Source organism: Ruegeria spongiae, assembly GCF_023502395.1.
GTDB classification, from domain to species: domain Bacteria; phylum Pseudomonadota; class Alphaproteobacteria; order Rhodobacterales; family Rhodobacteraceae; genus Ruegeria_C; species Ruegeria_C spongiae.
The window spans coordinates 1-113,131 of sequence record NZ_JAMFMB010000010.1 but is presented as its reverse complement, the minus strand read 5'-3'; the positions used below and the strand labels follow the sequence as shown (position 1 = coordinate 113,131).

The 113,131-nt window shown below is 62.2% G+C and carries 110 protein-coding genes, 1 tRNA gene and 1 riboswitch (1 of these 112 cut by a window edge); of the genes, 51 read left to right on the top strand and 60 right to left on the bottom strand.

Annotation, left to right across the window (positions count from 1 at the left end; genetic code table 11):
- A protein-coding gene (locus M3P21_RS09975) for a YcjX family GTP-binding protein (protein ID WP_249709728.1) crosses the window boundary here: on the bottom strand, positions 1-398 show its 5' portion. Its footprint begins 1,018 nt before the window's first position; only the first 398 of its 1,416 coding nucleotides appear in the window; the start codon lies at positions 396-398; the stop codon falls past the left edge of the window.
- Positions 399-528: 130 nt separating this feature from the next.
- Positions 529-1,986 carry a flavin-containing monooxygenase gene (locus M3P21_RS09970; RefSeq protein ID WP_249709727.1) on the bottom strand — a complete coding sequence of 486 codons (1,458 nt, stop codon included), beginning with the start codon at positions 1,984-1,986 and terminating at the stop codon, positions 529-531.
- A 497-nt stretch (positions 1,987-2,483) separates the two neighbouring features.
- On the opposite strand from M3P21_RS09970, the gene truA reads away from it, so the two are divergent.
- The gene (gene truA / locus M3P21_RS09965; protein WP_249709786.1) at positions 2,484-3,251 is read left to right on the top strand and encodes a tRNA pseudouridine(38-40) synthase TruA; all 768 of its coding nucleotides are present in this window, start codon (positions 2,484-2,486) and stop codon (positions 3,249-3,251) included.
- A gap of 6 nt (positions 3,252-3,257) precedes the next feature.
- Here the strand turns inward: truA and M3P21_RS09960 are convergent, their stop codons facing one another.
- Genes M3P21_RS09960 through M3P21_RS09950 form a run of 3 tightly spaced genes read right to left on the bottom strand, consistent with a single transcriptional unit; the run spans position 3,258 to position 6,062 of the window.
- Positions 3,258-4,145 (bottom strand): nickel/cobalt transporter, encoded by an 888-nt coding sequence (locus tag M3P21_RS09960; RefSeq protein WP_249709725.1) that lies wholly within the window; start codon positions 4,143-4,145, stop codon positions 3,258-3,260.
- Positions 4,130-4,768 (bottom strand): DUF1007 family protein, encoded by a 639-nt coding sequence (locus M3P21_RS09955; RefSeq protein ID WP_249709724.1) that lies wholly within the window; start codon positions 4,766-4,768, stop codon positions 4,130-4,132. Before M3P21_RS09955 ends, M3P21_RS09960 begins: the two co-directional genes overlap by 16 nt.
- A gap of 58 nt (positions 4,769-4,826) precedes the next feature.
- Positions 4,827-6,062: an acyl-CoA dehydrogenase family protein gene (locus M3P21_RS09950; RefSeq protein ID WP_249709723.1), complete on the bottom strand. Its 1,236-nt coding sequence runs from the start codon at positions 6,060-6,062 to the stop codon at positions 4,827-4,829.
- A gap of 120 nt (positions 6,063-6,182) precedes the next feature.
- Here M3P21_RS09950 and M3P21_RS09945 point away from each other — a divergent pair, with 120 nt between their 5' ends.
- Positions 6,183-7,118 (top strand): 2-hydroxyacid dehydrogenase, encoded by a 936-nt coding sequence (locus M3P21_RS09945; protein ID WP_249709722.1) that lies wholly within the window; start codon positions 6,183-6,185, stop codon positions 7,116-7,118.
- A gap of 123 nt (positions 7,119-7,241) precedes the next feature.
- Here M3P21_RS09945 and gcvH read toward each other — a convergent pair whose 3' ends face one another.
- The 3 genes from gcvH to M3P21_RS09930 all read right to left on the bottom strand — a co-directional run bounded on the left by gcvH (position 7,242) and on the right by M3P21_RS09930 (position 8,777).
- Positions 7,242-7,601, bottom strand: coding sequence for a glycine cleavage system protein GcvH (gene gcvH / locus M3P21_RS09940; RefSeq protein ID WP_249709721.1), 360 nt, complete (start codon positions 7,599-7,601; stop codon positions 7,242-7,244).
- 106 nt (positions 7,602-7,707) lie between these two features.
- On the bottom strand, positions 7,708-8,064 hold the full coding sequence (locus M3P21_RS09935) for a hypothetical protein (RefSeq protein ID WP_249709719.1): 357 nt from the start codon (positions 8,062-8,064) through the stop codon (positions 7,708-7,710).
- Positions 8,065-8,210: 146 nt separating this feature from the next.
- Positions 8,211-8,777, bottom strand: a complete 567-nt coding sequence (locus M3P21_RS09930) for an NYN domain-containing protein (RefSeq protein WP_249709718.1) — start codon at positions 8,775-8,777, stop codon at positions 8,211-8,213.
- A 371-nt stretch (positions 8,778-9,148) separates the two neighbouring features.
- Between M3P21_RS09930 and M3P21_RS09925 the strand changes: the two genes are divergently transcribed.
- Positions 9,149-9,499 carry a hypothetical protein gene (locus M3P21_RS09925; protein WP_249709717.1) on the top strand — a complete coding sequence of 117 codons (351 nt, stop codon included), beginning with the start codon at positions 9,149-9,151 and terminating at the stop codon, positions 9,497-9,499.
- A 75-nt stretch (positions 9,500-9,574) separates the two neighbouring features.
- Positions 9,575-10,555, top strand: a complete 981-nt coding sequence (locus M3P21_RS09920; RefSeq protein WP_249709716.1) for a type I glyceraldehyde-3-phosphate dehydrogenase — start codon at positions 9,575-9,577, stop codon at positions 10,553-10,555.
- A 6-nt stretch (positions 10,556-10,561) separates the two neighbouring features.
- Here M3P21_RS09920 and M3P21_RS09915 read toward each other — a convergent pair whose 3' ends face one another.
- Complete coding sequence (locus M3P21_RS09915) at positions 10,562-12,559, bottom strand: DEAD/DEAH box helicase (protein WP_249709713.1); 1,998 nt, start codon at positions 12,557-12,559, stop codon at positions 10,562-10,564.
- Positions 12,560-12,963: 404 nt separating this feature from the next.
- On the opposite strand from M3P21_RS09915, the gene M3P21_RS09910 reads away from it, so the two are divergent.
- The 3 genes from M3P21_RS09910 to M3P21_RS09900 are packed head-to-tail and all read left to right on the top strand — an operon-like array spanning position 12,964 to position 19,598.
- Positions 12,964-14,769: an autotransporter assembly complex protein TamA gene (locus M3P21_RS09910; RefSeq protein WP_249709707.1), complete on the top strand. Its 1,806-nt coding sequence runs from the start codon at positions 12,964-12,966 to the stop codon at positions 14,767-14,769.
- Positions 14,766-19,193: a translocation/assembly module TamB domain-containing protein gene (locus tag M3P21_RS09905; RefSeq protein ID WP_249709703.1), complete on the top strand. Its 4,428-nt coding sequence runs from the start codon at positions 14,766-14,768 to the stop codon at positions 19,191-19,193. The genes M3P21_RS09910 and M3P21_RS09905 overlap by 4 nt, the downstream gene beginning before the upstream one ends.
- 60 nt (positions 19,194-19,253) lie before the next feature.
- A complete protein-coding gene (locus tag M3P21_RS09900; protein WP_249709701.1) occupies positions 19,254-19,598 on the top strand; it encodes a hypothetical protein in 345 nt (114 codons plus the stop codon).
- A 10-nt stretch (positions 19,599-19,608) separates the two neighbouring features.
- On the opposite strand, the gene M3P21_RS09895 is transcribed toward M3P21_RS09900, so the two are convergent.
- The 4 genes from M3P21_RS09895 to M3P21_RS09880 form a co-directional block, all read right to left on the bottom strand.
- Positions 19,609-20,589, bottom strand: coding sequence for a Gfo/Idh/MocA family protein (locus M3P21_RS09895; protein WP_249709699.1), 981 nt, complete (start codon positions 20,587-20,589; stop codon positions 19,609-19,611).
- Between the two features lie 3 nt (positions 20,590-20,592).
- The gene (locus tag M3P21_RS09890; protein ID WP_249709696.1) at positions 20,593-21,516 is read right to left on the bottom strand and encodes a glucokinase; all 924 of its coding nucleotides are present in this window, start codon (positions 21,514-21,516) and stop codon (positions 20,593-20,595) included.
- A 167-nt stretch (positions 21,517-21,683) separates the two neighbouring features.
- A complete protein-coding gene (locus tag M3P21_RS09885; RefSeq protein WP_249709695.1) occupies positions 21,684-22,694 on the bottom strand; it encodes an AraC family transcriptional regulator in 1,011 nt (336 codons plus the stop codon).
- A gap of 394 nt (positions 22,695-23,088) precedes the next feature.
- Positions 23,089-23,613: a thioesterase family protein gene (locus tag M3P21_RS09880; protein WP_249709694.1), complete on the bottom strand. Its 525-nt coding sequence runs from the start codon at positions 23,611-23,613 to the stop codon at positions 23,089-23,091.
- A 131-nt stretch (positions 23,614-23,744) separates the two neighbouring features.
- On the opposite strand from M3P21_RS09880, the gene M3P21_RS09875 reads away from it, so the two are divergent.
- Positions 23,745-24,365, top strand: coding sequence for a TetR/AcrR family transcriptional regulator (locus tag M3P21_RS09875; RefSeq protein WP_249709693.1), 621 nt, complete (start codon positions 23,745-23,747; stop codon positions 24,363-24,365).
- 39 nt (positions 24,366-24,404) lie between these two features.
- Here the strand turns inward: M3P21_RS09875 and fdhF are convergent, their stop codons facing one another.
- From fdhF to ychF, 4 genes are all read right to left on the bottom strand, one after another.
- A complete protein-coding gene (gene fdhF / locus M3P21_RS09870) occupies positions 24,405-27,182 on the bottom strand; it encodes a formate dehydrogenase subunit alpha (RefSeq protein ID WP_249709692.1) in 2,778 nt (925 codons plus the stop codon).
- A 17-nt stretch (positions 27,183-27,199) separates the two neighbouring features.
- Complete coding sequence (locus M3P21_RS09865; protein ID WP_249709691.1) at positions 27,200-28,903, bottom strand: NAD(P)H-dependent oxidoreductase subunit E; 1,704 nt, start codon at positions 28,901-28,903, stop codon at positions 27,200-27,202.
- Between the two features lie 85 nt (positions 28,904-28,988).
- Entirely contained in the window at positions 28,989-29,870 is an 882-nt protein-coding gene (locus M3P21_RS09860) for a LysR family transcriptional regulator (protein WP_249709690.1), read from the bottom strand.
- Positions 29,871-30,030: 160 nt separating this feature from the next.
- Positions 30,031-31,128, bottom strand: coding sequence for a redox-regulated ATPase YchF (ychF, locus tag M3P21_RS09855; protein WP_249709688.1), 1,098 nt, complete (start codon positions 31,126-31,128; stop codon positions 30,031-30,033).
- 12 nt (positions 31,129-31,140) lie between these two features.
- Here ychF and M3P21_RS09850 point away from each other — a divergent pair, with 12 nt between their 5' ends.
- Together M3P21_RS09850 and trpA are read left to right on the top strand one after the other, a co-directional pair.
- Positions 31,141-31,794, top strand: a complete 654-nt coding sequence (locus tag M3P21_RS09850) for an acyloxyacyl hydrolase (RefSeq protein WP_308445942.1) — start codon at positions 31,141-31,143, stop codon at positions 31,792-31,794.
- Between the two features lie 79 nt (positions 31,795-31,873).
- Positions 31,874-32,665, top strand: coding sequence for a tryptophan synthase subunit alpha (gene trpA / locus M3P21_RS09845; RefSeq protein WP_249709686.1), 792 nt, complete (start codon positions 31,874-31,876; stop codon positions 32,663-32,665).
- Between the two features lie 9 nt (positions 32,666-32,674).
- On the opposite strand, the gene M3P21_RS09840 is transcribed toward trpA, so the two are convergent.
- Together M3P21_RS09840 and M3P21_RS09835 are read right to left on the bottom strand one after the other, a co-directional pair.
- Entirely contained in the window at positions 32,675-33,130 is a 456-nt protein-coding gene (locus M3P21_RS09840) for a MarR family winged helix-turn-helix transcriptional regulator (protein ID WP_249709685.1), read from the bottom strand.
- Entirely contained in the window at positions 33,127-34,278 is a 1,152-nt protein-coding gene (locus tag M3P21_RS09835) for an Acg family FMN-binding oxidoreductase (RefSeq protein ID WP_249709684.1), read from the bottom strand. Before M3P21_RS09835 ends, M3P21_RS09840 begins: the two co-directional genes overlap by 4 nt.
- Positions 34,279-34,410: 132 nt before the next feature.
- On the opposite strand from M3P21_RS09835, the gene M3P21_RS09830 reads away from it, so the two are divergent.
- From M3P21_RS09830 to M3P21_RS09805, 6 genes are all read left to right on the top strand, one after another.
- Positions 34,411-35,580: an alpha-hydroxy acid oxidase gene (locus M3P21_RS09830; RefSeq protein WP_249709683.1), complete on the top strand. Its 1,170-nt coding sequence runs from the start codon at positions 34,411-34,413 to the stop codon at positions 35,578-35,580.
- Between the two features lie 20 nt (positions 35,581-35,600).
- On the top strand, positions 35,601-36,212 hold the full coding sequence (locus tag M3P21_RS09825; protein ID WP_249709681.1) for a hypothetical protein: 612 nt from the start codon (positions 35,601-35,603) through the stop codon (positions 36,210-36,212).
- A gap of 113 nt (positions 36,213-36,325) precedes the next feature.
- Complete coding sequence (locus tag M3P21_RS09820) at positions 36,326-36,976, top strand: 50S ribosomal protein L25/general stress protein Ctc (protein ID WP_249709680.1); 651 nt, start codon at positions 36,326-36,328, stop codon at positions 36,974-36,976.
- Positions 36,977-37,118: 142 nt separating this feature from the next.
- Positions 37,119-37,802, top strand: coding sequence for an aminoacyl-tRNA hydrolase (gene pth / locus M3P21_RS09815; protein ID WP_249709679.1), 684 nt, complete (start codon positions 37,119-37,121; stop codon positions 37,800-37,802).
- A gap of 75 nt (positions 37,803-37,877) precedes the next feature.
- Positions 37,878-39,041, top strand: coding sequence for a serine hydrolase domain-containing protein (locus M3P21_RS09810; RefSeq protein ID WP_249709677.1), 1,164 nt, complete (start codon positions 37,878-37,880; stop codon positions 39,039-39,041).
- Between the two features lie 9 nt (positions 39,042-39,050).
- Entirely contained in the window at positions 39,051-39,428 is a 378-nt protein-coding gene (locus tag M3P21_RS09805; protein ID WP_249709675.1) for a DUF2237 family protein, read from the top strand.
- Positions 39,429-39,533: 105 nt separating this feature from the next.
- Here the strand turns inward: M3P21_RS09805 and M3P21_RS09800 are convergent, their stop codons facing one another.
- Positions 39,534-40,307: a hydrolase gene (locus M3P21_RS09800; protein WP_249709673.1), complete on the bottom strand. Its 774-nt coding sequence runs from the start codon at positions 40,305-40,307 to the stop codon at positions 39,534-39,536.
- A 5-nt stretch (positions 40,308-40,312) separates the two neighbouring features.
- Between M3P21_RS09800 and M3P21_RS09795 the strand changes: the two genes are divergently transcribed.
- Positions 40,313-41,260: a LysR family transcriptional regulator gene (locus M3P21_RS09795; RefSeq protein WP_249709672.1), complete on the top strand. Its 948-nt coding sequence runs from the start codon at positions 40,313-40,315 to the stop codon at positions 41,258-41,260.
- Positions 41,261-41,364: 104 nt separating this feature from the next.
- On the opposite strand, the gene trpB is transcribed toward M3P21_RS09795, so the two are convergent.
- The 6 genes from trpB to rpsA form a co-directional block, all read right to left on the bottom strand.
- Complete coding sequence (gene trpB, locus M3P21_RS09790) at positions 41,365-42,612, bottom strand: tryptophan synthase subunit beta (protein ID WP_249709671.1); 1,248 nt, start codon at positions 42,610-42,612, stop codon at positions 41,365-41,367.
- Positions 42,613-42,749: 137 nt separating this feature from the next.
- The gene (locus tag M3P21_RS09785) at positions 42,750-43,397 is read right to left on the bottom strand and encodes a phosphoribosylanthranilate isomerase (RefSeq protein WP_249709670.1); all 648 of its coding nucleotides are present in this window, start codon (positions 43,395-43,397) and stop codon (positions 42,750-42,752) included.
- Between the two features lie 6 nt (positions 43,398-43,403).
- On the bottom strand, positions 43,404-43,754 hold the full coding sequence (locus M3P21_RS09780) for a LapA family protein (protein WP_249709776.1): 351 nt from the start codon (positions 43,752-43,754) through the stop codon (positions 43,404-43,406).
- A 4-nt stretch (positions 43,755-43,758) separates the two neighbouring features.
- A complete protein-coding gene (gene ihfB / locus M3P21_RS09775) occupies positions 43,759-44,043 on the bottom strand; it encodes an integration host factor subunit beta (RefSeq protein WP_249709668.1) in 285 nt (94 codons plus the stop codon).
- Positions 44,044-44,292: 249 nt separating this feature from the next.
- Positions 44,293-44,907 (bottom strand): LysE family translocator, encoded by a 615-nt coding sequence (locus M3P21_RS09770; RefSeq protein ID WP_249709666.1) that lies wholly within the window; start codon positions 44,905-44,907, stop codon positions 44,293-44,295.
- 106 nt (positions 44,908-45,013) lie between these two features.
- Complete coding sequence (gene rpsA / locus M3P21_RS09765) at positions 45,014-46,693, bottom strand: 30S ribosomal protein S1 (protein ID WP_249709664.1); 1,680 nt, start codon at positions 46,691-46,693, stop codon at positions 45,014-45,016.
- A 386-nt stretch (positions 46,694-47,079) separates the two neighbouring features.
- Between rpsA and M3P21_RS09760 the strand changes: the two genes are divergently transcribed.
- Positions 47,080-47,490, top strand: coding sequence for a hypothetical protein (locus tag M3P21_RS09760; RefSeq protein ID WP_249709663.1), 411 nt, complete (start codon positions 47,080-47,082; stop codon positions 47,488-47,490).
- A 23-nt stretch (positions 47,491-47,513) separates the two neighbouring features.
- On the opposite strand, the gene M3P21_RS09755 is transcribed toward M3P21_RS09760, so the two are convergent.
- The 3 genes from M3P21_RS09755 to aroA all read right to left on the bottom strand — a co-directional run bounded on the left by M3P21_RS09755 (position 47,514) and on the right by aroA (position 50,106).
- Positions 47,514-48,038 carry a hypothetical protein gene (locus M3P21_RS09755; RefSeq protein ID WP_249709662.1) on the bottom strand — a complete coding sequence of 175 codons (525 nt, stop codon included), beginning with the start codon at positions 48,036-48,038 and terminating at the stop codon, positions 47,514-47,516.
- Positions 48,039-48,127: 89 nt separating this feature from the next.
- Positions 48,128-48,745 (bottom strand): (d)CMP kinase, encoded by a 618-nt coding sequence (locus M3P21_RS09750; protein ID WP_249709661.1) that lies wholly within the window; start codon positions 48,743-48,745, stop codon positions 48,128-48,130.
- Between the two features lie 8 nt (positions 48,746-48,753).
- The gene (gene aroA / locus M3P21_RS09745; protein ID WP_249709659.1) at positions 48,754-50,106 is read right to left on the bottom strand and encodes a 3-phosphoshikimate 1-carboxyvinyltransferase; all 1,353 of its coding nucleotides are present in this window, start codon (positions 50,104-50,106) and stop codon (positions 48,754-48,756) included.
- A 233-nt stretch (positions 50,107-50,339) separates the two neighbouring features.
- On the opposite strand from aroA, the gene M3P21_RS09740 reads away from it, so the two are divergent.
- Positions 50,340-51,143 (top strand): hypothetical protein, encoded by an 804-nt coding sequence (locus M3P21_RS09740; protein WP_249709657.1) that lies wholly within the window; start codon positions 50,340-50,342, stop codon positions 51,141-51,143.
- Here M3P21_RS09740 and trmB read toward each other — a convergent pair.
- The 8 genes from trmB to miaB form a co-directional block, all read right to left on the bottom strand.
- Positions 51,140-51,850: a tRNA (guanine(46)-N(7))-methyltransferase TrmB gene (trmB, locus tag M3P21_RS09735; RefSeq protein ID WP_249709656.1), complete on the bottom strand. Its 711-nt coding sequence runs from the start codon at positions 51,848-51,850 to the stop codon at positions 51,140-51,142. The two genes, M3P21_RS09740 and trmB, sit on opposite strands and share 4 nt — an antisense overlap.
- Positions 51,851-51,946: 96 nt before the next feature.
- Positions 51,947-53,128: a methionine adenosyltransferase gene (metK, locus tag M3P21_RS09730; protein WP_249709654.1), complete on the bottom strand. Its 1,182-nt coding sequence runs from the start codon at positions 53,126-53,128 to the stop codon at positions 51,947-51,949.
- 5 nt (positions 53,129-53,133) lie between these two features.
- Positions 53,134-53,183: riboswitch (SAM-SAH riboswitch) on the bottom strand.
- Between the two features lie 43 nt (positions 53,184-53,226).
- A complete protein-coding gene (gene lnt, locus M3P21_RS09725) occupies positions 53,227-54,732 on the bottom strand; it encodes an apolipoprotein N-acyltransferase (RefSeq protein WP_249709653.1) in 1,506 nt (501 codons plus the stop codon).
- Complete coding sequence (locus M3P21_RS09720) at positions 54,729-55,616, bottom strand: transporter associated domain-containing protein (RefSeq protein WP_249709652.1); 888 nt, start codon at positions 55,614-55,616, stop codon at positions 54,729-54,731. Before M3P21_RS09720 ends, lnt begins: the two co-directional genes overlap by 4 nt.
- Complete coding sequence (gene ybeY / locus M3P21_RS09715; protein WP_249709650.1) at positions 55,616-56,149, bottom strand: rRNA maturation RNase YbeY; 534 nt, start codon at positions 56,147-56,149, stop codon at positions 55,616-55,618. The genes M3P21_RS09720 and ybeY overlap by 1 nt, the downstream gene beginning before the upstream one ends.
- Positions 56,150-56,196: 47 nt before the next feature.
- Positions 56,197-57,228, bottom strand: a complete 1,032-nt coding sequence (locus M3P21_RS09710) for a PhoH family protein (protein ID WP_249709648.1) — start codon at positions 57,226-57,228, stop codon at positions 56,197-56,199.
- Positions 57,229-57,375: 147 nt separating this feature from the next.
- The gene (locus tag M3P21_RS09705) at positions 57,376-58,128 is read right to left on the bottom strand and encodes an outer membrane protein (protein ID WP_249709647.1); all 753 of its coding nucleotides are present in this window, start codon (positions 58,126-58,128) and stop codon (positions 57,376-57,378) included.
- Between the two features lie 158 nt (positions 58,129-58,286).
- Positions 58,287-59,606, bottom strand: a complete 1,320-nt coding sequence (miaB, locus tag M3P21_RS09700; protein WP_249709645.1) for a tRNA (N6-isopentenyl adenosine(37)-C2)-methylthiotransferase MiaB — start codon at positions 59,604-59,606, stop codon at positions 58,287-58,289.
- A gap of 126 nt (positions 59,607-59,732) precedes the next feature.
- On the opposite strand from miaB, the gene M3P21_RS09695 reads away from it, so the two are divergent.
- Positions 59,733-60,599, top strand: a complete 867-nt coding sequence (locus M3P21_RS09695) for a hypothetical protein (RefSeq protein WP_249709643.1) — start codon at positions 59,733-59,735, stop codon at positions 60,597-60,599.
- Between the two features lie 69 nt (positions 60,600-60,668).
- On the opposite strand, the gene M3P21_RS09690 is transcribed toward M3P21_RS09695, so the two are convergent.
- The 3 genes from M3P21_RS09690 to M3P21_RS09680 all read right to left on the bottom strand — a co-directional run bounded on the left by M3P21_RS09690 (position 60,669) and on the right by M3P21_RS09680 (position 63,684).
- Positions 60,669-60,992 carry a hypothetical protein gene (locus M3P21_RS09690; protein ID WP_249709642.1) on the bottom strand — a complete coding sequence of 108 codons (324 nt, stop codon included), beginning with the start codon at positions 60,990-60,992 and terminating at the stop codon, positions 60,669-60,671.
- 9 nt (positions 60,993-61,001) lie between these two features.
- On the bottom strand, positions 61,002-61,238 hold the full coding sequence (locus M3P21_RS09685; RefSeq protein ID WP_249709641.1) for a hypothetical protein: 237 nt from the start codon (positions 61,236-61,238) through the stop codon (positions 61,002-61,004).
- Between the two features lie 94 nt (positions 61,239-61,332).
- Positions 61,333-63,684, bottom strand: a complete 2,352-nt coding sequence (locus M3P21_RS09680; protein ID WP_249709639.1) for a mechanosensitive ion channel family protein — start codon at positions 63,682-63,684, stop codon at positions 61,333-61,335.
- 220 nt (positions 63,685-63,904) lie between these two features.
- Here M3P21_RS09680 and M3P21_RS09675 point away from each other — a divergent pair, with 220 nt between their 5' ends.
- The 9 genes from M3P21_RS09675 (at position 63,905) to rpe (ending at position 72,471) form a co-directional block, all read left to right on the top strand.
- The gene (locus M3P21_RS09675) at positions 63,905-65,185 is read left to right on the top strand and encodes a nucleotide sugar dehydrogenase (protein ID WP_249709637.1); all 1,281 of its coding nucleotides are present in this window, start codon (positions 63,905-63,907) and stop codon (positions 65,183-65,185) included.
- A gap of 7 nt (positions 65,186-65,192) precedes the next feature.
- On the top strand, positions 65,193-66,407 hold the full coding sequence (locus M3P21_RS09670; RefSeq protein WP_249709634.1) for a glycosyltransferase family protein: 1,215 nt from the start codon (positions 65,193-65,195) through the stop codon (positions 66,405-66,407).
- Positions 66,404-67,648, top strand: a complete 1,245-nt coding sequence (locus tag M3P21_RS09665) for a glycosyltransferase family 4 protein (protein ID WP_249709632.1) — start codon at positions 66,404-66,406, stop codon at positions 67,646-67,648. The genes M3P21_RS09670 and M3P21_RS09665 overlap by 4 nt, the downstream gene beginning before the upstream one ends.
- 3 nt (positions 67,649-67,651) lie before the next feature.
- Complete coding sequence (locus M3P21_RS09660; RefSeq protein ID WP_249709630.1) at positions 67,652-68,722, top strand: glycosyltransferase family 4 protein; 1,071 nt, start codon at positions 67,652-67,654, stop codon at positions 68,720-68,722.
- Between the two features lie 3 nt (positions 68,723-68,725).
- Positions 68,726-69,310, top strand: a complete 585-nt coding sequence (locus M3P21_RS09655) for a histidine phosphatase family protein (protein WP_249709628.1) — start codon at positions 68,726-68,728, stop codon at positions 69,308-69,310.
- On the top strand, positions 69,307-70,449 hold the full coding sequence (locus M3P21_RS09650; RefSeq protein ID WP_249709627.1) for a glycosyltransferase family protein: 1,143 nt from the start codon (positions 69,307-69,309) through the stop codon (positions 70,447-70,449). The genes M3P21_RS09655 and M3P21_RS09650 overlap by 4 nt, the downstream gene beginning before the upstream one ends.
- Positions 70,446-71,198 (top strand): polysaccharide deacetylase family protein, encoded by a 753-nt coding sequence (locus M3P21_RS09645; protein WP_249709625.1) that lies wholly within the window; start codon positions 70,446-70,448, stop codon positions 71,196-71,198. The genes M3P21_RS09650 and M3P21_RS09645 overlap by 4 nt, the downstream gene beginning before the upstream one ends.
- 13 nt (positions 71,199-71,211) lie before the next feature.
- Positions 71,212-71,688 carry a class I SAM-dependent methyltransferase gene (locus M3P21_RS09640; RefSeq protein ID WP_249709624.1) on the top strand — a complete coding sequence of 159 codons (477 nt, stop codon included), beginning with the start codon at positions 71,212-71,214 and terminating at the stop codon, positions 71,686-71,688.
- A gap of 93 nt (positions 71,689-71,781) precedes the next feature.
- A complete protein-coding gene (rpe, locus tag M3P21_RS09635) occupies positions 71,782-72,471 on the top strand; it encodes a ribulose-phosphate 3-epimerase (RefSeq protein WP_249709623.1) in 690 nt (229 codons plus the stop codon).
- On the opposite strand, the gene M3P21_RS09630 is transcribed toward rpe, so the two are convergent.
- The 5 genes from M3P21_RS09630 to M3P21_RS09610 are packed head-to-tail and all read right to left on the bottom strand — an operon-like array spanning position 72,462 to position 78,190.
- Complete coding sequence (locus tag M3P21_RS09630) at positions 72,462-73,691, bottom strand: Tm-1-like ATP-binding domain-containing protein (RefSeq protein WP_249709611.1); 1,230 nt, start codon at positions 73,689-73,691, stop codon at positions 72,462-72,464. The genes rpe and M3P21_RS09630 overlap by 10 nt on opposite strands.
- Before the next feature lie 8 nt (positions 73,692-73,699).
- The gene (locus tag M3P21_RS09625) at positions 73,700-75,142 is read right to left on the bottom strand and encodes an aldehyde dehydrogenase (protein WP_249709775.1); all 1,443 of its coding nucleotides are present in this window, start codon (positions 75,140-75,142) and stop codon (positions 73,700-73,702) included.
- Positions 75,049-76,668 (bottom strand): tripartite tricarboxylate transporter permease, encoded by a 1,620-nt coding sequence (locus M3P21_RS09620; RefSeq protein ID WP_249709609.1) that lies wholly within the window; start codon positions 76,666-76,668, stop codon positions 75,049-75,051. The genes M3P21_RS09625 and M3P21_RS09620 overlap by 94 nt, the downstream gene beginning before the upstream one ends.
- A complete protein-coding gene (locus tag M3P21_RS09615; protein WP_249709608.1) occupies positions 76,668-77,198 on the bottom strand; it encodes a tripartite tricarboxylate transporter TctB family protein in 531 nt (176 codons plus the stop codon). The genes M3P21_RS09620 and M3P21_RS09615 overlap by 1 nt, the downstream gene beginning before the upstream one ends.
- A gap of 53 nt (positions 77,199-77,251) precedes the next feature.
- The gene (locus M3P21_RS09610) at positions 77,252-78,190 is read right to left on the bottom strand and encodes a tripartite tricarboxylate transporter substrate binding protein (protein ID WP_249709606.1); all 939 of its coding nucleotides are present in this window, start codon (positions 78,188-78,190) and stop codon (positions 77,252-77,254) included.
- Between the two features lie 167 nt (positions 78,191-78,357).
- Here M3P21_RS09610 and M3P21_RS09605 point away from each other — a divergent pair, with 167 nt between their 5' ends.
- Entirely contained in the window at positions 78,358-79,137 is a 780-nt protein-coding gene (locus M3P21_RS09605; protein ID WP_249709605.1) for an IclR family transcriptional regulator, read from the top strand.
- A 19-nt stretch (positions 79,138-79,156) separates the two neighbouring features.
- Positions 79,157-80,512 (top strand): aspartate aminotransferase family protein, encoded by a 1,356-nt coding sequence (locus M3P21_RS09600; protein ID WP_249709603.1) that lies wholly within the window; start codon positions 79,157-79,159, stop codon positions 80,510-80,512.
- 4 nt (positions 80,513-80,516) lie between these two features.
- On the opposite strand, the gene M3P21_RS09595 is transcribed toward M3P21_RS09600, so the two are convergent.
- Both M3P21_RS09595 and M3P21_RS09590 read right to left on the bottom strand, forming a co-directional pair.
- The gene (locus M3P21_RS09595; RefSeq protein ID WP_249709602.1) at positions 80,517-81,806 is read right to left on the bottom strand and encodes a type I glutamate--ammonia ligase; all 1,290 of its coding nucleotides are present in this window, start codon (positions 81,804-81,806) and stop codon (positions 80,517-80,519) included.
- 34 nt (positions 81,807-81,840) lie between these two features.
- Entirely contained in the window at positions 81,841-83,100 is a 1,260-nt protein-coding gene (locus M3P21_RS09590) for a cytochrome P450 (protein ID WP_249709599.1), read from the bottom strand.
- Positions 83,101-83,180: 80 nt separating this feature from the next.
- On the opposite strand from M3P21_RS09590, the gene M3P21_RS09585 reads away from it, so the two are divergent.
- Positions 83,181-83,894 carry a type 1 glutamine amidotransferase gene (locus tag M3P21_RS09585; RefSeq protein WP_249709597.1) on the top strand — a complete coding sequence of 238 codons (714 nt, stop codon included), beginning with the start codon at positions 83,181-83,183 and terminating at the stop codon, positions 83,892-83,894.
- 26 nt (positions 83,895-83,920) lie between these two features.
- Here the strand turns inward: M3P21_RS09585 and M3P21_RS09580 are convergent, their stop codons facing one another.
- The gene (locus M3P21_RS09580) at positions 83,921-84,571 is read right to left on the bottom strand and encodes a GntR family transcriptional regulator (RefSeq protein WP_249709594.1); all 651 of its coding nucleotides are present in this window, start codon (positions 84,569-84,571) and stop codon (positions 83,921-83,923) included.
- Positions 84,572-85,002: 431 nt separating this feature from the next.
- On the opposite strand from M3P21_RS09580, the gene M3P21_RS09575 reads away from it, so the two are divergent.
- Entirely contained in the window at positions 85,003-85,221 is a 219-nt protein-coding gene (locus M3P21_RS09575; RefSeq protein WP_249709591.1) for a DUF1127 domain-containing protein, read from the top strand.
- 5 nt (positions 85,222-85,226) lie between these two features.
- Here M3P21_RS09575 and M3P21_RS09570 read toward each other — a convergent pair whose 3' ends face one another.
- The 8 genes from M3P21_RS09570 to M3P21_RS09535 form a co-directional block, all read right to left on the bottom strand.
- Positions 85,227-86,501, bottom strand: a complete 1,275-nt coding sequence (locus M3P21_RS09570; RefSeq protein WP_249709589.1) for an aspartate aminotransferase family protein — start codon at positions 86,499-86,501, stop codon at positions 85,227-85,229.
- A gap of 9 nt (positions 86,502-86,510) precedes the next feature.
- Entirely contained in the window at positions 86,511-87,614 is a 1,104-nt protein-coding gene (locus tag M3P21_RS09565) for a mandelate racemase/muconate lactonizing enzyme family protein (protein WP_249709587.1), read from the bottom strand.
- A gap of 94 nt (positions 87,615-87,708) precedes the next feature.
- Complete coding sequence (locus M3P21_RS09560) at positions 87,709-88,824, bottom strand: mandelate racemase/muconate lactonizing enzyme family protein (RefSeq protein ID WP_249709585.1); 1,116 nt, start codon at positions 88,822-88,824, stop codon at positions 87,709-87,711.
- Positions 88,821-89,105 carry a cupin domain-containing protein gene (locus tag M3P21_RS09555; protein WP_249709583.1) on the bottom strand — a complete coding sequence of 95 codons (285 nt, stop codon included), beginning with the start codon at positions 89,103-89,105 and terminating at the stop codon, positions 88,821-88,823. The genes M3P21_RS09560 and M3P21_RS09555 overlap by 4 nt, the downstream gene beginning before the upstream one ends.
- Positions 89,102-90,208 (bottom strand): mandelate racemase/muconate lactonizing enzyme family protein, encoded by a 1,107-nt coding sequence (locus M3P21_RS09550; protein WP_249709581.1) that lies wholly within the window; start codon positions 90,206-90,208, stop codon positions 89,102-89,104. The genes M3P21_RS09555 and M3P21_RS09550 overlap by 4 nt, the downstream gene beginning before the upstream one ends.
- Positions 90,205-90,786, bottom strand: coding sequence for a dimethylsulfonioproprionate lyase family protein (locus M3P21_RS09545; protein ID WP_249709579.1), 582 nt, complete (start codon positions 90,784-90,786; stop codon positions 90,205-90,207). The genes M3P21_RS09550 and M3P21_RS09545 overlap by 4 nt, the downstream gene beginning before the upstream one ends.
- A complete protein-coding gene (locus M3P21_RS09540; RefSeq protein ID WP_249709576.1) occupies positions 90,783-91,865 on the bottom strand; it encodes an alcohol dehydrogenase family protein in 1,083 nt (360 codons plus the stop codon). Before M3P21_RS09540 ends, M3P21_RS09545 begins: the two co-directional genes overlap by 4 nt.
- Positions 91,862-94,315, bottom strand: coding sequence for an FAD-dependent oxidoreductase (locus tag M3P21_RS09535; RefSeq protein WP_249709575.1), 2,454 nt, complete (start codon positions 94,313-94,315; stop codon positions 91,862-91,864). Before M3P21_RS09535 ends, M3P21_RS09540 begins: the two co-directional genes overlap by 4 nt.
- A 68-nt stretch (positions 94,316-94,383) precedes the next feature.
- On the opposite strand from M3P21_RS09535, the gene M3P21_RS09530 reads away from it, so the two are divergent.
- The 11 genes from M3P21_RS09530 (at position 94,384) to M3P21_RS09480 (ending at position 102,242) form a co-directional block, all read left to right on the top strand.
- Positions 94,384-95,271 carry a MurR/RpiR family transcriptional regulator gene (locus tag M3P21_RS09530; RefSeq protein ID WP_249709574.1) on the top strand — a complete coding sequence of 296 codons (888 nt, stop codon included), beginning with the start codon at positions 94,384-94,386 and terminating at the stop codon, positions 95,269-95,271.
- Positions 95,268-96,359, top strand: coding sequence for an aromatic ring-hydroxylating oxygenase subunit alpha (locus tag M3P21_RS09525; RefSeq protein ID WP_249709572.1), 1,092 nt, complete (start codon positions 95,268-95,270; stop codon positions 96,357-96,359). The genes M3P21_RS09530 and M3P21_RS09525 overlap by 4 nt, the downstream gene beginning before the upstream one ends.
- Positions 96,360-96,436: 77 nt before the next feature.
- Positions 96,437-96,829 (top strand): carboxymuconolactone decarboxylase family protein, encoded by a 393-nt coding sequence (locus M3P21_RS09520; protein WP_249709570.1) that lies wholly within the window; start codon positions 96,437-96,439, stop codon positions 96,827-96,829.
- Between the two features lie 54 nt (positions 96,830-96,883).
- Positions 96,884-97,249: a cupin domain-containing protein gene (locus M3P21_RS09515; RefSeq protein WP_249709560.1), complete on the top strand. Its 366-nt coding sequence runs from the start codon at positions 96,884-96,886 to the stop codon at positions 97,247-97,249.
- A gap of 198 nt (positions 97,250-97,447) precedes the next feature.
- Positions 97,448-98,452: a 1,2-phenylacetyl-CoA epoxidase subunit PaaA gene (gene paaA, locus M3P21_RS09510; RefSeq protein ID WP_249709550.1), complete on the top strand. Its 1,005-nt coding sequence runs from the start codon at positions 97,448-97,450 to the stop codon at positions 98,450-98,452.
- Entirely contained in the window at positions 98,449-98,865 is a 417-nt protein-coding gene (locus M3P21_RS09505) for a glyoxalase superfamily protein (protein WP_249709539.1), read from the top strand. The genes paaA and M3P21_RS09505 overlap by 4 nt, the downstream gene beginning before the upstream one ends.
- Positions 98,862-99,146, top strand: coding sequence for a 1,2-phenylacetyl-CoA epoxidase subunit PaaB (paaB, locus tag M3P21_RS09500; protein ID WP_249709527.1), 285 nt, complete (start codon positions 98,862-98,864; stop codon positions 99,144-99,146). The genes M3P21_RS09505 and paaB overlap by 4 nt, the downstream gene beginning before the upstream one ends.
- The gene (gene paaC, locus M3P21_RS09495; RefSeq protein ID WP_249709524.1) at positions 99,146-99,907 is read left to right on the top strand and encodes a 1,2-phenylacetyl-CoA epoxidase subunit PaaC; all 762 of its coding nucleotides are present in this window, start codon (positions 99,146-99,148) and stop codon (positions 99,905-99,907) included. Before paaB ends, paaC begins: the two co-directional genes overlap by 1 nt.
- A 5-nt stretch (positions 99,908-99,912) precedes the next feature.
- Positions 99,913-100,374, top strand: coding sequence for a 1,2-phenylacetyl-CoA epoxidase subunit PaaD (gene paaD / locus M3P21_RS09490; protein ID WP_249709514.1), 462 nt, complete (start codon positions 99,913-99,915; stop codon positions 100,372-100,374).
- A 25-nt stretch (positions 100,375-100,399) separates the two neighbouring features.
- Positions 100,400-101,473, top strand: a complete 1,074-nt coding sequence (locus M3P21_RS09485; protein WP_249709512.1) for a 2Fe-2S iron-sulfur cluster-binding protein — start codon at positions 100,400-100,402, stop codon at positions 101,471-101,473.
- Between the two features lie 10 nt (positions 101,474-101,483).
- Positions 101,484-102,242, top strand: a complete 759-nt coding sequence (locus M3P21_RS09480) for a Phenylacetic acid catabolic protein (RefSeq protein ID WP_249709510.1) — start codon at positions 101,484-101,486, stop codon at positions 102,240-102,242.
- A 38-nt stretch (positions 102,243-102,280) separates the two neighbouring features.
- On the opposite strand, the gene M3P21_RS09475 is transcribed toward M3P21_RS09480, so the two are convergent.
- From M3P21_RS09475 to paaG, 4 genes are read right to left on the bottom strand one after another with little or no spacing between them, the layout of a single operon-like run.
- Positions 102,281-102,877, bottom strand: coding sequence for a TetR/AcrR family transcriptional regulator (locus M3P21_RS09475; RefSeq protein WP_249709508.1), 597 nt, complete (start codon positions 102,875-102,877; stop codon positions 102,281-102,283).
- A gap of 5 nt (positions 102,878-102,882) precedes the next feature.
- Positions 102,883-104,193 carry a phenylacetate--CoA ligase PaaK gene (paaK, locus tag M3P21_RS09470; protein WP_249709492.1) on the bottom strand — a complete coding sequence of 437 codons (1,311 nt, stop codon included), beginning with the start codon at positions 104,191-104,193 and terminating at the stop codon, positions 102,883-102,885.
- Between the two features lie 15 nt (positions 104,194-104,208).
- Positions 104,209-104,637, bottom strand: a complete 429-nt coding sequence (gene paaI / locus M3P21_RS09465; RefSeq protein WP_249709490.1) for a hydroxyphenylacetyl-CoA thioesterase PaaI — start codon at positions 104,635-104,637, stop codon at positions 104,209-104,211.
- A gap of 2 nt (positions 104,638-104,639) precedes the next feature.
- The gene (gene paaG / locus M3P21_RS09460; protein ID WP_249709480.1) at positions 104,640-105,425 is read right to left on the bottom strand and encodes a 2-(1,2-epoxy-1,2-dihydrophenyl)acetyl-CoA isomerase PaaG; all 786 of its coding nucleotides are present in this window, start codon (positions 105,423-105,425) and stop codon (positions 104,640-104,642) included.
- Positions 105,426-105,607: 182 nt separating this feature from the next.
- Here paaG and M3P21_RS09455 point away from each other — a divergent pair, with 182 nt between their 5' ends.
- The 7 genes from M3P21_RS09455 (at position 105,608) to M3P21_RS09425 (ending at position 112,717) form a co-directional block, all read left to right on the top strand.
- Complete coding sequence (locus M3P21_RS09455; RefSeq protein ID WP_249709479.1) at positions 105,608-106,630, top strand: TRAP transporter substrate-binding protein; 1,023 nt, start codon at positions 105,608-105,610, stop codon at positions 106,628-106,630.
- A 58-nt stretch (positions 106,631-106,688) separates the two neighbouring features.
- Positions 106,689-107,195: a TRAP transporter small permease gene (locus M3P21_RS09450; protein WP_249709470.1), complete on the top strand. Its 507-nt coding sequence runs from the start codon at positions 106,689-106,691 to the stop codon at positions 107,193-107,195.
- The gene (locus tag M3P21_RS09445; protein WP_249709462.1) at positions 107,192-108,544 is read left to right on the top strand and encodes a TRAP transporter large permease; all 1,353 of its coding nucleotides are present in this window, start codon (positions 107,192-107,194) and stop codon (positions 108,542-108,544) included. Before M3P21_RS09450 ends, M3P21_RS09445 begins: the two co-directional genes overlap by 4 nt.
- Positions 108,545-108,596: 52 nt before the next feature.
- The gene (paaZ, locus tag M3P21_RS09440; protein ID WP_249709460.1) at positions 108,597-110,603 is read left to right on the top strand and encodes a phenylacetic acid degradation bifunctional protein PaaZ; all 2,007 of its coding nucleotides are present in this window, start codon (positions 108,597-108,599) and stop codon (positions 110,601-110,603) included.
- An 89-nt stretch (positions 110,604-110,692) separates the two neighbouring features.
- On the top strand, positions 110,693-111,496 hold the full coding sequence (locus M3P21_RS09435) for a PaaX family transcriptional regulator C-terminal domain-containing protein (protein WP_249709449.1): 804 nt from the start codon (positions 110,693-110,695) through the stop codon (positions 111,494-111,496).
- 81 nt (positions 111,497-111,577) lie between these two features.
- Positions 111,578-112,543 carry an alpha/beta fold hydrolase gene (locus M3P21_RS09430; protein WP_249709441.1) on the top strand — a complete coding sequence of 322 codons (966 nt, stop codon included), beginning with the start codon at positions 111,578-111,580 and terminating at the stop codon, positions 112,541-112,543.
- Between the two features lie 97 nt (positions 112,544-112,640).
- A tRNA-Met gene (locus M3P21_RS09425) sits at positions 112,641-112,717 on the top strand.
- Positions 112,718-113,131 lie beyond the last annotated feature (414 nt).

The window sequence follows — 113,131 nt, the reverse complement described above, 5'->3', positions numbered from 1 at the left end:
ACGGTGCGTGGCCCCGACAGCCCCGACAACAAACCTGATGGCCGCACTCTGAGCGACAGCCGCAGTTCCGACACTGCCCGCGTGCTGTCGGGCCAGCGTGGCGCGTCCGAGGTCAGCGCGGCCAGATGGGTCTCATAATCGAAGCGCGGTACGGTATCATCAGGCTGCGGCTGCAGATAGGCGGCCTCGATCCGGCCCTCCTGCGCCGCCGCAAGCCCGGTCATCCGCTCCCGGTCCAACAGGTTGGCCACCAGCGAGGTGATGAACACCGTTTTGCCCGAACGCGCCAATCCGGTCACGCCCAGCCGGATCACCGGTTCGAACAGCGCTTCCGAGACCGCATCCCCGGCATTTTCGACACCGCGCACCAAAGTGTCGGCAATTGAAGATAGAACCAAACCGCTGCCTCTGACTGTTCGGGGTCAAGATAGGTGGCAATCGCGTACTTTGCGAGGCTCGGTTTCGTACAAAGTGTCACGCATGGGCCGGGTCAATGCCGCAACCATCGCATCAAGCCCTGCCGGCACCTCAGTCTCCCTGCGGGTCTGAGAAGACAAAGTCCTGTGGGACAAGCCGTTTGGTCCGGCGGTGGTATTCCCTGCCGGACCCGGGCCAGTTATTGGTGATGCGCCCGCCATCCTTGTACCAACTTGTCTCGATCTTGTCCCAGACCGACTGCGTCAGACGGGTCTGCATTTCGGTGTCGAAGCGGGTCGCGACATCTTCGCGGACCTCTGCGGTTTTGGTCGAGGCTTGCTGAATGAGCTGCACGATATAGCCGATCTGCGCCTCCATCATATAGACGACAGAAGAATGCCCGGTATTGGTGTTGGGACCATAAAGCATATGCAGGTTCGGGAACCCCGGCACCGCGATGCCCAGATAGGCCCGCGCGCCCTCTTTCCAGACCTCACGCAGCGTTTTGCCACCCCGACCGGTCACATCGATGGACTGGATGAAGGGATTGGTCTGAAAGCCGGTCCCATAGATGATGAAATCGTGGGGGCGCGACGTCCCGCTCTTGTCGGTAATCCCATCGGCCGAGATATGGTCGATGCCCTCGGTCACCACCTCGACATTGTCACGGGCCAGCGCTGGAAACAACGTATCCGAAATCAGGAGACGTTTGGCCCCGAGCGGATAGTCGGGTGTCAGCTTTGCCCGCAGTTCGGGGTCAGAGACCGCCTTGTTGAGATTGCGTCGAAACAGGCTCCGGCCCAGCATCTGATGTGGTCTGGACCCGGCGATAATCGGAAAGACCACATATTCGGTGCGCAGCCATTGCCCCAATCGATACAGCCGGGCGAGCGGCGGCACATGGCGCGAAAGCCACTTTTCAAACGCCGTATAGGGCCGGTTGCCCTTTGGCATAACCCAGTTCGGCGTGCGCTGATAGACGGTCGCCTTTGTGGCCTGTTCGGCCACATATGGAATGAACTGCAAGGCGCTGGCCGCATTCCCCACGACGGCGACGTTCTTGCCCTTCAGGTCAACGCCCTCTGGCCAGGTCGCCGAGTGGAATTGCTGCCCTTCGAAATCGTCCTGACCTTTGACCTTCGGGATACTGGGATGGTGCAACTGCCCCAGCGCGCAGATGAAGTGCCGGCAGTCGATCCGGTCGCCTGTGTCGGTGGTGACCGTCCAGCGGCCCGTGGCCTCGTCGAAACTGGCGGTTTTGGCTTCCTGGCCAAAGCGGATATGCGGGTAAAGCCCGAAATCCCTGGCACATTTTTTTTGATAGTCAAAGATCTGACTCTGCTTTGACCATTTGTGCTGCCAGTCCGGATTTGGCGCGAAAGAATAGCTGTAGAAGAACGACGGCACGTCGCATTCGGCTCCGGGATAGGTGTTGTCCCGCCATGTGCCCCCCACCTCATCTGCTTTTTCGAGGATGAGAAAGCTGTCCAGACCGGCCTCTTTCAGCTTGTGCCCCAGCCCAATACCGCCAAACCCGGCCCCGACGATCACGATGTCGATGCTTTCCATATCTGCTTTCCTCAATTCGTCGCACCTTGGTTGCGCAGGCCTGAGTGGATCCGGATCATCGCGAAGTGCAAACCCGTCTCACCGACCTGCGGTTTTCAGTCAGGAGCATAGCTCGTGAAATTTGGCTCTCCTTCGATGCAATCTTTTGTATCTGTCTCTTTGAACATGGGAAGCAAGTTCCCCGACAATGCCGCGACGTCAATTCGGCAAGCACCCGTTCAGAACCACCGCGCGTGAAGGCTCCGGACCGATCACCATTCAGCGATAGACGGCTTACCACGATCAATTCCATGAGCGGGCCGTACCCTGAATCGGCAAATAACGCGGGTTCAGTGAACTCGCCGGGTCATGGCCCCGGGCACGCAACATGCTATCAAAAGGTCGCAAGGTGGTCGGGCCGCAAAATGCCGAAATACCCGGATTGCGTCGCCTCCGAGCGCGGAGCGGCACCCCTTGCCCGCTGGACATCATTGCGACGGTTGGGTACCTGCGCGGCCATGCCACGTTTTGCGTTGAATGTCGAATACCAGGGCGCGCCCTTTGCCGGGTGGCAGCGCCAGAAGGATCAGCCTTCGGTGCAAGGCGCGATCGAGGCGGCGCTGGCCCGTCTGGAACCGGGTGCGCATACGATAGCCGCCGCAGGCCGCACTGATGCGGGCGTGCATGCGCTGGGTCAGGTGGCGCATTGCGATCTGGTCAAGGAGTGGGACCCGTTCCGGCTCTCCGAGGCGCTGAACCATCATCTGAAACCGCAGCCCGTGGCCATTGTCGCCGCGGCGCGGGTAGAGGATGACTGGCACGCGCGGTTCTCAGCCGTTGAACGACGCTATCTGTTTCGCATCCTGATGCGCCGCGCACCCGCCACCCATGAGGCGGGTCAGGTCTGGCGGGTCAACCATCAACTCGATGTGGCTGCCATGCAGCGGGCGGCGGACCTTTTGCTGGGGCGGCATGATTTCACCACCTTCCGCTCGTCGATCTGTCAGGCGGCAAGCCCGGTCAAGACGCTGGATGAATTGCGCATCGAGCCGGTCGCAGGCTTCTCCGGCCCCGAGATGCATTTCCACGTCCGCGCCCGCAGCTTCCTGCACAATCAGGTGCGCAGCTTTGTCGGCACGCTGGAGCGTGTGGGCGCAGGCGCCTGGACACCAGAGGATGTGCGCGATGCGTTGGAGGCCCGCGACCGTGCCGCTTGCGGGCCAGTCTGCCCGCCACAGGGGCTCTATCTGGCGCAGGTCCGCTATCCCGAGCCGGTCTTTGGCTGATACCGCTCAGAGCGCGCGCATCATCAGACCACCCGCCAGCACCGCCACAACCAGCCCCGCCATCAGTTCGACCAGCGGCAGCACCCGTGCCGCCTGCTGGAACGCGGTGGCGGACCCGACGATACCGCCACGCATGCCAGTCGCAGCAAGACCGACCGTGATTGTCACGGTTGCGGTGCCCAGTGCCATGGCGAAGGCCCCGGCGATACCGGCCCCCGCGATCCCCATCTGCCAAGTGATCAGCAGCACGAACAGCGCGCCGGTGCAGGGCCGGATCGCGATACTTGCGATCAGTGCCAACGCCTCACGCGGGGTCGAGACCTGATCGATCTCATCCAGATCGGGGCCATGTTTGTGGCCACAGCTTTCGCAGGTACCGTGGTCATGCGCATGCGTGTCGCGTTGACGCATCAGCCGCCGCATTCCGCGCCAGACCAGCCAGAGCCCGACCAGCGCGATCGCGCCGTAGCTGACCGGCGCCATGACATCCTCGGTCACGCCGATCAGCCGCTCGCGGGTCATGTTGAACAGGAACACCCCGGCATAGACGATCATCACCGCCGTGACCGCCTGCCCCAGGCTGGCCAGCAACGATATCACGCTCAACCGCAGCCAGGGCACGCGGCGGCCCAGCCCGTAGCCACCGATCAGCACCTTGCCGTGCCCCGGCCCCACCGCATGAAAGAACCCATAGGCAAAACAAAGCCCCATCAAGAGCCAGAGCGCACCATCATGCCCCGCCCGCAAGCCCCGCAACGCGCCCGCGATCTGGTTCTGGAACGCGCGCTGTTCACCGGCGGCCCAAAGCGCGAGCTGGTCAAAGCCGCCCCCGATCCAGAACCACAACAAAAACGCGGCGACGGCACCAACCGGCAGGATCAGGAATTTGGACATGTGATCCGGATCTCGGTCGCGAATTCCGCGCCGATCATGGGAATGTCGTTCTCTTCCAGATCGGCATTGGCATCCAAGGTCAGCAAAAAGGCCTGCATATCGCTCAGCTTCTGGTCGATATCGGGATCGATCCGGTCGATCATGCAGGTCTCGGCCCCGATCAGCTGCACCGGCAATGTGAGGTCATAGCTGGTGTAATAGCTCTCGTCATACGCCCTGAGTGACAGCGTCTCGCCCAGCGTGGTCGGTTGCCCCGTCACCTCGCGCAGATGCGAGGTTACAATGCGCCCGTCGCGCAGCTCTGCCGTCGGCTCCAGCGGCCCCGAGAGTTTCAGCACCTGACCACCCAGCCGCGCATCCAGATCGCCGGTGAACCCCGGCACCCAGTTCATGTCGAACCCGGTCAGACGGGTGCTCTCCTCCGGGGTCAGGACGTTGTCGGCATCCGGGTCCAACTGCAAATCTTCCAGGATCAAAAGCGAGTAGAAATCATCGTAGGCCCAGGTGACGCGCACATGGGTCAGCCGGTTCTGATCATCAAAGATCACCTCAATCCCGGTATCCACGAAGACATGCGGATGCGCGGTCAGACCGACCGGCAAAAGGCTCAGGACAAGAGGCAATACGCGCTTCATGCGCCGAAGATAGGGCGACCCCCGCCGTGGCGCAACGATATGTGGTTCAGACTTTCTCCTGCGTGTATTTGCGCAGCTCGGTCCGGGCAACCTGCCGCCGATGCACCGCGTCCGGACCGTCAGCCAGGCGCAGCGTGCGCACATGGGTCCAGGCGGTGGCCAGCGGGGTATCCTGGCTGATGCCCTGCGCGCCGAACATCTGCGCCGCCTCGTCGATCACCTTGAGCGCCACGCGCGGCGCGATCACCTTGATCTGCGAAATCCACGGGGCCGCAGCGCGCGCATCGCCCTGATCCATGTACCACGCCGCCTTGAGGCAGAGCAGGCGCGCCATCTCGATCTCCATCCGGCATTCGGCGATGATGTCGTAATTCGCGCCAAGCTGCGCCAGCCGCTTGCCGAACGCCTCGCGCTGCAACGCGCGTCTGCACATCTGTTCCAGCGCGGTTTCCGCCTGCCCGATGGCCCGCATGCAGTGATGTATGCGGCCCGGCCCCAGACGGCCTTGCGCAATCTCGAACCCGCGCCCTTCACCCAGCAGGATGTTTTCGACCGGAACCCGCACATTGGTGAATCGGATATGCATATGCCCGTGCGGCGCATCATCGTGACCATAGACCTGCATCGGGCGCAGCACCTCGATACCGGGTGTGTCGGCGGGCACCACGATCATCGAATGGCGCTGGTGTTTGGGCACCTCGTCATCGCCGGTGCGCACCATCACGATATAGACCCGGCAGCGCGGGTCGCCCGCGCCCGAGGCCCACCATTTCTCGCCATTGAGCACATACTCCGCCCCGTCCCGCACACAGGACATCGAGATGTTGGTGGCATCGGAGGAGGCCACATCCGGCTCGGTCATCAGATAGGCCGAGCGAATCTCACCCTCCAATAGCGGCGCCAGCCATTTGGTCTTCATGGCGTCGGTGCCGTAGCGTTCAAAGACTTCCATATTGCCGGTATCAGGCGCCGAGCAATTGAACACCTCGGCCCCCAGCGGGGTCTTGCCCATCTCTTCGGCGAAATAGGCATATTCAACCGTGGTCAGGCCGAATCCCCGGTCACTGTCGGTCAGCCAGAAATTCCACAGCCCCGCGGCCCTGGCCTTGGCCTTCAACCCCTCGAGGATCTCGGTCTGACGCTCGGTGTATTGCCAGCGGTCGCCCTTGGCCACCTCGCTCTGATATTCCTCTTCCAGCGGCATGACCTCGTCGCGGATCATCGTGCTGACCCGGTCCAGAAGCGCGCGGTGTTGGTCCCGCATCCCAAAGCTCATCGTCATGACATCTCTCCTCTGCCGGGATCACCGGGCTTTACGTTTGACCGGAGGATGACTTAGCTGGGCGGCGAATGTCCAGTTGGGTGACGATATGTCACCCCACCAAAGAAAGGAGGCACCCCCATGGCGCTGTTGATCAATGTCGGCCAAAGCGGATGGATGACGGATGCGGAAATCGCTCAAGCCGTGCGCGCCCATGATCCACGCGCGGATGTGCGGCCGCTGGCCGACCCGGGCGATCTGAGTGACGTGGCGATGCTGGCCGTGTCCAAGCTGGACCCGGATTTGCCACACCGGCTGCCCAATTTGAAACTGGTGCAGAAACTTGGTGCGGGCGTGGAAACCATCGTCCGCCATCCGGCGCTGGCCGATCATGTCCGCGTCGCGCGGCTGAAACCCGAAGCGCCGGCGCGTGAAATCGCCGAGTGGTTCCTGACCTATATCCTGAACGCGCAGCGTCAGGGCGACCGCTTTCGCCGCCAGCAGGCGCGGGCGGACTGGTCTCCGACAGCGCCCCGCGTGACGTCCGACACGGTGGTGGGCGTCCTTGGGCTGGGCCATATCGGCGGCCTGACCGCGCGGCTGCTGGGTCAGTTCGGGTTCCAGGTCCATGGCTGGAGCCGATCGCCGAAATCGCTGCCCGGCGTGACCTGCCACCACGGCCAAAACGCCCTGCCCGCCATGCTGGCGGGCTGCGACCATGTCTGCGCCATCCTGCCCAGCACGCCCGAGACGACAGGGCTTTTCGATGCGCGCATGCTCGCCTCGATGAAGCCGGGCAGCCAGTTGCTGAATGCCGGGCGCGGTGACCTGATCGACGAGGCCGCGCTGCTGCGAGCGCTGGACGGTGGGACGCCCGGCCACGCGGTGCTGGACGTGGTCAGCCGGGAGCCGCTGCCCGCTGACAACCCGCTTTGGCAGCATCCAGATGTCACCCTCACACCCCATGTGTCGGGCTGGCATCTTGGGGATGCCCTGAAGGACGTGGCCGAAAACCTGCGCCGCCTGATCGCGGATGAGGCGCTTTTGCATGAGGTCGACCGCAGGCGCGGCTACTGATTTCAGGGCGCAAGGCCAACCTGAAGCGCCAGCGCCTGTCCGCAAGGACAGGCCAGCAAAAAAGCGGCGGGCCTTTGGTCCGCCTCATTCTGGAAACAGCCCGGTCCGCCGCAGCGCGCCCGGTCAGCCAATGAATTTATTATAGCCAGCCTCGTCCATGTAATCATCCATCGGTGACATGTCCGAGACCTTAAGCTTGAAAAACCACCCCGCACCGGTCGGGTCTTCGTTGACCTTGCCGGGTTCGTCGGCAAGCGCCTCGTTCACCTCGACAACCTCGCCATCCAGCGGTGCAAGGATGTCCGACGCGGCCTTGACGCTTTCGATCACCACGATCTCGTCATCCTTGGCCACTTCGGTGCCGATCTCGGGCAGTTCGACAAAGACGATGTCGCCCAACTGTTCGGCGGCATGAGCGGTGATGCCCACCGTCACCACATCGTCTTCGGCAATCAGCCATTCATGTTCTTCGGTAAATTTCATGCGGTATCCCCTCGACCTATCGCGTGTTGCCCCAATCGGCAGCGCCAAACCTATGGTGCAGCGCGCCACTGGCGCAAGCTCTCACTACCACGCATCTCAAGCAGGTTCAGGGCACAAGCAACCACTTGCCATCGGCCTGCTGGCACATGCGGCTGCGAATCTGCACCGGCTGTTCGGCTCCTTTGGGATGCGCGAGCTGTTGCAGGAACCCGCAATTATCGCGCATCTCCTGCAAGGTGACCGAGCCGCTGGATTTGGTCGCCGGATTGTCCCATGCCACCGTCTTGCCGACCTGTGGCACGCCGTTCACCACCAACTGACCCATCGCCTGTTGCATCAGTTGAAAATCCTCGGGCGACAACCCGCTTTCAGCGATGATTCGGGATAGCGGCTTGGCCTGCGACTGGGCGGCCAGACCGACAAGGGCGAAACTCAGACAAAGCGTCAGGATGATCTGTTTCATGGCATGCTCTTGGGTAAAATACGTTGCCGACATGCTGGCACGGACCGTCAGCGTCGTCCAGAGCGCAATCGGAAAGCCGCAAATCGGTTCGCAGATCAAATTACGCCTTAAAACAGCGGCGTAGGACATGGGCCATGAGACGAAAATCAGGACACATGCTCTGACACCGCGTCGGCGGTGGATTTTCGTTTTTTGGCCACCCCAAGGTCAAGCCACAGACGCCCTGATCTGTAGCCGCCCCGGATCAGATGCCCCGGCTTTGTGATTTCGGGATGGTCATCAACCCAATCCCGGTAGCGGTCGTTTGTCACAATCCCCGCACCCAGATCCCGCGCGGCTGTCAGGATATAGGGATCGGCAGGCACCCCTTTGGGCACCACCATCACCCGCTCCTCCGGCAGCCCCGGCATCCGGCTCAGAGGTTCGTCATGCCGGTATGTTCCCGAGATCAGGTAACCGGCATTTGCATCGAACATCACACCGGGTGCGTATCCAAGCCGCGTCAGGTGATCGACCACCTCGCGCACCGTATCGATCTGCGGTGTCCCATCCTTCCAGTACATGACGTTCGAGCCATCAAGGACGATCCAGTTTTTTGATCTGTCGCGCTTCGCATTCGCCTGCCGCCCATTGCTGCGTGACGGTTTCGCGGGTGCGATAGCGGCGCGCCCGTCCGAACGCGCATTCAGCAGGTGGTCGTGAAGCAGGATCAAAAATACCCGCCACGGCACAAGGACCGGCAAGCAGAAGAAGGCTGGACCATGCGGGCAGTATCAACGCCACTCCGACGCCGATCAGGCACAGAACAACGAACAAAAACATCACAACCATAAAGCAAGCACGCAATCTGACCCAAGCTGGCCGGCACAGTGCAGCACACTGGCCGTCCCGGCATATTTCACATGGCCTCGGTGGCCTCAAGTTTCAATCTTTGGGTGAACTCAACCATGCGACATCAAGTCATGGGCGAGCCAAACCCCGTGCTTTTTGAGACGCGACTTTCACCCATCGCACTGCAAGGGCTTCACAGCAGGGGAAAAATTTGCTGTGGTTCACGCAGATGCCGCATCCATGGAGATGACTTATGAAGATTCGTGCAGCCCTGTTGGTCGCTCCTGTTCTGCTTGGCCTTGGTGCGTGCGGCGATCAATTCGCCCTGCCGGGTGGTCATAACGCCTATCCCAGCAAGAACGTCTCGGTCATGAGCCGGACATGGGCCGTGCGGCAAGTGTCGGATGCGCCGGTTGTCTATCGGGCGACGCGCGACAGGAACAACCTCAACCCGTTCGGCCCACCGGCGCGACCGCGTCCGGTGCAGGCCAGCGCCGCGATCAGCCAGGCAACGGGATGCAGGGTTCTGGGCAATACGATGTACGAAAACATCTCGGGTCAGTTCTTTGCCCAGGTGCAGTGCCCCGCCGCTCCTGCTTCGTGACATCCTAACCGGTTAAATTGTATCAATATTGCCGCTGTCGTTGAGCTGCCGGTCAAGCGCTGGCATATCTGCAGCATGAGACTCGCGATCAACGGATTTGGCCGCATCGGCCGTACCATACTGCGTCAGATACTGGCTTTGCCCCAAGGCTCGGGCATCGAATTGCTGTGCGTCAACGATATCGCCCCCCTTCAGACCTGCGCCTATCTGTTCCAGTATGACAGCACCTTCGGACCCTATCAGGGCCAGGTCGAAACGGAACAGGACACGCTTGTCGTGGATGGGCTGCACATTCCGTTCACCCATAGCGACGATCTGAGCCGCATCGACCTGGCCGGCGTTGACGTATTGCTGGACTGCACCGGTATTGCGCGCACATCAGATGTGGCCCGACGGGGGGTGCAGGCGGGTGCGCGCAAGGTGCTGATTTCCGGCCCCTCTCCCGGTGCCGAACTGACGGTCGTGCTGGGCGCAAACGAGGATCAACTGGGTGATGCGCAGATCGTTTCGAACGCGTCCTGCACCACCAACGGGTTGGCGCCGCTGGTCAAGATGATCCATCAGATCGCCGGGATCGACACCGCGCATATGACGACGATCCATTGCTACACCAACAGCCAGCCCATGGTCGACGCGCCGCGCGGCGATCTGGCCCGGTCGCGTGCCGGGGCGATGTCGATGGTGCCCACCACCACCAGCGCCACGCATCTGGTGAACGAAGTGTTGCCGGAACTGGCCGGGCGCATCAGCGGAGCCGCCGTCCGGGTGCCCAGCGCCAGCGTCTCGGCGGTCGACCTGGTGGTGCAACTGGCACAGGATTGCGACGAGGAAAGCACCCTCGGCGCCCTGCGCGCCGCAGTTGACGCCTCGCCCATCCTTGGCTGGACCGACCTGCCGCTGGTCTCGTCCGATCTGCGCGCCAGACCGGAATCGCTGGTGATCGCTGGCCCCGAAACCCGGATGACCGGATCGCGGCAGCTGCGCATTTTTGGCTGGTACGACAATGAATGGGGCTTTTCGGCGCGGATGCTGGATGTGGCCCGGCTGATGGCCTGATCCCCGCTACCTCTTCTTGTTGCCGCCCTTGCGTTTGGGGGCTCCCATACCCCCGGGCTTGCCCGCAGCCGCCTGACGCGCGCGGTTCTTCTTGCTCGACGATTTCCCAACAGGAGGCTTGGGCCCGCGCGCGCGATCACCTTTGTCGTCAGCGCGTTTCGGCCCGCTGCCCGACGGTTTGCGCGGCTTCACGGGTTCCACCACGACCGCCTCTTGCTGTTGCGCCGCTGCCGGCTTGGAACCCTTCCGATGCGCGAGTTTCGCGCCCGGTTTCGGCTTTTTCACGCGCGGCTTCGGATCGTCGTTCCAATCCACCGGCTGGGTAGTGCCCGGTGTTTTGCCTTTGGCCTGCGGCCCGGCCTCGTGCCGCTTGTGGGCGGGCGGGCCAGAGGGTTTGTCATGACGCAGACTGTCGTGACGCGGGCCGCGATCCAGCTTCGGCGGGGTCGCCAGCCGAGTCAGTGCGGCACCACCTTCCAGCACCATCTCGGAGCCGATTGCCGCCAGAAAGCCCTGAACCGCGCTTTCGCGCATTTCGATCAGCGATTCCTTTGGCTGAATACGGATGGCACCGACATCCTCGCGCGAGATGTTGCCCCGCTTGCACAGCATCGGCAGCAACCGCCGCGGCTCGGCATCCACGGCGCGCCCGCCTTCCAGCGAGAACCAGACGCTGGGGCCAAAGGGCGCGCGCGGTTTTGGCGCTTCGCTGATGTCCGAAAGCTCCTCGGGGGCAGAGTGCCGCTCGCGATACAGCCGCAGATAGGCCGCCGCGATCTGTTCGGCGGTGAAGGCCTGGGTCAGGGTCTTGACCATGTCCAGATCCGAGTCCGCGACCGGCGCTTGCCAGTCCGGGCTGGCCAGCATCCGCTCTTCGTCCTGGGCCGAGACCGCTTCGGCGGAGGGGGCTTCGTCCCACTCGGCCGTCAGTTTCGCCCAGCCCAGCAGACGCTGGGCCTTTTTCTGCGCGGCGGGTGGCACGATCAGGGCGCTGACACCCTTGCGCCCGGCCCGGCCCGTCCGGCCCGAGCGGTGCAGCAGCGTTTCCTGATTGCTGGGCAGTTCCGCGTGGATCACCAGATCGAGGTTCGGCAGGTCGATCCCGCGCGCGGCAACATCGGTGGCCACGCAAACGCGGGCACGCCCGTCACGCATCGACTGCAGGGCATGGGTCCGCTCGGTCTGCGACAGCTCGCCGGACAGCGCCACGACCGAGAAGCCACGGTTCGACAGGCGCGTGGTCAGCCGGTTGACCATCGCACGGGTGTTGCAGAAGACGATCGCGTTGGGCGCCTCGTAATAACGCAGCACATTGATGATCGCGTTCTCGCCATCGCGCGCCGACACTTTCAGCGCACGATAATCGATATCGGCGTGCTGGCTGGCCCCGCTGGTGGTGGCGATCCGTAGCGCATCCTTCTGATAGCTCTTCGCCAGCTTGGCGATGGCCGGGGGGACCGTGGCCGAGAACAGAAGCGTCTGCCGCTCTTCCGGGGCGTTTTCCAGGATGAACTCCAGATCCTCGCGAAAGCCCAGGTCCAGCATCTCGTCCGCTTCGTCCAGCACCACGGCCCGCAGGCCGCTCAGGTCGATCGAGCCGCGCATGATGTGGTCGCGCAGACGCCCCGGCGTGGCGACAACGATATGGCTGCCACGTGCCAGCGCGCGGCGTTCGTCGCGCATGTCCATACCGCCCACGGTCGAGGTCACGATGGCGCGCGTATTCTCGAATAGCCAGCCAAGTTCGCGCTTGACCTGCATGGCCAGCTCGCGCGTCGGAGCGATCACCAGCGCCAGCGGTGAATCGGCAGGCGCGAACACGTCACCCTCACCCAGCAGACCCGGCGCGATGGCCAGGCCAAAGCCAAGGGTCTTGCCCGATCCGGTCTGGGCCGAGACCAGCAAATCCTGCCCGATGGTTTCCGGGGCTGTCACAGCCTCTTGCACGGCGGTGAGAGAGGTATATCCACGCGCGTCCAGCGCTTCAGCGAGAGTTTTCTTCACAGCCGGTCCATCTTCTTTTCGTTACCTGTTTTGGAGGCACGAGATCACTACACCGGCCAGCCAAAGAGGCGCGTGTAGACCTTTGGTCGCGGCATGTACAGGGCGCTCTTTGCCATTGCACTGGTGACGCGCGGGCAAAAGAGCGTTTGAGGCTTGAATTCGCGCGATTTGCCGCCGGGCTGCGCGCCAGACGCATGGCGGCTATGCCGCATCAGACAGGTGTGTCCCCCGCGAAACCGCCTGCCCACACAACTTCCCTGTCGCAGAAAACCCGAAAGAAACCGTCAGCAGGCCTAAAATACCTTTCCGAAACGGGTCTGGCATGTGTTAACTGGTGCGTAAGCACGGGTGCCTGTGAAAACGGCAAACCGTCGGCATTGAGTTGAGGCAATTCGGAGCAGACCATGACAGGTCTCGGCAAGTGGAGAGCGGTTATCCTCGGCTGCGTGGTGACCTGTATGGCCCTGTCACCTGCGGCGCTCCGGGCGTTGGAAAGCTCGCTGTCAGCCCCCGGCGCCTCAGAGGATCTGCGCGAAAAGCTGGAAGAGGGCTCGTCGGTGCTGAACGCCGAGGCGCGCGGCCTCGACACGCCTCTGGAACTGCTGTCGGCGGCGCTGGCGGATTATCGGACGCTGGTGCAGATTCTGTATGATGCCGGGTATTTCAGCCCGGTGGTGAACATCCGCCTCGACGGGCAGGAGGCGGCGGATATCGACCCGCTGAACACCCCCGGCGCGGTCAAGTCGGTCAATATCTCGGTCAAGACCGGCCCCGCCTTCACCTTTGGCACGGCAGAGATCGGTCCGCTGGCGCGCGACACCGAATTGCCCGCTGATTTCGCCCCCGGCCGCCCGGCCAGCACCGGCACCATTCAGGGCGCCGCCACCGCCGCCGTGCAGGGGTGGCGCGATGTCGGCCACCCCAAAGCCGCGATCGGCGGTCAGAAGATCACCGCCCGCCACACCCAGGCCCGTCTGGACGCGCAGATCGACGTGGCCGAGGGGCAGCAACTGACCTTCGGCACGCTCCATATCAGGGGCGACACCCGCGTCCGGCCCGAGTCGATCTACCGGATTGCAGGCTTTCCCACCGGCGAGGTCTATTCGCCCGCCCAGGTCCAGCAGGTTGGAACCCGACTGCGCCGCACCGGCACGTTCAGCAGTGTCCGTATCACCGAATATGAGACCGCAAACCCCGATGGCAGCCTCGATTTCGACGCAACCTTCGAGGATATGCCGCCAAGACGGTTGAGTTTCGGCGCCGAGATTTCGTCGAACCAGGGCATGGACCTGAGTTTCGCCTGGTATCACCGCAACGTGTTCCGCCGTGCTGCAAGGTTCAAGTTCGAAGCCGCGCTGCGCAATATCGGCGGCGACGAGGATATCGACGGGCGCGTCGGTATGCGGCTGGATATGCCCGACCGGCTGGGTCCGGACGACAGCATGTTCTATCTGGCCCAGTGGGAACGGCGCAATCGCGAGCATTATGACATCTCGACCCTGCTTCTGGGTATCGGTGCGCGGCGGGCGTTCTCGCCCACGCTCTTTGCCGAGGCCTATCTGGCCGCCAGCGACGCCAAGGCCGATGATGCGTTCGGAGATGATCGTCCGTTCCGGTATCTGCTGCTGCCGATCCGTGCCGAATGGGACCGCCGCGACAACAAGGTCAACCCGACACGCGGTTTCTTTCTGGACGGGCGGTTCACGCCGCTGCTGGGCATTTCCGGCACCAAGTCCGCCGCCCGGCTTTACGCCGATGGCCGCACCTATTTCGATGTCGCGTCAAATGGCAATCTGGTGCTGGCGGGGCGGGTTCAGTGGGGCTCGGCGGGCGGCCCGGCGCTGAGTGAGATTTCCCCCGAATATCTGTTCTTTTCCGGTGGTGCCGGTACCGTGCGGGGCCAGCCTTATGAAAGCCTTGGCATTCCTGTGGGCAGCGAGGTCGCGGGCGGCAAATCGTTTCTGGGCCTCTCCGCCGAGGTCCGCGGCCGCGTCACCGAAAGCATCTCGCTGGTGGGTTTTTATGATTATGGCATGATTGGCGCCGATGCCATCGTGACCGGCGACTCGGAAAGTCACTCTGGCGCCGGGCTTGGCCTGCGGTATGATCTGGGGGGGTTCGGCCCGCTGCGGGTCGACCTTGCCCTGCCGGTCAGCGGCGATACCGGTGACGGGCTGCAATTCTATATCGGAATCGGACAGGCATTTTGATCAGGCCAGCCACATATGCAATCGCGGTCACGATCTGCCTTGCTCAGGTTCCCGGCCCCGCCACGGCCCAGGAAGAGACCGGCGGCCTGCTTGTAGACTTCCTCGAGGACACGCTGTCCGGCGATGGCCGCCATCTGAAAGTGGTGGGTCTTGAGGGCGCGCTGAGTTCGCGCGCCACGATACAGGAAATCACCGTTTCGGATGATGACGGCGTCTGGCTGACGATCAAGAATGCGGAACTGGACTGGAACCGGCTGGGTCTGCTGCGGGGGCGGTTTTCGGTCAACACGCTGTCGGCGGAAGAGATCGACATTGCCCGCGCGCCCGAGCCGATCGAACAGGACACCCCGCCCCCCGATCCGGGCGCCTCGAGTTTTCAGGTTCCTGAACTGCCGGTGGCCGTCAATATCGGCGAATTGCGGGTCGACAAGCTGAGCCTGGGCGCGCCGCTGATCGGGCGCGCCGCTGTGCTGGAAGTCAAGGGCGACCTGTCGCTGGCCGATGGCACGCTCGATACCCATCTGGATGTGACCCGGCAGGATCGCCCCGGCGACAGTATCAAGCTGACCGCCGGTTACGCCAATTCAAGCACCCGGATAACGCTGGACCTGCAGGTGATCGAAGATGCCGGCGGGATCATCTCGACCGCGCTGAAATTGCCCGACTCTCCTCCCTTGCTGCTGAGCGCCAAGGGCGAAGGCCCGGTGGATGATTTCACCGCCGATATCGGCCTGACCAGCGACGAGACCGAACGCGTCTCGGGTCAGGTCAGGCTGCGGGGTGTGCCGACGCCGGACGCCGAAGATGAGACCAGCATCGCCTTTTCGGCGGATGTCGGCGGCGATCTGACACCATTCCTGCAACCCCGCTTCGATCCGTTTTTCGGCACCGATACGCGGCTTGTCGTCGATGGCCGCAGTGACCCGGATGGCGCGTTGTCGATCTCTGAACTGGACCTGACCTCGCAAGCGCTGCGGCTTGAGGGCGAAGTGGAACGCAGCGCCGATGGTCTGTGGGAAAAACTGGCCATTCAGGGCCGCATCACCCCGCCCGACGGCGATACGGTCGTGCTGCCGGTGGCCGATCCGGTCACCGAACTGGAAGGCGCAGAGTTTTCGCTGTTGCTGGATGCGGCAAGCGGCGAGGGCTGGTATCTCAACCTGAGCGCCAGGTCCCTCACCACGCCGGACATGTCGCTGGACCAGCTGAAACTTGGCGCGCAGGGCACGCTGGACCAATCCGGTACCAGGGAATTGAGTGGTGATCTGCAGGCCGCCCTGGACGGGTTGAGCTTCAGTGACACGGCGCTGGCACAGGCAGCGGGCGACACGATCACGCTGGACGGGTTCTTTGACCTGCTTGGCGATGGCGAGCTGAAACTGTCAGAGTTCGAACTGCACAGTGGCGATGTTACGGCACAGGCGGATGTGGACATCAAGGGGCTGAACAGCGGCTTCGAGATGGATGGCACCGTCAAACTGGACGCGGCGGACCTGTCGCGCTTTTCCGGCGTGGCGGGGCGCGATCTGGCCGGGTCGGTCAAGGCCGATCTGGACGGTACCGGCGCGCCGCTGGGCGGCAGTTTCGACTTTGTGCTGACCGCGGACGGCACCGGCCTGAAAAGTGGTATGGACGAGATCGACCCGCTGCTGGATGGCCCGGTCTCATTCTCGCTGGACGCGCTGCGCAACACCCAAGGGCTTACGGTCCGGCAATTCACGCTGACGGGCGAAACGCTGTCGGTGGACGCCGCCGCCAATCTGACCGGATCCGAGGGTGATTTCAGCGGCGACGGACGTGCCAGAGTGGCCGCCGAGGACCTGTCGCTGTTCTCGAAACTGGCGCAGCGCGATCTGGCCGGGGCGATCAACGCCGAGGTCGAAGGCAGCGGGGCGATTAAGGACAAGCATTTCGACATTCAGATGAGCGCGAATGGGCGCGACCTGAAAAGCGGGTTGTCACAGGTCGATCCGCTGCTGATCGGCGACACACGCATCCAACTGGACGCAAAGAATGACAGCGCGGGCCTGACCCTGCGCGACTTCAAGCTCAATGGCCGCAGTTTTTCGGCTGAGGCCACGGGCATGGCGACTGGGATCGACAGCGGGGAATATGCTGTCTCTGAGGCGGATGTGAGCCTTTCCGCCAAAGACCTGTCGATCTTTTCCGATCTGGCGGGCCGCGACCTGAGCGGGAGCCTGACGGCAGCACTCAAGGGCAGCGGCGCGCTCAAGGATCGCAGCTTTGATATTCAGGCGCAGGCTTCGGGCAGCGATCTGAAAAGCGGCATGGCGCAGATCGACCCGCTGATTGCGGGCAATCTGAAGATCACCGTCGACGCCGCCAACGCCGATGACACGCTGACCATCCGCGATTTCGATGTTGCTGGCGACACGCTCAAGGCCAGCGGCGCGCTCACCGTGTCTGGGATCGAAGCGCAGCAGATCGCCGCCAAGGGCGACATCAAGGCCAGCGCCTCAGACCTGTCTGTCTTTTCGCAGCTGGCACAGCGCGATCTGGGCGGGTCGGTGGCGCTGAAACTGGGCGGCTCGGGCGCGGTGACCGATCAGACCTTCGACATCCAGCTTGATCTGGACGGGCAGAACCTGCGCAGCGGGATCAAACAGCTGGACAAGCTGATCACCGGGCGCACTTCGCTGACGGCAGATGCGGCAAATACCACTGAGGGTCTGGACATCCGTAGTTTCGACCTCAACGCCACCGCGATTTCAGCTCAGGCCAGCGGCACTTTGCAGCAGACCGGCGGCAATCTGAAATTCACCGCCACATTGGATGACGTGGGCCGGATCACCACGCTGACCAAGGGACAGATGAAGCTTGACGGGGACGTGTCGCGCACCGGATCGGGCTTTGACGGCATTGTCCAGTTGAACGGCCCGGATTCGTCTTTTGCCAAGCTCGACGGTTCAGCCGAACTGAACGGCAATGCCGATTTCGACTTCGAAGCCAGGCTCGACCGGGTCGAGCGGCTGGTGCCCGACTTCCCCGGCTCGCTGTCAGCCAGCGGCAATGCACGCCGCGACGACGGCGTCTGGACCATTGATGGCAAGGCCACGGGTCCGGCGGATGTCTCGACCACGCTCAGCGGCACCTTTGACGAGACGACCGGCAATGCCGACATGGCCGCCAAAGGACGGATCAATATCGGCATCGCCAACAATTTCATCACGCCCAACAAGATCGACGGCACCGCGCAATTCGATCTTGCGCTCAAGGGTCAGCCCGCGCTTGACGCGCTGAGCGGCACCGTTTCGACCAACGGCGCGGCGCTGGCCATCCCCGGCGCGCGCCAGACACTGACCGGTATCAACGGCACCGTGACATTGGCCAACAGCGCCGCAACCATTGCGATGAATGCGGCCATCCGCACCGGCGGCAACATTCAGGTCAGCGGCCCGATTCAGCTGACGCCGCCGTTGAACACCGATATCAATATCGCGCTCAACCAGTTGGTGCTGACCGACAACCTGCTGTACGAAACCTCGGCCAATGGCCAGATCGCCATCACCGGCGCGCTGGCGGGCAACAGTTCCATCGCCGGGCGGGTCGATGTCGGCGAGACCAATATCAACCTCAATGCCGCCACAGGTTCAGCCAGCGCCGCCCCGATCCCCGACATCACCCATGTGGGCGAATCCAGCGCGGTTTACCAGACCCTGCTGCATGCCGGGCTGATCAGGGACGATGACGGCAAGGAGCGCGGAGATTCGACGACTGCACTGGATATCGACATCGTGGTCCCCAACAAGATGTTCGTGCGTGGGCGCGGGCTGAGTGCGGAACTGGGCGGCGCGATCAACATCGGCGGCACCACCGCCTCGGTCTCGCCCTCGGGCCAGATCGAGCTGATCCGCGGCAATCTGGACCTGCTCGGGCGGCGGCTGGAACTGACCAAGGGGATCATCGCCCTGCAAGGCAATCTGGACCCCTATATCGAGTTCGAATCGACCACCACCACCTCGGACGGACAGGCGACACTGGAAATCTCGGGCCCGATCGACCTGCCCGAAGTTCAGGTCTATTCCGATCCCGAACGCCCCCCTGAAGAGGCGCTGGCGATGCTGCTCTTCGGTAACCGCTTCTCACAACTGTCGCCTTTGGTGCTGGCGCAGATGGCGACCTCGCTGGCGCAGCTAAGCGGTGCGGGCGGCGACGCGAGCAAGGGTCTGCGCGAAAGCACCGGCCTCAGCAATGTCGATGTCGGAGCGGATGAAAGTGGCGCCGGGCGGTTCGGCGCGGGGGCGTATCTGAGCGATGAGCTTTATACAGATTTCACGGTCAATACCGAAGGCGAGACCGAGGTGAACCTGAACCTGGATGTGACCGACAGCATCACGCTGAAGGGCAGCGTCGACAATACCGGCAGCACCGGCTTGGGCGTGTTCTTCGAACGCGACTATTGATGGGTGGACCGCGTTTCCGACCTGTCGCGCGAAACCATAAACAGAAGGGAAGAGGCCAGGATGACGACCCAGAGAATGCGAAACCCCACAGGCAGGACCACTCTCCTGCTGACCGCCGCTGCTGCGATCCTGCTCACATCCGCATGTTCCATGCGACCGCTCAAGGACCCATCGACGAAGCCGGTCAATTGCGCCACGGCCGAAGGTGATCTGCGCGCCTTGAACTCGGAGAAGAAATACGCGCAGAGCCAGGAGCTTATCTCGGCCACAGCGATCACGCCAGCAGGTGCACTTCTCGGGATTGCGACAGACACCGAGAACGAGAAGCTGGAAATCCTGTCGGGCGACTACCGGAAAAAGCTGGATACCCGCATCGCCGAGATCAAGGCCAAGTGCAACCTATAGGGCGCCCTGCTCAGGCCCGACCACCTGCGGCATAGATCCCGTCGATCACCTGCTGCACCTTTTTGGACATCTCCAGCGGGAACATGGTGCTGTGATCCCCGCGGCAGGCGGCGACAAAGGCATCGGCCTGACGCTCATATTGGTTCACGTCGAACCTGTAGACCGTCTGCGTGGCGTTTTTCTGGTCGTGCAGCACAATCTCGGCATAGTCATAATTCACCGCGTTGAACGGTGCGCGCACGTCGATCCAGCCAACCTCTCCCATGAACCGCATCGACTGATGCAGTGCCATCTGGCTGGAGACGTGGAACGACAGGTTGAACCCGTCAAAGGCAACATTGGCGCGGGCGTAGATGTCGGTTCCAAACTCGGGCGAGAATTCGACCTGCCCGGTCGCCTCACCTGCCTCGGCACCGGTGGCCAGCAAACAGGTCACCACCGGATAGACCCCGATATCGGGCAAGGCACCGCCGCCCAGATCGGGCTGGTTGCGCATGTTGCCCGGGTCGGTCAGGTGATAGGAAAACCCGCCGGTCACCTGACGCAGGCGACCGATCGCACCCTCGGCGATCAGATCGCGTACCTTGTGCCATTGCGGGTGATAAGCGACCATGAACGCTTCGCAAATCAGGCAGCCGGTACTGTTGCGCGCGGCGATGATCGGATCGATCTCTTCGGCCCTCAGGGCGATGGGTTTCTCGCACAGAACATGTTTGCCCGCCTGCGCCGCTCGGATCGACCATTCGGCGTGATGCGCCGTCGGGATCGGCAGGTAGACACCGTCAATGTCAGGATCGGCCAGCAGCGCGTCATAGTCCCCATACCATTGCGGTGCACCAAACCGCGCCGCCTCGGCCTGCGCCTTGGCGGGATCGCGGCTGGCGATCGCATGAATCACACCACTGGCAGAGCGGACAATCGCGGGCAGCACCTGCTCGCGCCCAATCTTCGAGGTCGACAGGACGCCCCAGCGAAACAGCCCGTCCTGCATGCCTTACCCTCCGCCTTCGGATGTCACGAAATGCGCGGCCCCGATCAACGCAGCGGCGTCATCGGCGATCAGTCGAATCGGCACGCGCATGACCTGATCACCCAGCACACCAGCCGTTTCGAAGGCTGACAGGAACTCGGACACCGCCGCCGACCCAAGGATACCGCGCGCCGCACCTCCGGCGAAATGTATTCCCGCCAGCGGCAGATATTGCAGAACCATCTCGCGGGTCATCATCCCCAAGAGCCGCGCGCTGAGCAGCACCGTACGGCGCGCCTGTCGGCCCTCGCCCTGCGCGAATTGCGTCAGGATCTGCGGCCCCGGCACATGTTCCCCCGAGATCGCGTGGTGCAGCCGCGCCAGGCCGCGCCCGGAAAACAGGTCTTCGTTGGTCCGGAACCGTTCCGCACCGGCACCCATTTCGACACGCAGGGCATCCGCGACACGGGCAGGCAGGCTGGCATGGCCCAGTTCCGCCTCAATCACCGTCGCGCCCTTGAGCAGACAGGCATTGAACCCGGTCCCTGCCCCGGCCACAAGCGCCTGGTCATTTGCCGACGGTCCCGGCACAGGACGAATCTGGATCAGTTGTTCGGGGCGCAGATGCGGCAATGCGTATCCCAAGGCCACAAGGTCATTGGTCAACCGCACGCGACCGGTGCCACCCAGAACATCACGCAGACTGTCGATGTCGAAATGCCAGTCCCGGTTGGTGAGTTGCGCGTGATCGGCGTTGACCGGCCCCGCGACGGCGACGCAGCAGGCCTCGACCGTGGCGCTTCCAGTGCTGACGCGATAGTCCTGCAACACCTCGTAGAACGAAGAATAGCGATCGTTTTCATACCGCTTGATGGCGGTCGGAACCCCATCCCGGACCATGGCAAGCCGGGCGTTGGTCCCCCCTACGTCGGCAACAAGAACGGACATAGACCTTCCTCATCTGGTATTGTGCATCGGACCCGGGGCCGAAACTGGCGACCCGGTCAAGTCCCCGCCCCATGCACGTCAATTGGCAGTGAAACAAGCGGTTTCGCACATCCTAGCTTTTTTATTTTTGAAAGTAAATTAATTAAAGCAGAGTGCCCGATCCGGCCTCAGACATGACGGAACTGGCCGGGTGTCTGCCCGGTCCAGCGCTTGAACGCATCGTTGAAGCTGCTCAGCCCCGAATAGCCCAGCAGGAAGGCAATCTCGGCCAGAACCAGATCGCTGTCCCTGAGATAGCTGACCGCAAGCGCCCAGCGGAGTTGCTCCAACGTCTTGAAAAAGGTGGTGTTCTCACCCGCCAGCCGCCGCGACAGTGTGCGCGGGCTCATGCCCATGGCGCGCGCCACTTCTTCCTGGCTGGCCTCGCCCTTGGCCAGCCGGTCGGCAATCGCCCGTTCGACGTCGACAATCAGCGGGGGCAGGTTGCGCGACTTGTCGCTGAGGATTGCGTCACAATACTCGGTCAGAACCGAATAGAGGTCATTGTCCGCCGTCAGCAAGGGCAAGGCCAGATCTTCGGGCCGGAAGTGATAGGCGTTCTCGGCCGTGCCAAAAGTGACGTTGCAGCCGAAGAACTGCCGGAACCGGTCCTGATGGCTGTTGCGCAGGTGGTGAAACGTCACCAGCCGCGGGCTGAACTCCCGGTTTGCCGCCTGCCGCATGGCATGGAGCAGACCCGAGGCGCCGAATTCCACATATTGGCGGCGGCGCACCTGGGTCGGTACCGCAAAATACCAGCGCAGGAGGCCCTGGCTTTCCAATTGGTCGGCATCGATCTCGACCGCATCACTGAAGACCCGGCGATAACGCGCGACATTCTTGATGAAATCCAGAACCGTCGGGGCCGCCATCCCGACATAGCAGATCACCCCGGACCGGCGCATTTCGCGTCGGGCGCCACGATCAAAGCCCAGCGTGTCCTCGCCGGTCAGTTCCGCAGCATGTTCGAAGAACGCGGCAATCGTGTCGAAAGGAACAAAGGGTTTGTCCTGATTGACGATATCGGGGGAAATTCCGGTGCGCTCAAAGACCTGGTGGGGTTTGTACCCCCGTGCCAGCAGGTCGATGGCCAGCTCTTTCACATAGACGGCCCCATGCCTTGGTGAGGTGCTAGGCATTCGGCGAAGATATCCTTGCAGAGTAAAACAACATTGTCGTCAAATCTGGTGTCATTGCCGATACCATAGGCCGTTTTCTTGGCGTCCGGCAATATGGCGGGCACAATTTAACGCGCGGGACCGGACACCTCCGCCGCCGATGATTCGAGATTACGGGACTGTGGCAGACACATGGCGGCCCAGCCTGATCTCCTGCCAATCAAAGACCGAAAACCGGATTGTTTCCAGCGAGATGGGCAATTAACCAGCAATAAACCAGAGTACGAGACAAGCCCTTAAGATTTAGGGCAAATGGTAATGCTAGCCAGCATCAAGGTGCTGCGCAGCCGCCCGGTCGTGCTGGGGGTGTCCTTGCGACAGGACGTGCGGCCGGGTGCTTATTTCCTCGTGTGGGTTACGAGTTTCTGCGGATACCAAGCGGCGCGCCGAGGCGCGCCGCGAGGTCCGGATTCTCGTGTTCTGCCGCCATTCGCGCAAGCCGCGCCTGCGCCCAACCGGGAAACGGGGCCGAGCGGCCGGTAGTCTGGCTGACATTGAGGACCAGAACCTCTTGCGTTGCGCAAAGCGCGCCGTCCTCTTCGGCAAACATTTCCGCATAATAATGCAGCCGTTTGGCGTCGGTATCGACCAGCCAGTAGTGGATGGCGTATCCTGCGCCCTCCAGCAGCTCGCGGGTGAAATGCAGATGCGATTGCAGGATATAGGGACCGTGCCCAGCAGTGCGGACATAGGTCTCACCCAGCCCCAGATGATCGTCCAGCATCGCCTCAAGCGCCTGGTCGAAGGCGACGCCGTAATAGCCGACATTCATATGCCCGTTATAGTCGATCCAGCCGGAGTCTACCGTCAGCCCGCCCACGATGACGGGCGCTGGATAAGGGCCATCATGGCCGGATTTCGGCTGCGTTTCCTGTGACATGACCCGAACTCCCTGTTGCCTGAGCTGCCCCATCCTGCCTCGCATTGCGGCACAAAGGAAGCACCAGCAAAGCCGTGCCCATGCACCGCGAATTGATTGTCGCCCGCATATGGCAATGCTATCGGACTGTCATGACAAGTGCCCCCGATACCCGCCAGCGCGGCTCCGCTGATCTGTGGCTGGACGCCGCGACCGAGATTCTCTGCGAGGCCGGCGTCGATGCCGTCAAGATCATGCCGCTGGCCAACCGGCTGGGCCTGTCTCGCACCGGCTTCTATTGGCATTTCAAGGATCGCGCCGCCCTTCTGGATACGCTGATCGCCCGGTGGGAGGCGCGCAATACCGGCAATCTGGTCGCCCGCACCGAGGCCTATGCCGAGACGATCTGCGAAGCGATCTTCAACATTTTCGACTGCTGGTTGGATGAGAACCTGTTCGATTCGCGCATGGATCTGGCGATCCGCAACTGGGCGCGCACCGATCCCGGCCTGCAGACCCGCGTCGATGCCGCCGACGACCGGCGCAGGCAGGCGATCGAGGCCATGTTCACCCATTTCGGCTATTCCGAGACCGAGGCCGAGGTGCGCGCGATGACGGTGATCTACACCCAGATCGGCCATCTCTCGATGCAGGTGCAGGAAACCCGCTGGAAACATGTCGCCCGGATGCCCGATTTCGTCGAGGTCTTCACCGGCCAGCGCCCCAGTCAGAGCGATGTGGGACGCTTCATGGCGCGCCATCTCAACGATTGAAAAGGCGGCCCGGATGGCCGCCTTGTCTGTGGCTGCCCCTTATTCGGCGGCCACCGCAGTTGCCGCTTCGATGCGCACCGCCGAATATTTGAACTCGGGTATCTTGCCGTAAGGATCGAGCGCGCTGTTGGTCAGGATGTTCGCCGCCGCCTCGACATAGGCGAAGGGCAGGAACACGTTGTCCTCGGCAATGGCGCGGTCGGCGCGGGCCATGACCTCGACCGAGCCGCGACGGGTGGTGAGGCGGACCATCTCGCCGGGCGCAACCCCCATGCGGCGCAGGGTCCTGGGGTTCATCGAACAGTTTGCTTCGGGCTCGACCGCGTCCAGCACATGCGACCGGCGGGTCATTGACCCGGTATGCCAATGCTCCAGTTGCCGTCCGGTGATCAGGACAAACGGATATTCGGCATCGGGACGCTCATCGGGTTCGATGATCTTGGCAGGCGTGAAGCGGGCGCGCCTGTTGGGCCGGGGAAAGCCGTCGCCAAACACGATCGCCTGACCGGGATCTTCCGGGCTGAGCGACGGGTAGGTCACCGCCTCGCCCTCCAGTCGTTCCCAGGTGATGTTGTCGAGCGAGCTCATGTTGAGCTTCATCTCGGCAAACACCTCGCTGGGATGGCTGTAAGTCCAGTTCAGACCCAGCCGCTTCGCCAGTTCCACCTCGATCCACCAATCCTCTTTCGCCTCCCCCGGAGGAGTCACGGCAGGGCGTCCCATCTGCACCTGTCGGTTGGTGTTGGTGACAGTTCCGGTCTTTTCGGCCCAGGCGCTGGCGGGCAGGATCACATCAGCATAATTCGCCGTCTCGGTCAGGAAGATATCCTGCACCACCAGATGATCCAGCTTGGCCAGCGCGGCGCGCGCGTGATCCACATCCGGGTCCGACATGGCCGGGTTTTCGCCCAGGATATACATGCCCTTGATGTCACCCGCATGGATCGCATCCATGATCTCAACCACGGTCAGGCCCTTCTCGTTCGAGAAATCGCCGCTGTTCCACACATCGGTAAAGGCCGAGCGCACGCCGTCATCGGTGACCGACTGGTAATCTGGCAGAAACATCGGGATCAGCCCGGCATCCGAGGCTCCCTGCACGTTGTTCTGCCCCCGCAAGGGGTGCAGCCCGGTGCCGGGGCGGCCCACATGACCGCACATCAGCGCCAGCGAGATCAGGCAGCGTGAATTATCCGTGCCGTGGATATGCTGGCTGATACCCATCCCCCAGAAGATCATGCCTGCTCGTGCGGTGGCGAAATCGCGCGCCGCAGCGCGCAGCGCATCCGGTTCGATGCCGCAGATCGGTGCCATCTTCTCGGGCGTGTAATCGGCAAGATGGGCTTTCATCTCATCCCAGTTCTCGGTGTAGCCTTCGATATATTGCCGGTCGCAAAGCCCCTCTTCGACGATCACATTCATCATCGCATTCAGCATCGACACATCCGCGCCCGGCTTGAACAGCAGCCGGTGGGTGGCAAACTTGCCCATGCCGACACCGCGCGGATCGCAAACGATCAGCTTGCCGCCGCGCTTGGTGAACTGTTTGAAATAGGTGGCCGCGACGGGATGGTTCTCGATCGGGTTGCAGCCGATGACGATGGCGGCGTCGGCATTCTCGATCTCGTTGAAGGTCGCCGTCACCGCGCCCGAGCCCACATTTTCCAAGAGCGCCGAGACCGAAGAGGCATGGCAAAGCCGCGTGCAGTGATCCACGTTGTTATGGCCAAAGCCCTGCCGGATCATTTTCTGGAACAGATAGGCCTCTTCGTTGGAACATTTGGCCGAGCCGAAGCCTGCAACATTCGTGCCCTTTTCGGCGCGCAGGTCCGAGAGCCCCTTGGCGGCGGCATCCAGCGCCTCGTCCCAGGTTGCCTCGCGGAAGTGGGTGTGCACATCCGCCGGGTCCACGTTCAGCCCCTTGGGCATGCCCTCCTTGCGGATCAGCGGCTTGGTCAGACGATGCGGGTGGCTGATATAGTCGAACCCGAAGCGGCCCTTGACGCAAAGGCGGTTCTCATTGGCCGGGCCGTTGATCCCGTCGACATATTTGATCCTGTTATCCTTGATCTTGTAGCTGAGCTGACAGCCCACCCCGCAGAACGGGCAGATCGACTTGACCTCGCGGTCGTAATCCTTGCTGTCCCCCGCCTGATCCTCATCCAGAACCGTTGCAGGCATCAACGCGCCGGTCGGGCAGGCCTGCACGCATTCGCCGCAGGCCACACAAGAAGACGCGCCCATCGGGTCGTTTTGGTCGAACACGATCTCGGACGTCGCGCCGCGTCCGGCCATGCCGATCACGTCATTGACCTGCACCTCGCGGCAGGCGCGGACGCAGAGATTGCAGCTGATGCAGGCATCCAGATTGACCCGCATCGCCACATGGCTGGCATCCAGCAGCGGGATCGCCTCGGGCTCCTTGGCCGGAAAGCGGCTGTCATCAACCCCGTTCATCGCCGCCATGTCCCAGAAATGGGATGAGGCATCATGGGCAACCTCGGGCTGATCTGCCACCAGCAGTTCCATCACCATGGCGCGAGATTTCTCGGCGCGCGCGCTGTCGGTCGTGACCACCAATCCGTCCGACGCCGGACGGATGCAGGAGGCCACCAGCGTGCGCTCGCCTTGCACCTCGACCATGCAGGCACGGCAATTGCCGTCCGGGCGATAGCCGGGCGCGGGCTTGTGGCACAGATGCGGGATCACCAGACCTTGGCCATTGGCGGCCTCCCAGATGGTCCAGCCCTCGGGCACGGTGACATCCTCGCCATTGAGGCTGAAGGTCACGGTTTTTGTTTCGCTTGCGTCAAGCATGGCTCGCTCCCTGTCCTTCAGATTTCGTCTGCAAAATGTTTCATGACCAGCCGGATCGGGTTCGGGGCCGCCTGCCCCAGACCACAGATCGAGGCATCCGCCATCACGTCACACAGATCGTTCAACAGATCGGTATCCCAGCTCTCGGCCTGCATCAGCTTCACCGCCTTTTCGCAGCCCGCCCGGCAGGGGGTGCACTGGCCACAGCTTTCATCCTCGAAAAACCGCAGCATGTTCAGTGCCGCATCGCGGGCGGTATCCTGATCGGACAGAACCACAACCGCCGCCGAGCCGATAAAGGTGCCATGCGGCTGCAACGTGTCGAAATCGAGCGGAATGTCATCCATCGACGCAGGCAGCAACCCCGAAGACGGCCCGCCCGGTTGATAAGCCTTGAAGGTGTGGCCATCCGCCATGCCGCCAGCGGCCCCGATCACGTCCAGAATGGTCGAGCCCGCAGGCAACAGGTAGACACCCGGCGCGGCGACCCGGCCCGAGACCGAATAGCTGCGCAGCCCCTTACGGCCGTTCTTTTCGGTAGAATTCAGGCACTCCGGCCCCTCGCGGCAAATCTTGGCGACCCAATGCAGCGTCTCGACGTTGTGCACCAGTGTCGGCTGCCCGAAGACACCCACCTGCGCCACAAAAGGCGGGCGATGGCGCGGCATGCCGCGTTTGCCTTCGATCGATTCGATCATGGCGGATTCCTCACCGCAGATATAGGCCCCGGCCCCGCGCCGCAGGTCGATATAGCCGGGTGCCACGATGCCCGCCGCTTCCAGCGCAGCAACCTCGCGCCGCAGAATTTCCAGCACCGCCGGGTATTCGTCGCGCATGTAGATGAAACAGGTCTGCGCCTCGACCGCCCATGCGGCGATCAGCATCCCCTCAAGGAACAGATGCGGCGTGCGTTCAAGGTAATAGCGGTCCTTGAAGGTGCCCGGCTCGCCCTCATCGCCGTTCACGGCCAGATAGCGCGGGCCGTCATTGGCGCGCACAAAGCCCCACTTCTTGCCCGAGGGGAAGCCTGCCCCGCCCAGACCGCGCAACCCCGAGGCCAGCACCTGTTCCTGCACCTGCTCCCAGTCTCCCGATGCGCGCAGGGATTTCAGCGCTGCATAGCCGCCCGCCTCGACATAGCCGTCGAAGGCCTCATAGTCCGGCACATGCGCATGGGTATCGTCTGCGGCGATGGCCGCCTGCACCTTTTCCGGCGTGGCATGATCGATGTGATTGTGGCCGATCTCCAGCACCGGCGCGGTATCGCAGCGCCCCATGCAGGGCGCGCGCAGCACACGAACCTGACCCGGATCAAGCCCATCCTCCAGTGCCGCCTTCAACTGCTGCGCCCCGGCCATCTCGCAGGAAAGCGAATCGCAGACCCGGATGGTCAGCACCGGCGGTGGCACCTCATCTTCTTTCACCACATCGAAATGAGCGTAGAACGTCGCGGTCTCGTAGACCTCGGCCTGGCCCACCCGCATCTCGGCGGCCAGCGCGCTGAGATGGTCGGCGGACAGATGCCCATGCGCATCCTGGATCAGGTGCAGAAACTCGATCAACAGATCCCGGCGGCGCGGGCGGTCGCCCAGCAGACGCTGCACCTCGTCCAGCGCCTCATCAGTAAACTGCCGGCCCTTGGGCGTGCGCCGCCCCTTGCCTTTACCTGACTTCCAGACGCCTTTTTTGTCGCCTGATGGCTTGGTATCCAATGGTGCCATAATGCCCTCCAATTGAGGCTCGGTCTCTCATCAGCAGGATATATCGTCAAATCTCAAAATTGAATGGTACGATCACGACAGATTATCATGACAAAGAGGCAACCACGACCCGCAGAGCCGCAATTGTTGGCAGATCGGGGTCACGCTCCAGCGTCGCCAGGCAAATCGGTTTGCTGACATCGGGATCGGTCAGCGGGCGCACGATTGTGCCCTCAAGCGCGCCCAGCGAGGCCACCAGGATTGCCGGTAAAACGGTTGCCGCCAACCCTTCGCGCGCCATCACAAGCGATGCCGTGAAGCCGCTGGTTTCCGCAACCACCTGCGGATGCAGACCCTGCTCGGCAAATATATGGTTCAGAATGCGGCGGTTCTGCATTTGCGGTTCCAGCAGCGACAACGGATATTCCGCCACCCGCGCCCAGGGCAAAGGTCCCGTCTCATCACTCATATGCACAGGTGCCAGCAGCACATAGGTTTCCTCGTAGAGCGGCTGCACGATGCGCAAATCCGTGCCGATGCTGTCGCCATAGGTCACCCCCCCATCGATCAAGCCATCATCCAGCTTGTGCTGGATCGCGGTGGCTGACATCGCTTCGATCCGGGTGACGATCCGGGGATGCGCCTCGTGCAGGCGGCGGGTGAGCTGGCCGGTAAAGGCCAGCGCGGTCGGGACAACGCCCAGGATCAGCGTGCCGGTGATCTCACCGCGCGCGGCCTGAACCTCCTGCTCCAGCGCCTTGGTATCATCTAGGATACGGCGGGCGCGGCGCACGATCATCTCGCCCTCTTCGGTCAAGCCCTGAAACCGGTTGGCCCGACGCACGATAGAGACCCCAAGCCGACCCTCCAGCCCGCGGATGCGCATCGAAAACGCCGGTTGAGAGATCCCGCAGGCCTCGGCGGCCTTGGCGAAATGCTTGTGCCGCGCCAAGGCGGTCAGTAACTGCAGATCTTTGAGATCAATCAAAATTGCATCCGGGCAATGTCAACGAGCCTCACCATAATGACACCTCCCGCAGACCCTGCAATGACTTCTCGCAACAGGTCATCCGGGGTCCGGGGCACAGCCCCGGGGCCTGCGTGGCCTGAACGCAATCAAAAAAGCGCGCCGCAGGCGCACATTGGGATCACGTGTTGAACAGGAAATGCAGCACGTCGCCATCCTTGACGACATAGCCCTTGCCCTCGGCCCGCATCTTGCCCGCTTCCTTGGCCCCCTGTTCACCATTGCAAGCGATGAAGTCGTCATAAGCAATGGTCTCGGCGCGGATGAACCCCTTCTCGAAATCGCCATGAATGACGCCCGCCGCCTGCGGCGCGGCGGTGCCGGTGCGGATGGTCCAGGCACGCGCCTCTTTCGGGCCGACGGTAAAATAGGTTTCCAGATGCAGCAGTTCATAGCCCGCCTTGATCAACCGATCGAGCCCGGCCTCGGACAGGCCCATCTCCTCAAGGAACATTGCCGCCTCGTCTTCGTCGAGTTGGCTGATCTCTTCCTCGATCTGGGCCGAGATGATCACATGGGCATTGCCCTGAGCGGCGGCCATGGCGGCAACCTTGGCAGCGTGCTCGTTACCTTCTGCCGCCTCGGCCTCACCCACGTTGCAGACATAAAGCACCGGCTTGGTGGTCAAAAGCTGCAGCAGCTTCCAGGCGCGGGCGTCTTCGGCATCCACCTCAACCAGACGCGCGGGCTTGCCATTCTCCAGCATGTCCTGCGCGGCGGCCAGCAGCCGCTCCTGCTGCTGGGCTTCCTTGTCATTGCCCTTGAGCTTGCGGACAAGGTTGGCGCGGCGCTTCTCGATGCTTTCCAGATCGGCCAGCATCAGCTCGGTCTCGATGGTCTCGGCATCGGCCACCGGATCGACGCGGCCATCCACATGGGTCACATCGCCATCCTCGAAACAGCGCAGCACATGGGCGATGGCATCGGTTTCGCGAATGTTGGCCAGAAACTGGTTACCCAGCCCCTCACCTTTCGAGGCGCCTTTGACCAGACCGGCAATGTCCACAAAAGTCATACGCGTCGGGATGATCTGTTTGGAACTGGCGATCGCGGCCAGCTTGTCCAACCTGTCGTCGGGAACCCCGACTTCACCCACGTTGGGCTCAATCGTGCAAAACGGAAAATTCGCCGCCTGCGCCGCCGCGGTTCGGGTCAGCGCATTGAACAGGGTCGACTTGCCCACATTGGGCAGACCCACGATTCCCATTTTAAAGCCCATGACAGTCTCCTGATGTCAGTCGCGGCTGCTTCTAGGCAGCTTGAGGGGAATGCGCAAGCGGGCGCATTTGCAACACTGCAAGGCGACAAGCGCATCGGTCACGTCCTCGTCACTGTACTTACCCCGGGGCACTCAATATTTAAGGAGTTAAAAAAATGGGAAAGTTCAACGGGTACAATGATCAGAATTCTTCTTGCAGCTCTCCTGCTCACCGCAGGGGCAAACGTCGCGCAGGCTCAAAGCCTGATTGTTGGCGCAGGTTACGCCGATTTTTCGAACAACAGGGGCAAGGATCAGGCGCTCTTTGCCCTCGACTATCATCACTCGCCTTTTCACGAGGCGATGCGTTTCAGCGCCGGATGGGGCGGCACGCTGTCGATTGATACAAGCGGTGACACCCATATCGGTGCGGGCCTTTATGGTGTCTATCGGCTTGGCCAGGGCTGGTTTCTGGAGGGCAGCGTGATGCCGGGCGCCTATTTTGAAAGCGAAAGCCGCAACGATCTGGGTGGAAACTTTCAGATCCGCAGCCTGTTTGGCGTGGGCTATGCCTTTGACAACGGCAACAAACTGTCGCTGTCCGTCTCTCACAAATCCAACGCCAGCACCGAGGATTTCAACCCCGGCGTAAACGAAGCGATGATCCGCTATCACTTCTCTTTCTGAGCCATTGGGCACGCGGCGGGATTGATTTTCGGGACAAGTTTCTGCACATCAGGTCGAACCCTGACTGTAAGGAAACCCGATGACCCGTATCGACGCCAAGTTCGCCGCCCTGAAATCGCAAGGGAAGAAGGCATTCGTTTCTTATATCATGGCGGGCGACCCGGATTTCGACACTTCGCTTGAGGTGGTCAAGGGCCTGCCCGGAGCGGGTGTGGACGTGATCGAACTCGGTCTGCCCTTCACCGACCCGATGGCGGACGGCCCGACTATCCAGTTGGCCGGTCAGCGGGCGCTGGACGCAGGCATGACGCTGGACCGCACGCTGGAGCTTGCGCGCCGGTTCCGCGAAACAGACGACACCACGCCGATCGTTCTGATGGGCTATTACAACCCGATCTACAATCGCGGCGTCGACCAGTTTCTGAGCGATGCCAAAGCCGCCGGAATCGATGGCCTGATCGTCGTCGACCTGCCCCCGGAAGAAGATGACGAGTTGTGCATCCCGGCGCAGGAGGCGGGATTGAACTTCATCCGCCTGGCCACGCCCACCACCGATGACAAGCGCCTGCCGCGGGTGCTGCAGAACACTTCGGGTTTTGTCTATTACGTCTCGATCACCGGCATCACCGGCGCGGCCGAGGCACAGGCAACCGATGTCGGCCCCGAAGTGGCGCGCATTAAATCAGCGACCGATCTGCCGGTGATCGTGGGTTTCGGCATTAACACACCCGAGAAATCCCGCGCCATCGCTACTGTTGCTGATGGCGCTGTGGTGGGCTCGGCCATCGTCAGCCAGATCGGCGCGGGCAAACCCGTGCGTGACGTGCTGGATTTCGTCAAATCGCTCTCAGACGGCGCGCATTCAGTCTAAGTACGGGCTTCAGGCCGGATCACGGCTTTGGTCAAGATAGGTCCGAAGCTCGGTCAGAACCGGCAGGATGTCCTGCAGCTTCGCGATATCGAACTCGCGGGCCAGCCGTTCGAATTGCGGGCTCATATCGGTGATGATCCGGGCGCGCAGGGCGCGGCCCGCCTCCGTCAACCAGACCTGTTTCGACCTGCCATCCTCGGGGTTTGGCCGCATCTCGACCAGCCCGTGTTTCACAAGACCTGACACAGTGTGCGTCATCGAGGTCTTGGGCACCTGAAACGCCCGCGCCATCGCCATGGGCGTGCTGCCATCGCCCACCCGCACAAGGTGGTTGAGCACCCCGAAATGCGGCGCGATCAGGCCCTTGGGCATATGCGCCTCAAGCACCGTGCGGCTGAGCTGTTCGATGATGCCGATCTCGTTGAAGACCTGAAAGATCAGCGGCGGCGCGTCCTGTGGTGTCAAACGGTTCGTACTTTCGCGTCCAGCGGCCAGCGCGGGCTTTGCGGAACCTGCGGGCCATATCCCAATCGGCCCAACATTTGCACGGTTCCGCCGTCGGGGGCCAGCAATTCATGCGCCTGCCGATAAAGTCGGGCCATCTCGGGGAATTCTTGCAGCGCCTGGCTCATGGGGTGCACCCCCAGCCCTTGCGCGGTGGCAGCGAGGTTGAGCCGCACCCAGTCGCGCCCAGCCGCGATCTGATCGGCACGGGTGTTTCCCTCGCTCACCAACCAGATATAGGCCATGCTGGCCTGCGCCGTGTCGCGCACCATGTCGAGGCCCGAGGTATAGGCGATCCCGTCTCTGTCGAGCGCCGCTTCGCGGGAGAACAGCCCGGTGAGGCGCATTGCCTCCCACATCGGACCCGAAAAATCGAGCCCGTCGGGATTGGCATTGACCTCGCGTTTGCCAATCCGGAAAAGATCGACGCTTTCCTTGTAGGTATGCGGCGTCTCGAACTCGATCTGCAATGCGTTTGCCGTCAGATCGCGCAGGCTTTGGACCATGTCCGGCGCGTTGGTGGTGGCCACCTCACTGCCCTTGTCGATCGCCTGTTCGAGCGCTCTCAGAACCTCGGCCCCGACGGGTCTTGCCATGTCATAGGGTTCTTTCAGCGACCGGCGGTTGAGGATCTGCGCAAAGAGCTCCGGTTCTTCACCGCCCGTTTGCGGGGAGAAACGCGCAACAGCGATGCGTCGGCCGTCAAGGTCCGGACACGGTTCGCCATCGGGGAACAGATCGAAGTCGACGCGATACCCGTCCTGTGCCGCCGCAATCGACATCAATTCCAGAAAACAGCCCAGCCCGACAATGATCTGACGGCTGAACGGGTCGGTATGGGGCAGCAGACGGTTGGCATCGACATATAGCGTCACCTCGCCGTCACGTCGCAGATCGACCAGCCAAGGCTGCCGGTTATGCGGATTCGGCGCGAGGATGGCATAGCTCAGCGCGCGTTTGCACGGATCGGAATACTGCCCGGCCATCGCCCAGGGCCGTAGTGCATCCTTGGGGGTTCGGGTGGTGACAAAACCGGCGGCGGCACCACCTGCGGCAACAATGGCACCCCCACCCAGCAAGGCGAGTGTTTTTCTACGGCTCAGTGTCATCAGAATCCTCTTTGGTGCGATATTGAACCAATATAGTTCGATATCGCACCTGTCAAGATGCGGCAATTCCGCTATTGCAAAGCGAATTACTAATTGGTAAATAAATTTTACCAAAATCGGAGTTTCTCGAAAATGCCCGTGATTACAAACATCGACGACCTCAAACGCATTCATGAGCGTCGCGTGCCGCGCATGTTCTATGACTATGCCGAAAGCGGAAGCTGGACCGAGCAGACCTTCCGAGAGAATACGTCGGATTTCGAGAAGCTGCGCCTGCGGCAACGCATTGCGGTCGATATGTCGGGTCGGTCGACCAAAAGCCAGATGATCGGGCAGGATGTGGCAATGCCGGTGGCGCTGGCCCCGGTGGGGCTTACGGGCATGCAGCACGCCGATGGCGAGATCAAGGCGGCACGGGCGGCCGAAGCCTTCGGAGTGCCTTTCACCCTGTCGACCATGTCGATCAACTCGATCGAAGACGTGGCAGAGGCGACAAACACGCCGTTCTGGTTTCAACTTTATACGATGCGCGACGAAGATTATGTCCGCCGCCTGATCCAGCGGGCCAAGGATGCCGGATGCTCGGCGCTGGTCATCACGCTGGATCTGCAGATTCTCGGCCAGCGGCACAAGGATCTGAAAAACGGGTTGAGCGCGCCGCCGAAACCCACGCTCAGAACGATTGCAAACCTGATGACCAAATGGCGCTGGGGCATCGGGATGCTGGGCGCGCAGCGGCGCGAATTCGGCAATATCGTCGGCCATGTAAATGGAATCTCGGACACCTCGTCTCTGGCAACCTGGACTGCCGAGCAGTTCGACCTGACCCTGGACTGGGCCAAGATCGAAAAGCTGATGGAGCTATGGGACGGCAAGGTGATCCTCAAGGGCATTCTTGACCCCGAGGACGCGAAAATGGCGGCCAAGCTTGGCGCTGACGCGATCGTGGTGTCCAATCACGGCGGGCGGCAGTTGGACGGCGCGCTCAGTTCGATCCGCATGCTGCCGCAGATCATGGACGCTGTTGGTGGCGATATCGAGGTGCATCTGGACAGCGGCATCCGGTCGGGTCAGGACGTGCTTAAAGCGGTGGCATTGGGGGCAAAAGGCACCTTCATCGGACGCGCCTTTGTCTATGGTCTGGGCGCGATGGGCCAGCAAGGCGTCACCACCGCGCTGGACGTGATCCACAAGGAACTCGACACCACGATGGCGCTCTGCGGTGAGCGTAATGTGACCGATCTGGGGCGCCATAACCTGCTGATTCCCGGGGATTTCGAAGGTCGCTGGCAGAAGGCTTGAATTGCCCCTAAAGTAGCGCCATGCTGATCTTCTCCGATCCTTGCCTGGCATTCATTGCCGTCCCGAAAACCGGCTCGACCGCGATCGAGTTGGCACTGCGGAGCCGCGCGGATGTGGCGTTCCTGGGGCGGCGCAAGCACATGCCCGCCCAGCGATACGAAAGCAAGATCGCGCCGTTTCTGGCCGATGCCTTTCGGATTTATCCCGAACGCATCGCGATCATGCGCGACCCGGTCGAGCAAATCGGAAGCTGGTACAGGTATCGCAGCCGCGACGACATCAAGGGAACCGACCGGTATACCGGCGACCTCAGCTTTGATCGTTTTGTGCTGGACCTGCTCAGCGACGATCCGCCCGAGCATGCCGTGATCGGCAGCCAGCACCGCATGTTGACCAGCAAGCATGGCGACTTGCTGATTGATCACCTGTTCCGCTATGAGCAGTTCGAGATTTTCCATGATTTTCTGACCTTGCGCTTTGGCGACCGGCCCGCCTTCAAAACGCAGAACGTCTCACCTGTGATGGAGCTTGAGCTGAGCCCGTCGACCATGCGCAGGCTGCACCAGGCGCGGGCGGCGGAATTCGCACTCTATGAGCGCCTGTGCGAGGCCGAAGGCCATCTGCGAACATAAGGAATCGGCCCGGCGAGATGGGCCTTTTCAAACCTCTCGGTCTGGTCTATACGCGCGGCTTCACGCGGGGTGACAGCCTTGGAGGCACCCTGCCCTAACTTTGGAGATATATCATGGCTGGTGAGATTCCTGATCTCGTAGCTCTGGAACGGACGGGGACAGGCAAGGGCGCCGCTCGTCAGGCGCGCCGCGCCGGTCTGGTTCCGGGCATTGTGTTTGGTGGCGACGTTGACCCGCTGCCGATCCAGATTCCGTTCAACGTTCTGTTCAAGCGCCTGAAAGCGGGCCGGTTCAAGTCGACCCTGTTCAACCTGAAGGTCGAAGGCCACGACGACGTCCGCGTCATCTGCCGCGACGTGCAGCGCGATGTGGTCAAGGACCTGCCGACGCACCTCGACCTGATGCGCCTGCGCCGCACCACCAAGATCAACCTGTTCATCCCGGTTGAGTTTGTTGGCGAAGACGAGGCACCCGGCCTTCGCAAAGGCGGCGTCGTGACCATCGTGCGTCCGGAAGTGGAACTGATCTGTACCGCAGGCGACATTCCTGAAAAGATCATCGTCGATCTGTCGGCAATGGAAATCGGCGACGTCGCGACCATCTCGGGCGTGACCCTGCCCGAAGGCACCAAAGCGACCATCGACCGCGATTTCGTGATCGCCAACATCGCCGCCCCGTCGGGTCTGGCATCCGATGATGACGAAGACGGCGAAGAGGCCGAAGACGGCGTCGAAGTGGAAGCCGAGGCAGAAGCCGAAGAATAATCCTCATTCCAATGAGGACCGGAACGGAGCCCCTCGGGGCTCCGTTTTTTTGTGCCCGGACGGGGCGGTGGATCTGCGGCTGGAAATCCGGGCCAAAACGGTGCATCTAGGCGGGACGCGAACACAGGCCTGGAGCAGGACCATGAAACTCTTTGTCGGATTGGGCAATCCGGGCGGCAAATATGTCGGCCACCGGCACAATATCGGCTTCATGGCAGTGGACCGAATCGCTGCCGATCACGGTTTTGGCCCGTGGAAGTCCAAGTTTCAGGGCCAGATCGCCGAAGGCCGTCTGGGCGGTCAAAAGACGTTGCTGCTCAAGCCCGAAACCTTCATGAACCGATCCGGTCAGTCGGTGGGTGAGGCGATGCGTTTCTACAAGCTCGACTCGACCGATGTCACCGTTTTTCACGATGAGCTTGATCTGGCACCCGGCAAGGTTCGGGTGAAAGCGGGCGGCGGACATGCGGGGCATAACGGGTTGCGCTCGATCCACGACCATATTGGCGCGGCCTATGACCGGGTGCGGCTGGGCATCGGGCATCCGGGCCGCAAAGAACTGGTGTCGGGCTATGTGCTGCACGATTTTGCCAAGGCGGACGAGGCCTGGCTGGATGATGTCCTGCGCGGCGTGTCAGACGGTGCCGGATTGCTGGCAGATGGCGATAGCGGCAAGTTCATGAACGCCGTCGCTCTGCGCACCGCGCCGCCCCGCTCGTCCAACACGCGAGCGGCCAAACCGGTGCCCGACGCCGCGCCTGCCCAGGTCGAACCGCCCGAAGACACCCGTTCGCCGATGCAGAAACTCATGGACCGTTTTCGCTGAACCGGCTTCCCCTGCGTAGCCATTGCCCGAACACGGAACCCTTGCCACTCTGTCCCGAACAAACAGGAGAACGGAATGCGGAAGTTCGGAAAATGGCTGCTGCGGATTGTGCTGGCCCTGGTCCTGGCGGTACTGGTTGTCGGGATCTGGAAACGCGAAGAGATCGGGCGCCTGCTGGCCGTCAACTCGCTGTTTAACGCGGACAGGATCGTCGCGAATTTCTCGAATATGAACGCGGCCTTTCTGACCGCCGATCTGCCGCGGGGAACCGGTCCGACCAGCGAATTCGCCTATGGCGCGGCGTTTGAGCTTCCGCAAGGATCGGAGCAATGGCTGGAGGCACGCGCCGCCACCTCGCTGTTGGTTCTCAAGGACGGCGAGATTCGCTATGAAGAGTATTTTCAAGGCACCAGCCCCGAAGATCGGCGGATTTCCTGGTCGGTTGCAAAAAGCTACCTGTCGGCGCTTTTCGGCATTCTGCTGGAGGAAGGCGCTGTCGGCTCTCTGGACGATCCGGTGATCAAATACGCCCCCCAGCTCAAGGGCAGCGCCTATGAGGCCGCGTCGATCCGCAACGTGCTGAACATGGCCAGTGGCGTGACCTTCGATGAGGATTACTTCGACTATAACTCGGACATCAACCGGATGGGCCGGGTCGTAGCACTGGGGGGCCGTCTGGACGATTTTGCCGCCTCGCTGAAAGACAGCTTCGCCGCGCCGGGCGAGGCCTGGCAATATGTCTCGATAGACACCCATGTGATCGGCATGGTCATACGCGGCGCGACCGGGCGCGGCGTGACCGAGTTGATGACCGAGAAGATCATCGAACCGCTGGGGCTGGAGCGGGACGGCTATTACATCACCGACGGGTCGGACGTGGCTTTTGTTCTGGCCGGGCTGAACTTCACCACCCGCGATTTCGCCCGTTTCGGGCAGATGATCCTGCAGGATGGCGACTATAACGGGCTGCAGATCGTCCCGGCGGAATGGATCGCACGATCCACATCACCCACCGCCCCGACCAAACCAGGTCAGCGCGGCTATGGCTATCAGTGGTGGATTCCCGTGGACGCGCAGGAGGGCGAGTTTTTCGGGCGCGGCATCTATGGCCAGTACCTTTATTTCGACAAGCCGCGCGGGGTGCTGATCGTCATGACCTCTTCCGATCGCGGGTTTCGCGACAAGGGCGCGCATGAAAGCAATCTGGAAATGTTCAGACAGATTGCGCAAGATCTGTAAGATAGGCGCATGGAACCCGATGACAGCGTAAATGCCCTTGGCGGGGTGCTTGAACCCTGTTCGACCGATCCTGTGACCGGTTTCTTTCGCGACGGGCATTGCAACACATGCCCCCAGGACCGGGGCAGCCACACGGTGTGCGCGGTGATGACGGCAGAGTTTCTGGCCTATTCGAAATATGTCGGCAACGACCTCAGCACGCCGCGCCCCGAGTTCGAATTTGCCGGGTTGGCGCCGGGCGACAAATGGTGCCTCTGCGCGGCGCGCTTTCTGCAGGCCCATGACGAGGGCTGCGCCCCAAAGGTCAATCTGGCCGCCACCCACCGCCGGGCGCTGGCGATCGTGCCGCTGGACATCCTGAAACGCCACGAGGCGCGCACAAACTGAGCGATCGGCAATGGCCGACCCGCGTATTTCCGGATCGGCCGATCTCATTGGGGTCACCTTCGCTGACGCCGTGACCATGTTAAGCCGTCGAGCACGCCTTCGCTCTCAAATTCCAGGCGTCGAGATGGGAGGGTGACCCGTCATGTCGAGCCCTTTTGCGACCTCGTCCGCATTGGCTGCAGAGCCAAGAAAATTGTTCATCGCGGCATAATATTGGCCGACATGATCGCTCAGCAGCATGCCAATGTGTTTGCCGTTGACCTCGGTGTTGGAGGCAAGTTCAGCCAGCACCGCCACCCAGGTGGTTACAATGGCGCCGGCTGCGGACAGGCGTTGTGTTGTCACCTGCTGGACCATGGGATTGAAATCCGCGCAGGCGTCGATGACGACGTAGACTTCGTATCCGTCGCGCAGGGCCGAAATGGCGGGGAAAGCGGCGCAGACTTCTGTCGCCAGACCAGAGATCACAAGCTTCTTGCGACCGGTTGCCTCAACGGCGGCCTTGGAGGTTGGGTCGTTCCAGAAATTGACAACCGGCCTGTCGATTACCGCAACATCCGGAAACAGGGCTTTGAGCTCTGGCATGGTGGGGCCGTTCGGACCAGTGGGCCAGCTTGTGCCCATGACGACGGGGATATCAAACACCTTCGCGGTTCGCGCATGCCCCAGAATATTGTTCTTTAGCTGCAACGGGTCGATCGAGGACAAAAACTGCATCAAGCCAGCCTGATGGTCGATCATCAGGAAAACGCAGTTCTCGGGTGTGAGTTCTGAACTGGGAAGAGCTGAGGGTCTGTGATCTGACATGGAATTCCTTTCGAAGATACGATTGCTACTGCGAAGGAAAAATAGCTTCCACACTGTGATTGAAAATGTCATCAGATATGGCGACACTGTTGCCCATGAAGACAACAATTGAAACACAGCAAATGCGCGTATTTGTGGCGGTACTGCAGCGCGGAGGCTTCACGGCCGCCGCCAAGGTTCTGGACACAGACAAGGGCTATGTCAGCCGTTCTGTCTCCAGAATGGAGGATCAACTTGGCGTCGCGCTGCTTAATCGGACGACCCGCCAGATCACCCCCACCGCAGCCGGAAGCGCGTTCTATGAAAAGGCGGTGTCGATTCTCTCCTCGGTCGCCGAGGCGGAAACCGATGCGCGCGCCATGAGTAACGAGACGTTCGGCAACTTTCGCATTTCTGTCGCGCCGGAATTTGGGCGGATGCGCGCAAACAAGTGGTTTCAGAAGATGCTGGAACTCTACCCAAAAGTTAACCTTGAGATTGTCTATGAAAACCAGTCTGTTGACCTGTTTAGAGAGGGCGTCGATCTGGCGATCCGGATCGGCGACAGGGCGTCATCAGGTCTCGTCTCCGAGACTGTTGGGCTGATAGAATACGGCGTCTATGCCAGCCCCGGATATCTTGAGCCCACATCAAGGATTCTGACCCCGGAGGACTTGAAGGAACATGATCTCATTTCCTTCAGGCCGCGCGAGGATGCAAAGATACTGCCAAGTTGGAGCAACCTGACACCAACCGCGAATTGGAGGTTTCACAAAGACGCGGAAACGCGTGAGATCGAAAAGACGACCCGTTTCCAATCCAACAACGTGTTTGCAACACGCCAGATGTGTATGGCGGGGCTCGGCGTTGCTGTTCTCCCGATTGACGTCGCTGAATTGATCGAACCTCCCGGCACATCCAAGCCCGAGCTCATTCGGCTGCTGCCTGATTGGTCAGTCGAGCCAACCTTGGTGAATTTCCTCTTTCCGAAAAGCGGAATGAAAGATCCGAAGATACGAAATCTGATGGCGATTGCGAAGCAGTGATCAGCAGCTGCGCAGCAATCGAAAAGCCTCCGAGGGCATAAAAAAGGGAGGCGTTCGTTTTGAACGCCCCCCTTGTCGAAATTCTGATAACCCCGACCGGTCGATCAATCGGCCGCGCGGCCCTCGGTATCGGACATGTCGAAGTCGAGGTATTTCGCAACCGTCTGCACATCCTTGTCACCACGTCCGCACATGTTCATGCAGATGAGGTGATCCTTGGGAAGTTCAGGCGCGATCTTCATCACATGGGCCAGCGCGTGGCTGGGTTCCAGCGCCGGGATGATGCCCTCGGTGGCGCAGCAGAGCTGGAACGCCTCCAGCGCCTCCTTGTCGGTGATCGAGACATATTGGGCGCGGCCAATCTCATGCAGCCATGAATGCTCCGGCCCGATACCGGGATAGTCCAGACCTGCCGAGATGGAATAGCCTTCGAGGATCTGCCCATCGTCATCCTGCAGCAGATAGGTGCGGTTGCCATGCAGCACACCCGGACGCCCACCGGTCAGCGAGGCGCAATGCTCCATCTTTTCGTTCACACCCTTGCCACCCGCTTCGACGCCGATGATGTTGACGTCCTTGTCGTCGAGGAACGGGTAGAACAGGCCCATCGCGTTCGAACCACCGCCGATGGCCGCGATCAGCGTATCGGGCAAACGGCCCTCGGCCTTCATCATCTGCTCTTTGGCTTCCTTGCCGATGATCGACTGGAAGTCGCGCACCATCGCCGGGTAGGGGTGTGGCCCGGCCACCGTACCGATGCAATAGAACGTGTCGCGTACATTGGTCACCCAGTCGCGCAGCGCGTCGTTCATCGCATCCTTGAGCGTGCCGCGACCAGAGGTCACCGGGATCACCTCGGCCCCCAGCAGGCGCATGCGGAACACGTTCGGAGACTGACGTTGCACATCATGCGCGCCCATATAGACCACGCATTTCAAACCGAACTTGGCACAGACAGTGGCGGTGGCCACCCCGTGCTGCCCGGCCCCGGTTTCGGCAATGATCCTTGTCTTGCCCATGCGCCGCGCCAGAATGATCTGGCCCAGCACATTGTTGATCTTATGCGCGCCGGTATGGTTCAGCTCATCGCGCTTGAGGTAGATTTTCGCGCCGCCCAGATGCTCGGTCAGGCGTTCGGCATAATAGAGCGGCGAGGGGCGGCCCACGTAGTTGGCCCAGAGATCATCCATCTCGGCCCAGAATGAGGGGTCATCCTTGGCCTTGTCGTATTCCTCTTCCAGCGACAGGATCAGCGGCATCAGCGTCTCTGACACGAACCGCCCGCCGAAAATCCCGAAACGCCCCTGCTCATCGGGACCGGACATGAAGGAATTGAAGAGATCGTTGGCCATGACAGCACCCTCACCTGATTTCCTCTGTCCTAGTGCGCGCGGGGCGCAAGGACAAGACAAGGCGTTTCGAAATACCGGATCAGCGCAGTCTGAGGCATCGCCATAGACCGGCTTCACCCCAAAAGCCAAGATTCGGGCTACGCGGTCGCCGCTGCAACAAACTGCCGGATCAGGCCCGCGTCCTTGACGCCGGGCGCGGTTTCGACCCCGGATGAAACATCCACTTGCGCCGCACCGGTCATGCGAATGGCCTCTTGCACATTTTCGGGCGTCAGGCCGCCGGCCAGCATCCAGGGCTTGCGCCAGAATTTGCGCCCCGCCATCAGGCGCCAGTCAAAGCTGAGCCCGTTGCCACCGGGCAGAACCGCATCTTTGGGTGGTTTGGATTCGATCAGGAACTGATCCGCCACGTCGGCGAATATATCTATCGCCGCCAGATCGCTCTCATCGGCGACCGGGATCACCTTCATGACCGGCAGACCATATCTTGCCTTGATCTCGGCCACACGTTCGACGCTTTCGCCGCCGTGAAGCTGTAGCATGTCAAGCGGCACCGACCCGGTGATCAGGTCAAGTTCCTCGTTGGTCGCCCGCACCGTCACCGCCACTTTGGCGACCCCTGCAGGCACTTCGGCAGCCAGTGCCCGGGCTTCTTCAACCTCAAGATGACGCGGCGATTTTGGAAAGAACATGAACCCCACATAACGCGCGCCAGCCTCTGCCGCCGCATGCACGTGAGCGGCCTGTTTCAGACCGCAGATCTTGACGCCGGTATTTTGGGACATGGCCTGTCAGTTGCTTTCTTCCAGCAGGGCCAACACCTCGTCCTTGCCTTCGTTCTTCTGCTTCTTGAGCTTGTTCACTTCGCGCTCGAGCTTGCGCACCTCGCGGTATTTCTCACCCGCCTCGCGGCGATGCTTGTGCTCGCGCAGCCATTCCAGAATATAGCCGATGATCAAACCCGCTGCGATCCCGCCAAGGACCACGATGAAGACCGGCAGCGGCAGCGAATAGTTGAACCCGACAAGCTCGGCCAGGGCGTCCGGCATCAGCTTGAGGGTCACCATCTGGAGATTGGCCAGCGACACCGATACCAGTACGATGATCAGTGCGGCCAGAAAGGCGTAGCGAATATAGCGCATCATGTCAGGCTTTTCCGTTTAGTCGATCCCGAAGCAACTTGCCGGTCTTGAAGAACGGCACGTGCTTTTGTTCCACATGCACGGTTTCGCCGGTCCTGGGATTGCGACCAATCCGCGCGTCTCTCTGTTTGACCGAAAACGCGCCGAAGCCGCGCAGCTCGACACGGTCGCCGCGCGCCATGGCGTCGGTCACTTCGTCAAAAACCGTGTTCACGATCCGCTCCACATCACGTTGGTAGAGATGCGGGTTCTCGTCAGCAATCTTCTGGATCAGTTCCGAACGGATCATAGGCTCAACCCCTCCCAAGGCGGCGTGGCGGTTCTTGTGGACGTACCGGCAAGTATATGAAAAATCACGCTTGTGTGGAACGTAAAGTCACAGGCAAAACCAGCTATTTCAAGTGCCCCGGCAAAAGATTTCGCTTTGATCGACCCATTTAGGACAAATTGGCTTACGCTGCATTGCAGAAACACACGTCAGAGGGGGCCGCTGCGAAGCCCTTGATTCGCAAGGTAAAGCCAAATGGGTGGTGCCAACTCAGGGATCGGAGCGCGCAACTGCCAGACCGAGGCCCGCCGCAAGGAAAAAGCCCCCGGTCAAACGATGCCGCCACTGCCCCAGCCGCAGAACGGACCAGCGTGCGGATTGCGCCATCGCGACCCAGGCCAGATCACCGGCAAAGATCACGCCCAGATAAAGCGCCGCAACCAGCACCAGACCCTGTCCGCCCGCTAGTGGGCTGACAAACTGCGGCAGAAAGGCCGCGCTGAACAACAGCGTCTTGGGGTTGATCACAGCCAGAATGAGGCCCTGCCAGAACACGGCCCTGACGGGCCGTTCTGTGGCCGACGTGTCGGGCATCGGATCAAAGCCCTGCCGCAGCGACTGGACACCCAGATAAAGCAAATAGACCACGCCTGCCCATTTGATCCAGAACAACGCATGCGCCGCCAGGTGCAAAATCGCACTGAGGCCGATCACCACAAGGCAAAGCTGCAGCAGAATGCCCAGCGTAGTGCCCAGAACGGTCGCCGCGCCAAAACGATACCCATGGGCGATGGTGTTGGCCACGATCAGCGCCACATTCGGCCCCGGTATCGCAACCAGCACAAGTGTCGCCGCCACCAACGCCATTGCCAGATCAAAAGACATGTCTCACCCCACAGATGATGATCCCCAGCCTAGCATGTTGGCCCGGAAACGAAAAAGGCCCCGCGGATCGCTCCGCAGGGCCTCAAGGTCTTTGAAAGACGCAGGATCAGTCGTCGCCGGTCTTCAGCGCGGCACCCAGGATGTCGCCCAGCGATGCGCCCGAGTCGGAGGAACCATACTGCTGCACGGCCTCTTTCTCTTCGGCGATCTCACGCGCCTTGATCGACAGACCCAGACGGCGGGTCTTGCTGTCGACATTGGTCACGCGGACGTCAACCTTGTCACCAACCGAGAAACGCTCGGGGCGCTGTTCGGCACGGTCACGGCTCAGGTCGGAACGGCGGATGAAGGACTTCATGCCTTCGTATTCCACTTCGATGCCGCCATCTTCGATCGCGGTCACGTTCACGGTCACGATCGAGCCGCGCTTCACGCCGCCAACCGCTTCGGCGAACTTGTCGCCGCCCAGGGCTTTGATCGAGAGCGAGATACGCTCTTTTTCCACGTCAACTTCCGAGACAACCGCCTGCACCACGTCGTTCTTGTGGTAGCTCTGGATCGCTTCTTCGCCGCGCTCGTCCCAGGACAGGTCGGACAGGTGAACCATGCCGTCGATGTCGCCGTCGAGGCCGATGAACAGACCGAATTCGGTGATGTTCTTGACTTCGCCTTCGACCTCGGTGCCCTCGGGGTGTGTTTCTGCAAACACTTCCCACGGGTTGCGCATGGTCTGCTTGAGGCCCAGCGAAACGCGACGCTTGGCGCCGTCGATTTCCAGAACCATGACGTCAACTTCCTGGCTGGTCGAAACGATCTTGCCGGGGTGGACGTTCTTCTTGGTCCAGGACATTTCGCTGACGTGCACCAGACCTTCGACGCCCGGCTCCAGTTCAACAAATGCACCGTAATCGGTGATGTTGGTGACGCGGCCCTTGTGGACAGAGGACAGCGGGTACTTGGCGCCAACCAGATCCCACGGATCTTCCTGCAGCTGTTTCATGCCGAGGCTGATACGGTGGGTTTCCTTGTTGATCTTGATGACCTGAACCTTGACGGTCTCGCCGATGTTCAGGATCTCGTTGGGGTGGTTGACCCGACGCCATGCCATGTCGGTGACGTGCAGCAAGCCGTCGACACCGCCCAGATCCACGAACGCACCGTATTCGGTGATGTTCTTGACCACACCGTCAACGGACTGGCCTTCGGTCAGGTTGCCGATCACCTCGGCGCGCTGTTCGGCGCGCGATTCTTCCAGGATAGCGCGACGCGACACAACGATGTTGCCCCGGCGGCGGTCCATCTTCAGAATCTGGAACGGCTGCTTCAGACCCATCAGCGGGCCAGCATCGCGCACGGGGCGCACATCAACTTGCGAGCCGGGCAGGAACGCAACTGCGCCACCCAGATCGACGGTGAAGCCACCTTTGACGCGGCCAAAGATTGCACCTTCGACGCGCTGGTCGTCGGCATAGGCTTTTTCCAGACGGTCCCACGCTTCTTCGCGGCGGGCCATCTCGCGCGAGATGACAGCTTCGCCACGGGCGTTTTCGGCGGCGCGCAGGTAGACTTCCACCTCGTCACCAACAGCGATTTCAGGGGCTTCGCCGGGATTTGCGAATTCTTTCAGCTCGACGCGGCCTTCCATTTTGTAGCCGACGTCGATGATGGCCTGGCCCGCTTCGATCGCGATCACCTTGCCTTTGACAACAGACCCCTCTTCGGGCGTGTCCATTTCGAAGCTTTCGTTAAGGAGGGCTTCGAATTCCTCCATGGATGCGTTAGCCATGTGGCAGTTTATTCCTTTACGTTTCACTTTATCTGGCCGAGCGGTTGTCTCCGCCGGTCTTGTTTCAGGCCCGCCTTGGGCGGAACAGGTTGGTCAGACGATCAAATCGCGCCAGAAAACAAAGAGGGCCGGTAGTCCCGACCCTGCCCGTCTCATTATTCTATGGCTTAAACCGCCTTGTCGACGCGCGCTCTATACCGGCTTGGGCCGGGTCTCGCAAGTGGAAAGCCCATTGCTGCGTCGACATCGGCAAAATCGAGGCCCGCGTGCGTTCACATTGGTTTGAAGTCGCCAGCCTGATCTTGAGCGCGCGCGCAGGACAACGCAAAGACGCTGTACACAAGCGTGCCACCCCATTGCACCGGTCGACCCCAAGGAGTTCCGCCATGAAATTCGATGAATTCAACCTGATGGTCGCGCAGCAGCCGATGGCGATTCAGATCTGGCTGAACGTGTTGCTGGTCGGTGCGTTCGTGCTGCCCTGCGTTTTGCTCATTTGGCGACAGAGCCGCATTGCCGGGGCCGTCACCCTGGGCTGCAGCGTGCTGGCCGCCATTGGCGTCATCGGAATTTTCTCGCAACTGGGCTATGTGAGGCTGATGGGGCTGGGGCATATCCTGTTCTGGACGCCGATTGCCGTCTATCTGTTTCGGCAGCAGGCGCGATTGGGTATGCCCACCGTTCCGATCTGGATCATGCGGGCGATCCTGCTGGTCATCACGATCTCGCTGATCTTCGACTACGTTGATCTTGTCCGCTACATTCTGGGTGACCGCACGCCGCTGCCCCCGGCCTGAATGGCATGTGCTTGGGGAGAGCGTTAGATCTCTTCGCCCTTCTTCAGCAACTCGTCGATCAATTGCCGCTGCAGGTTGCCGCTGTCGCCGCCGCCAAATTGCACCGCGCCACCGGAATAGAGCGTACCATAGGTCCGGGCGACATTCACGGTCTGACCAAGGCCCGAGATGAACTGGTTCTTCTCCAGCGGGGACAACGGGTGAATGAAGGCCGCCCAGAGCGTGCCATTTGCGATGGCATAGCGCGCATCCAGCGCAGAATCGAAATTGGCCTGCATCATCCGCGTCAGGTCCTGGGCGGTCAGTTCGTTGGCGCTGCGGATCGGCACAATGGCCCGCATCCGGTCGGCCTGCGCATCGGTCACGACCAGCACCGGCATGCCGTCGATCACGAACTGGAACCCCGGCCCGCTTGGCTGCGCCTCGGGGTCGAGCGCAAAGATGATCCGGCCCAGCCGCTCATAGGTCATGGCCGGTTCAGGGCGCGGGGCATCCTGCGCGCTGGCCATCGAGGCAATCAGAACAAAGGGAAGGACATAGCGTAGCATCGGCGATCTCTCCTCTAGCCTGATCCCAACCTAGGCATCGTAGTCCGGGCTGGCGAAACACAGCTTGGTGAGATTTGTGACGCTTGCGCTCAGCTCTGCGCAGGCATCTTCGTCCTGATCGCGGCGATGGCAACGCCCAGCGCGGCATCGATGTCGAGCTTCGAGGTATCGATCATCACCGCATCCTCGGCCGGCTTCAGCGGCGCCTCCGCCCGGTTCATGTCCCGCTCATCGCGCGCCCGCACATCAGCCAGAACCTGATCGAGGGTCACGATCTGGCCCTTGCCGGTCAGTTCCAGATAGCGGCGTTCGGCCCGCACCTCGGCGCTGGCAGTGACGAACAGCTTGGCCTCGGCATCGGGGCAGATCACCGTGCCGATATCGCGCCCGTCCAATACCGCGCCCCCTGCCCGACGGGCAAAGGCGCGCTGGAAATCCACCAGCGCGGCGCGCACCTCAGCGATTACTGCAACTTTCGAAGCCGCCTGCGCCACCTCGGGCGTGCGCAGGTCGGCGCGATCAAGGTCCTCTGGCATCAGGCCACGGGCCGCTTCAATCGGATCCTCGCCAGACAGCATCCGCCACCCCACCGCGCGATAGAGCAGCCCGGTATCCAGATGCCCGAAGCCGAAATGCGCAGCGATTCCCTTGGACAGCGTCCCTTTCCCCGCCGCCGCCGGGCCATCAATCGCTATGGTAAAGGCCATCATGCCGCTCAGCTGTTGTTACGTGTCAGGCGCGCGCCCAGATCCGCCATCAGCGGCTCGAATATCGGGAACGAGGTGGCGATCGGCCCGCCGCTGTCGATGGTGACCGGCGCTTTCGCCCCCATTCCCATCACCATGAAGGACATGGCGATGCGGTGGTCCAGAAACGTTTCGCAGGTGCCGCCACCGGGAACCTGTCCGATACCCAGCCCCTCGACCGACCACCAGTCCTCGCCCTCCTCGACCGTGACGCCATTGGCGCGCAGCCCGCGCGCCATGGCGTCGATCCGGTCGCTTTCCTTGACCCGCAATTCCTTGACCCCCGCCATCATCGTGGCGCCGGTGGCATTTGCGGCCACGACCGACAGCACCGGGTATTCGTCAATCATCGAGGCCGCGCGTTCGGGCGGCACCTCGATCCCTGTCATGTCGGGCGAGTATTTCGCGCGCAGATCGGCCACCGGTTCGCCGCCTTCGACACGCTCGTTCTCATAGGTCAGGTTCGCACCCATCTCGCGCAGTGTGGTAAAGAGGCCCGCACGGGTGGGGTTCAGCCCGATACCCGGCACCAGCACGTCCGAGCCCGGCGTGATGAGCGCCGCGCAGACCGGAAAGGCCGCGCTGGACGGGTCGCGCGGTACCGCGATGATCTGCGGTTTCAACTCGGGCCGCCCGGTGAGCGTGATCACCCGGCCCTCGTCAGTCTCTTCGACCGTGATCTCGGCCCCGAAGCCTGCCAGCATCCGTTCGGTATGGTCGCGGGTTGCTTCCTGCTCGATCACCACGGTCTGACCCGGCGCGTTCAGACCGGCCAGCAGAACGGCGGATTTCACCTGCGCCGAGGGCACCGGCACCTCGTAACGGACCGGAATCGGATCGGCGGCGCCGACAAGCGTCATCGGCAAGCGTCCGCCCGTGCGCCCCACCGCCTGTGTCCCGAACAGCGCCAGCGGGTCGGTGACCCGCGCCATCGGGCGGCCATTGAGGCTGGCATCCCCGGTGAAAGTCACCGAAATCGGACAGGTTGCCATCGCGCCCATGATCAGCCGCACACCGGTGCCCGAATTGCCGCAATCGACCACCTGATCGGGTTCGGCAAACCCGCCAACCCCCACGCCATGCACCGAGTATGCGCCGCCACCGTGATCGGTGACCTCGGCCCCGAAGGCGCGCATCGCCTTGGCGGTGTCCAGCACGTCGTCGCCTTCCAGCAATCCGGTGATCCGGGTCTCGCCCACAGCCAGCGCGCCCAGGATCAGCGACCGGTGCGAGATCGACTTGTCACCCGGCACCTCGGCGGTGCCGGACAGCGGGCCGCAGGGATGCGATGTCATCGGGATGGGCGTGCCGTGTCCGGACATGGGGGCTCCTTCAAAACTGACCAATGGCCGATTACCGAATTGGCCCGGCAGGGTCCAGCGGGAATAGCGCATGGCGGTTCGAGCAGGCTTTGTCGCGGATCACCGGAAAAGCTGTAGGCACCTGTTGCCCGCCACTGGCACACTCCCGGCGAAACGTCCCTCGCCGCGCGCTTCGCAGCATCTGTAGGTTGTGCTATAATCCCCTCATTCATGAATCAATTTACGGAAATTCAATGTCTTTCATCACCAGTTTTCTCGAGAACGGCCCAAAGCGGATATTTCAGCCGAAACGGGCCCATGCCGATGGTGACGCGATCCTCAACCGGTTGGCGTTTCTGGTCGGCTGTGTTGCGATTGGCCTGCCTTTGATCCTGCTGCTCGGGTCTCTTGTGCTGGACAGTTGCTTTCGCGACAGCATCAGTCATTTCTACTACGACCAACTGCTCGGCCCGGTTTTTGTCGGCCTGCTTTACTTCATCGGAGGCTTCCTGATCGCCTATACCGGCGAAACTTTTGTCGAGGACACACTCAGCACCGTTGCCGGATTTGGTGCCTTCATCGTGGCAACCGTCCCCACGTTTCACAGCGGCTGCGAGCTGCAGAAAGAATTTTTGTCCCGTGTCTTTGTTGAATACAAAGTCGGACCGCCGATAGAAGCGGTTCAGGCGCAGGGGCAGGAGTTCTTCAAGCTGTTCAGCGCCGCCAGCAACTGGCACTTAATCGCAGCGGGCATCCTGTTTGTCTTTCTGGCGCTTTATTGTCTTTTCGTGCTGAAACGCGTGATCCCGGCACGACACGAGCAAAACGGCGTGCTGATCGAGAGCAAACGCAAGCGCAACCGACTCTACAGCTATTGCGGGTTAACCATCCTAGCCTGCGTGGCGCTTTTGGTCCTTAAGGACAAAGTCGGGTCGGATTTTCTGAACTGGTGGAACCGCCTGAACCTGACCTTCTTTGTCGAGGCCATCGCGCTCTGGGCCTTTGGCATTGCCTGGTTCGCCAAGGGCCGCGTGTTTTCCACGCTCAATGACGGTTAAGCCGCACGCCGGAAGGTCAGGTAGTGAGGCACCCTGCCTTCGCGCAAGGCCTTCTGCTCGTAGCGGGTCGAGAGCCAATCGTCCCAGGGGTCGCGCCAATCGACAGGTCGCTCGGCCAGCCAGTCGAACCCGGCCTTGGGCACCTCTTCCAGCGTCTGGCGGACATAGTCGGGAATGTCAGTCGCCACCCGAAAGATCGCGCCGGGTATGAGCACCCGCGCCAGCGGTTCCAGATGTTCCTGGGTGACAAAGCGGCGGCGGTGGTGACGCTTCTTCGGCCAGGGATCGGGATAGAGCAGGAAGGCGCGCGAGATCGAGGCCTCGGGCAGCACATCCATCAGATCGCGCGCGTCGCCGGGATGCACCGCCAGATTGCTGACACCCGCGCGCCGGATCTTGCCCAGCAACATCGCCACGCCGTTGATATACGGCTCGGCCCCGATGATACCCACATCCGGGTTGCTCGCAGCCTGATGCACCATATGCTCGCCACCGCCGAACCCGATCTCAAGCCAGACCGGCTTGCCACCAAAGCGCGACTCAAGATCCAGCGGGGTGCGTTCAGGGTTGGCGTCCCAATCCACCACGCCGGGTGACAGTGCGGCAAGGTCTTCGACCAGATAGGTTTTCTGGCTCTGCTTGAGGGTCTTGCCCTTGAGGCGGCCATAGAAATTCCGGTGCGGGCGGGAGGGCGTCTGGTTGCTCATGGCGAGGCCCATAAAGGCTTGCGCGGTGCACTGCAATAGCAGGCCAAATACGAAAGGCGACCCCATGGCCGCCTTTCTGATAGCGCTTGAAGTCAATCAGGCCGCGCGTTTGAGCGCCTCTGCCAGATCGGTGCGTTCCCAGCTGAACCCGCCATCCGCGCTCGGCTCGCGGCCGAAATGGCCATAGGCGGCGGTGCGCTGATAGATCGGCTTGTTCAGGTCCAGATGCGAGCGGATGCCGCGCGGGGTCAGGTCCATGATCTGGTCGACGGCCTTTTCAATCTGCGCGTCGGGCAACAGGCCAGTGCCATGTGTGTCCGCATAGATCGACAGAGGCCGCGAGACACCGATCGCATAGCTGAGCTGGATCGTGCAGCGTTCCGCCATGCCCGCCGCGACCACATTCTTGGCCAGATAGCGTGCCGCATAAGCCGCCGAACGGTCCACCTTGGTCGGGTCCTTGCCGGAAAATGCACCGCCGCCATGCGGGGCCGCACCACCATAGGTGTCCACGATGATCTTGCGCCCGGTCAGGCCCGCGTCGCCATCCGGCCCGCCAATGACAAACTTGCCAGTGGGGTTCACGTGCCATTGCGTCTCATCGCTCAGCCAACCGTCGGGCAGGGTTTCGCGAATGTAGGGTTCCACGAGCAAACGGATGTCATCCGAGGTCAGCGCCTCATCCAGATGCTGGGTCGACAGCACGATCGAGCTGACTCCAACCGGCTTGCCATCGCGGTAGACCACAGATAGCTGCGACTTGGCATCGGGGCCCAGCGCCGGTTCGGTGCCGTTTTTTCGCACCTCGGCCAGCCGCCGCAGAATCGCATGCGAATACTGGATCGGGGCTGGCATCAGCGCCGGGGTTTCGGTGGTGGCATAGCCGAACATGATGCCCTGATCGCCCGCGCCCTCGTCCTTGTTGTCGGAGGCATCCACGCCTTGCGCGATATGAGCAGATTGTTCGTGCAGCAGATTGGTGATCTCGCAGGTGTTCCAATGGAACTTGTCCTGCTCATAGCCGATATCGCGGATGCAGTCGCGGGCGATCTGGTCGATCTTGCCCATGTATTCGTGCAGCTTGTCCTGATCCGACAAGCCGACCTCGCCGCCGATCACGACGCGGTTGGTTGTGGCAAAGGTTTCGGCTGCGACACGCGCTTCGGGCTCTTCAGTCAGGAAGGCATCGAGAACCGCATCCGAGATCCGGTCGCAGACCTTATCCGGATGACCCTCGGAAACGGATTCCGAAGTGAAAGTGTAATTCTGTCGGGACATGCAAGTGCTCCATTAGATGTTTCCCTACCACGCCAGGAAGCCGTTGTGGTGGATCCGAACCGGGATACGCCCGGCGCAGGCGCTGGTCAATCGCAAAATCAGCCAGCGCGCCTGCGATGCAAACCGATCATGCCCCCCAGACCAACCAGGACAAGCACAAACGCGGGCAAATCGCCGGTATAGGCATAGTGCGTCGGTGCAAGTGGCGCTGGAAGCGGTGCATCAATATATCCGTCGAAGCCCAGCGGAATCTGAGCAATTGTCCCGCCATGAGGATCAATCATGGCTGAGATGCCCGTATTGGCCACGCGCACCATGGGCAAGCCCTGCTCGATCGCCCGCATCCGGGCCTGGGCCAGATGCTGATAGGGGCCGGACCACGATCCGAACCACGCATCATTGGTCAGTTGCAGCAACATGTCAGGGCGCGCCGGGGCATTACCCACATCCTGCGGAAACACCGCCTCGTAACAGATCAGCGGCAGCGCCGACCCGACCGGCCCCAGCGACAGCAGTTCAGGTCCGGGGCCGGCGCTGAACCCCTGCCCCGCATTGGCGGCAAAGCCGTGAATGCCGAACCGTGCCAGCAGATCACCAAGCGGCACATATTCACCAAACGGAACCAGATGGTGCTTGTCATAGACGCCGCCCAGTTTCCCGTTGCCATCCAGATAGACGGCCGAATTGTAGATGCGGCCCGAATCATAGCGGCGGATGCCGAGAACCACCGGCACTCCGGTTGCGGCGTCGCTGATGGTCTGGAACACGCCTTCGGCCTCGTCGAGCCAGGTGGGCACGGCGGTTTCCGGCCAGACAATCAGATCGGGACTGGGTGCTGTGGCGGTGAATTCGATCTGGCGCCGGAAGAAACGCGGGATATGCTCCGGGTCCCATTTTTGGTGCTGTGGCGCGTTGGGCTGCACCAGCCGCACGGTTTTGCCCGTCATCACAGCAGGGGCCGCCAAAGCGCTGAAATACACCGCCACCGCCAGCAGGCCGAGCGCGGGCACAGCATTCAGCACGCGCGGCAGCACGTGGCCCGTACCGATCAGCGCAGCCCCCATTGGCAAAGCCGCCGCCAGCGTGGCAATGGCCAGCCCCTGTGGGCCGACGAAGGCAAGCGATTGCGCCAGCGGGGTCTCGACCCAGATTTGTGCCAATGCGGCCCAGGGGAACCCGGTCAGCACATAGGCCCGCGCGAACTCGGCCAGAGACCAGCTGAAAACCAGCAGCCAGCTGCGTCCGACAAGCCCCAACCGCGAAGCCGCGGCCACCCAGAACGCCGCCGCCCAGAACAGCGCCAGCCCGCCCGCCATCAGCACCAGCGCAAACGGCGCCATCCAGCCATGGCGCGGGATGTCCACCAGAAACGGCTCGACAATCCACGCGAGGCCATGACCGAAATAGCCCAGCCCGAAGGCCCAGCCAATCATCGCCGCCCGTTTGCGCGTACAATCCTGCAAGGCAAGGACCGGAAGACAGATCAGCGCCCCCAGCGTCGCAGGCCAGAGATCGTAGGGCGCAAGCCCGAGGGCGGCGATCACACCAAGCACAACCGCCAGCGCCAGCCGTGGTCGCAGGGACCAGCGTAACCGCTGGCTCATCCGGCATTATCCGGCAACATGACGCGCAAACGCTTGATGCGGCGGGGATCGGCCTCGATCACTTCGAATTCCGGGCCATCGGGATGCACCACCACCTCACCCCGCGCGGGCACGCGGCCCGACAGCATGAAGACCAGCCCGCCCAGCGTGTCGATTTCCTCTTCGTCGACATCCTCGTGGCGGGTCAGCGATTGGCCGATCTCGGCCTCGAATTCATCCAGCGGGGTCCGGGCCTGCGCGATGTAGCAGCCCGGCTTGACCTTGAACCATGTCTGATCCTCGCCGGGATCATGTTCATCCTCGATCTCGCCGACCACCTGTTCCAGCAGATCCTCGATGGTCAACAGCCCGTCAACACCGCCATATTCATCGATCACCAGCGCAATATGGCAGCGGTCGGCCTGCATCTTGGCCAGCAAAACGCCCAGCGGCATCGACGGCGGCACATAGAGCATCGGACGCAGCATCGAAGACAGCTCGAATGTTGCGGAATTGCCGTTGAACCCGTGGGTCAGGGCGAAATCCTTGAGATGCACAAAGCCCTGCGGCGTATCGAGCGTGCCTTCATAGACCGGCAGCCGGGTCAGCCCGCTTTCGCGGAAGACCCTGACCAGTTCCTCTCGCGCGATCGAGCCGGGAACCGATACGATCTCGGCGGTGGGGATGGCGACATCCTCGACCCGCAACCGCCGCAGGTTGATCATCCCGGGCAATTGCGCAGCGGGCAGACCGGTTCCGTTTGGTTGTGATTCCTCGGGTGGCTCCCCCGGAGACAGGGCCCCCATGATCCGGCCGAGCAATCCTGCCCTTTCGCCGGTCCCGTCGCTGTCGTTTTCACCCTGCGCGCGATGCGCTGCGCTAGAACTGCCGTCTATGTCGTCCATCAATCCTGTTCCAAATCCCGCGGTCCATCTGGTCCCGCAAACTCATTATATGGGTTATCCAGACCCAGTTTGCCAAGTATCTCGACCTCAAGCCCCTCCATAAGAGTGGCATCACCGTCACGGACATGATCGTAGCCCAGCAGGTGCAGCATACCATGCACGACAAGATGGGTCACGTGATCCTGCAACGCTTTGCCCACCGCTTCGGCCTCTCGGGCGCAGGTATCGTAGGAAATCGCGATGTCGCCCAAGGCGATCTCTCCGGTGAAATCGGGCTCTGGGCGTGCGGGCGTACCGCCATCCCTGTCCGACGCCAATTCAACGGAGGGCCAGCTGAGCACATTCGTCGGCGTGGCCTTGCCGCGAAAGGCCGCGTTCAGCTCGCCAATCCGCGCGTCATCGCAGGCCAGCAGGCTCACTTCGCAGATGTCAGAGGCGATCCCCAGATGAGTGAGCACCGCCGCAACAGCCTGTTCCGCCAGCGGCGACAGGTCGCCCCAGCGGGTGTCTTCCAATGTCAGATCCAGGTCCATGCATGCCTCGGCAAGATCAGCGCAAGCCCCGCGCCGCCGGACCGCGCCTAGCCGGTCCGGGAGGCAGATTCGCGTCCGGAATCGGCCTCATACGCTTCAATGATGGCGGCGACAAGCGGGTGGCGCACCACATCCTTGGCCGTGAAGTAACTGAAATTGATCCCCGGCACATGGCCCAGCAAGCGTTCCGCATCCGCCAGCCCCGAGGGCACGCCGCGCGGCAGGTCAACCTGGCTGCGGTCGCCGGTGATGACCATGCGCGAGCCTTCGCCCAGCCGGGTCAGGAACATCTTCATCTGCATGGTCGTGGCATTCTGCGCCTCGTCAAGCACCACAAAGGCATTGGCCAGCGTCCGGCCCCGCATGAAGGCCAGCGGCGCGATCTCGATCTTCTTTTCCTCGATCAGCTTGGCAAGCTGTTTGCCCGGCAGGAAATCGTTCAGCGCGTCATACAGCGGCTGCATGTAGGGATCGACCTTGTCCTTCATGTCACCGGGCAGATAGCCGAGTTTTTCACCCGCTTCGACCGCCGGACGGCTGAGGATGATCCGGTCGACAAGCCCGGTGATGAACATCGAAACGCCCACCGCCACGGCCAGATAGGTCTTGCCTGTCCCGGCCGGACCGATCCCGAAGGCCAGTTCGTTTTCAAACAGCGACAGCACATAGGCTTTCTGCGCGTCGGTGCGCGGTTCGACCAGTTTCTTGCGGGTCTTGATCTCGACCTTTTCGCCGGTGAACATCTCAAGTTGATCACCGTCGCGCGCGCCGGTCCCCTGCTCGGAATTGCCCATGCGCAATTCGCGGTCGACATCGGCGGCCTCGACCGGGCGGCCATCCTGCAGCCGCTCATAGAGCGACTCAAGCACCTCTTCGGCCTGTTTCTGCGCCGCCTCATCGCCGAGAATCGCAAGTTGATTGCCGCGACGCAGGATCTGCACGCTCAACTTCTCTTCGATCTGGGCGAGATTGCGGTCGTATTCTCCGCAGAGATCAATCAGCAAACGGTTGTCGGGAAACTCAAGAAGCACCTCTTTCGGCGCGTCTTCCTGCGGTGGGTTCAGGGCACCTATGGCCATCCGCTCTCCTGTCATGGCAGTCTGCGTCGAGCGTAGCCAACATCGCGCCCCGCGTGCAAGCGCATGTCGCGCTTTTTCATCTTGCTGAAACAAATCGTGGCGGCGCGGCCCGATTCAGCCCAATGGATGGGCTGAACTGCGCATGGATCAGAACTGGAAATTGAGCCCGAGCCTCAGACCGTGAAAACCCGGTGTGGATTTTGTCGTCACGTTGTCTGTCAGTTCGACGGTTTTGGACTTGAGGTTCACGTATTCGTACTCGCCGGTCAGCGACAGTTGTTCGGTCAGTTTGTGCTCGACCCCCACACCGATCGCATAGCCGTTGCGGCGATCATCACTTTCACCTGAAAGCGTGCCGCCCCCTACGCTGCTGTCGAGACCGGTTTCAACCTTGGAGTTCACATATCCGATGGAGCTGAAATACAGCGTCCGGCCAGACCGGTTGGTGATCCCGCCCTTGAACCGCAATGTGAACATGTCCTTGATCTCGGAGCGTCCTTCAAGGGTGGCTCCAAGTATTTCACCGGTAACGGAATCCTTAATATCGGCAATATCGTACCCTACCTCGAACCCGTAGACATATTGCCGCCCCGTGGCAAAGCGAATCGAATCGCGCCAGCCGCCCCGCACGCCGCCATAAAGGCCATCAGGCTCCATGTCGCCGAGATTACCGGACAGTGTGCCGTTACGCGACACTCCGAACCTGTCCTCGAAACCAAACCCGTAGCCAAGGGAGCCACCCGCGTAAAACCCGTCCCAGTTCGGTGGCTCGGGTGCCTCGACGACTGGGTCCTGCAAGGGCGATTGCACATTGCCCGCAAGAGCGGCACTACCAACGCAGACGGTCAGCAGGATGCCCGGGATCGCCCTGATCCCAAGTGCGGATTTCCATTTCTTCATCGTGAGCCCCCTCACATACTCGACGTTACACTTGCCCGCAGGGGGAACGCTCAACTGGCCCCACCCTTCGCCTGAACCACTACATTTGGGATGATGTAACCCAAAAAACACAATCTGTACACTGCAACCACAACGCTCCTGCCGTAGCGGCGGCAATTTTATGCCAGAACGCCCCGCAAGGAGTTCGCCGCCGAATCGACGATGCGCACGCGGCGCAGGTCGCCAACCTCGACATCGGCGTCATCCACATGCACCGCATGCAGATAGTCTGACTTGCCACCCATCTGCCCCGGAAGACGCCCGGGCTTTTCGAACAGCACCTTGACCTCACGACCTACCATCGAATCCTGAACAGACCGTTGATCCCTTGTGATCAGGGCCTGAAGGCGCTGCAGGCGATCATCGGCCTCGGTCGGATCAACCTGAGGGCGCTCGGCCGCCGGAGTTCCGGGCCGGGTCGAGTATTTGAAGGAATAGGCGTAGCCATATCTGACCTCTTCCACCAGATCGAGCGTGGCCTGAAAATCTGCCTCGCTCTCTTCGGGAAAGCCGACGATGAAATCGCCCGACATCAGGATATCGGGCCGCGCGGCGCGGATGCGCTCGATCAGACGCAGATAGCTTTCGGCCGTATGCGAGCGGTTCATCCGCTTGAGGATCTTGTCCGACCCCGATTGCACCGGGAGGTGCAAATAAGGCATCAGCTTGTCGCAGGTTCCATGCGCCTCGATCAGATCGTCGCCCATGTCATTGGGATGCGAGGTGGTGAAGCGGATACGTTCCAGCCCGTCGATCTTGTCCAATTGCCAGATCAGTTGCGCCAGAGTCATATCGCCCGTCGGTCCGGCGCCGTGATAAGCATTCACGTTCTGGCCCAGCAGCGTGATCTCACGCACGCCGCGTTCGACCAGATCACGTGCCTCGCTCAGGATGCGGTCGACCGGGCGGCTGACCTCTGCCCCGCGAGTATAGGGCACCACGCAAAAGGCACAGAACTTGTCGCAGCCTTCCTGCACGGTGAGAAATGCGGTCGGTCCACGTTTTGCCTTGGGGCGTCTTTTTAGCTGTTCGAACTTGTCTTCTTCTGGGAAATCGGTGTCCAGAGCTTTGGCGCCCTGACGCGTCTTGGCTTCCATCTCGGGCAGGCGGTGGTAGCTTTGCGGTCCGACCACCAGATCGACCAGAGGCTGGCGGCGCATGATCTCTTCGCCTTCGGCCTGCGCGACGCAGCCCGCCACACCGATCTTCAGATCGGGCTTTTCCGCCTTCAACCCCTTGAAGCGACCCAGCTCGGAATAGACCTTCTCCGCCGCCTTTTCGCGAATGTGGCAGGTGTTCAGCAGGATCATGTCGGCATCATCGGCGCTTTGCGTTTCGACATAGCCCTGCCCGCCCAGCGCCTCGGCCATACGCTCGCTGTCATACACGTTCATCTGACAGCCATAGGTCTTGATGAATAGCTTCTTGGGTTCGGACATCGGGCTTTGCCTTTTGCGCTGGCGGGATCGACGCAGGCGTCTATACGGAACGCGCATCGCTTGCAATGCGCACGCAATTAACCGAATTTGTGCCAGCATGCCAGCGCGGCAGACCAAAGGACCCCGATGCAGTACCCCACGCTTGACCGATTTCTGGAAAAGGACGCCGCCCTGTCGGGAACCACCCCGCTTGCGATGATCTTTGTCGAGGATGATGTCGAGGTCGCGACAACGCTGCGCCATCACCTGCAATGCGGGTTCGGAACGGTTCTGGCACTGATGCCCGACACGTTTTCACTGCCTCAGGATGTCGAAACGCGGGTGCACCGCATCAGCTTCGACTGCGGCCCCGAAAGCGCGGTCAGTGCCGCCGTCAACCGGGTGATCGAGGCGGCACCGGGGCGCTGGATGTATTACTGCTACAATGCGGAATACCTGTTCTATCCGTTCTGCGAGACCCGCAGCGTGGGCGAGATGCTGGCCTTTCACCTCGAAGAGCGCCGCGATGCGATGCTGACCTATGTGATCGACCTCTATGCCGACGATCTGGAGCACTCTCCCAATGGTGTGTCACTGGATCGGGCGCATCTGGACAAATCCGGCTATTACGCGCTGGCCCGAACCGATCCGGTCACCGGGCATCCGATGGAACGGCAGCTTGATTTCTTCGGCGGCGTGCGCTGGCGGTTCGAAGAGCATATCCCGAAGGACAGCCGCAAGATCGACCGGATCGCCCTGTTCAGAACCGCGCCCGGCCTGGAATTGCGGGCAAACCACACTTTCGCCGATCAGGAATACAACACGTATGCCTGTCCCTGGCACCACAACCTGACGGCCGCGATCTGCTCGTTCCGCACCGCCAAGGCGCTGAAACGCAATCCCGGGTCGAAATTCGACATCCACAGCTTCCGCTGGCACAACTCCACGCCTTTCGAATGGCATTCGCGGCAATTGCTGGATCTGGGACTGATGGAACCGGGGCAGTGGTTTTGAAGAAACTGGCGCCTCTTTCGAAAGCGCATCCAGTTCCGGTTGGAGCCCGAATGGTCCTTTCGAGGATCGTCATTTACATTCTTCAACAAGTGCCTCGAAGCTGGACCACATAGACGGCTTTGCATCAAAGAACAGCGTGGCAGACCTCGACTTCTTAGAAGTATAGTCACCGCCACAGATGCCAACCGTCTCATTTGAAATGAGGTCGGTTTCTTCTAGCAGGCGGTCGCTCTCCGCTGAAAACTCCTCAAATGCCGCCTTCTCGCCTTTCAGGTGGTGGGACAAAATTGTCATGAGGCGAGATGGCAAAGGAACGTCAAACTCAATCCGTAAAGCAAAGCCTTGATTGTGAGGTCGAAACTCCAAGCTGCGGATTTCAGGAAGGTAAATCACGCGATGGACCTATTTGGCACCAGCAGGCACATCACCACACGGCCTTGAGTATCGCGTAAAGATTTCAAGCGCACATTGTTCAATCTTCACCTCCGTCTGCTCTGTGCGGAAGGTCAGTAAGGCTTCGATTTCTCCTGACAAATCCAAACTTTCTGAATCTTGAGCGAAAGAAACAGAAGGCAACGCGCTGACCATTGCGGCTGCCAAGAGGGTCATCGAACGTCGAATTATGTTCTGAAAGGCCATTCTCTCTGTCTGCTGCCAGAAGCGGAGTCGAGTTTGTAGACCTTCGTCTCTTATTTTCATTTTGGCAAGGTCTGCAAAGTCCGCATTGCCGTCATTAAGGACCCTCCCCACCCGGGCCGATATCGTCCAGATAATCCTCGTCGATCGCCGCTTGTACTGCCCCTGTCACGGCCTCTTTCTGGTTCGGCGTCAGGTCGTCCTCCTTTTTGCCATCGGCCAGCCGCACCGTCACCTCGCGATGGGCAAAGCGGATGCCTTCGCGTTCGAACAGCGCACGGATCTCTTCGAACACCTTCTTGCGCACCAACCACTGATCGCCCGGTTTGGTCATGAACTTGACCCGGATGATCATGGCCGAATCCTGCATCTCGATCACGCCCTGCGATTTCAGGGGCTGGATGAAGTTCTCGCCGATCACCGGATCCTTCAGCAGTTCCTTGCCCAGGTTCTTGATCATCTTGCGCACCCGTTCCACATCGGTGTCATAGGTCACCCGCAGCGGCAGTTTCATGATCACCCAGTCGCGGGAATAGTTGGTCAGCACCTTGATCTCGCCAAAAGGGATGGTGTTGAGCGCGCCCAGATGATGGCGCAGCTGGAACGAGCGGACCGAGATTTTTTCGACCACGCCTTTCACGTCGCCGATGTCAATATACTCGCCCTTTCGGAACGCATCATCGACCAGAAAGAACGCCCCTGAAAAGATGTCGCGCACCAGCGTCTGCGCGCCAAATCCAACGGCCAGACCGACCACACCAGCACCGGCGAATAGCGGGCTGACATTGACGCCCAACTCCAGCAGCGCAATGAGCGAGATGGTGACGACGACGACCGCAAGGATCGCCCCGCGGAACAGCGGCAGAAGCGTGGCCAGCCGCGAGGCGCTGCTGCCGCCGCCTTCGTCGCCCAGTTCACCCTCTTCGGCATCCACGCTCTCCTCGGCGATCTTGCTGTCGATCCAGATGCGGAAGAAATGATAGACGATATAGCCGATGAACAGGATCACCATCACATCCAGCGCCCGCTCGACCGGCAGGTCCTCGGTCCAGCTGGCATCGGGATACCAGATCACAATCAGCGCATAGGCCCCCACCACGAATGCAAGGGCACCTGCCACACGGCGGGCCAGATCCTCATAAGTGGCGATCGGATGGGCCTTGGGGGCGGGAACCTCTGCTTCCCAATCCTCCTCGGCATCAGCATTGGCCAGTTCCTCGTTGATCTGCTGCACCTGCCGCGAGCGCGCGAAATAGCGCTCCAGCACGTAGTTCATTGCGCCATAGGCCACGACCACGGACATGAAGATCGCATAGGTGCCCGCGATCAACGGGATCGGCGAGGGTTTCTCGAGCACCAGATCAAGCGCCAGATCGAACCAGCCAAAGACGATATAAAGCAGGATGACAGGCGCCCAGGCGAACGAGATCAGGCGTAGCAGGAACGACACCTGCTCGGGTGCCCGCCCGCCTCGGATCGCATGCGAGATCGCGCGCGCATTGAACAGCACCATCAGCGCGTTGGCCAGTGCGCCGACGATGGTCAGCGCCCCGTAGACCATCGCATAAACATTATAGTTCAGCCCGAAATCGGCCACCCAAGTTGAAAACAGCACCACTGAAATGTCATAGGTGGCCACGAAGCTCGCCCAGATATAAAGCCGTTTGGCATCGCGGTCCGAAAACGGCGGCAGGCGATATTGCGACAGGTAGGGTGACAGAATCATGCGCCACAGATCCGAGACCGTGCGCGCCAGGAAATAAACGGTGAAAATCGCCGTGACCGTGAACTGGATCGAGATATCGTCGGTCGGCCCGAAGATCAGAAATCCCATGATCGCGGCAAAGAGCATCGCAAAGACGGTGCCGCCGATCCCCATCAGGAAGCGGTAGACCAGAAACGGCATCTTGTCCTGATAGCCCTGCGGGTTTTCCTTGATCCGCGCGACCACATAGCGTTTGGCGATCCGCTTGCCGTAGATTTCAACCGACAGCCAGCGCCCGACCAGCAGCAAAAGCACGTTCCAGAACAGCACCTCGGCATAGGTCATAATGCGCCCGTCGGGGCTTGTCTGCCTGAGGATGTACTGCACCTCGAAGATCGAATAGGGCAGCGCCTCGAGCCGCGACTCAAGCGATTTGCGGAATTCCGAGAACCGCTCCTGTGCTTTCATCAGCTGCGAGCCTTCGGCCATCGGATCGGTGGTTTCGCTGGCGGCCTCGGCATTGCCCGACGCAGTGACCAGATTGCCGCTGCTGTCGATCACAATTACGCTTGCGCCAGCCTGCGACGCCTCGCGAATGGCGGTGGCCAGATCGCCCTGGGCGGCCTCATCGCTGCTGTCTGACGAAGACACGCCGGGCAGATAGGATAGCTGGGCCTGTGACGGGCTGGCCAGGGCCAGCGACAGCAACACAGACACAACAAGGCAGAACAATATGCGGATCATGGCGCCCCGGTTTCCGGAAATGTTTGGTGACAGGACGTTACAGGACTGCGCGGCAGTCTTCAAATGACATGGCAGCACCGTTGCGCGAGCGTGTATTGAGGCCACAGCACGGAACGCATATGTGGATTTCGAGTTTCCAAAGCCCGGGCTTTTCATTAACAGGTCGCGGTGGCGATCGCTGGCGCCGGAAACAACACAGTAAACCGTCGGAGAACACGCAGTGGCAGGCCAGACCCCGGGTGAAAAGATTGCCGTATTGGGCCTTGGCTATGTCGGGCTGCCGCTGGCGCTCGGGCTGGCGCGCGCGGGTTTTGACACGCTGGGATTCGACACCGACGCAGCACATATCGCCGCGCTACTCGAGGGCCACGACAGGGCCGGTGAAGTATCAGAGCAATCGTTGCGCACCACTGCGGCCCGATTCTCGGACGACCCTGCCGATCTGGCGGATCGCAGCACCTACATCCTTGGCATACCCACCCCGATCACCGCTGCCAAGGCACCGGATCTGGGCCCCTTGCGCGCCGCCTGCGGGATGATCGCGCCCTATCTTGCGCCCGGCGATCTGGTGATCCTGGAATCCACCGTCTATCCCGGCGTGACCGAAGAGGTCTGCGGCCCGCTGCTGGCAGACGAGAGCGGGCTGCGCCTTTTTGATGATATCCGCCTGGGCTATTCACCCGAACGGGTGAACCCCGGCGATGCCGAACATGCGCTGGAAAGCCTGATCAAGGTCATCTCGGCCCAGGACGGCGCCACGCTGGACCGGGTCGAGGCGATCTATGCACCCGTGATCAAGGCGGGCGTGCACCGGGCCAGCTCGATCAAGACCGCCGAAGCCGCCAAGGTGATCGAGAACACCCAGCGCGACATCAACATCGCCCTGGTCAACGAATTCTCGTTGATCTTCTCGCGACTGGGCCTGGACACGCTGGAAGTGCTCGAAGTTGCGGGCACCAAGTGGAACTTCCTGCCCTTCAGGCCGGGGCTGGTCGGCGGGCATTGCATCGGCGTCGATCCCTATTACCTGACCTACCGTGCTGAACAGGAAGGATACCACCCCGAGGTGATTCTGGCCGGGCGTCGGATCAACGACAATATGGGCCGACACGTGGTGCAGGAGTTGGTGAAGCGGATGCTTGAGCGCAAGATCAACCCCAGCATGGCGCGGGTGCTGGTCATGGGCTTCACGTTCAAGGAAAATTGCACCGACATCCGCAACACCCGCGTGGCCGACATCCTGACCGAGTTGCGGGACTATTCCGTAACCGTCGATCTGCATGACCCCTGGGCCGATGCCGAGGCGATCCGGCAGGAATACGGGTTCGATATGACCGCAACGCCGGAAACCGGCACCTATGACGCCATCATTGTCGCCGTCGCCCATCATCAATTCGTCGAAATGGGTGCAAAAGAAATCCGCGCACTCGGGCGGCCGGGCGCGGTTTTGTTTGACATCAAGGGCATTTTTGACAAAACCGAAGCTGATCTGAGGCTTTAGGCAAGGCATGAACTGGGGCAGCAAAATCGAAGAACCCGGACGCGCGCCGCGTATCATGCTCTACAGCCATGATACGTTTGGCCTGGGCCATCTACGCCGGTCCCGCGCTCTGGCCGCGGCGATCACCGCAGCGCATCCCGATGCCTCGGCGCTGATCCTGACCGGCTCGCCTATTGCCGGGCGCTTTACCTTTCCGCGCCGTGTCGACCATGTCCGCCTGCCCGGTGTCACCAAACGCAGCGACGGCTCTTACACGTCGCGCACCATCGGCATGGGCATCGAAGAGGTCACCGAGCTGCGCTCGGGGCTGATCCAGACCACTGCCGAGCAATATGACCCCGATATCCTGATCGTCGACAAGGAACCGACCGGATTTCGCGGTGAGTTGCTGCCGACCCTTGAAAAGCTGCAGAAGCAGGGCCGCACGAGGCTCGTGCTGGGCTTGCGCGATGTGCTGGACGCGCCCGATGTGCTGGCCGCCGAATGGGACCGTAAGGATGCGGTTTCCGCCACCGAGCGATTCTATCACGAGATCTGGATCTATGGCCTGCGCTCGATCTACGACCCGACAGCCGGGCTGCCGCTGTCCGAGGCGGCGCAGGCGCGAATGCACTGGACCGGCTATCTGCGGCGCGAGCTTGGCACCACCGACGAGCCGCCCGAACAGCCCTATGTGCTGATCACGCCGGGCGGAGGCGGCGATGGCCGCGCGCTGGTCAACCTGGTGCTCAGCGCCTATGAACAGGACCCCGACCTGAACCCGCGCGCGGTGCTGGTCTATGGCCCGTTCCTGTCGGGCGAGTTGCGCGCCGAATTCGAGGCCCGTGTCGCCGCACTGAACGGGCGGGTGACCGCTGTGGGGTTCGAATCCCAGATTGAAACACTGTTTGCAGGTGCCGCCGGTGTGGTCTGCATGGGCGGCTACAACACGTTCTGCGAGGTTCTGTCCTTTGACAGCCGCGCCGTCATCGTGCCGCGCACCGTGCCCCGGATGGAACAATGGCTGCGCGCCTCGCGCGCCGAGCAACTGGGCCTGATCCGCATGCTGGACGAACAGCGCGACGGGCTGTCCCCCGATGCGATGATCCGCGCCATCCGCGAGTTGCCGAAACAACCGTTGCCCTCGCAGGCGATCCGCGACGGGCTGCTGGACGGGCTGGATTACGTCACCCACCGGGTGGCGGTTCTGCTGGGCGAAGTGGGCGAGCAGGCCGCCGAATGACCGCCCAGGCGCCAAAACTGGCGGTGCTGGTCAAAGGATGGCCGCGCCTGTCAGAGACCTTCATCGCGCAAGAACTCGTCGCGCTGGAAGAGGCCGGTCACAGTTTCGAAATCTGGTCGCTGCGCCATCCGACCGATGTGAAACGCCACCCGCTGCATGACCGCCTGCAAGCCTCGGTACGCTACCTGCCGGAATACCTTTATCAGGAACCGGATCGCGTCTGGGCCGCCCGCACCATCGCCGCGACCCTGCCCGGCTACGGCGAGGCGTGGCGCGTCTGGCGCGCCGATTTGCGCCGCGACCCGACCCATAACCGCATCCGCCGCTTCGGACAGGCCTGCGTGCTGGCAGCGGAATTGCCCGATGCGGTGACCGGGCTTTATGCCCATTTCCTGCACACACCCTCATCCGTGGCCCGCTACGCCGCGATCATGCGCGGCCTGCCCTGGAGCTTTTCCGCCCATGCCAAGGACATCTGGACCTCGCCGGAATGGGAGTTGCGCGAAAAACTCGCCACCGCCTGCCATGGTGCCGCTTTCGGAGCCACCTGCACCGCCTTCGGGGCCCGGCATCTGCGGTCGCTGTCAGACGATCCGGCGCGGGTCGATCTGGTGTATCACGGGCTGGACCTGAGCCGCTTCCCGCTGCCTGACAAACGCCCGCCCCGCGCGGTCGGCGCAGCCTTCCACATGCTCTCGGTCGGGCGGCTGGTCGAGAAAAAGGGGTTTGACCGGCTGCTGGACGCATTCGCGCTTTTGCCCGGTGAACTGGACTGGCACTGGACCCATATCGGCGGCGGTGAACTGGCCGAAGCACTGGCCGAACAGGCACGACAGCTTGGTCTCTCGGACCGGATCACCTGGCGCGGCGCCTGCGACCAGCCCGAGGTGATCGCCGCCATGCGCCAGGCCGACCTGTTCGTGCTGCCCAGCCGCATCGCGGCCAATGGCGACCGCGACGGGTTGCCCAACGTTCTGATGGAGGCCGCCTCGCAGCGTCTGCCGATCCTGTCCACCCCGGTCTCGGCGATCCCGGAACTCATCACCTCGGGCACCCACGGTCTGCTGGCGGCGGACACTCCGCAGGCGCAGGCAGCGGCCATCATCAGACTGGCGTCAGAGCCGGAACAGGCGCAGCAGATGGCCGAGGCCGCGCTGGACCGGCTGCGCAACGCCTTTGGCATGGCACCAGGCATCTCGCGCCTGTCGGCGCGGCTGTCCGATCTGTGCGGGGCGGCCTGACCTATGCCCCGCGCCGCGTTCTACGCGCCCATGAAGTCTCCTAACAGCCCGGTGCCCTCGGGCGATCGCGAAATGGGCCGTAACCTGATGCGGGTGCTGGAACGTGCCGGGTATGTGCCTGATCTGGTCTCGGAGTTGCGCATCTACGACAAGCAGGGCGATACCGCGCACCAGAACCGACTGCGCGCCGAGGCCCAGGACGAGGCCACGCGCCTGATCCGCGACCTGTCCGATGACACCGCCATCTGGGTCACCTATCACAGCTATTACAAATCGCCCGACCTGCTTGGCCCAACTGTGAGCCGTGCGCGCGGCATACCTTACGTGCAAATCGAAAGCACCCGCGCCAGCAGCCGTCTGACCGGCCCGTGGGCCGGTTTCGCGCAGGCAGCGCACAGGGCCAGCGACGCCGCCGATGCCATATTCTACCTCACCGCCAATGATCTGATCACGCTGGAACGCGAGCGTTTCGGCGACCAGAAACTGGTGCATCTGCCGCCATTCCTGCCGAATGACACCCTGCCGCCCGCCGCCGCGCTGGACGGCCCGATGCTGACCGCCGCAATGATGCGCGCAGGCGACAAGCTGGCCTCTTACACGCTTATCGCGCAAACGCTGGACCTGTTGCAGGGCGACTGGCAATTGCAGATCGCGGGAGACGGCCCCGCCCGGCCCCAGGTCGAGGCGCTGATGGCACCCTTTGGCGACAAGGTCCGGTTTCTGGGTCAGCTCGACCCCGACGCCATGGTCGAGACCTATCAGCGTGCCGCGCTATTCTTCTGGCCCGGCGTGAACGAGGCGTTCGGCATGGTCTATCTCGAAGCGCAGGCCGCAGGCCTGCCAGTTGTCGCGCAGGACCGACCCGGCACGCGAGATATCCTGCTGCCGACAGAGTACCCGGACCCCGATGATGGCCCACAGGCGCTGGCGGAACGGATCAACCAGCTTCGCGACTCGCCCGCGATGCGTCGCGACTTGGGCGCGCGGGCCCGCGCCATGATCGCGCGGACCCACCTGTTGCCCTCGGCGGCGGCCACGCTGCGCGACACGCTCGATGATCTGGTGAAAGGCTGACCCATGCCAAAACTTGCTCTTCTGCGCCATGGCCATACCGACTGGAACCGCGCCGGTCGCATTCAGGGGCGCAGCGACATTCCGCTGGATGACGAGGCCCGCGCGACATTGATGCAGTACCGCCTGCCTGCCGAATGGCAAGACGCGGCGCTCTGCTCCAGCCCGCTTGCCCGCGCGGTCGAGACCGCCCGGATCGTCGCGGGGCGCGATCCGGCGCCCTTCGCCGCGCTGACCGAGATGGATTGGGGTGACTGGGAGGGGCAGCGCGGCGTTGATCTTCTGGCCCAACCAGAGAGCGGCTTCCGCCACATCGAGGATTGGGGCTGGGACTATCACGCGCCGGGTGGTGAAAGCCCGGCCCGGCTGCGTGATCGGCTGCAACCCTGGCTCGCCGGGTTGGACCGTGACACGCTGGCGGTGTGCCATATCGGCGTGATGCGGGTGCTGCTGGCGCAGGCCTGGGGCTGGGATTTTTCCGGCCCCGCCCCCTTCCGGATCAAGCGCAACCGGCTATACATCCTGTCCCTGCCCGATCTGACACCCGAGCCCGAACCAATCCGCCTTGTCAAACGTGAGACCCCCCAATGAAGCTGATGATCGTCGTCACGCATCTGCTGGGAACCGGCCATCTGAGCCGCGCGCTCACGCTTGGGCGGGCCTTTGGTGCGGCGGGGCATCAGGTCTTTCTGATTTCGGGCGGCATGCCCGCACCGCAGTTGAATCATGACGGCCTCGACATCCTGAACCTGCCACCCGTGCGTTCGGACGGGGTGGATTTTACCCGGCTGCTGGACGAGACCGGGCTTGCAGCCACGCCAGAGTATCTGACAGCGCGCCGGGCCGCGCTCTGCGCCGCGCTGCGCCAGTTCGCGCCCGATGTCATCATCACCGAGTTGTTCCCGTTCGGTCGCCGCATCCTGAGCGCCGAGTTCACCGCGCTTCTGGACGCCGCCGCGATATTGCCAAAACGCCCGATGATCCTTGCCTCGATCCGCGACATCCTCGCGCCGCCGTCGAAACCCGCCAAGGCCGAGAGGGCCAAACAGATCATCGCACAGCATTATGACGGCGTGCTGATCCATTCCGACCCGGCCCTGACCCCGCTTGAGGTCAGTTGGCCGGTCACCCCCGCCCTGCAGGCCAAGCTGCATTATACCGGATATGTCGCCCCACCCCCGTCCGGCCCGCACCCCGAGGGCGCGGGCAGCGGTGAGGTGCTGGTCAGCGCCGGGGGCGGCTCGGTCGGGACACCGATCTATCGCGCGGCCCTTGGCGCGGCAGCTCTGACGCCGGATCTGCGTTGGCGAATGCTGGTCGGCGGCAAGGACGCGTCTGACCGGATCGCAGGGCTGAGGGCCGAACATGACCTTGCAAATGTGATCCTGGAAAAGGCCCGCCCGGATTTCCGGCAGATGCTGTATCATGCCACGGCCTCGGTCAGCATGTGCGGCTACAACACCGCGCTGGACCTGCTGCAGGCGGGTACGCCCTCGGTGCTGATCCCCTTCGATGATGGCAATGAGGTCGAACAGGGCCTGCGCGCCGACAGCCTTGCGCGCGAGCCATTCATGCAGGTGCTGCGCAGCGCTGACCTGACATCCGAAACGCTGGCCGCCTCGGTCCGGCAGGTCGCGGGTCAGACCTCTGGCGCTGGGTCGACCGGCCAGTTCGATGGTGCGACCCGCAGCGTCGAGATCGTCGAAACCTTGCTGGAGACGCATTCATGACCCCGGACTGGACCCCGCTTGACGCCGAACTGGCTCTTTGGCAGCGGGCGGACCTGACCCTGCCGCTCTGGTGGCGCGATGATGATGCCACCGCGCCCACGCCCGCGCTTGACCGGTTGCACGATCTGTCCGTTGAAACCGGCCTGCCGGTGCATCTGGCGGTGGTGCCGGAGCCGGCCCTGCCCGCATTGGCAGACGTAACGCGGGATCGCGAGATGTTGATCCCCGTGGTACATGGCTGGGCGCATCGCAACCATCAGAACCCCGACAGCAAGAAGTCCGAATTTGGCGCCGACCGGTCTGCCGAGTTGGCGCTGGATGATGCACAACGCGGCCTGACCCGGATGCGCGATCTCTTCGGGGATGACCTCATCCCGATGTTTGTGCCGCCATGGAACCGCATCTCGGAGGAGGTGATCGCGGGCCTGCCACGGCTGGGGTACAGCGCGCTATCGACCTTTATGCCCCGCAATGCGCAGAATGCGGCCCCCGGTCTGGAGCGGATCAACACCCATCTCGACCCGATCGACTGGCGCGGCACGCGCGGGCTGGTGAACGCAAACACGCTGATCACTCAGGTCACGGCGCAATTGCGGGACCGGCGCGAGGGGCGCGTGGACAACGGCGAACCTTACGGCCTGCTGACGCATCACCTTGTCCATGACGACGCGATCTGGCAGTTCACCCAGGAATTGGTAACACGGCTGATCCGGGGTCCCGGCCAGCCATGGACCATGCCAAGACAATGAAGGACGCCTAGACATGAGCCGACTGGATTCGATGCTGCGCAGGCTGAGCGCCCAGCGCGACGGGCTGAACTGGGCCGCCGCCCAGATCGCGGACCAGCCCGGCGAGGTGCTGGACATGGGGCTGGGCAATGGCCGCACCTATGATCACCTGCGTGAAATCCTGCCCGACCGCCGCATCCGGGTGATGGACCGGGTGCTGGCCTGCCACCCCTCCTGCACGCCGCCCGAAGAGGATTTCCTGCTGGGCGAGGCTGAACCGATGCTGCAACACCTCGCCGCAGAAGGCGTGCAGGTCATCCTGGCCCATTACGATTTCGGGCGCGGGATCAAGAAAGACGATGTGGCCGAGGCCGCCCGCCTCAGCCCGCTGATCGCCAAGATTATGGCCCCCGGCGCATTGCTGGTCTCGGGCCAGCCGCTGGTGGGGTTCGAGCAGATCAGCGGCCCCGACACGATCGCCAAGGACCGCTATCTGTTCTACCGGGCCTGAGCACGACAAATTCCCGGCCTACCCCTATCGCCGCGCCCAGCCAGCCTATATATGCCTGCCAAATCCAGATGCCCCAGATCCCGAGGTGCCGCCATGAGCTTTGACCGCAACATCAAGATCGCCCCGTCGATCCTCGCCGCTAATTTCGCCAATTTCGGGGCCGAATGCGAGGCGATCGAGGCGCAGGGCGCCGATTGGGTGCATGTGGATGTGATGGACGGGCATTTCGTGCCCAACATCACCTTTGGGCCGGCCACCTGTGCGGCCATCCGCAAGCACATCAAGGGCGTGATGGACGTGCATCTGATGATCGCCCCGGTCGATCCCTATATCGACGCTTTCGCGCAGGCGGGCGCTGATGTGATCACCGCCCATGTCGAGGCCGGACCGCATATCCACCGCACCCTGCAAGCGATCCGGGCAACCGGGGCCAAGGCGGGTGTCGCGCTCAACCCCGGCACCCCGGCTGACGCGGTGGCAGAGCTGCTGGACCTCACCGATCTGATCTGCGTGATGACGGTGAACCCCGGCTTTGGCGGGCAGAAATTCATCGACATGAGCAACAAGATCCGCGCCTTGCGCGCCATGATCGGCGACCGCCCGGTGCATATCGAAATCGATGGCGGCGTCGACGTGAACACCGCGCCGCTGGTGGCTCAGTCCGGGGCTGATGTGCTGGTGGCCGGATCAGCGGTGTTCCGGGGCGGCTCGGTCAGCGCGCCCGAGGGGTACGGAGAAAACATCCGCAATATCCGCGCCGCCGCCGCAGGGGTCTATGCCTGAGCGGCGATCACGCCACGCGCCACCCAATCGTCGAATACCTCCAGAACGCGCGCGCTGAAGGCGTCGTCATTGATATGTGCGTCCAGGGCATGCAGCTCGGCATTGTCCGGCAGCGCCGTCTCAATCTCGGAGCAGAAGGCGGCAAGCCCTCGGGCATCGTGCAAATCACCACCGGGGCGATCCCATTCGTTGCAGCCGCCGCGCGGCAGCAGGAAAGCCACCGGCGCGGTTGCCTGCGCCAGTTTCTCCGACAGTGCCCGCGCCACCTGCCGCCGCTCCTCAGCGTTCAGCACCGCCGAGGTCAGCAACCGGTTATGGGCATGGACCGGGCGATCACGGAAGGCTTCCGGCAAGGGTTGCCACCCGACAATATCAACCAGATCATAGCAACCCGGCGCCACCAGTTGTGGAATACCCGCGCGGCCTGCATTGGTCATCCGGTCCTCACCCGCCGATAGCCCGCCGAACAGGTGATTGGACACCTCCTGCGGGGCGAAATCCATGACGGCGGCAAACGCACCCTCCGCCGCCAGGCTTTCGAACGCCCGCCCGCCCATGCCGGTGGCGTGGAACACCGCGACCTCAAACCCGCGCGCCTCCAGCGCCGGTTTCAGCGTCACCATGTAGCGCAGCACGGTCTTGCCAAAGCTGGTCATGCCGATCAGGGGCCGGTCGCGTTTGGGCGGTTCCACCGCTTGGGCCGCACCCAAAACCGCGCCTGCGGCTTGGGAAAGCGATGCCTTGCAAATCGAGTTCAGCCCATAAAGCCCGCCCGCCCACAGGATCATCTGAACATCCGCGGGCAGCCGTTCCGGCGGCATCAAAGGCGAGAAAGACACGGTCGAGACGATGTATTTCGGCACACCCACCGGCAGAGCCGCGCACAGATCCAGCGCCAGATCGGTGCCCATGGTGCCGCCCAGCACGATCACCCCGTCGATGCGGCCCGCCCGATAAAGCTCCAGCGCCTTGGCGGCGGCCCCCTTGGCCATGATCTGCATCGCGGTATTTTCATCACCCGATGCGATGGCGGCCTGAATGGAGCTACCACCCGCCTCGGCCACCGCGTGTTTGGAGACATCCGTGGGCTGCGAGGGGTCGCCAAGCACGCTGACATCCATCGACAACACATTGCCGCCCTGCCCGCCGATCACCTCAGCGATGTAATGCAGTTCCTCATCCTTGGTGTCATAGGTGCCAGCGACCAGTATCGTTTTCATGTCATCCCTCACAACTGTATCCATGCGGTCTTGAGATCCACGAATTTATCCAGCGCATGCAGGGACTTGTCATGCCCGTTGCCGGATTGCCCGACACCGCCCAGAGGCACGGTATTATCCGCCCCGCCATAGGTGTTCACATGCACGACGCCTGCCCGAATGCCCGCCACCATGCGATGCGCCCGGCCGAGGTCCGAGGTCCAGACACCCGAGGCCAGCCCGAAATCGGTGGCATTGGCAAGGCGCAGCGCCTCGTCCTCGGTCTCGAATTTGGTGACCGACAGGACCGGGCCAAAGACCTCGCGCTGGAATAGCACCGCGTCCGGCATCACATGGGTCACGATGGTCGGCGCCATATAGGTGCCTCCCGTCTCGGTCAGAATCCGCGCGCCTCCGGTGAGGATACGGCCGCCTTCTGCCTGTGCCATTTCCATGAAGGAGAGGTTGCGGGCCAACTGCGCGTCGGAATTGACCGCGCCGATCTGGCTGTTCAGGTCGAGCGGGTCGCCGACGCGCAACGCCTGGGCCTCGGCTTTCAGCAGATCGACAAATTCGTCATGAACCGATGCCTCGACCAACAGGCGCGAGCCTGCCACGCAGACCTGCCCGGAATTGCGGAAAATGCCCATGGCCGACACTTTGGCCGCCTTGGCCAGATCAGGCGAATCCGCAAACACGATATTGGGCGATTTCCCCCCCAACTCCAGATAGATGCGCTTGAGGTTCGATTGCGCCGAAGCCTCCATCAAACGCCGGCCCGTTTCTCCTGATCCGGTGAAGGTGAGCACATCCACGCCCATCGAGCGCGACAGCGCCGCGCCGGTCTCCCCCCCGGTGCCAGTGGCCACGTTCAGCACCCCGTCGGGCAAGCCGCATTCGGCGCAGATCTCGGCCAGCCGCAACAATGACAACGAGGCCGTTTCAGCCGGTTTCAGCACCACCGAATTGCCCATCGCCAAGGCGGGCGCAAGTTTCCACGCGCCGATCATCAGCGGGAAGTTCCACGGCACGATGGCCGCCACCACGCCGACCGGCACCCGATGCACCAACCCCAACACGTCCGGCGCAGTGGGCGCGACCTCGCCCGCGAGCTTGTCCAATGCCTCGGCATAATAGCGGAACGTGCCCGCCGCCGATCCGGGTTCGGCCTTGAGGGCCATGGTGAACTCTGTGCCATTGTCACGCACGCCAAGCACCGCCAGTTCCAGCGCCTCAGCCTCGATCCGGTCGGCGATCTTGTGCAGCACCTTCTTGCGGGCGGCAGGCGCCAGCCGTGACCAGCGCCCATCCTCAAAGGCGGCGCGCGCCGAGGCCACTGCGCGCTCCACATCCCGCCCGGACGCGCCCGAAAGCGTGGTCAGAACAGATCCGTCAATCGGCGAAGTAACTTCGAGTGGCGCGCCCGTACCTTCTTGCCATGATCCTTCAAGAAAGAGTTTCTGCGGCGCCACAGGAGCCCACCGAAGCGCGTCGATGCTGTTTTGGTCTGCCATTCGGCCTCCTTCAGTTCCTTGCGGTCCTTCAGCACGCGGATGATGTGGACCAGCAGAACGATGATGATGAGTAGAAACAGGATGAAAGCGACGGGGCGGTCGATGAAATCCAGCGGCTCTTTCACCCGTGCCATGCCGGCGCGCAGCTTGACCTCCATGATCCCGCCCAGAACCATGCCGAGGATGATCGGCACCGCAGGCAGGGACAGTCGTTTGAGGACATAGCCGACCACGCCGAAGATCGCGGCGAGGATGCAGTCGATCACCGAGTTCCGCAAGGAATAGACCCCCACAAAGCTGAGCGTCAGGATGCAGACGCCCAGGAACCGGTTCGGGATGCGGACCACCTGGATCAGCGATTTGGTCGCCACCAGCAAGAAGGCCAACACCAGCACATTGAGAATGAGCAGCGCCAGATACAGCGCCACCACGAAATCCATCTGGTTCTGGAACAGCCCCGGTCCCGGCACCACGTTATGCACGTAAAACACGCTCAGCATCATCGCCGTCAACGCCTCGCCCGGAATACCCAGCGCCAGCAGCGGTACCATGGCGGCGGCAGGCACGGCGTTGTTGGCGGTTTCCGCCGCGATCAGCCCCTCCGACGAACCATTTCCGAAATCCTGTGGGCGTTTCGAGGTTTTCTGCGCATAGGTGTAGGACATGAACTGCGCGGTGAATTCACCGACGCCGGGGATCATCCCCATCAGCACGCCGAAACTGGCCGAGACACTGGCGACGCGCGGGTGCCGCGTCAGTTCCCGCATCCCCTGAAACATACCGCCGTGCAGCTTGGTGAGGCGGATTTTCTCGTCATCCGAAGTGAGCAGCACAAAGGCCTGGCTCAGCGCAAACAGCCCCAGAACCACCACGATCAGGTTGATGCCGCCCGACAGGAACGTTTGATCGAATGTGTAGCGCGAGGTGTATTTGACCGGCTCCAGCCCGATGGTTTGTAGAAAGATGCCAAAACAGGCCAGCGCACCGGCGATCAGTGATTGGCCCCGATGGGCAACCACCACCAGCAGGATGCCCAGAAGCGCCGCAAGGAAGATCTCGCGCGAGCCGAACATCGGTGCGATTTTCGCCAATACCGGCGCGAAGAGGATCAGGCAGAGCACCGAGAAAATACCGCCAAAGAAAGACGCTGAATAGGCCAGCGACAGGGCGCGGCGCGGCTCTCCGCGCGCGGTCATCGGATAGCCGTCATAGGTGGTCAGCGCATTGACCGCCGTGCCCGGCGTGTTGATCAGGATGGCAGGGATCGAGCCGCCATACATCGAACTGCCATAAATCCCCAGCAGCACGGTCAGCCCGACAATCGGGTCCATGGAAAAAGTGGCGGGCAGCAGGATCGCGATGGCCACGGCAGGGCCAACGCCGGGAATGGCACCGATCAGCACGCCCCCCACCGACCCTGCCAGCAGGGCCAGCGCCACGTCCCAGCGCATCAGGATGTCTATGGCGGACAGGATAAGATCCATCAGAGATACAGAATAAAGAAGCTGCGAAGCGCACCGGGGAGGTATTCATAGATCGCGCCGCCGGGGATTTTGACGCCCAGCAGCGACTTGAACAGGATCACCACGGCTAAGGCAAACCCGACGCTGATCCACATCATCCGCCTGTCGCGATAGCCCATGCGCCAGGCCAGCGCGGGCACAAAAACCAGGCTGACTGGCAGATAGCCCAAGACCGGCACCAGCAGCACATACCCCATGAACCAACCGGTATATTCCAGCACGGTCAGCCATTTGCGCGCTTCCCACCAGTCATAGCGGGTATTGCGCCACCACGGCAGCCGATAGAGGTGCAGGCCCGCAAGCCCGACCATCCCCAAAAGACCCACGCCGGGCCAGAACCGGGGTTGCGCGAACAACTTCGACCTTTCCACCCATTGGGTCTGCGTGGTGATCTGACTGATCAGCAAGACCGACAGGCCAACAAACCCCAGGGCAAAGATCAACTGACCGCGCCGGGGGCCGACGAAACGGCGTTCACGTTCGGATGTCATGAGAGACTGCGCCCCTGCTTGTGGGACGGGCCAACCCGGCCCGCCCGATAGGGTTACTGGAGGATCTGACCGATCCGGCCCATCGTATCGATATCGTTGGAAATGCGCGTCGTGCTGTCATCGGCGCCCTGCCAATAGACCAGCGCGCCGGTTTCCGCCGCAACCTTCTGGGCGCGCTCACTGGTGACCGTTTCCTTTGCCACCTCGATGATCTTGTCGCGCACATCCTGCGGGGTGTCCTTGGTCACGAAGAGACCATTCCAGAGCGCGATGTTCAGCCCTTCGTCCAGCTCTCCGATCGCGGGCGCGTCGGGCACCAGCGGGATCCGCTCATCGGTGATAGCGGTCAGAACCTTGACGCTGTCCAGGCAGGGCAGGATCAGCTGCAGCGTGGTGTTGATCACATCCGCGTCGCCCGAAGCCAACGTATTGCAATCCAGCGCATCAAAGGCCGCGTCCGAGCCCCATTCGAAACCCGCATTCTTGGCGAATGCCTTGGTCACCTGCGTGGGCGTCAGCACGTCTCCGAAATGGCCCAGCGCCACGTCGTTTTCCTTGGCGTAAGCGGCCAGTTCTTCCATCGAGCTATAGGGCGCGTCGGCGCTGGTGGCGATCACGAAAGGATAGGTCAGGAAGATGCCCAGCGGGTCGAATTTCTCGGGCGTGAGCGGCGCGATGTCGATCTGATGTCCCATCACCGGCACACCGATTACGAAGGACCCGATTGTATAGCCATCGGCCGGAGCGTTCGCGACCTCGATAGCACCGGGGAACGGACCACCGCCGCCGCCGGGCTTGTTCACCACCGCAGCGGCAACGCCGTATTTCTCCTGAAAATCCTCCGCGATCATGCGGGTCAGCACATCTTCCAGATCGCCCGGAGGCCAGGGCACGATGAAGTTGACCGGCTTTTCCGGATATTCGGCCAGCGCCGCCCCTGCCGTCAGGGCAAGGGCCGCCGCCGCGCTCGCGATCTTGGTCTTGAAAGTCATGGTTACCTCCGGGTCCTGTTGAGACGTTATTGGTTCATTATTCGAACCGTTGGTTTGAATTTAGATTGACAGGCCACCCCCTCCTCTGTCAACACTTTCTGCACCGGCGGGGGTTGAACGCCCTGGCCAAAGGATGGAACCGGAACGTCAAAGGGTAATTCCCGGAAATGGGCACAGTCTCCAAGGCACTGTCGTTGCTAAGTTTATTCAACCATGGCCGATTGGAAATCGGGCTGAGTGAACTCACGCGCCTGTCTGGAATGAACAAAGCGACCGTGTATCGGTTATTGAGCGAATTGCAGTCTCAGGGATTCGTCGAGCAGATCGGCACTGACCGCGCCTACCGGCTGGGACCCGAAGTTCTGCGTCTCGCCGCCCTGCGTGAGGCAACGGTGCCGCTGCTGTCCGTGTCACAGGATATCCTGCGGCAGCTTTGCGAGAGCACCGGCGAAACCGCGCATATGTCCATCGTGCAGGGCCGTCAGTTGAACACGCTCACCCATGCTTACAGCCCGCAGCACGGCACCCGCGTCACCATGGAGGACGCCGAGATCCTGTCCTTTCATGGCACTGGGTCGGGGCTGGCCTTCCTGAGCTTTGCCGAGGATGGTTTTGTGGACCAGATCCTCTCGGAACCGCTTGCGGTGCACACGCCCCAGACGCAGACCGACCCGCAGAAATTGCGTATGGCGCTGGCACAGGCGCGCGCCTTGGGCATTGCCGAATCCATCGGCGGGTTCGAGGCCGATGTCCATTCCCACGCCGCACCGATTTTTGGCCCCGATCAGCGCCCCATAGGCGCGCTGGCCGTGGCCGCGCCGATGTCCCGCATGACGCCCGAATTGAAATCAAGAATACGTCGCGAACTGAAAGCCGCAGCGCTTGATCTGACCCAGAGGATCGGCGGGTTCTGCCCGTCCGACTACCCACAGGACCAAGCCGCTTGAACCCCCGGGAGGCCCCCACATGAAAGACAGCAACTTCCTCAAGGAAATGAACGCCCGTTCGGTCTGGCATCCGATGGCGCATCCGGCCGATTGTCAGGCCAACCCGCCCACCATCGTCACCGGCGCCTCGGGCGTGCGGATCAGGGATATTGACGGGCATGAGGTGGTGGATGCGGTTGGCGGGCTATGGAACGTCAATCTCGGGTTTTCCAGCGATCCGATCAAGGCGGCAATCACCGCACAGATGGAACGGTTGCCCTATTACTCGATCTTTCGCGGCACCACCAATGACACGGTGATCCAGCTTGCCGAAGAGCTGCGCGATTTCTTCGAACCCGACGGGTTGAGCCGCGCCTTCTATACCTCGGGTGGCTCCGACAGCGTGGAAACCGCCCTGCGGCTGGCGCGGCAATATCACCAGGTTCGGGGCGAGGCGGGACGCACCAAGTTCCTGAGCCTCAAAAAAGGCTATCATGGCACCCATTTCGGCGGTGCCTCGGTGAATGGCAACGCCAATTTTCGCTCCGCCTATGAGCCGCTTCTGGCCGGGTGCCACCACATTCCCGCCCCCTACACCTATCGCAACCCTTTCGACGAGACCGACCCGAAGCGGTTGGCGCAGCTTTGCCTCTCCATGCTGGAGGATGAGATCGCCATGCAGGGCGCGGGCAGCATCGCCGCCTTCATCATGGAGCCGATCCTGGGCGCAGGCGGGGTGATCCCGCCGCATGAAAGCTTCATGCCGGGCGTGCGCGAGATCTGCACGCGGCACGGCATCCTGCTGATCGCGGATGAGGTCATCACCGCCTTTGGCCGCACCGGCAGTTGGAGCGGGTCCCGCCATTGGGGCGTGCAGCCCGATCTGATGTGCACCGCCAAGGCGATCACCAACGGCTATTTCCCCTTTGGCGCGGTGATGATCGCCGAACATGTGGCGCAGGTGTTCGAGCAGGACGAGACCGGCAAGGCCAATATCGGCCATGGCTACACCTATTCCGGCCACCCGGTCGGAGCCGCCGCCGCGCTGGCCTGTCTGGAAGAGACGATCCGGCTGGACGTGCCGACCAACGCCGCCGCGCGCGGGGCGCAACTGTTCAACGGATTGCAGGCGCTGCAACAGAAATACGAATTGATCGGCGATGTGCGTGGCGGGCACGGGTTGATGTGCGCGCTGGAGCTGGTCTCGGACCGCGCGGCGAAAACGCCCATCGACAAGGCAACCATCGGTAAAGTTCAGGATGGCGCTTATCAGGCGGGCGCAATGGTGCGCATGTCAGGCGCAAACCTGATCATGTCACCGCCACTGGTGCTGACCGAGACGGATGTCGACACGATCCTGACCGCGCTGGATGCGGGGTTTGCCAGCGCGTCCTGACAAATCAGATGAAATAGACATAGAAGTCTCGCAAGGCATCGCCCTCAAGATCGCGGGTTTTGCGGACTTCTTTCTGTTTCATATAGACGTGATTGGCGACCAGTTCCGACCCTACCGCCTGCGCCAGCGCTGTGTCCCGTTCCAGATCAGCCACCGCGCCTTTGAGGTCGATGGCGGTGCCCTCCTTGGCATCCGTGTGATCAAACCCGTCGCCGGTCTCCATCGGTGGTAGCTGATGCCCGTTCTCCACTCCAAGCCGCGCCGCATGCAGCACGGCAGCCACGGCGGTGTATGGATTGGCCGAGGCATCCGCCATCCGGTGTTCCAGCCGCGCCTTGGCCCCGCCTTCGGAGCTGATCCGCGTGGTTACGTTGCGATGATCGCCGCCCCAGTTCTGCCAGAAGCCCGAAAGCGAGCCGGGCTGCAGCCGCAGATAGGAATTGGCGGTCGGCGCGATCAGCCCGGCCAACCCCTTGTGATGATGCAAGAGCCCGCCCAGACAGCCGCGTGCCAGATCGTTCATGTGATCCGGCCCACCGCGCGGCCCCGAGGACAGCGCGTTGCCACCCGCCTCGTCGGTGAAGGAGAAGTTGATATGCATCCCCGATCCGCCGCCCTCGGCAATCGGTTTGGGCATGAAAGTCAGCACGATCCCGTATTCCAGCGCAATCTCGCGCGCCATCAGCCGGAACAGCACGATATCGTCCACCGCCTTGACCGCATCGTCAAAGGTCAGCGTGTATTCGAATTGCGGGCTGTCGAATTCGGCGGTGATCATGTCGAGCGAAAAGCCCATCTCATCCGCCATCGCCCAGATCCGGTCATTGAACCGCAGAGGGTCGGAATAAGGCCCGGTGCCATAGACCACCCCGCCCGGCGCATCATAGGGCATCAGGCGTCCGGCATCATCGGCCTGTAGCGCAAAGGCCTCCAACTCGATCCCGACCTTGGGTGTCAGCCCCTTTTCCTGCCACGCCGCGACCGATCGCTTGAGCGCGCCGCGCGGGCAGAGCGGCAGCAGGCCACCCTCGTCATCATAGAGATCGCCCAGAACGATCTTGGTATCGGCGTGCCAGCTGTCGCGGATATCGTCATGCAGCCATTTCAGCTCCATATCCGGCAGGCCCGCTTTGACCTTGGAGCCCGGCGCATCCAGCAGGTCCTTGTCATAATGGGTCCCGAAGACCGACAGGCAGAACCGGGTGCTGCTGTCAGCGATCTTGGAATTGGGCAGGTATTTGCCCCGCATGATGCTCAGGTGATCGCAGAACAGCGCGCGCAATCGGGTCTTCATGGTCCGGTATCCTCCCTCTCGGATCCTGCGCAGCTTAGGCCAGAGTGACCGTCACCGGCAGTTCCTTTATGCCGCCGACGAAATTCGAGCGCAGAAACCTGTGCGGCCCGGCCGGTTCGATGGCACTGATCCGCTTGGCCAGTTCCTCAAACAGCACCCGCACCTCCAGCCGGGCCAGCCACATGCCCAGACAGACATGCGGGCCACCTTGCCCGAAACTCAGATGGCCCTTCGGGTTGCGGGTCAGATCGACGCGATTGGGATCGTCAAAAACCGCCTCGTCGCGATTGGCCGAGGCCCACCAGTACAGCACCTTGTCGCCCGCCCGGATCGTCTTGCCGTGCATTTCAACATCCTGCGTGGCGGTGCGGCGAAAATAGAGCGCGGGCGTGGCCCAGCGGATGATCTCATCCGGGGCGGTGTCCCAGATATCGCCACCGGCCTGCATCTGCGCCAGAAGTTCGGGTTGGTGACACATGGCCTGAATACCCGCCGCGATCGAATAGCGCGTGGTGTCATTGCCCGCCGCCACGACAAGGCAGAAGAAGTTCCGAAACTCGGTGTCACTGATGACCGAGCCGTCCTTGGCCGGTTGCAGGATCATGTGCAGCACGCCCGACGTGTCGCCGGATTTTTCTTTCGCGGCCATCAACTCCTTGGCATAGGCATACAGCTCGGCCCCGGCGGGTGAGTTGAAGGGCATCATACGGAACTCATCCGTCTCCAGCTTGTCCATCACATGGGCGGTGAAATCGGGGTCGGTATTGGCGATCAGCGCATCACCCTTTTCCACCAGCCAGGGCAGGTCTTCGTCCGGCAGTCCAACGATCCGGCCCAACATCCGCATCGGCAGTTGGCGGGCGATCTCCTTGGTGGCGTCGAAGGTTTCCCGTTGCAGCACGTCATCCAGAATCTCGACACAGATCTGGCGAATGTCCTCTTCGTACTGCGCCATCGTGGTGCGCGAAAACGCCTTGAGCAGCTTCATGCGGCTCTTGCTGTGTTCGGGCGGGTCGGTTTCCTGAAAGGTGCGGCGAGCAAGGTATTCCTCATGGCTCTGATCCTCCATCCGGATTCCGCGCGCCGAGGAAAACACTGCCGCGTTCTTGTTCATCTCGCAGATATCGGCATGCCGGGTCACCGACCAGAAGTCCTGCCCGTCGCCATATTCGGTCCAGTGCAGAGGATCGCCCCGCCGCAACCGCGCAAAGGTATTGTGCGGGGGCCCGTTCACAAAGGCATCATGGCTGGTCAGATCGGCATAGCCGTCGTCGCTTGGCGTCCAGACTGTCATTGACGTCTTCCAAAATTGATTAACATGTGTATATTATTGGATGCTATAAATATGTAAATGAAAAACTTGGGCGCGAAATCATGCATTTGGCAATCCTGATGACCAACACGGACGAAAGCGCCTTTGCGCGGCAGCATCCAAAGGATGGCGAGAAATTCACCGATCTCATCCATCTTGCCCGCCCGGATTGGACCACCGAAGTGTTTGCGGTGAAAGACGGAGTCTTCCCTGGTGACCTGTCAGGGTTTGGCGGCGCAATGATCACCGGCAGCCCGGCCTCGGTCCACGATGAGGCGGATTGGACACGGCGCCTTCTGGACCTGATCCGAGAGATGCATGGGCAAGAGATGCCGATCTTTGGCGCCTGTTACGGCCATCAGGCCATCGCCGTGGCGCTTGGCGGGGCACTGGGTAACAATCCTGTGGGCTGGGTGCATGGCCTTACGCCCAATGAGATCGTCGCGAGGGAAAGCTGGATGGGCCACCTGCCTGACCGCGTCCACCTCTATGCCAGCCATAAGGAACAGGTGACCGAATTGCCCGAAGGCGCGCGCAACCTCATGGCCTCGTCGCAATGCATGACATCGGGTTTTTCACTCGGGACCCATATCTACACCACACAGCACCACCCCGAAATGAGCCCCGGATTTATCGCCGCATTGACCGAGGAAATGGCACCCATGCTGGGCGCTGATCTTGCGCAGCGCGCGCGAACCTCCCTGACCCGCACAGCGGACCAGCAAGACTATGCAGAGAGCATGGCACAGTTTTTCGAACAGGCACGCAACGGTTAAACCGGGACAAAGCGCTTTGTCGCCTCTCAGCCAAGCGCGGCCAGCAAGTCCATCACCGTGACCTGATCAAATTGCACGTGGCGCGTCATGCGCTCTTCGGCCTCCTCGCGCTTGTGATCAAGGATCAGCGTCGCAATCTCGCGATGCTCTCGCGCCGAAGTGCCGATCGAGCCGGGATAGCGGTAGCGCGCGCGGTAATAGGCCAGCAGCTTGCGCGCATGGGTCTTGATCAGGTCGACCAGATAGGGATTGCCCGCGCCCAGCGCCACCAGTTCGTGAAAGCGCAGGTTCAGACGGTAATAGCCATAGGGGTCGTCATCCCCGTTGTCACGCGCATGGGCCTCGCAAGCGGAAACCACCGCCTCCAACTCTGCCGCCTGAGCCGACGACATGCGCCGTGCCGCCAGGCCCGCCGCCTGCCCTTCCAGCCTTGCATGCACTTCGAGAATGGCGAGGAACTCTTCCAGCGTAGGCTTGAACAGTACCGCACCCTTGCGTGGCAGGCGACGGATCAAGCCCACGGTTTCAAGCTGGATGAACGCCTCGCGCACCGGCGTGCGCGACACGTCGTGGCGCGCCATCAGCGCGGCCTCTTCCAGAACGTCACCAGGGTCGAGCCGCCCGGCATCGATATCCGCCAGCACCGCGTTCAGCACCTGTTCAGTTTGGCCTGCCATTGATCCCCGCGTCTTTTGCGGCGCCAGCCTAGGCGGCCAAGAATATTTCCGCAATGCGTCAACTCGGGGCTGCACCGCGTGGCAAGTCCTTGATTAGGTTGACCCGAGGCACGAATTCGCAGGCTCCTATCGCGGCGGTTCATTCCAATGACGTCAGAGAGGCCAGCACTGAGTGATGTATGCGTGATGAACGCAGCATAGCACCGGATGCTCTCGCGCCATTCCTTCTTCAAGGGCGGATGCGCGCGGATTCTGGCACTGACCTGATCCGTCAATGACGACTCCGGCAGCGGTCGATCAAATCGTGACATCGGCAATGCGGATCGCAAGGCTTGCGTCGGCTGCAAGGCGGGCATTCCGGAATGGCCCTTTTCCCTTTTGCGGTTGCAGCATAAATCCACTGCAACTGCAAAAGAGGAGTCTGTGTCGACATGGCCCAGTCCGTTACACATCCGAATGCTCTCGTGCACGCCGGCAAGGCGATCGCCGAGTTTTTCAACGGTATCTTCGAGGCCCTGATCCGGGTCGGCGAAGCGAATTCACGCGTGCGCCGGATCGAAGCGCTTTATGCGATGAGCGACGCGGAGCTCAAGGCGCGTGGTATCCGTCGCGAAAACATCATTCGCGAAGTGATGAACGACTTCATCTGACCCCCTCAGGCAATCGCGGCGGCACCCTTCAGATAGGCTGCCCCGGTCAGGGCGAAATCCTCTTCGGTCAGCGCGAGCGATGGATAGGTCTTGCCCGGTGACTTGAACACGCCGTTCTGCATCAGCACGGCGTTGAACCGTGCCGCCCGCGCGTTGTCGGCACGGAAGACATCGCGATAATCCCTCACAGGCGAGGTCGTGAACACGATCTCGAAAAGGGTGGGATCGCCGACGATCCTGTGCGGTATCTCCTGCACGTCCAGCGCTGCGGACGCCATCTGCATCAGGCGCTTACCATTTGCGCGCAGCCGGTCATACTGCCCGTCGCGGCGCAGGATCTCCATCGTCTTGAGGCCCGCAACCGCCGCCACCGGATTGCCCGAGAGCGTCCCGAGCTGCATCAGCCATTTATCCTCACCTACGGCGGATTTGTCGAAATGCGCCATGATGTCGGCCCGGCCCGCGATTGCCGCCAGCGCAAAGCCCCCGCCGATCACCTTGCCGAGCGTGGCAAGATCGGGCGTAACGCCATATAGCTGCTGCGCACCGCCGTAAGAAAAGCGGAAGCCTGTGACCACCTCGTCATAGATCAGCACGATGCCATAGCGATCGGCCTCGTCGCGCAGCAATTGCAGGAAGCCCGGTTCGGGCGGGATGATCCGCTGCAGCGGCTCGACAATGAGTGCCGCCACCTGATCACCCTGTTCAGCCAGCAGCGAGCGGATGTAATCGGGGTCGTTGAAGGGCGCGATCAACATATCGGCGCGCACGCTGTCGGGGATACCTGCGCTGTCTGGCACGGCCTGGGGGAAATTCACCAACTTTGACGGGGCAAGGCTCATCTGCGCCTCGGCGCTCATGCCGTGATAGCCGCCTTCGAATTTGATGACCTTGTCACGCCCGGTGAAAGCGCGGGCCAGCCGGATGGCATACATGTCCGCTTCGCCCCCCGACGAGACGTACCGCAATTGCTCGGCGCAGGGCACGGCGTTGCAGATCTCTTCGGCGAGTTCAACGGCGCGGGCGTTGTTGGCAAAGAACGTCATGCCCTTGGGCAGTTGCTCGGCCACCGCCTCCAGCACCTCGGGATGGCCATGGCCCAGCAGCATCGGGCCGGAACCGATCAGATAGTCGACATATTCGCGCCCGTCCTCGTCCCAGACCCGGCTGCCCTTGCCGTCGCGGATAAAGACCGACGGGTCGAAATTGCCCAAGCCCCCACCGGGAAGCACGGATTTTGCGCGGTCGATCCAGTCTGCCTGACTGAGGATGTTAAGCATGATGACCTCCTAATCCAGCATCATATCGGGCGGGCCCAGCGCGGCGCGATCGGGGGCCACGCCCAGCCCCACGCCCGCGGGCGGAGCGATCCGTCCGTTGTGGCGAATTGGCCCGGCGGGGGCCAGCCTTGGCGTGACATAGCCCGAGAGGTCACACACATTTGTGACCCGCTCAGGTGCGGTCGCCGCGCCAAGATGCAGCAGGGCGGCGGTGGTGATGTCCGAGCCCCAGGTATCCTCGATGCACATGCGCGCGCCCAGATGATAACACAGGTCTCGCGCCCGCCGCGCCGCAGAGAGCCCGCCGAATTTCGAGAGTTTCAGTGCGACCACATCCATGCAGCCTTTGGCGTGGCCCTCCAGCAGGCTGGCGGTGTCATGGGCGCTTTCGTCCAGCTTCATCGGCAGGCCCGTCGCCACGCGTACCCGGGCGCAATCGTCGATGGTGGCGCAGGGTTGCTCGAGCATCACATCGAGGTCGCGCACGGCGCGCCCGACGCGGGTGGCCTCCAGCGAGGTGGCGCCGCAATTCCAGTCGCCATAGACCAGCGGCCCCGGTCCGACCGCCTCGCGCACCATGCGCAGCCTTGCGACATCGGCCTGCCAATCGGCATCAGCGCCCAGCTTGACCTGAAACTGCGTGATGCCCTGATCCTGCGCCTCACGCGCGATCCGGGCCATCTCTTCCGGGGCGATGCAGGTGATCGAATGATAGAGCGGCATCGTCTCGGCCTGCCGTCCACCCAGCAGCGCATGGAGCGGCAGCCCCGCCACCTGCCCGGTCAGGTCCCAGAGCGCGATATCAATGGCAGATTTGGCGTAGACATGCCCCTGCAGATGTTTGTCCAGCCGCGCCATGACCGCCTCGGGTCCGACCGGGTCCGCGCCCAGCAGGATCGGGGCCATCTCTTGCAGGGCTGGTGCAACGCCTCGGGCGTAAGCGGGCAGGTAGTGCGGGATCGGACAGACCTCGCCCCAGCCAGTGCGTCCCTCGTCCGTTTCGAGCGCCAGCAGAACGGTTTCAACCGTCGCGCATGTTTTGCCACCTGCCATCGCGTATGTCACATGCGCGCTCAACGGTACGTGCCAGAGCGATATGCGGGTGATCTTCACTGTTGCCGCCCAAAGGTTTTGCGCAGCGCTCTGGGCACCGCCCGATTTAGGGCGGCCGCCCCGATCTTGGCCTGCGGCCAAATGAAACGGCGGATCATTGCGGGGCCTTGTAGGTTGCGACTGCGGGACCGATTGCATCTTCGTCCGGCGCAACACCAAGGCCGGGGGTTTCGGGCAGGTGCAGGTGGCCGTCAACGTTGCGGGGGCCGCGCCCGCCGGCGATCTCGGTGGTGATCATGTCCTGACAGGCCCAGACTGCATGGCAGGCATGGTCGGGAATGGTGGCTGCCAGATGCAACGCCTCGGCATCGGCCAGCACGCTGCCGCCGGTGGCCATCACGAACATGTCGATCCCATGGGCCAGTGCGACATCGCGCATCCGGGCGGCCTTGGTCAGACCGCCGACGCGGTTGAGCTTGATGCCGAAGATTTCAGCCAGCCCGTCGCGGGCGATGCGGGTGGCATCCTGAAGCGTGACGAGGCTTTCGTCGACACTGACAGGGGCGCAATGCAGCGGGCGCAGCGCGGCGATATCGTCCAGCGTTTCGCAGGGCTGTTCGAACATCACGCGCAGGTCCTGCGTCGCCTGCATGACACGCAGGGCCTGTTGTCGGCTCCAGCCGCGGTTCACGTCGTAGAGGATGATCTCATCCGGTCTGCGCTGCGCCTCGACATCGCGGATGCGGGCGATGTCGCGTTCCACATCGCCACCGATTTTCACCGAATGGGCGACATAGCCGCGCTGGCGGTAGAGGCCGAGGACCGCGCGGGTCTCTTCGATGGTCTTTGCCCCGACCGAGGAGGCGATGGGACGTGGCGTGCGGGAACCGCCCCCCATCAGATCAGCGATCGGCAGGCCCGCCGCCTGCCCGGCGATGTCCCAGCAGGCCATGTCGATGGGCGATTTGGCATAGAGATGACCGGGCAGCGCCGTATCCATCGCCCGTTCAACCTCAAGCAGCTTGCGCGGGTCGAGGCCGAGGACAAAGCGCGCCATGGTTTCAATCCCGGCGCGGATGCCCGGGCCATGGGCGGGCACATAGGTGTGACCCCAGGGCGTGCCCTCGCCCCAGCCGATCAACCCGGCATCGGTTTCGAGTTTGACCAGCGTCGCATCAAGGCATTCGAATTTCAGCCGCCCGCCGGACAGCCAATAGGGATGCTCCAGCGGCAGATCGACCTGATAGACCGAAATCCGGGTGATCTTCATTTCAACTCCACTTCGACGAAAGACATTGGCGTGTCGCCTGCGTTGATGACGTTGTGCTCGACGCCCTCGTCGCGGCGATAGGCGGTGCCGGCGGGAACGGTGACTTTGGTTGAGCTGCCGTCGGGCAAGTCGAGGCGCATGTGGCAGTCGGTTATGGCGGTGATGACATAATCCATCGCGTGGCGATGCCAGCCGGTTTCGGCACCGGGGGCAAAGTCGAACCGGGTCACCCGGACGCGTGCGTCATCAATCATCAGAGTTGCAGTTGCCTGTTTCGTCATGGTTTAAACTCCTCCACCGGGTCGCCAAGGCTTTCGAAATCCGGCACCACACCCAGGCCCGGCGCGTCTGGCGCATAGAGCTTGCCACCCCGCGCCACGGCCCCACCCACGCCGGTCGAGCGGGTGTTGTAGTTCATCAGGTCGGTGGTGTTGTGCAGGTAACCAGGCGGGGTCGTTGCCGCGAAATGGAACAACGCCGCCGTGGCAATCTCGCCGCCCCAGCTATCTTCTGCCACAACGGGGATGCGGTTTTCGACCAGAAAATCGCGCACCCGGCGCGCCTTGCTGAGCCCGCCGAGGTTCGAGATTTTCAGGCAGACCAGCTCCGCCGCACGATCCGCCACGATGCGCTGCGCCATATGCAGGCCGGTGACGCATTCATCCAGCTTCATCGGCAGATCGATCCGGGCACGCACTTGCAGGCATTCCTCGTAACTGCGGCAGGGCTGTTCGAAGATATAGTCCAGATCACGCGTCGCCCGCGCCACGCGCAGCGCATCATCGACGCGCCAGCCCTGGTTGGCGTCGGCCATGGCTTTCTCACCGGGTTTCAGCAACGGCACGGTGGAGCGGATGCGGTCGATATCCGCAGCCCAGTCGCTGCCGACCTTGATCTGGAACTGGCGGTATCCCTGACCGCGATACCGGTCCATCTCGGCGATGGTGTCTTTGGCCGCTTTCTGCGGCGCGACGCGGTACATCGGTGCGCCGTCGGTCAGCTTTCCGCCCCAGACCGCATGAAGCGGCGCGTTCAGCGATTGTGCCAGAATATCCCAGCAGGCCGCATCGAAGGGCGACTTGGCATAGCCATGCCCCTGCACCAGATGGTCCATAATCTGCTCGATGCGGGCCACGTTGCGGGGATCCTCGCCCAACAGATGCGGGGCCACCAGCCGCGCCAGCGCAGGCACGCCCGCGGAATGGGCCACCATGTAGTTCTCGCCACAGGGGGTGAACTCGCCACATCCCATCAGCCCCGCATCCGTATCGATCACAACGACCGAGGCCATGGCCGTTTCGATCACGTTCCCCGCGCCCCAGGCATAGGCCCCGTCCACATAAGGCAGGCCGGTCTGAAAGATGCGGATGCGGGTGATCTTCATGCCGCGTCCATTTGAGGCAGGCCCGCCATCCCCTCTCCGCGCCACAGGATCAGGGTCAGGATCGGCTGATGGGTGGTGTCCATCGCGTGGCTTTGCCAACTGCCGTGAAACCGGGTCTGGCCAGGGCTTAGGTCGGCCGTATCCCCCTCGACCCTGAACAGCGCACGGCCCGCCAGCGTCAGATACAGCTCTTCGGCCTCATGGCTGTGCCAGCCATAGTTCAGCCCAGCGCCCCAATAGGCGATATAGCCGCGCAGTTGTGTCGAGTGGAAATGCCCCGAAGGACCGAACAACTCGTAATAGCCGTAGCGATTGAGGAAATCGGCACCAACCTCTTCCTCGGAATAGGCAAGCTGCCAGCTTGCCAGATGCGCACTTGCCCGAACCGCGTCTACCAGCGCGTGAGTCTCTGCGGTGCCATTTTGACCAAAATCCGCGACCAGCTCCGTCGCCGGGATCGGGTGTGGCTGCAAACCCGTCGGGATGAGATCGTCGGGCCACGGCGCGTAGGCCGACAGGTCGGGAAGGGTTCGATGCAGCGCGCGGGCGGCTGCGAGTACGTTCTCAAGTGTTGTCACGGGATCACCACGATGTTGCCGGTATGTGATTTGTCGATGAAGGCCTGCTGGGCCTCCTTCAATTCGGCTAACGGATAGGTGGCGGCCAAGGCTGGCCTGATTTGCCCGTTTTCTATGTATTTCACGACATCGAAAAAGTTCTGCGGCGTGTTCACGGTAGAACCGGTGAAGGTCAGGTCGCGCAGGTAGAAAGTGCGCAGGTCAAATTCGACCATCGGTCCGGCGATCGCGCCCGAGCAGGTGTACCGCCCGCCGCGCGCCAGCATGTCGATCAGCCTGGGCCACATCGCACCGCCCACGACATCCGCGACGACGGTGATCTTCTCGCCCTTCAGCGCCGATCTCAGGTTCTCGGGGCTGCGCGGCAGGATGCGGTCGGGCCCAAGTTCCGCAACATCGCGGTGCTTGGCTTCCGAGGCCATGGCGATCACCCGCGCGCCGCGCAGTTTGGACAATTGGATCAGCGCACCACCGACCCCGCCCGAGGCGCCGGGGATCAGCACCGTGTCGCCCCCGTCGACCTGCGCGCGGTCCAGCATCCCTTCGGCGGTAACGTAAGAGCAGCTGAATGTCGCCAGTTCTGCGTCGCTCAGATCAGACTCGATGGGGGCGATGCCCTGCATATCCGCCGTGGTATATTCCGCGAAACCGCCATCACATTCCGACCCGAAATACCCCGCCTTGTCGCGATTCATCGGGTCGTCCCAGTCGCGCAGCCATCCGGCCACGATGACCCGCTTGCCGATCAGGCTCGTATCCGCGCTGTCACCCACGGCCACAACCGTGCCGACGGCGTCTGCGCCCTGAATGCGCGGAAAGGTCAGCGGCGCACCGCCCCACGTGCTGTCCTCGTCATCGAGCTCCGAATGGGCGCCGCCGGTTGTGGCCTCATCCACCGCTTTGGAATACCAGCCGGTGCGGGTATTTACATCGGTGTTGTTCAGTCCGCAGGCCCCGACCCTGATCAGAACCTCCATCGGGCCGGGTTGCGGTACTGGCCAGTCCTCGTGCCATTCGTATTTGTCCAGATCACCATGACCGGTCAGAACCATGGCCTTCATCGTTGCGGGGATCGTCATTCTGCGGCCTCCATGGCGATATCGGTCCGGGGCAAGCGGCTTTGCGGGTCATAGGCAGGTTCGCTCAGAACCCGGCCCCTGCGTGGTGTGCCCGCGATCACAACCTCAAGTTCCGTGCCCGGCACGTTGACTTGCGGCTGGACATAGGCAAAGGCGAGGATCTTGCCGATCGTATGACCGAAAGCGACCGAGGCCGTGGCGCCCACGACCGCGCCATCCAGCAGCACGGCCTCTCCGCCATGGCCGTCGACGATTCCGTCCGGTTCGATTTCAAGATAGGCACAGATCCAGCGCAGGTCAGGGTCCAGCGTTGTGCCCTTGCCCAGATAGTCCTTGTCGGTGCGGGCAAAACGCAGCACGTCGGCCTCGGCCAGCGTGACCTCGTTGGTCAATTCTCCGGCCCCCTTGAAGCCCTTTTCCATCCGCAAGGCGTTCATGGCGAAGGACCCGTAATCGGCGATCCCATACGGCTCACCCGCCGCCCAGAGCGCATCATAGACCGCCAGAGCGTTGTCACGGGGGATGTGCAATTCCCAGCCGAGTTCCCCGGCATAAGACATGCGAAACGCCCAGAGCTTGTGCCCGGCAACCTCGATCTCCTGCGCGGTCAGCCATTTGAATCCGGCATTGCTCAGGTCCGCATCGGTGCAGGCAGACAGGACATCGCGCGCTTTGGGGCCATTCAGGCTCAGCGCCGCCCAGTCGTTGGACCGCAGGATAATGTCGGCGTCTTCGTCCTTGTGATGCTGATTCATGTGATCCAGCAAGCGTTGTTCAAAGAAGGCTGCGCAAACAAGGTAGTACCGCCCCTCGCCCAGCTTCACGAGTGTGGTTTCAAGCTCGATCCGGCCCCGGCGGTTCAGCATGTGGGTCAGGGTGATACCACCGGGTTTTTGCGACATTCGGTTCGCAACCAGCCGATCCAGCAGAGCCTCGGCCCCCGGCCCGATCACCTCGACCTTGGCAAAACCCGAGATATCCATGATCCCCACCCGTTCCCGCACCGCCCTGCATTCGGCCCCGACCATGTCGTGCACCGCGTTGCGGCGAAAGGAATAGTGATCGTGCTGCGCAACGCCGTCTTTGGCAAACCAGCGCGGGCGTTCGTGGCCATAGACCTCTTCATGGACCGCGCCCTTTGCCTTGAGCCGGTCATGGAATGGCGAGGGTTTGACCGGACGCCCCTCCAACCGGTTGAAATGCGGAAACGGGATTTCGTGGCGTAGTTTGTAATCCTCATGCGCCTTGACGACCTGCCAGTCCTTGGTGGCATAGGCCCCAAAGCGGCGCGGGTCATAGTCGCGCATCGAAATATCGGCGGCCCCATGCACCATCCAGCGCGCCAGTTCGCGGGTCAGCCCCGGTCCCCAGCCAATGCCGATCTGGGTGCCGCAGCAGCACCAGTAATTGCGAACCCCGGGGGCCGGTCCGATCAGCGGATTGCCATCCGGCGGATGCGAGATCGCCCCGTGCACATCGCGCGATATCCCCAGATCGGCAAAGATCGGCATCCGGTTCAGGCTTTCCTGCAGCCAGGGCATGACCCGGTCATAATCCGCCTCGAACAACCAGTTTTCGTAATCCCACGGGCAGTGATCGTGCCAGACGGAATTGGCGTTCTCTTTCTCGTAAATCCCGATCAGCCCGCGCTTTTGCTCCATCCGGATATAGCCCGAGACCTTGCGGTCATCGCGGATCACCGGCAGCTCAGAGTCCAGATCGGCAAATTCCGGCACCGGGTCGGTGACGAAGTAGTGATGCGTCATCGAGGTCATCGGCAGTTGCAGCCCCGACCATTCGCCCATCTGCCGCGCATAGGTACCGCCTGCATTCACCACATGCGCGCAGCGGATGGTGCCCTGTTCGGTTTCGACCACCCATTCGCCACTCTCTGCCTGCGTGATGTTGGTCGCCCGGCATTGACGGATGATTTTTGCCCCCAACTGGCGAGCCCCTGCAGCCATGGCCATGGTGACGCCCGAGGGGTCCACATGCCCGTCATCTGGCGTGTGCAACGCGCCCAGAACGCCGTCGAGATTGTAGAACGGGTGCAATTCAGCCACGCGAGACGGCCCGACCAGCTCGATATTAAAGCCCAGCGCCCGGCCCACCGAAAGGGTATGGCGCAGCCAGTCCATCTCATCTTGCGTATAGGCCAGCCGGAACGAGCCGCAGCCATGCCAGGTCACCGCCTGACCGGTCTCGGCCTCAAGCGCACCGGAATAGAGCCCGATATTATAGTCCACGCATTTGCCCAACCCGAAGGAACTGGTCGAATGGGTGATCTGCCCTGCCGCGTGCCACGTGCTGCCACTGGTCAGTTCCGCCTTTTCCAGCAGAACGACATCGCGCCAGCCTTCATGCGCCAGGTGATAGGCCAGGCCCACACCCATCACACCACCGCCGACAATGACCACATGCGCGTGCGAGGGCAGCGTAGTCCCGGACATGGTTTTTCCTCTTCCCGAGTCGCATTTCTGCTCGACAGGCTAATCTTACATCTGTACCATCGTCAATCATGAATGACACAAATGTATCATCGCCAGTTCTGGAACGCCTGACTGACGAATGGGACGCGCTTACCCCCGAGGCGCAAAAAGCCGCGCGCTATGTGCTGGAGAACCCGACAGAGGTGGGCGTTTCGACCGTGCGCGAGATTGCCGAGGCCGCCAAGGTCAAGCCCAACACCCTGGTCCGGATGGCGCGGCAGGTCGGCTTTACCGGCTACGAGGATTTCCGCGCGCCCTTCCGCGAGGCTATCCGGAACAACGCCGCGTCCTTCCCGGACCGTGCCCGCTGGCTGCAGGACATCGGAAAATCCGGCGAGCTCGGCGGGCTCTATGCCGATATGGTCGGCGCCGCCCTGCGCAATATCGAAGAGACATTTGCCGGAATAGATGCCGCCAGCCTGCAGGAGGCAGCGCAAAGGATCTGGACCTCGCGGCAGGTGTTCACGCTGGGCGTGGGCGTCAACAATGCAAACGCCCGCAACTTCACCTATCTCGCCTCAACCGGCATGAAGCAATTCCACGCGATCCCCCGCCCCGGCTCGACCCCGGTTGACGATCTGGCCTGGGCCGATGATCAGGACGTGCTGATCGCGATGACCTGCAAACCCTACCGCACCGAGGTGATCGAGGCGGTGAAACTGGCCCGCGAACAGGGGCTGACCGTGATCGCCCTGTCGGACAGCCCGGCAAGCCCGATCATCCTGAGCGCCGATCACGGCTTTGTCGTGGCCGCTGACACGCCGCAATTTTTCCCCTCGTCGGTCTCAACCATCGCAGTGCTGGAAACCCTGCTGTCCTTCGTGATCGCGGTCAGCAGCGACGAGATCGTCGACCGGGTCGAACGCTTTCACAGGCGCCGCCATCTTCTTGGCATCTACGCGGAGGAGCCGGAATGACCGCCCCTCTGACCCGCTCGCTCGAAGCCCGCTATTACACCGACCCCGAGATTTATGAACGCGAACTGGCGGGGTTGATGTCGCGGACCTGGCAATTCGCGGGCCATGTCAGCCAGGTCCGCAAGACGGGCGACTATTTTGCCTTCGAGATCGCCGGGCAAAACCTATTCTGCATCCGGGGCCGAGATGGTGAGATCCGCACCTTCTACAACGTCTGTCAGCACCGCGCCCATGAGATGGTGACGGGATCGGGCAATACTCGCGTCGTCGTCTGCCCCTACCATTCCTGGACCTACGAGCTGACGGGTGCCCTGCGCGCGGGACCGAACATCAAATCGGTCCCCGGATTCGACCGCCGTGCGATCTGCCTGACCCCGGTCCGGACCGAACTGTTCAACGGCTTCATCTTCGTCAATCTCGACGATGACGCCGCACCGATGGACGAATGGTATCCCGGCGTTCGAGAGGAATTGCGCGCCTATGTGCCCCAGATTGACAGGCTGGAGCCCCTGGACTGGGTCGAAGTGCCTGAAAACTGCAACTGGAAGGTCAGTGTCGAGAACTACTCGGAATGTTATCACTGCGCGATCAATCACCCGACCTTTTCCACCGGTGTCGTCAAACCCGACACCTATGACATCCAGCCGCTTGACCAAGGCTACGCCCTGCGCCACACGACCGAATGCCAGAGCCTCGACGCCATGTCCTATCCGGTTGACCTGAGCGCCAACGACCACGCGGGCGATTATCGCAGTTGGTTCCTGTGGCCGATGTTCTCGTTCCAGGTCTATCCGGGCAATGTGCTGAACACCTATCATTGGCGCGCGCGCGGCGTCGATCACTGCACCGTCTGGCGCGGCTGGTTCACCGAGGGCGGATCGGACAGCGCGGTGATCCGGCAACTGGCCGTGCAGGATCGCGAAACCACGGTCGAGGAGGACATCCGATTGGTCGAGTCGGTGCATCGCGGACTGAAATCACGCGGCTACCGCCCCGGCCCGCTGGTGCTGGACCCCAATTACGGCGTGATGTCAGAACATTCCATCGCTACGCTGCAGAAATGGATGCGCGAGGCAGTCGAGGGCTGAGCGCACAATTTTCCTGCAAGAAATTTGCCGGGAAAATTCGAATTTTCTTCGGCCGGAAACGTATGGAAGGGACCAGAATGACCGAAATCTTTGACGAAGACCTTTTCCTGAAAGGGCTGGAACAGCGCAAGGGCACCCTTGGGGCCGACTATGTGGAAAACAATCTGGCAAAAGCTGATGACTTCACCCGCCCCTTTCAGGAGGCGATGACCGCCTGGTGCTGGGGCTTTGGCTGGGGCGACGATGTGATCGAGCCCAAGACCCGGTCGATGATGAACCTCGCCATGATCGGGGCGCTGGGCAAGATGCATGAATGGGAAATCCACTGCCGGGGGGCGCTCAACAACGGAGTGACCAAGGAAGAGATCCGCGCGATCATCCATGTGGTCGGCATCTATTGCGGCGTCCCGCAATCGCTTGAGTGTTTCCGCGTGGCCCGCAAGGTGCTGGAAGAGGCCGGTCAGCTTTGAACGCAACCGCTAAACGTTTGCGACAGGCGGTGCAGCACCTCCCAGAGGAACGATATGCAATACCATCATCTCTATTCCGACGATCAGGGTGAAAGCCACTGGCAAGAGGTCGGTATCGACCTGACCGAACGCGTCTTTGCTCCTCCAGCACAGGGCATTCTGGTCTCGGAGCCGGAGACCGTGCGCAATGTTGTCTTTCTCCGTCTTCCGGCGGGCTGGGATGAGCCCGCCCACCCCTCGCCCCATCCGCAGGTGCTGATCTGTCTTAAGGGGCGCGTCTGTGTGACCGCCAGCGACGGGGACACCCGTGAAATCGCCCCCGGCGATATCTGGCGCATGGAGGATCTGACCGGCAAGGGCCATCATACCAGGGTGACCGGCACCGATGATTTCGAGGCTGCCATCGTTCAGTTTGCCTGATCTGGTTTGGGGCTGGCCCCATCAGGATACGTTACAAAATTCGCCAGATCGCGCCAATCGTGTTACAATTTACTTGCCGCGAATCGCGTTGCGCTTTATTCCCCGACCAACCGGTCACTTATTGACCCCGATCAGCAGGAGACCGGAACGGGGCGTTCCGGGCCAGCGCGGGCGCGGATATGAGGGAGGAGGCCGACGATGTATGCACAGATGGTGAAATCCACCGGTCAGGGCGTGACACCCCGTGATGAAATGACCCCGGAAGAGCGCGCCTTTCAGGACCGCATCGACCGGGGTGACAAGATCGAGCCGAAGGACTGGATGCCCGAGGGCTATCGCCAGACCCTGATCCGTCAGATCGGCCAGCACGCCCATTCCGAGATTGTCGGACAATTGCCCGAGGGCAACTGGATCACCCGCGCGCCCACGCTGGAACGCAAGGCGATCCTGCTGGCCAAGGTACAGGATGAGGCGGGGCATGGGCTCTATCTGTACTGCGCGGCGGAAACGCTGGGCGTCAGCCGTGACGAACTGACCGAGATGCTGCTGGACGGGCGCATGAAATACAGCTCGATCTTCAACTACCCGACGCTGAACTGGGCCGACATAGGCGCGGTGGGCTGGCTGGTGGATGGCGCGGCAATCATGAACCAGGTGCCGCTGCAACGCACCTCATACGGCCCCTACGCCCGCGCCATGGTCCGCATCTGCAAGGAAGAGAGTTTTCATCAGCGGCAGGGCTATGACGCGATCCGCAAAATGGCCGAAGGCACGCCGGAACAGCGCCGGATGGCGCAGGATGCGCTGAACCGGTTCTGGTACCCGTCGCTGATGATGTTCGGGCCGTCGGACAAGGAGTCGATCCATTCGGCGCAGTCGATGGCGTGGAAAATCAAGATCAACACCAATGACGAGCTGCGCCAGAAATTCGTCGACCAGACCGTCCCGCAGGCCGAGTATCTCGGCCTGACGGTTCCCGATCCCGATCTGAAATGGAACGAAGATCGCGGCCAGTTTGATTTCAGCGAGCCGGACTGGTCCGAATTCTTTGAGGTCATCAAGGGCAACGGCCCCTGCAACACCGACCGGATGGCGGCCCGCAACAAGGCCTGGGATGACGGCAAATGGGTGCGCGAGGGGCTGCTGGCCCATGGCGAAAAGAAACGCACGCGAGCCAAGGCCCGGCAGGTGGCGGCGGAATGAGCATGCTGCGCACCATGCCGGTTCTGCAGGTCCGCGACGTTGTGGCCTCGGCGGGGTTCTACGAAAGGCTCGGATTCTTCCATCATGGCTTCTGGGGCGACCCGCCGTGCTTTTGTATCGTGCAGAGCGACGGCATCAGTATCGCGCTGGATGGCGGGGACACACCGGTTCCAACCAATCACGGGTGGGCGGTTTATGTCTATGTCGAGGATGTCTCGGCCCTGCATGCGGAATTCAGCGCGCTTGGCTTGCCAGAGATGACCGAGATCCGACGCGGCAATCCCTATGGCTGCGATGATTTCGACGTCATCGACCCGGACGGGCACCACATCGCCTTCGGGCAGGACATGGAACCGGGCGCGAGCCCCGGTCTGGTCGCCGCAAGACACAACGAAAAGGAGGACGCGACATGAAACAGGAATGGCCCCTCTGGGAGGTTTTCATCCGCGGACAGCACGGGCTGAGCCACCGTCACGTGGGCAGCCTGCACGCGCCCGATGCCGAAATGGCGGTCAAGAATGCCCGCGACGTCTACACCCGCCGTAACGAGGGCGTTTCGATCTGGGTGGTCGAGGCCAACAACATCGCTGCCTCCTCGCCCAGCGACAAGGGGCCGCTGTATGAGCCGTCGGAGTCGAAGGTCTACCGCCATCCGACCTTCTTCGACATTCCCGATGATGTGGGGGCGATGTGATGGCAGAGACCGACGCCTTCATGCAGTTTCTGCTGCGCATGGGGGACAACACGCTGATCCTCGGGCATCGGGTCAGCGAATGGTGTGGCCACGCACCTGTGCTGGAGGAGGATATCGCACTGGCCAACACCGCGCTGGACCTGATCGGGCAGACGCAGATGTGGCTGGGGCTGGCGGCAGAGGTTCAGGGCGAAGGCAGAACCGCCGACGATCTGGCCTTTCGGCGCGATGTCTGGGATTTTCGCAACGTGCTGCTGGTCGAGATGCCCAATGGCGATTTCGGGCAGACCCTGATGCGGCAGTTCCTGTTCGACGCCTGGCATTCGATCCTGCTGAACCGGTTACAGAGTTCGACCGACACGCGTGTCGCGGCCATTGCCGAAAAGGCTCTCAAAGAGGTGACCTATCACCTGGAACGCTCCGGCGACACGGTGATCGGGCTTGGCGACGGCACTGAAGAAAGCCACCAGCGGATGCAGGCCGCTCTGGATTATCTTTGGCCCTATGTGGGCGAAATGTTCGCCAGCGACGCTGTTGATGTGGCGATGGTTGATACAGGCATCGCCCCCGACCCTGCCAGCCTGCACAGCGCCTATGACCAACTGACCGGGCGCATCCTGAGCGAGGCCACATTGACCGTTCCCGACACAAGCTTTGCCCATAAGGGCGGGCGCGACGGGCGCATGCATACCGAACATCTGGGCCACCTTCTGACCCAGATGCAATGGCTGCCCCGCGCCTATCCCGACGCGGTCTGGTAGACCGCATGGGACACCCCGCAACAGAACAGATCTGGGACTGGCTGGATGCCGTGCCCGACCCCGAGATCCCGGTGATCTCGGTGGTGGATCTGGGCATCGTGCGCGATGTGGCCTGGACCGGCAAGACGCTGACGATCACCGTGACGCCCACCTATTCGGGCTGTCCCGCGACCTCGATGATCGCGATGGATATCGAAACCGCGCTGCGCGATCACGGCGTGCGGGATCTGGAACTGAAGACGCAGATCTCACCCGCCTGGACCACCGACTGGCTTAGCCGGAAAGGCCGGGAGAAGCTGATAGAATACGGTATCGCCCCCCCGACCCCGGCGGGCGGCCCGAAAAACTGCCCCCGCTGTGGCAGCACGTCGGTCGAGAAGGTCAGCCAGTTCGGGTCCACCCCCTGCAAGGCGCATTGGCGCTGCGTCGATTGCCTGGAACCTTTCGACTATTTCAAGTGCATCTGAGCCCGATGCAAGAAGGAGAATGCGGATGGCACAGTTTCACGATCTGCAAGTGACCGACATCCAGAAGACCATCCGCGATGCGGTGATCGTCACGCTGAAACCCGCCGAGGGATCAGACGAGGCCTTTGCGTTCACTCAGGGCCAGTACCTGACCTTTCGCCGCAAATTCGACGGCGAAGAGCTGCGGCGTTCCTATTCGATCTGCGCGGGGCTGGATGACGGCGTGTTGCAGGTTGGAATCAAGCGGGTCGAGGGTGGCGCGTTTTCCACCTTTGCCAACGAAGAACTGCAGGTCGGCGATACGCTTCAGGCAATGCCGCCCATGGGCAGTTTTCACACCCCGCTCGATGGCGATCAGCAACGACACTATCTGGGATTTGCGGGCGGCTCCGGTGTCACGCCGGTTCTGTCGATCCTCAAGACGACACTTGCGCGCGAGCCGAAATCGCGCTTCACGCTGGTTTATGCGAACAGGGGCGTAAGTTCGATCATGTTCCGCGAAGAGCTTGAAGACCTCAAGAACCTGCATATGGGCCGGTTGAACGTTATCCATATCCTTGAAAGCGACGCGCAGGAAATTGACCTGTTCACCGGGCTGGTGACGCAGGAGAAATGCACCGACCTGTTCCGCAGCTGGATCGATATCGACACTGTGGACACCGCCTTTATCTGCGGTCCCGAGCCGATGATGCTGGGTATCGCGGCAGCGTTGCGGGCGCATGGGATGGAGGAGGCGCAGATCAAGTTCGAGCTGTTTGCCAGCGCCCAGCCGGGCCGCCTGAAACACAAGATTGCGCCGGGCGAGACCTCGAGCAGCGCCAATCAGGCCAGCACCGCGATCACGCTGGACGGTGCGACGCAGACGATCACCATGGGCAAGGATATCTCGATCCTTGATGCCGCGCTGCAAAACGCGATGGATGCGCCCTTTGCCTGCAAGGCCGGGGTCTGTTCGACCTGCCGTTGCCGGGTCACCGAAGGAGAGGTTGAAATGGTCGCCAATCACGCACTTGAGGATTATGAAGTTGAAAAGGGCTATGTCCTGTCCTGCCAGTCCTATCCGCTCACCGACCGCGTTGCGGTCGATTATGACCAGTGAGGAGACGCGCATGTCCGAGGAGATGACACTCGACGCCTATCTGGCCGCAGGCGGTATCCTGAGCAACCCCACCAACGTCCCGCCCCGTTACCGGGCGGAGTTGATGAAGCTGATGGCCACTTTCGTGGACAGCGAGTTGGCCGGGTCGGCGGGGTTTGCCGATATCGTCAATGAGGCGCCGGGACTCAAGGAACGGATCGCCGCCGCCAGGATCGTGCTGGAGAAAGCCGCAAATGCCGATCGCGTGCTTGCGGTGATGAGCGAGTTCAGCGTCGATGCCGACCGTTACGCCACCCACCACCCCTGGACCGCCCGGCTGGCGCGCGATGCGGATATCGGCGCGACGCGCGGTGATCACGACATGCGGCTTGCCGTCTTCAACTACCCGTTGCAGGGCTGGACCGACGCGGTGGTGATGAACCTGCTGATGGGCCGGGCGGTGGCGGTGCAACTGGCCGAATTCTCGCTGGTCTCGTATCAGCCGCTCGCCGAGACGTTCCGCGCCATCGCCCCGATCGAGGCGCATCACGCGGAACTGGCCGAAGAAGGCCTGCGCAAGTTGTTGGAAACTGGTGATGGGACTAAGCTGCAGATGTCGGTCGACTATTGGTGGCCGAGGGTCGGGCAGAGCTTTGGGGTCGGACAATCGCAGCGCTTCGAAACGCTGCGCGCCTATGGCCTGCGCCGCACGTCAAATGCAGAACTTCGCGAACGATGGACGGGCGAAACTCGCGCAAAACTCACTGATCTGGGTCTGCAAGTGCCATAGGCCTGCCACGACAAGGCGTTTGCAATCGCCTGTCCGCGTTACAAACCCCGGATGCCGCCCAGGGTCAGGTCGGCCACCAGCGCGGCGTAATCCTCGCGCGCCTCGGAACCCGCGCCGCTGTTCCACATGTAATACCAGTTGAGCATGCCAAAGACCGACATGGTCGCCCCGCGCAACCGCGCGTCGTCATCGGCAAAAACCTCCGGGGCGACGGCGCGCAGTGCATCGCTCATGAACCGCACCATATCGCGCTGGTAGAGGCGCATCTGGCGTTGCTGGTCCTCGGGCAGCGACGACATCGCACCAATCTGCACCTGATGCTCGTCATCGGCCCCCTGATAGGCGAGCAATATCTCGGCCACGATGCGACGCAGACGGGTCTCGGGATCAGCCCCGTTCAGGTCGATGCCGGTCACCCGATCCCGCAGGGCGCTCAAGTAGGTATCGAGGATATCGAACAGGATCGCATCCTTGCTGTCGTAATAGTGGTAGATATTGGCCTTCGATATCCCGCATTCCCGCGCCAGAATCGACATAGAGGCGCGGTCATAGCCATCACGCGCAAAGACGCGCGCGGCCGATTTCAGGATCTGATTGCGTTTCTGGTCGTGGTCTTTTGCGATTGTCCGGGCCAAAAGCGTCACTCCTTGTTCCGGTTGTCGACAACGCGCTTGGCCTTGCCCTGCGAGCGTTCCACCGCCCCGGGATCGCCCACGATGATCTCGCTCGAAACGCCAACCACATCCTTGATCCGCTTGGAAAGCATCCGCGCCGAGGCGGTGCGGCTCAACTCGTCGGCGGCATCCGGCATCGCCTCGACATGCACCCGCATCGCGTCCATGCGACCTGCGGTGAACAGCTCGATCTGGTAATGCGGCGCAAGACCGCCGGTTGCCATCACCTGTTCCTCAACCTGGCTGGGGAACACATTCACGCCGCGCAGGATGATCATGTCGTCGCTGCGCCCGGTGATCTTTTCCATCCGTCGCATCGACCGCGCGGTCCCGGGCAACAGCCGCGTCAGGTCGCGGGTGCGATAGCGCACCATCGGCAGACCTTCCTTTGTAAGCGTGGTGAAAACCAGCTCGCCCAGCTCGCCATCAGGCAGCACCGCACCGGTCTCGGGGTCGATGATCTCGGGGTAGAAGTGATCCTCCCAGATATGCAGCCCGTCCTTGGTTTCGACGCATTCATTGGCCACGCCCGGCCCCATGATCTCGCTGAGCCCGTAGATATCAACCGCATGCATGTCGAATGCCGCTTCCACCTCGGCGCGCATGGCGTTGGTCCAGGGTTCGGCCCCGAAGATGCCAACCGAAAGCGAGCAGTCGCGCGGGTCGAGCCCCTGTTTGTGAAACTGTTCCAAAATGTTGAGCATGTAAGACGGGGTCACCATGATCGTGTCAGGGCGGAAATCCTCGATCAGGGTGACCTGTCGTTCGGTCATCCCGCCCGAGATCGGGATCACGGTGCAGCCCAGCCGCTCAGCTCCGTAATGCGCGCCCAGTCCGCCGGTGAACAAGCCATAGCCATATGCCACATGCACCAGATCGCCGGGCCGCGTGCCGCTGGCGCGCATCGAACGGGCCACCAGATCGGCCCAGGTGTCGATGTCACGTTTGGTGTAGCCCACGACCGTCGGCTTTCCGGTGGTACCAGAGGACGCATGGACGCGCAGGATCTGTTCGCGCGGCACGGCGAACAGGCCAAAGGGATAATTGTCGCGCAAATCGCTTTTGTGGGTGAAGGGGAACTTGGCCAGATCGCTCAGGCTGTGCAGCTCGTCCGGGTGCACCCCTGCCGCATCGAATCGGTCGCGATACATCGCCACATTTTCATAGGCGTGGCACAGCGAGGCTTTCAGACGCTGCAATTGCAGGGCGCGTATCTCGTCCACCGAGGCGATCTCGATCGGGTCGAGGCTGCTGCGGTCGGGGGTCAGATCCTTCATAGCGTCCTCCTCGTCTCAGTCTTCGTCAAATAGCGTGCCGCCGACAGCGCGTGCGCCCCCGCGGAACTCGGCAATCGTCTGGCCGCTCTGGTTGGTGACACTCACATCGTAGATGCCGCTGCGCCCGGTCAGGCTGACCTCGCGCGCCTCGGCCCGCAGGCGATCCCCCAACCGCCCCGGCGCCACGTAGCTGATCGCATTGGTCTGCGCGACAGTGGATCGGTTGCGGCTGTTGCAGGCAAAGGCAAAGGCGCTGTCGGCCAGCATGAAGGTAACCCCGCCATGGCAGATGCCGTGCCCGTTGCAATGATGCGCGGCCACGGTCAGTTCCAGCACCGCACGGGCCTCATCGACCTCGACAAGTTCCATCCCCGCCCATTTCGAAGCCGCGTCCTCGGCCCACATGGCGGCGGCAGCTTTGGCGGCGCGTTCGGAAGGCGTCATGGTCAGCGCCCCTTAAAGACCGGTGCGCGCTTTTGCAGAAAGGCCGATACGCCCTCGGCATAATCGGCGCTCTCGCCGCAGGTTTTCATGGCGATAGCCTCCAGTTCAAGCTGATCCGTCAGGCTGTTGGTAGCAGCGCTGTGAATGGCCTGCTTGGTCAGCCCCAGGCCCAGCGTCGGTCCCTGCGCCAGACGGGCGGTCAATGCGCGCGCCTCGCGCATCAGTTCAGCATCCGGCAGCGCCTTCCAGATCAGCCCCCAATCTTCGGCGCGCTGCGCAGAGAGCGGCTCGGCGGTCAGTGCCAGCCCTTTGGCCCGCGCCTCGCCCAGCAGGCGCGGCAGATGCCAGCTGCCGCCGGTATCCGGGATCAGCCCGACCTTGGCGAAGGATTGGATGAAGCGCGCGCTCTCGCCCGCCAGCACAATGTCGCAGGCCAGAGCCAGATTGGCCCCGGCCCCCGCCGCGACACCGTTGACGGCGCAGACAACAGGAAATTCCAGCGACCGTATCAGCCGCACAAGCGGCGCATAAAAGGTTCGAACCGTGTGGCCCAGATCGGGCGGGCCATCCATCTTTGCCGGATCGCGGTCGCCCAGATCCTGTCCCGCGCAGAAACCGCGCCCTGCCCCGGTTAGCAGGATCGCCCGCGCGCCGTCCTGCCGCGCACGCTCCAGTGCGGTGCGCAGGGCAAGGTGCATCTCTTCGGTGAAGCTGTTCAGCCTGTCCGGGCGGTTGAGGGTGATTTCCACCCATCCACCATGATCTTGCGCAAGAATCGTGTCCGACATGTCCCGCCCGCTTTGCGAATATTTCAACAAACTTCTTGCATAAACCGAACGGTTGGTCAATAAATTCATCAACATACGAAACACGCCTTTTGCCGAGACCTGTAGAGGCCCTGTATTGATGGTTACAAAATGAACCATTACCGCAAAACGCAGATGATCGAATTTCTGAGGGAGGAAACGAAATGGTCAAATTCACAAAACTGACGACGCTGCTTGCCGGAGCGGCCTTTGCCCTGTCCGGCACCGTGGCGCTGGCGGCCGACTATACGCTGACAATCTCAAGCTGGGCGCCGCCGACCCACGGCATCAATGCCAAGATGTGGCCCAAATTCGTCGAGATGGTCGAAGAGGCCACCGACGGCCAGGTCACCGCCGAGTTGAAACTGGGCATCGCCCCGCCGCCCGCGCAAATGGACCTGATCATGGATGGCGCGGCGGATGCCTCGATCATCTTTCATGGCTACCAGCCGGGCCGTTTCGTCACCACGAAACTGATCGAACTGCCCGGCTACGAGGGCTCGGCCGAGGCCGCCTCGGTCGCCTATTGGCGCGCCTATGACAGTTTTCTGCGTGCGGCGGACGAGCATCGCGGCGTGAAGGTGATCGCCCTGCACACCCACGGCCCCGCGCAATTGCATTCCAACGCATCCGTTACCTCGCTGGACGACATTTCCGGCATGAAAGTACGCATTCCCGGCGGCGTCGGCGGTGATGTCGGATCGGCGCTGGGGGCGACCGGCATTCAGGTCCCTGCCCCGAAGGTTTATGAGACATTGGCATCAAAGGCGGCGGATGGCGTTGTGATGCCGCTGGAATCCCGCAAGGGCTTCAAGCTGACCGAGGTGGCACAGAACGTTTATGAAATGCCCGGCGGTCTTTACCGTGGCTCATTCGCCTTCATCATGAACGAGGACAGCTTTGCCGACCTGCCCGAGGACCTGCAGAAAAAACTGGACGATCAGGTCTTTGGCGAGCCATTGAGCCGCGAGATCGGCAAGATCTGGGATGAAATCGATGCCGAGGGCCGCGCCGCCACCGAAGCGGCGGACGGGAATGCGATCAACGAGGCGTCAAGCGACGACCAGGCCAGATTCGCGACCATCGCCGAGGAGGTCCGCACCAAGGTGCTGGCCGAGATTTCCGAGGCCGGCGTGGACGCCGATGCCGCCTATGACCAGATCAAATCGGACCTTTCGGGGAACTGAATGATCCGCGATCCGGCGGGCCAGCCCGCCGGGTCCGCCCCTGCAACAAGGTCCCCGCATGTCCGTCCTTATCCAACTGGCGCGAAGGCTGAGCATCATCCCCGTCATGACGGCCTGCAGTGCGTTGTTCATTCTGATGGTGATGACCTTTTGCGACGTTATCCTGCGCTCGGCCTTCAACGCGCCGATCGAGGCGGCGACCGAACTGACCCGCATCCTGATGGCCATCATGGTCTTTTCGGTGCTGCCGATCGTCTCGGTCACCAACGGGCATATCGCGGTTGACCTGACAGACGGGATCTTTCATCGCTACCGGCTCAGCCGGGCACGCGATGCGCTGATCTATCTGGCCAGCGGCATCATGCTGATCTGGCCGGTACAACGGGTCTGGATTCTGGCCGAGCGGGCGCGTGGCTATGGCGATGTCACCGAATACCTGTCGATCCCGGTCTATCTGATCGGCTGGTTCATTGCCGTGGCCACGGCCATCACTGCCCTTGCGATGGTGATCGTCGGCCTGATGCATGTCTTCAGCCCCGCCGCATTAAGGAACAGCGCAGAATGACGGCAGCTCTTATCGGATTTGCGCTGGTTCTGGCACTGGTGCTGGTGCGCCTGCCCATCGTTTTTGCGATGGGCCTGATCGGCACGCTGGGCTTTGCCTATGAGCGCGGCGGCTCGATCTTTTCCGAGCGCGGCCTCAAGGCGGCGATGTCCATGGTCGGGCGGCAGATCACCGATACCGCGCAGGATTACGGGTTGTCGGTTGTGCCGCTGTTCATCCTCATGGGTCTTTTTGTGAACAAAGGCGGCATGGCGCGCGAACTTTATGCGGTCTCGAACGCGTTTCTGGGCCATATGCGCGGTGGCATCGCCATGGCGACCGTTGCGGCCTGCGGCGGGTTCTCGGCCATCTGCGGCTCTTCCCTGGCCACGGCGGCCACCATGTCCAAGGTCGCGATGCCGGAAATGCGGCGTTATGGCTATTCGGACGAACTCAGCACCGCGTCCATCGCGGCGGGGGGCACGTTGGGCATCCTGATCCCGCCCTCGGTCATCCTGGTGATCTATGGGCTGCTCACCGAAACCTCGATCGGCAAGCTTTTCATGGCAGGGATCATCCCCGGTATGCTGGGTATCCTGTTCTACCTCTTCGCGGTGCGCTGGACCGTCTGGCGCAACCCTGCCTCAGGTCCTGCGGGTGAACGCGCGGGGTGGGCAGAACGGCTGCGCGCCCTCGGGTCGGTCTGGGCGGTTCTGCTGCTGTTCGTTCTGGTGATCGGCGGGCTCTACGGTGCCTTCGATTTCGAGCCGCTGAACCTGACCTTTTCCCCGACCGAAGCGGCGGGCATGGGCGCGGCAGGGGCGTTCCTGATCGCGTTGTTCCGGGGCGGGCTGACGCTGTCCTCGACCTTCGAGGTTCTGAAGGAGACCTGCCTGACCGCCGCTGCGTTGTTCTCGGTGCTGATCGGCGCGCAGATATTTTCCAACTTCATCAACCTCGCCGGTCTGCCCGAGGCACTGATCGCCATGGTCACCGCCTATGACGTGTCGCCTTTTGTGGTGATCCTGATGATCCTCGGCATCTACATCATCCTGGGCTGCGTCTTTGAATCGCTGTCGATGCTGCTGCTGACTGTGCCGATCTTCTTCCCGCTGGTCACCTCGCTGGGTTACGATCCGATCTGGTTCGGGATCGTGGTGGTTGTGGTGACCGAGATTTCGCTGATCACCCCGCCCGTTGGCCTCAACGTGTTCATCCTGAAAGGTGTGGTGGGCGATGTGTCGACCGGCACGATCTTTCGCGGCGTCACCCCGTTCTGGATCGCCGATATCTTCCGGTTGGCGCTGATTGTGCTGGTGCCGGTGATTGTCCTCTACCTGCCGCAGCAGATGGGCGCGCTGGGACATTAGGGCGGCAAACCGTCTGGCCAAGGTGTATCGAACTGAAACAAAGGGCATTGCCATGACACTTATGCAAGTCTCCAGCTACGCCGCCGGCACTTGGATCGCACCGGGTGGCGGTGCGCGTCGCATTGACTCCGCGATCACCGGGCAACCCCTGGCCGAGGCCGGCAATGACGCGCTGGATGTGCAGGCCATGCTGGCTTATGCGCGTGACATCGGCGGACCCGCTCTGCGGGCGCTGACCTTCCACGACCGCGCGCGGATGCTGAAAGCGCTGGCGCAGGCGCTGAGCGACCACAAACAGGCGCTCTATGACCTGAGTTACGACACCGGGGCCACCCGGAAGGATCACCAGTTCGACATTGATGGTGGCATCGGCACCATGTTCGTCTTCGCCTCTAAGGGGCGGCGCGAGATGCCGGACGGGCAGGTCTATCTGGATGGCGAGGTCGAGCAGCTTTCCCGCAACGGCACCTTTCTTGGGCAGCACATCTGCACGCCGCTGCAGGGTGTCGCCATTCATATCAACGCCTATAACTTCCCGGTCTGGGGCATGCTGGAAAAGCTCGCGCCAACCTTGCTGGCGGGCGTGCCCGCAATCGTCAAACCGGCCACCGCCAGCTGCTATGTCACCGAACAGGCCGTCCGGATCATGCTCGACACCGGCATCCTGCCCGATGGTGCGCTGCAACTTGTCTCTGGGGGGCTGGGTGGCATGCTCGACCACCTCGGCGCGCAGGATGTGGTCAGCTTCACCGGTTCGGCCACAACCGCGCTGCAGCTGCGCCAGACCCCGGCGATCATGCGGAACGCGGTGCGTTTCGTGGCCGAACAGGACAGCCTGAACGCCTCGATCCTTGCACCTGATGCGGTGCCGGGCAGCCCGGAATTCGACCTCTTCATCACAGAGGCCCATCGCGAGATGACGACCAAGGCCGGCCAGAAATGCACCGCCATCCGCCGCATCCTTGCGCCCGAACCCCATACCCGGACGGTGATCGAGGCCCTGTCCGCGCGCCTCGCAGCCATAACCATCGGCGATCCGCGGCTTGAGGCGACGGATATGGGTGCGCTGATTTCCACCGCGCAAAAGGCGGATGTTCTGGCCAAGGCTGATCTCATCGCGCAGGAGGCGGACCGGGTCTTTGGCGACCCGAATGGGCACGTGGGCGCCTTTCTGTCGCCCCTGCTGTTCCATTGCCCCGACCCCGATCGCGCCGGGCGCGTTCACGACACCGAGGCCTTTGGCCCCGTCTCGACGATCATGGGCTATCGCGATCTCGAACACGCGGTGGAACTGGCCAATCGCGGCGGTGGCTCGCTGGTGACCTCGCTCATTACCAATGATCCCGCGGTGGCAACCCATGTGGTGCAGGGCTGTGCTGCCTGGAACGGGCGCATTTATATCAACAACCGCCAGTCGATGCAGGACAGCACCGGCCATGGCGCGCCGCTGCCGCATATGGTGCATGGCGGGCCGGGCCGCGCGGGCGGCGGCGAAGAGTTGGGCGGCGTGCGCGGTGTGAAACACTATATGCAACGCACCGCCATTCAGGCCGCGCCCGAGATCCTGTCGGCTATCGGAAAGACCTGGATGCCCGGCGCGCCCGAGGTCACGGGCCCGGCCCACCCTTTCACCCGCCGCTTCGACGACCTCGACATCGGCGAGACGCTGCACACGGCTTCGCGCGAGGTCACCCTGCAGGACATCGAACATTTTGCGCAATTCACCGGTGACACGTTCTATGCCCATATGGACGACGCGGCGGCAAAGCGAAATCCGTTCTTCCCGGGCCGTGTCGCCCATGGCTACCTACTGCTGAGCTTTGCCGCCGGTCTTTTTGTGCACCCCGACGAAGGCCCGGTGCTGGCCAATACCGGCCTCGACAGCCTGCGCTTCATGCAACCGGTCAGTGCGGGCGACAGCATCAAGGTGCGACTGAGTGTGAAACAGAAAACCCGCCGCAACGCGGAGTATGGCGAAGTGCGCTGGCACGTCACCCTTACCAATCAAAAGGACGAGACCGTCGCCGCATACGAGCTACTGACCATGAATGCCTGCTAGCCCGGCATGGCGGGCCAAGGCGCCGTCCCGGCCACCACGAGGGTCAAATTCACATGGCGCTTGGATTGCCCAGATCCTAGACTGCTGGAATGACGAAACCTGACCTCTGGTTTGACAGCGCCGTTACCCGCCTCGCCGACCCTCAGGCCTTCAAGGTTTGGTCGGTGATCGTGTCGCTGTTCGGCGATCTGGCGCAACAGAAGGGCGACCGTGTCTCGGGCACGGCGCTCACCGCGATATTGCAGCCGATGGGGCTGAAGCCCGAGGCGATCCGCGTCGCACTGCACCGGCTGCGCAAGGATGGCTGGATCGACAGCGACCGGATCGGACGCGGATCGGTGCATTTCCTGACCGAGTATGGCCGCGCCCAGTCCGCCGCCGTGACGCCACGCATCTATGATGAAGACCCTGCACCGGTGCCGGATTGGCACCTGCTGATCGCCGAGGATGGTCGCGCTGCGGACACGCTCAACACGTTGCTGCTGACCGAAGACTATATCGCGCTGGGACGTCACGCAGCGCTTGGCCCCGGCCCCCTGCCCGACGATTGCGAGGATCTGATCGGGTTCACCACTACGGCCCATGCCATTCCCCCATGGCTCAAGTCGCGGCTTTTTCCCGAGGAGCTGGCGCAGGCCAGCGCCTCGCTGCGCGACGGCGCGCGCGCGGTCAATGCCGACAAGCCCGGCGCAAAGATCCTGAGCGCGGTCCAGATCGCCACGCTGCGGACGCTGGTAATCCATCGCTGGCGCCGGGTGGCCCTGCGGCATCCGGTGTTGCCCCCGGTGTTCCTGCCCGTCGACTGGCCCGAACAGGCCTGCCGGCAAGAGGTCTTTCGCCTGCTCAACGCGCTGCCGCGACCAAGTGTTGCCGAGATCAACGAAAATGGTTGAGGGCAGGAGCCATCAGCGCGTGGACAAGCGCCCGCATCACGATAGGTTTGGACCACCCTCTTTCGATTGGACACCCACCCCATGACGACCCTGCTCTTGACGCTGCTTATTGTCGTGCTGTTGCTGGGCGCGGCACATCTGTGGACGCGCGCCATCGCCCGCGCAGCCAAGTCCACCGTTCCCATGTCCGGAACGCGGCTGGACCTGCCCGGCGGCGCAATTCACTATGTCGAGGCCGGGTCGCGCGACGCCCCGACTCTGGTGCTGATCCACGGCCTTTCCGGCAACCTGCAGCATTTCACCTATGCCATGATGGAGGATCTGGCCCGCGATCATCACGTGATTGCGCTGGATCGCCCCGGATGCGGTTATTCCACCCCGTTCGACGCCTGCACCGAGGGGCTTGCGGCGCAGGCCGGGGTGATCGGGGCGTTTCTGGACCGTCTTGGCGTGCAGAACCCGGTGCTGGTCGGCCACTCGCTTGGCGGGGCACTGTCGCTGGCGATGGCTCTGGACCGGCCCGACAAGACCGCCGGCATGGCGCTGCTCTGCCCTCTGACGCACCCGATCGGCACCGTGCCCGAAGTGTTCAAACCACTCGAAATCAGCAGCAATCGCTTGCGTGGTTTTCTGGCGCAAACCCTCTACGCCCCGATGGTCAAAATGCTCCGCCGTCGCAATCTGCGCCTCGTCTTCGCGCCCGAAGCCGCGCCCGAAGATTTCATGACCCGCGGCGGTGGCGCGTTGGCTTTGCGCCCTGGCACCTTTCTGGGGGCCTGCACCGACCTGCAGGCCTCGGCCGTCAGTATTGAGGCACAGGCAGCCCGCTACGGCACGCTGAGGGTTCCCGGCGCGGTCCTGAATGCCGTGGGCGACCAAATCCTCGACCCCGCCACCCAGGGCCGCCCGATGACGCAATTCGGCCTGGCCTATGAAGAGTTGGACAATCGCGGCCACATGATACCGGTCACCGCCCCCAAAGACTGCGCCGCATTCGTCCGCCGAATCGCCGCCAAATGCTGGGCGCTGCGCGCGACGGGGACCTAAACCCAAGCTTGCCCTGCGCGGGTGCAAAAAACACATCAAACGGTCCCACTTCGCTCTTGACCCTCTCCTGCGCCTCGCTTACATCGCCTCTCACCGTGGCGGAGTAGCTCAGTTGGTTAGAGCAGCGGAATCATAATCCGCGTGTCGGGGGTTCAAGTCCCTCCTCCGCTACCAATAAAATCAGTAACTTATGACTTTTCGAGCAAAGGCGCATGCTAAATTTTGTGCGTTTTTTTGTACGTTTTGCAGAAAAGCAGCGTGAAACAGCAGATGGTCATGCATTGAATAGGATGGGGCACCGGAAACTGCGTCAAGGCGCTCGGTGACATTGCGCCAACGTCAGTTGTGCGGACGACGCACTATTTCGCGGCGGGCGCTCAAACGGTAGCAATCGGCGCATCGCAATGATGACGCATACCGGTCGGGCGAAAGCGGACGCTCGCCGCGGCGGTAAGCTCGCCGGGCGTGTTCTGAAATCAGACATCCGAATCATGAACGTGGGCGGCTTTGACGCTGTGTGAGCCATAGTCTATCGGTGGCCAATGTAGTTGTCCGATGTCACGAGGTTTAGAAGACTCGAATGTCGCC

Excerpts from the sequence above, each read along its gene's own strand:
- rpe (WP_249709623.1), top strand. The coding sequence starts at position 71,782 with ATGAGCTTTGACCGCAACATCAAGATCGCCCCGTCGATCCTCGCCGCT.
- M3P21_RS09520 (WP_249709570.1), top strand. The coding sequence starts at position 96,437 with ATGACCGAAATCTTTGACGAAGACCTTTTCCTGAAAGGGCTGGAACAG.
- aroA (WP_249709659.1), bottom strand. The coding sequence starts at position 50,106 with ATGTCCGGACACGGCACGCCCATCCCGATGACATCGCATCCCTGCGGC.
- trpA (WP_249709686.1), top strand. The coding sequence starts at position 31,874 with ATGACCCGTATCGACGCCAAGTTCGCCGCCCTGAAATCGCAAGGGAAG.
- M3P21_RS09515 (WP_249709560.1), top strand. The coding sequence starts at position 96,884 with ATGCAATACCATCATCTCTATTCCGACGATCAGGGTGAAAGCCACTGG.
- M3P21_RS09540 (WP_249709576.1), bottom strand. The coding sequence starts at position 91,865 with ATGACGATCCCCGCAACGATGAAGGCCATGGTTCTGACCGGTCATGGT.
- M3P21_RS09750 (WP_249709661.1), bottom strand. The coding sequence starts at position 48,745 with ATGGCCTTTACCATAGCGATTGATGGCCCGGCGGCGGCGGGGAAAGGG.
- M3P21_RS09695 (WP_249709643.1), top strand. The coding sequence starts at position 59,733 with ATGCAGTACCCCACGCTTGACCGATTTCTGGAAAAGGACGCCGCCCTG.
- M3P21_RS09640 (WP_249709624.1), top strand. The coding sequence starts at position 71,212 with ATGAGCCGACTGGATTCGATGCTGCGCAGGCTGAGCGCCCAGCGCGAC.
- M3P21_RS09885 (WP_249709695.1), bottom strand. The coding sequence starts at position 22,694 with ATGCCTAGCACCTCACCAAGGCATGGGGCCGTCTATGTGAAAGAGCTG.
- M3P21_RS09825 (WP_249709681.1), top strand. The coding sequence starts at position 35,601 with ATGCTGATCTTCTCCGATCCTTGCCTGGCATTCATTGCCGTCCCGAAA.
- M3P21_RS09875 (WP_249709693.1), top strand. The coding sequence starts at position 23,745 with ATGACAAGTGCCCCCGATACCCGCCAGCGCGGCTCCGCTGATCTGTGG.
- paaD (WP_249709514.1), top strand. The coding sequence starts at position 99,913 with ATGGGACACCCCGCAACAGAACAGATCTGGGACTGGCTGGATGCCGTG.
- M3P21_RS09585 (WP_249709597.1), top strand. The coding sequence starts at position 83,181 with ATGCATTTGGCAATCCTGATGACCAACACGGACGAAAGCGCCTTTGCG.
- M3P21_RS09805 (WP_249709675.1), top strand. The coding sequence starts at position 39,051 with ATGGAACCCGATGACAGCGTAAATGCCCTTGGCGGGGTGCTTGAACCC.
- M3P21_RS09685 (WP_249709641.1), bottom strand. The coding sequence starts at position 61,238 with ATGGCCTTTCAGAACATAATTCGACGTTCGATGACCCTCTTGGCAGCC.
- M3P21_RS09535 (WP_249709575.1), bottom strand. The coding sequence starts at position 94,315 with ATGTCCGGGACTACGCTGCCCTCGCACGCGCATGTGGTCATTGTCGGC.
- M3P21_RS09945 (WP_249709722.1), top strand. The coding sequence starts at position 6,183 with ATGGCGCTGTTGATCAATGTCGGCCAAAGCGGATGGATGACGGATGCG.
- M3P21_RS09665 (WP_249709632.1), top strand. The coding sequence starts at position 66,404 with ATGACCGCCCAGGCGCCAAAACTGGCGGTGCTGGTCAAAGGATGGCCG.
- M3P21_RS09755 (WP_249709662.1), bottom strand. The coding sequence starts at position 48,038 with ATGCTACGCTATGTCCTTCCCTTTGTTCTGATTGCCTCGATGGCCAGC.
- M3P21_RS09900 (WP_249709701.1), top strand. The coding sequence starts at position 19,254 with ATGACGACCCAGAGAATGCGAAACCCCACAGGCAGGACCACTCTCCTG.
- M3P21_RS09710 (WP_249709648.1), bottom strand. The coding sequence starts at position 57,228 with ATGGCCATAGGTGCCCTGAACCCACCGCAGGAAGACGCGCCGAAAGAG.
- M3P21_RS09850 (WP_308445942.1), top strand. The coding sequence starts at position 31,141 with ATGTCAGTCGCGGCTGCTTCTAGGCAGCTTGAGGGGAATGCGCAAGCG.
- M3P21_RS09970 (WP_249709727.1), bottom strand. The coding sequence starts at position 1,986 with ATGGAAAGCATCGACATCGTGATCGTCGGGGCCGGGTTTGGCGGTATT.
- M3P21_RS09800 (WP_249709673.1), bottom strand. The coding sequence starts at position 40,307 with ATGACATTTTCAATCACAGTGTGGAAGCTATTTTTCCTTCGCAGTAGC.
- M3P21_RS09820 (WP_249709680.1), top strand. The coding sequence starts at position 36,326 with ATGGCTGGTGAGATTCCTGATCTCGTAGCTCTGGAACGGACGGGGACA.
- ychF (WP_249709688.1), bottom strand. The coding sequence starts at position 31,128 with ATGGGCTTTAAAATGGGAATCGTGGGTCTGCCCAATGTGGGCAAGTCG.
- M3P21_RS09830 (WP_249709683.1), top strand. The coding sequence starts at position 34,411 with ATGCCCGTGATTACAAACATCGACGACCTCAAACGCATTCATGAGCGT.
- M3P21_RS09770 (WP_249709666.1), bottom strand. The coding sequence starts at position 44,907 with ATGTCTTTTGATCTGGCAATGGCGTTGGTGGCGGCGACACTTGTGCTG.
- M3P21_RS09630 (WP_249709611.1), bottom strand. The coding sequence starts at position 73,691 with ATGAAAACGATACTGGTCGCTGGCACCTATGACACCAAGGATGAGGAA.
- M3P21_RS09660 (WP_249709630.1), top strand. The coding sequence starts at position 67,652 with ATGCCCCGCGCCGCGTTCTACGCGCCCATGAAGTCTCCTAACAGCCCG.
- M3P21_RS09795 (WP_249709672.1), top strand. The coding sequence starts at position 40,313 with ATGGCGACACTGTTGCCCATGAAGACAACAATTGAAACACAGCAAATG.
- M3P21_RS09600 (WP_249709603.1), top strand. The coding sequence starts at position 79,157 with ATGAAAGACAGCAACTTCCTCAAGGAAATGAACGCCCGTTCGGTCTGG.
- M3P21_RS09450 (WP_249709470.1), top strand. The coding sequence starts at position 106,689 with ATGTCCGTCCTTATCCAACTGGCGCGAAGGCTGAGCATCATCCCCGTC.
- M3P21_RS09615 (WP_249709608.1), bottom strand. The coding sequence starts at position 77,198 with ATGACATCCGAACGTGAACGCCGTTTCGTCGGCCCCCGGCGCGGTCAG.
- M3P21_RS09720 (WP_249709652.1), bottom strand. The coding sequence starts at position 55,616 with ATGGACGACATAGACGGCAGTTCTAGCGCAGCGCATCGCGCGCAGGGT.
- M3P21_RS09960 (WP_249709725.1), bottom strand. The coding sequence starts at position 4,145 with ATGTCCAAATTCCTGATCCTGCCGGTTGGTGCCGTCGCCGCGTTTTTG.
- M3P21_RS09605 (WP_249709605.1), top strand. The coding sequence starts at position 78,358 with ATGGGCACAGTCTCCAAGGCACTGTCGTTGCTAAGTTTATTCAACCAT.
- M3P21_RS09935 (WP_249709719.1), bottom strand. The coding sequence starts at position 8,064 with ATGAAACAGATCATCCTGACGCTTTGTCTGAGTTTCGCCCTTGTCGGT.
- M3P21_RS09650 (WP_249709627.1), top strand. The coding sequence starts at position 69,307 with ATGAAGCTGATGATCGTCGTCACGCATCTGCTGGGAACCGGCCATCTG.
- metK (WP_249709654.1), bottom strand. The coding sequence starts at position 53,128 with ATGTCCCGACAGAATTACACTTTCACTTCGGAATCCGTTTCCGAGGGT.
- M3P21_RS09530 (WP_249709574.1), top strand. The coding sequence starts at position 94,384 with ATGAATGACACAAATGTATCATCGCCAGTTCTGGAACGCCTGACTGAC.
- M3P21_RS09445 (WP_249709462.1), top strand. The coding sequence starts at position 107,192 with ATGACGGCAGCTCTTATCGGATTTGCGCTGGTTCTGGCACTGGTGCTG.
- M3P21_RS09525 (WP_249709572.1), top strand. The coding sequence starts at position 95,268 with ATGACCGCCCCTCTGACCCGCTCGCTCGAAGCCCGCTATTACACCGAC.
- M3P21_RS09810 (WP_249709677.1), top strand. The coding sequence starts at position 37,878 with ATGCGGAAGTTCGGAAAATGGCTGCTGCGGATTGTGCTGGCCCTGGTC.
- M3P21_RS09680 (WP_249709639.1), bottom strand. The coding sequence starts at position 63,684 with ATGATCCGCATATTGTTCTGCCTTGTTGTGTCTGTGTTGCTGTCGCTG.
- M3P21_RS09740 (WP_249709657.1), top strand. The coding sequence starts at position 50,340 with ATGTCTTTCATCACCAGTTTTCTCGAGAACGGCCCAAAGCGGATATTT.
- M3P21_RS09590 (WP_249709599.1), bottom strand. The coding sequence starts at position 83,100 with ATGACAGTCTGGACGCCAAGCGACGACGGCTATGCCGATCTGACCAGC.
- miaB (WP_249709645.1), bottom strand. The coding sequence starts at position 59,606 with ATGTCCGAACCCAAGAAGCTATTCATCAAGACCTATGGCTGTCAGATG.
- rpsA (WP_249709664.1), bottom strand. The coding sequence starts at position 46,693 with ATGGCTAACGCATCCATGGAGGAATTCGAAGCCCTCCTTAACGAAAGC.
- M3P21_RS09430 (WP_249709441.1), top strand. The coding sequence starts at position 111,578 with ATGACGACCCTGCTCTTGACGCTGCTTATTGTCGTGCTGTTGCTGGGC.
- M3P21_RS09760 (WP_249709663.1), top strand. The coding sequence starts at position 47,080 with ATGAAATTCGATGAATTCAACCTGATGGTCGCGCAGCAGCCGATGGCG.
- paaZ (WP_249709460.1), top strand. The coding sequence starts at position 108,597 with ATGACACTTATGCAAGTCTCCAGCTACGCCGCCGGCACTTGGATCGCA.
- trpB (WP_249709671.1), bottom strand. The coding sequence starts at position 42,612 with ATGGCCAACGATCTCTTCAATTCCTTCATGTCCGGTCCCGATGAGCAG.
- M3P21_RS09610 (WP_249709606.1), bottom strand. The coding sequence starts at position 78,190 with ATGACTTTCAAGACCAAGATCGCGAGCGCGGCGGCGGCCCTTGCCCTG.
- M3P21_RS09645 (WP_249709625.1), top strand. The coding sequence starts at position 70,446 with ATGACCCCGGACTGGACCCCGCTTGACGCCGAACTGGCTCTTTGGCAG.
- M3P21_RS09880 (WP_249709694.1), bottom strand. The coding sequence starts at position 23,613 with ATGTCACAGGAAACGCAGCCGAAATCCGGCCATGATGGCCCTTATCCA.
- paaB (WP_249709527.1), top strand. The coding sequence starts at position 98,862 with ATGAAACAGGAATGGCCCCTCTGGGAGGTTTTCATCCGCGGACAGCAC.
- paaG (WP_249709480.1), bottom strand. The coding sequence starts at position 105,425 with ATGTCGGACACGATTCTTGCGCAAGATCATGGTGGATGGGTGGAAATC.
- M3P21_RS09485 (WP_249709512.1), top strand. The coding sequence starts at position 100,400 with ATGGCACAGTTTCACGATCTGCAAGTGACCGACATCCAGAAGACCATC.
- paaK (WP_249709492.1), bottom strand. The coding sequence starts at position 104,193 with ATGAAGGATCTGACCCCCGACCGCAGCAGCCTCGACCCGATCGAGATC.
- paaA (WP_249709550.1), top strand. The coding sequence starts at position 97,448 with ATGTATGCACAGATGGTGAAATCCACCGGTCAGGGCGTGACACCCCGT.
- gcvH (WP_249709721.1), bottom strand. The coding sequence starts at position 7,601 with ATGAAATTTACCGAAGAACATGAATGGCTGATTGCCGAAGACGATGTG.
- pth (WP_249709679.1), top strand. The coding sequence starts at position 37,119 with ATGAAACTCTTTGTCGGATTGGGCAATCCGGGCGGCAAATATGTCGGC.
- M3P21_RS09835 (WP_249709684.1), bottom strand. The coding sequence starts at position 34,278 with ATGACACTGAGCCGTAGAAAAACACTCGCCTTGCTGGGTGGGGGTGCC.
- M3P21_RS09570 (WP_249709589.1), bottom strand. The coding sequence starts at position 86,501 with ATGCTTAACATCCTCAGTCAGGCAGACTGGATCGACCGCGCAAAATCC.
- M3P21_RS09580 (WP_249709594.1), bottom strand. The coding sequence starts at position 84,571 with ATGGCAGGCCAAACTGAACAGGTGCTGAACGCGGTGCTGGCGGATATC.
- M3P21_RS09925 (WP_249709717.1), top strand. The coding sequence starts at position 9,149 with ATGAAGATTCGTGCAGCCCTGTTGGTCGCTCCTGTTCTGCTTGGCCTT.
- M3P21_RS09780 (WP_249709776.1), bottom strand. The coding sequence starts at position 43,754 with ATGCGCTATATTCGCTACGCCTTTCTGGCCGCACTGATCATCGTACTG.
- M3P21_RS09910 (WP_249709707.1), top strand. The coding sequence starts at position 12,964 with ATGACAGGTCTCGGCAAGTGGAGAGCGGTTATCCTCGGCTGCGTGGTG.
- M3P21_RS09555 (WP_249709583.1), bottom strand. The coding sequence starts at position 89,105 with ATGACGAAACAGGCAACTGCAACTCTGATGATTGATGACGCACGCGTC.
- M3P21_RS09950 (WP_249709723.1), bottom strand. The coding sequence starts at position 6,062 with ATGACGATGAGCTTTGGGATGCGGGACCAACACCGCGCGCTTCTGGAC.
- M3P21_RS09920 (WP_249709716.1), top strand. The coding sequence starts at position 9,575 with ATGAGACTCGCGATCAACGGATTTGGCCGCATCGGCCGTACCATACTG.
- M3P21_RS09505 (WP_249709539.1), top strand. The coding sequence starts at position 98,449 with ATGAGCATGCTGCGCACCATGCCGGTTCTGCAGGTCCGCGACGTTGTG.
- paaC (WP_249709524.1), top strand. The coding sequence starts at position 99,146 with ATGGCAGAGACCGACGCCTTCATGCAGTTTCTGCTGCGCATGGGGGAC.
- ihfB (WP_249709668.1), bottom strand. The coding sequence starts at position 44,043 with ATGATCCGTTCGGAACTGATCCAGAAGATTGCTGACGAGAACCCGCAT.
- ybeY (WP_249709650.1), bottom strand. The coding sequence starts at position 56,149 with ATGGACCTGGATCTGACATTGGAAGACACCCGCTGGGGCGACCTGTCG.
- M3P21_RS09595 (WP_249709602.1), bottom strand. The coding sequence starts at position 81,806 with ATGAAGACCCGATTGCGCGCGCTGTTCTGCGATCACCTGAGCATCATG.
- M3P21_RS09575 (WP_249709591.1), top strand. The coding sequence starts at position 85,003 with ATGGCCCAGTCCGTTACACATCCGAATGCTCTCGTGCACGCCGGCAAG.
- M3P21_RS09550 (WP_249709581.1), bottom strand. The coding sequence starts at position 90,208 with ATGAAGATCACCCGCATCCGCATCTTTCAGACCGGCCTGCCTTATGTG.
- M3P21_RS09480 (WP_249709510.1), top strand. The coding sequence starts at position 101,484 with ATGTCCGAGGAGATGACACTCGACGCCTATCTGGCCGCAGGCGGTATC.
- fdhF (WP_249709692.1), bottom strand. The coding sequence starts at position 27,182 with ATGCTTGACGCAAGCGAAACAAAAACCGTGACCTTCAGCCTCAATGGC.
- M3P21_RS09655 (WP_249709628.1), top strand. The coding sequence starts at position 68,726 with ATGCCAAAACTTGCTCTTCTGCGCCATGGCCATACCGACTGGAACCGC.
- M3P21_RS09895 (WP_249709699.1), bottom strand. The coding sequence starts at position 20,589 with ATGCAGGACGGGCTGTTTCGCTGGGGCGTCCTGTCGACCTCGAAGATT.
- M3P21_RS09455 (WP_249709479.1), top strand. The coding sequence starts at position 105,608 with ATGGTCAAATTCACAAAACTGACGACGCTGCTTGCCGGAGCGGCCTTT.
- truA (WP_249709786.1), top strand. The coding sequence starts at position 2,484 with ATGCCACGTTTTGCGTTGAATGTCGAATACCAGGGCGCGCCCTTTGCC.
- M3P21_RS09705 (WP_249709647.1), bottom strand. The coding sequence starts at position 58,128 with ATGAAGAAATGGAAATCCGCACTTGGGATCAGGGCGATCCCGGGCATC.
- trmB (WP_249709656.1), bottom strand. The coding sequence starts at position 51,850 with ATGAGCAACCAGACGCCCTCCCGCCCGCACCGGAATTTCTATGGCCGC.
- M3P21_RS09670 (WP_249709634.1), top strand. The coding sequence starts at position 65,193 with ATGAACTGGGGCAGCAAAATCGAAGAACCCGGACGCGCGCCGCGTATC.
- M3P21_RS09890 (WP_249709696.1), bottom strand. The coding sequence starts at position 21,516 with ATGTCCGTTCTTGTTGCCGACGTAGGGGGGACCAACGCCCGGCTTGCC.
- lnt (WP_249709653.1), bottom strand. The coding sequence starts at position 54,732 with ATGAGCCAGCGGTTACGCTGGTCCCTGCGACCACGGCTGGCGCTGGCG.
- M3P21_RS09785 (WP_249709670.1), bottom strand. The coding sequence starts at position 43,397 with ATGTCCCAAAATACCGGCGTCAAGATCTGCGGTCTGAAACAGGCCGCT.
- M3P21_RS09865 (WP_249709691.1), bottom strand. The coding sequence starts at position 28,903 with ATGGCACCATTGGATACCAAGCCATCAGGCGACAAAAAAGGCGTCTGG.
- M3P21_RS09620 (WP_249709609.1), bottom strand. The coding sequence starts at position 76,668 with ATGGATCTTATCCTGTCCGCCATAGACATCCTGATGCGCTGGGACGTG.
- M3P21_RS09435 (WP_249709449.1), top strand. The coding sequence starts at position 110,693 with ATGACGAAACCTGACCTCTGGTTTGACAGCGCCGTTACCCGCCTCGCC.
- paaI (WP_249709490.1), bottom strand. The coding sequence starts at position 104,637 with ATGACGCCTTCCGAACGCGCCGCCAAAGCTGCCGCCGCCATGTGGGCC.
- M3P21_RS09560 (WP_249709585.1), bottom strand. The coding sequence starts at position 88,824 with ATGAAGATCACCCGGATTTCGGTCTATCAGGTCGATCTGCCGCTGGAG.